Here is a 114,460-nt window from a genome sequence, read left to right on the forward strand (position 1 = left end):
CATCCACATTCAGCGCTCAAGATGGCTTCCCCTCGGCAGTTCATCAGGGCAAAATCAATCTAGCCGACCTGTCCGGTGAAACGGGGAGCACTCCAAAGGCCCGGTCGAAGTCCTTACGCGAAGCACAGAGAAACGCGACATATCCGCCGCCATGTGCTTCGTTTAAAGCGTGACGGTATTTCGAAACCTGCCCGGCATCATAGCCAGAACCCCATTTGACCTCGATCAGAAGCACAAATGGATTTCCAGCTACAGCGCCACTTATCTCAATGTCGGGGTATATGGTCGTTCCCGATTGCGATGAATAAGAAGAGCGGGTCTGAATCTCAACGTCAGGATCAACGTCATTTCCTACAAGATCCGCTAGAAACTGTACCCGAAAAGCGCCGTTCATCCGAAGAACATGAACGAACGCTTCGGTCAGAAAGTTTTCATTGGGCTTGACGTTTTCGCGATGCCGCCAGCCGAACAGATTGATCAGAAGGTTGTGGGAAGCCATCTTAGCTTGAACCTTGGCGCGTAGTCGAGTTAAGCAGCCTTAGGCTTCCGTCCGCGTTTCCCTTTAACAGGCTCTTCAACAGGTACGGCGTAAGCGTCTTCAACCATCTTCTGGAATTCGGCGTTGCTCTGTGCCGCATTCAAAGCCGAATGCAGGAATTCGAGAACCTTACCGCGGTCTGGAATGTCGTAGCTCTTATCGAGCTTTCCAAGCTTTACTGTGAAACCGCTTCCATCCTCTTTCGCCCAAGAGCGTGAGGTCAAATTACCGGAATTTACGGCCTCAATTTGCCGCTTCAAAGCCGATGTAAAAGTGTTCAGAGGAATGTTTTCGGTACGCTCATAAGCGCTTGCCAGTTCGAAGAAATCCGCCATGTTCATTCCCTTTCAAAGCCGCCATTCAGCTAAATATGAAAAACGAAATAAATTTGGAAAATGCAACATGAAAATTCAATTTAATCTACCCAATCGGATACGCTTCCGACATCACACAGGCCAAGGAGGACAATTCGTTTGACCAATGGGTTGAGGGTAAATTTGGCAATCGCATCCGAGAATTGATTTCGGACGATTTCGGTCTCGACATTCAAGAAACGCATTTCGTCGTAGACTTCACCTATGAGGATGACGGAATCCAGTTTCTTAAAATCTTTGGAGGGAGAGAAACGAATGACTGATTTCGATCCGCTTGACGCTCCCCTTCCCGATCCGCCGCAGAAGCGTGGCAGACCACGCCGCCGTAAGATGTCTGAGGAAGAAAGAGCTTGGCGAAGCTCCCCAGAATGGAAAGAGCATCTGCGCAATATCGGGTTCAAGAAGCGGTAAGGAAAAGACCGGTGGTCGCATCGCCACTCCCAAAGAAACCAAGGAATGGATTTCTGGCAAGAGTCTGGACGTTGCGGAATTCATGTACGGTGTGATGAACGATGAATCTCAGCCTGTGAAAGAGCGTATCAAGGCGGCTGCATGGCTCGGTGAAATGTCGATGGCCAAGGCTCCTACGCAACAGGAAATCAACGTCAATCATTCACACACGATTGCGAACATGTTGGCGTCCGTGAATATGGACCGATTGGAAAATTCTAAGACGATTGATCTCGTAGCCGTAGAGATCGAAGACAATGTTTGATTGGATCGCAATCGTCTGCATCGCCATCGGTGCTTGGCTCGCAGCTCACGGCATCTCGCCCGCCCATATAATTGGGGGCTTCCTTCGGACGGCGTTACCAGAGCAATCATCACTAAGTCTGGGAATATTTGGGAGAGATTGGCTTCAGGATTCACAGGTGCAAACGTCGCAGCTTTCCTAACTCCTGTGATTGGCCTTTATCTGGGGCTCGATCCCGCTACAGCAAACCGGCCTAAGTTTCGGTCTCGGATTGATACGGAATGTATCTCTGCGAAGCGGCGATCAACTATTTTAAGGCCTATCGAAATGATCCCGGCAAATTTCGCAACGATCTGAGAGCGTTTGTTCTTCGCCTTCTCGGACCTAAGCCGTAAAACCGTAAGGGACCCAAATCCCGTCATAAGCGTTGTAGAGAGATAGACCTCTAGCTGCGAGTATTGAATATGACTCAGATGTCGTTCACCGCACTGATTAGCCATCCACATGCGTACTCTGACCAGTTCACTCTCTTGGAATTGACCAACGAGGATGGGAGCAAAACACCACACTCGGCATTAGAAAATGGCCCTGTTTTTGCTGATAAGGACGCGCTTCAAGTTGCCCTCGCTGGTGAGCTTGCGCTTGATTATCAGTCCGTAGACGTAAACCTGAAGAAACGGACACGTGATTTCTCACGTGACGTTCATTGAAGTCTGGTCAGTCTTTTGAGATCGGATTTCGTCTAAATACCCGATGGAAAACAAAGACCTCTCAGACCTTAAGAAACTCATCGACCTTTTTCGAAGCGATATAGCTATTTTCGCCAAGCAGGTATTCCGGTGCTGAATTGACCGCCAAGCAGCGGTGAGTTTGCTGAAGCGTGGCGAACGAAGAGAACCGTCACATTTCGCGGCGGCACGTCCCTTGGAAAGAGCTTCATTGAGGCCGTGATATTCTTCCATTCTCTTATATGCTACGACAATGTTATTGTAACGATTGTTGGACCCTCCGAACCGCAGATCAAATCTGGTGTCTGGCGTCAGATTCAGCAGCTTCACGGCAAAATGAACCCAATATTCAAGGATGCTTTTGAAGTTTCCGCGACACGTGTCAGTCGCAAGATAAATCCGGCTGATTGCTATGGCGAATACCGCTTGGCCTCCCGGCGACCGTCCAGACAACCTAAGACGGCGTGCACGCAATCCACAATCATTGGTTGATAGACGAAGCCTCTCGGAATCGAGGACGAAATCTACAAGCGGCGCTATTTTGAACGCGCTCTCGGACCCCGATGGTCGCATAGCCCTTATATCCAATCCTTCGCGCACCGCGCGGATATTTCTGGGCATCCCATCGAGACCCTGATATCGCGCCACAGTGGACGCAGATACACGGTACTCTCTTTGACAGCCCAAATTACAACGCTGAAGGTTTTGAACAGCTCGCCAAGAATTTCGGCGGGCCTTTAAGCAGGGACTACAGGGTGATGGTGCTGCGGCGACTTCCCGTTGCAGGATGCCTCAGGATTGATCAGCCGCGAATTGATCGAACTGGCGATAAAGAATGATGATGTCGAACCTGCACCCAACGTCGCGCCTGTTTGGGGCGTAGACCCTGCTTTTCGTGGTGACGCGTCAGTTCTCTGCATCCGCCACGATAATACAATCCTGGACCTCTACGAGTACCATGGCTTGGATAGCACTCAGCTATCCTACAAAATCCGCGATCTTTATCAGTCTACGCCAAAGAACCTCAGACCGTCCGTCATCGCCGTAGACGCGACCGGCCTTGGTCATGGGGTAGCCTCAACCCTTCGCGATTTCGGACTACCTGTACATGCGTGTATATTCGCAGCCAGTCCACAGCGCCAACCTGAACGATATCACCGCACTCGCGATTTGATATGGCGGCGAGATGGCTGCGTGGTTTGCGACAGAAAACGTATCGATCCCGAACCACAACAAGCTGATTGAGGAACTGGCATCCGCCTCGTATTCAGATGATACTCGGCAAAATCAAAATTGAGGATAAGAAGTCGCTGAAGAAAAAACTTGGACGTTCGCCCGACTTTGCAGACGCCTTGGCGATTTCTTTCAGCCCTTCCCGCTCTCAATTCGCTTCGAAGTATTCGTGGTCTAAGCCAATCAATTACGCGGCAATTCAGAGCTTTGAATAAGCCTAAATACTCAAAAATAATGGGATTCAAATGACTGACGAAATTCTGAAAATTATTGGGCCAAGGCTAAAGGAAGCTGTGAATTTCAGCAATTCCAATATTGCGAATAAGCAGGAACAGCGGACTTAAGATGTACAAGCGCGATCTGCTAGCCGGAGATGACAAGTTAAAGGGCAGATCGAAATATGTCTCAAGCGAAGTGCAATCGAGAACGGATTGGCTTTTAGCTCAACTTATACGAATTTTTGAAGCGCCTCAATCTGTCGTGGAATTTACAGGAATTGGACCTGAAGACTCAGCGCTGGCTAAACAGCAGACAACCGCCGTCAATTGGATCATGCGCGTAAAAAATAGCCATCTTTCATATCTTCACCCGTGGTTCCAAAACTCCATAATCTCTGGCTTAGGGGTGGTGACTGCCGAATTTTCCACTGAGATCGAAGAGTCACTTCCACGTGTTGTTAAAGGCGTCCCAAACGAACAGCTCATTGCGCTCAATCAGCAGGAAGAGGCCGGACAGATCATTATTGAGTCGGCGTCAAAGCCTTATAGTCACCCTGCCCTACCCGGTGTTGAGCTTCGTGATCTCAAGATCAGAACGGTGCGAAAAAATCCCGTATTCAATATTCTCAGCGTTCCGCCCGAAGATTTTGTGGTTTCGAAAGATGCTCGCTTTTCAAGCGAAACAGGCGGCATAGAGGCCAAACTACAGGGACACCGCAAATATGTATCCCGCCAAGCTCTTATCGATATGGGCTACGACGCTGAGAAGGTGAACGCAATACCACTAGCTTCCGATAAATCGGAGCGGCCTAGCCATGGAACGAACAAGGGACCTAGATAGCAAGCAAGGCATTTCAGGCGATGACGTTGAAGTCTATCAGGTTTATTCTAAACTGAAGATTGATAAGAAGCCGCGTCACTACCGTTTAACGCTTGCCGGTGATCTCAACAGCCCGGTGCTACTCGATCACGAGGAAACGAGCAAATATCCGCCGTACGCGGCCCTGTGTCCGTTCCCAATTGCCGACACGCTTTTCCGGTCTTGGGCTGCCAGATAAGATTGGTGATGACCACACACTTATAACCCGCATGAACCGCGCCATGCTGGATTCGCTCCATTTTGCGGTCCATCCGCTCAAAATCGCGAATCCTTCGCTGGTGAATCTTGACGATTTGCTTAACGTCCATCCACGGCGCAGTTATTCGCTCTGAAGACCCGACAGGCGGCATTTCCTACTCAGCACCACCGTTCGCTGGTAGCGCAGCCCTGCCGATCATCCAGAACTTTTCGCAGGGGCTGGATTTCACGACCGGCGTTGGACCATCCATGGCCAGCATTTCGGCGCGGAGACCTTCAGGATGTGACTGCGACAGCAGCAAACCAAAGGACCAACGCATCTCAGCTTCTGGTTGAATCTATTAGCCGTCACTACGCTGAGTCGGGCTATAAGTATCTGACCAAAATAATAGTATCCCTTCTAATCGAGAAGCCGGAGGAGGCTCAGGCCTTCCTAATGCGTCTAACAAATAATGCGATCCCGATTGACGAATTTTCGCCTGAACTGGACGCAGCGACCAGTGTCGCGTTTTCTGTCATGAGCCGTGATCAGTCCACAGCATCTCTCACCAACCTCCTCGCTCAGCAGATGCAGGCTATGCAGGCCGGAATGCCATTTGTGCAGCAGCAGCATATCTATGAGACGCTTTCCCGACTGGCCGAAACCGCAGGCTTTAAAAATACGAGCCTGTTCTTTGCCGATCCTGCAACCCTGCCGCCACCTCCTCCGCCTCCGCCGCCAGTGGACCCGAACGCTTCAATCGTTGAAATCGAGAAGCTGAAGGCCTCTCTAAAGGCGCAATCTGATGAAGCGGACAGACAATTCCAGATGCAGAAGATTACCGCAGAACTCGATTTGAAACGTGTGGAATTACAGCAGGAATTCGATCTAAAACGCATCGAGCTTGAACTGAAATACGCCAAGCCAATTGAACATCAGGCTGTCGAAGTCGTCCAAGCATTGCCAATTTACCCTGAAGGATACGCCGAATGAATTCTCTAGACAAAGCAAATGCGGCCAGACGCCTTCAGGAAAACGAAGATTTCAAAATGATGATGGAAGCGATTGAGGCTGATATTTTCGAAGCTTTCAGAAACACCAAGCTAGGCGCTACCGAAGAGCTAAACAATACCCACGCACTTTCTCACGGTTTCAAGCTCATTCAACAGCGTCTCGAAAAATATAAAGAACTCGCCATTTTCGAAATTTCCAAAAACGAAAATCGCTAAATAAAAGTAACTGAATTTAAAAGGTTTTAAAAATGGAAGATGAAGCAACAATCCCGAATGAGGGAACTGCACTAGACACAAATTCCGCCGCTGATCTAATCAGCCAATTAGACATCTTTGATGACTCTGACACAGAGCAAACTGAAGAGCATGTTGAAGAACCAGTAGCCGAAGAGGTCACTGAGACACCAGAAGAACAGTTTTTCGATATCGATGGCGAACAGATTTCGCTAACCGATTTGAGAAGCCGCATTTCTGAGACAGCAGGATTACACGCGTAAGACGCAGGAGATTGCCGAACAGCGCCGTGTATTTCAGGAGAACCAACGCGATATAAATTCTCTACGATCAGAAGCACTGCAAAGCCTTGAAACGCTTAAGCAGCAAGTTTCCAGAGAGTTTCAGCAGATGGAATATCCTGATTTCGATTACCTCGCGGAAAACGATCCAGCTGAATACGTCCGACAGAAAGCGACGTGGGAGAAGCGTGAGAACGCGGTCAGGCAGATGTATGAAGCTGAGCAGCATATCAAAGCTAAGCAAGCCGAATACGAAGCAGAACAGCATAAGCTCGCAATTCAAGAATCCAGCGCCAAGTTCTACCAGAAATATCCTGATTTGAAGGAATCTGGAAAGTCGGAAGAAGTGTTTTCGGAAATCACCCAATATCTTATTGATACGGGATTTTCGAAGGAAGAAATTCAAGGCATCTCGGATTTCAGGATTATCGACGTTTTATACCAGAATGTTCAGGCCCAAAAGGCTCAGAAGACCATTCCGGCAGTCGTTGAGAAAATGAACCAGAAGCCTGTCCTGTCGCAAAAGCAGCCATCTCGCCAAACGACAGACTATGCCAAGCAGAATTTCGAAAAGTTCAACAACACGCGCAGCGTCACAGACGCGGCAGCGCTCATCAAACAGCTACTATAATAAGGAGAAGGCACCAATGCCCACATTAAAGACCACAGACGTAACGAACGTCAGAGAATCCCTCTCAGACATCATCAGCATGCTCAGCCCAACTGAGACCCCATTCATGTCTTCCATTGCTAAGACCGATGCTACCGCTGTAAAAACAGAATTTCTTAAAGATGACCTAGCGCCAGCTAATAAAGATAATGCCGCCGTTGAAGGCGCAGATGCTGGTGACGCATCTCAGAATGGTCCCACCCGTCTGTCAAATTATTGCCAGATATTCGTCAAACCGATCAACGTGAGCCGGTACTCTGAATGCCGTTAACACGGCTGGCTATAAGAACGAATTAGCCCGCCAGATTACGAAGAAGGGCCTCGAACTCAAGCGCGACCAAGAAGCTGCCTATGTTTCTCCAAACGCATCTGTTGCAACAGGTGCCCGTAAACTTGGCGGTGCTGAAGCTTGGATTTCCACCAATGCCTTCCATGGCGCCAACGGTGCAAGCACTGGCTATGCCTCTGGTGTTGTGAATGCGCCAACTGCTGGCACCCAACGCGCACTAACCGAGACTATGTTCGTGACGGCATTGCAGTCAATTTGGAATGCAGGTGGTTCGCCAAAGGAAGTTCTCGCAAATGGAACTTTGAAGACCAAGATTTCATCTTTCGTTGGCGGCGGTACAAAGCAGCAGAACGCCAAGGACAAGACTGTCCATCAGAGTGTCGATTTGTACGTCAGCGACTTCGGAACCGTATCAATTACGGCTCATAGGAACGTGACAAGCTCAACTGTAATTGCATACGACCCGGAATTATGGGCAATCGCAACTCTCAGAAAGTATGAGAAGCAGGCACTAGGAAAAACTGGCGACTCTGAGAAATTCCTACTTGTTACAGAAACGTCTCTTGAATCCAAGAACGAGGCCGGTAACGCCAAGATCGCTGACCTGAACGGCTAACAATCGAGAAATTCAGGATAAAACTAGGGGCCTTTCCGGCCCCTTCTTCTATGTCTCGAAATCTATAAATATCAATAAAAATAGGTGATGATTTGGAAGATTTATCGGTAGCTGACTTGGTCCAACATGGGACAATCGTTTGGGAAGATACGCCGGAATATACCGTCTATCTCACCCGTGATCGGTGACAAAATGATTGTCACAACAGAATGGAAATCCGTTCAAGCCCTCCTCGATTCAAATTCGAATGAATCTGCCGAATTCAATCAAACTGGCAAGCATGGCGATATCGTCAAAGTCGCGGGAATTCCTATCGGTCTATACTTCGATTGGAAGAGACAGGGCATTACCGATGATCCTGAAGCCCTTCGCAGACGCTTAAATGACAGGGACTTTTCAAAATTCCGCACGAATGATTGGAGCCTCTGATGAGCTACGAAGAGCTTCTATCGACCATTGAAAGCTACACGATCCGAACCGACGCACCGATTGAAAGCTTCATCCGCCGTGCGGAAAGCTACCTTAGAACCATCGTGAGGCACTACCTATCTGAGAAGACCGTGACTTTGTCTATTGCCGATGGTGTCGCGCCCCTCCCCGATGATTTCCGAGAAATGCGCCTCATCACTGGTAGCAAGACCTATAAGCCGGTATCTCCGATGAACGCGGTTCTAGCCTGTGATGAGGTGCGGCTACTATCGTGCGGGTGATAGCCTGACGTTCCTTGGCGAGCCTGATGCAGAAGTTGCAATGCTTTATTCAGCTGCTTTCCCCGATCTCACCACAGACCAGACCAATTGGCTCTTTGATCGTTTCCCGAACGTCTACGTGTCCGCGATCCTAAAGGAATTCCACCGTTGGCAGACCGATGCCGAAGGGGTCCAGATAGAGGATGCGGCTTTAAAGGAAGCTCTCTCGATTGTTGGCGAAGATGACCGCAAGGGACGCATTACAGGGCCGATCATCATGGGTGTCACCAGATGGTGATAGATATCCCCTTCACAAGCTTTACGCCTGACCTTCCTGCACTCAACAATCCCGGCTTAGTCCGCGCGCATAATGCGTCTGCTGGGGGAAGCTCCTCACAGGGTGGCGTGACGTTCTATCCGCTTAAGGCCGCTTCCCTTTATTCAGATACGGTCATGGCATCCCGTCCAATGGCTTCAGCGGTGGGGCAGGACAGGTTCGGCAATGCAAAGGTTTATGGCGCAGCGGCATCAGCCCTATACAAGCTTGCCCCCGCTGATCGCGAATGGACGAATATCAGCCGAACCGCAGGATACACGACCACGGGAACCGAACGCTGGAAATTCGTTGAATTCGGCTCTCTGCAGATCGGCACCAACTATTCGAACGAACCGCAATACATCGACATGAACACCGACCTAAAGTTTGCCGACCTCACGACGCTGGTGAAGGGCCGTCACATAAACACGCACAAAGGTTTCGTGATACTCGGAAACACGTATGACGCGTTAGACGGCGCGGTTCCATATCGCGTCAGATGGTCCGGTTTGGAAGCTCCCGCAGACTGGACGTTTTCAGCAGCAACTCAGGCAGACTTTCAGGATATCCATGGCTATGGCGCAATTCAGCGGCATCGTTACGGATGACTCCTGCTACATCCTCCTTCAGCGCGGCATCGTGCAAATGACCTATATCGGCGCGCCCTACGTCTTCCAGTTCACGGATAGGGTGACCGGCAAGGGTTGTTCAGTTTCGCAATCCATCATCACGGTCGAGGGTAAAACCTTCTTCCTGTCAGATGATGGCTTTTACGTTCTTCAGGGTGGACAGCTTCAGCCAATCGGTATGGGAAAGGTCGATCGATGGTTCTTGGATAACGCTGATCTAAATCAGGCCCACCTCATGACAGTCGCCGCCGATCCTCGCGAAACCCTCGTTTACTGGCAATACGTTTCGAAAAGCAGCGTGACCGGTAAGCCGGATATGATGCTGATTTTCAATTACCATACGCGGAGAATGGACCACAGCGGATGCCACGACCCACTTCATATTCAATTCCGTTTCCTTGCCGTGGACAATCGATCAGCTAGACGAGTTCGGCACCCTTGATGCTGTTCCGGCATCCTTCGACGACCCTATCTGGTCAGGTGGTCAGGCCATGCTTTGGGGTATGAGCGAGACAGGCCAAGTCTATTCCTTTGGCGGCAAGACCATGGAACTCAGTATCGAGACCCCGGAATTCCAGCTTTCCAAAATCTTTCCAAACGAAAACCAAGCCGATATTGCCCGTGTCGATGCAGCAAGACCCCTGTTCGAAGGCGATGCCGTTGGACGTATTCAAGTCGGTACAAGAAAGCTTCAAAATACCAATCTCGACTGGTCAGCCCTCAAGGAAACGCATCCTGAGACCGGGTTTGCCTATTTCCGTGAACAGAGCCGTTATCAGCGCTTCCGCCTCAATGTGTCAGGCGATTGGAAGAAAGCTTATGCTCTTCAGATCGATGGCCGCGTCTCAGGACGCAGATAATCCTAAATACGAGTAAAGGAATTCGATCATGGAACGCGTATATAATCACACCGATAGCAGGCAGATTGCCAGTCTTTTAAATCAGGTTATCCGGTCAATTTGAGAACACCGGCTCAATTTCGCTCGCCAATTCTACGACCACAACCACACTCGCCAATCCCAAAATCACAGCTCAAAGCAAGGTTTTTCTACAGCCTCGCAATGCCAATGCAGTAACATCAGGCGCTTACATTTCCACCATCACGAACGGTTCGTTTATCATCACGCATGCCAGCGCGACGACCATTCGCACATTCGACTACGTGTTTTTCCTATGAAGATTCGGATATAGCAAAAAAGAATATCGCAGGGTTCGTGAGTGGCTATTAAGCGCTCTCGCACACAATCCCGGTCTTATCAAAGAAGCTGATTTAGTCGCCAAACTTCGCGCAAATGAATGGCATTTGATTACGACCGATAACGCCGCGTGTGTTGTCCAATTCTGCGAAAAAGAGAACCGAAGGTGCGCGAATATTCTTGTAATTGGTGGTGTCGAGAACGGTTCCCTTCGCGAAATTATGACGGCTTACGGTGGGCTATCCGAAGCGCTTCGATATCTTGGTTTCAGCTATATTTCGGGTCAGCCACGCAAAGAATGGCACCGATTTCTAATTTCAAAATACGGCTTCACAAAGCATGACAACGAATTGATCAAGGAGCTTATCTAATGCCCTCAACACCAAAAGAGACGACTACAAAGGTCGAGCCGTGGGATGGCGCTAAGCCTTACCTCTTGGAAAATTATAAGGACTTCGCGGACCTTCTAGACAAGGGTGCGCCTCAGGCTTGGCAAGGTCCAACAGTAGCCCGGTCGTTCTAAAGATACGCTGCAAGCTCAGCAGATGGTCGAAAAGATCGCGCGTGATCCAAACGCGTCTTCAGTTCTCACCAATGCAACGAATGGCGTAAACTCAGTCCTCAACTCAAGTGTGAATGGACAGGCAGCGAATACGCTCTCATCAATCCAGAATTCCACTAATCCGACCGATGCTATCGCAGCCATGATCGCTTCCGGTCAGTCTGGTCGTGCGCCGGGAGTTTATAACCAAAACTACAGCAATCCTGCCCTTTCGCAGGCGTCTGGCTATGGCAGCTACACCAATGCAGCTGGTGGTCTTCAGGCGGCTCAGGCCAATAATCTCGCTTCCACCAATAACCCTGCGATGGATTATCTGAAGCAGACGGCATCCGGCGCGAACATCCGGTAAGAATCCGTACCTTGATCAGATGGTGTCGAATTCTCAGGATGCCATTGCCCAAAAGCTTCAGAACATCACCAATCCTGCGATTAACTCTCAGGCGGCTTCGCTTGGCCGAATGGGCTCAGGTGCGTTCGCGTCTCAGGTCAACAACGCTCAGACCGCAGCCGCCAATGAAATGGCGAAGGTTGCAACTGATCTATACGGCAACCAATATAATCAGGACGTGGCTTCTCAGCAGAATGCCGCTCAGCAGTACGGCAATTTCTACAATCAAGATCAGCAGAACCAGTTAAACGCCAATCAGGCTCTTGCCTCAACCAATGCGCAACAGCAGCAGCTTCGTCAGGCTGGCACGTCTCTATATGGCAACCTTTCGGATGCTCAGCAGACACAGCGCTTGAACGCTGCAAACTCAGCCAACCAGCAATTCAACGCCAACCGCGACTATCAGCTTCAGGGCGCGAACCTGCTGTCGAACAACTATCAAAATAATATCAGCAACATGCTGAATGCGGCGAATTCTCAGATTTCAGCAGATAACGCGCTGAACACTCAGAAGCTGAATGCTGCCGGTATGGCCGGTTCAACCTACCAGAATCTCTATAATCCTGCGCAGGCCTTGGCGGGTGTTGGTCAGCAGAAAGACCAATACAATTCGACCGTTCTTCAGTCCAAGGTTGACGCTTGGAATCAGGCACAGCAGCAGCCGCTTCAGAATATCGCGAACTTCACCAATCTCCTTAATGGTGGCGGTTATCAGAGCACCACTCAGCCGGTCTATTCCAACACCACTGGCCAGATTCTTGGTGGTCTCTCATCTCTCGCGGGCCTATTCGCCCTGTGCGATATCCGCGAAAAGATTCTCCATCGCCTTGTCGGTTTCATGCCTCTCATCAACGGCGAGAAAATCTGCATTTACGAATTCACGTACAAGGACGACGAAGATGCAAATATTTGGATCGGCCCGGTAGCTCAGGAGGTCGAGGAAAAGACCGGTGCGGTTGTCGAAGTCGAGGGCCGCAAGCTCATCGATGTCGAAGCCTTCATGAAGGAGGCCGCGTAATGGGTGTCTTTGATTTCTTAACTCGCAAGAGCGCCAACAATGATCTTCAGGCCGTTCTATCACCGCAGAAGTCTGATAATTTCCTTTCGCAGTTTTTGCCGGAAGATGACGAAAAGCGTTCCCAATTAGCCCGCGCTCTCATTATGGGCGGCGCTTCCGCCATGGCGGCTGGTGGCCCTTCAGTCGGCAAACCTACCAATCTGCTTTCCGTTCTCGGTCAAGGTCTAGCTGGTGGCGTAAAAGGATATTCCGACGCCGAACTTGCCGACAATGATCTTGCCAAGACACGCGCGACGAACGCCACAAATCAATTTAAGATGCAATCCATTGCCGATGGCCAGAACCGCGCTAAAGCATTCTTCGCTAAATACGGCTCACCCGGTCAGGGCGGCTATAGTCCTGAAGCCCTTGCCGAACTTATGCAGGTCCAGCTTCTCAACGGTGATGAGGAAGGCGCTCGCAAGACGCAGGAACAGCTTCAAAAGCTTCAGCAGCACGCAGCCGATAACGGCATGGTTCTCGGTTCAGACGGCGGTTTCAAGCTTGCTCCCGGCTACGGGGAGTCCTTGTTCGACACTGAAAAGGCAAAGGGTCTCGGCAAGGCAGTAGGGGCCAACCAAGAAAAAACTGGCGATATCAAAAATTTTGAGTACGGCAAAACCGATCCGGGCTTCGTCGATTACCAGACCGCTCAGAAGAAAGCTGGTGTCGCGAATCCTGACGATAGTTTCGGCAAGAAAGCCAGTGAACTCGCTGCGACCCGCTTTGACGAGTTGGCTAAACAGGGTCCTGAAGCTCAGCAGCTTGTCGGCAACGTCAAGACCCTTACTGAACTTGGTAAAACCATCGGGACAGGCAAATGGGCTCAGGTCAAAGCTTCCCTTGGTCCTTGGGCAAAGGGACTTGGAGTAGACGTTGACGGCCTCGATGAAATCCAAGCCTTCGATTCACTCGTATCCCGTACCGCGCCATCTCTTCGCGTTCCGGGTTCTGGTGCAACATCCGACTTCGATGCGGCGCAATTTCTGAAATCAATTCCATCACTTGGAAACACGCCTCAAGGCAATGAATTGATCGGTGCCACGATGAACGCCATTGGCTCGAACAAGATAAAAGCCGCCGAAATTGCCAACAAAGTCATGAGGAAAGAGATAACTTGGCAGGATGGTGACGCTCAGATTGCCGCCCTCCCCGATCCTTTCACCGCTTTCCGAGATTATAAGACAGCATCCGACAAGGCTGGAAAATCAGGCTCTTCCTCAAAGTCTCCAACAAGTGACAAACAGGATAACGGGGTTTCCCCAAAGACCAGCCGCGTTGCGGTAGTCAGCTCGGAAGCGGATTACAACGCCCTTCCTTCCGGTACCCCTTATCGATTTTCAGATGAAGATACAGTGAGGATGAAGAAGTAATGGCCAGCTACATCCAATATCGTAATCAGCGGTGCCACCAGAAATCAGCCGCTATCTGACGACCTTATAAAACGCCTTCAATATCTTCAGGATATGGGGATTACGGCTGAGGTATTCTCCGGTGGTCAGGATGCTGAAGGTCCCAATCGCACGGGTTCCCATCGTCATGATCATGGCGGCGCAGGCGATGTGTTTTTCTACAAGGATGGCCGTAGGCTGGATTGGGGCAACCCTGACGATCTTCCAATCTTTCAGGACATTGTTAGCCGTGGAAAGCAGGCCGGAATAACAGGTTTTGGCGCACGGTGACGGTTACATGCAGCAGGGCTCCATGCACATCGGCGGAGGCAATCCCGGCGTGTGGGGCGCTGGTGGCAAAGGTGACAATGCACCGGCTTGGCTGAAGAACGCGTATTATAACACGACCGATGCCACAGATCCGCAGATGGTTGCCGCAAAGACTGAAAGCGCGTCAGCACCTTCGACCAATCCTCTTTATAACTCCGCCCAAGCTTCTGCCGGTCCTACGGCGACACCTCCTGCACCGGACGAAAAGAGCCACAACGGCATTCTTGTTCAGGCTTTCAACAAGCTAACGGGCAATGACGTGCAAGTTCCCGGCTCAATCCTTGGTGCAGACACCGACAAGCTGGCCAAAGGTTTTGCGGGGATTGGTGATTTCGCCAAGGCTCTTTCAGCCGACACGGACTCGATAAATAGCCAGATAGCACGCGGTGCGGCACGAGCGCAGGCAGGCAGGAATGATCAGCCGGTAGAGCTTACGTTCTTGGACTTCGCCGCCGAAAGAAAAAAGAAAAAGGGCGGGATATCCGGCCTAGGAGGATACTTCGTATGAGCGACTGGAAGACGAAAATTATCGAAAAGGACACGGTGCTTCCATCAGATTGGCGCAAGAGGGCCATGGAGTCTGATGCAATCGCCGCCAAAATTTTTGAAGAACCTGGCCCCAATCCGCTTGATCTCGACACATCCGCTGACGCTCCGAACTACATCCGCCTTCAAGTGGGTGCGCTCGACAAGCCGGAAGATCGTTTAGCGGCCCTTCGCAAAACTTACCCAGATGCGAAGCCGTATGGCGAAGACAACTTCATCTACACAGACGAGAAGCGGAAAGGTGAGGCTCTACAATGACGAGTCGTATTTTCCTTCTCTGGGAGATATCGTCAGCGTAGCGCCTGAGATCGCCGAAGGACTTGGTGGCTTTGCCGGTGGTGTTATGGGTGGTGTCGGCGGTGCGGCTCTCGGTTCGACGGTTCCGGTTGTCGGTTCTACAGCTGGCGGTGTTGCAGGCGCGATGACCGGTGCTGGTCTTCTCGGAACCGCTACCAAGGAAGCCACGCAGCGCGGATTGAATTGGTTATTCGACAATAAGGATTCCCGCACGACCGGCGAACAGCTTGGTGATGCCTTGGTTTCATTCGGCGTAAATGCCGCTGGCGAAGGTGTCGGGCGTCTTGCTGCGAAAGGCCTTCAGGCAGGAAAACAGGCTTGGGTTGGTCGTGCGATTGGCGGTGCTGCCGATGATCCCGCAAAAGCTGCTGAACGTCTCGCAGATTGGCAGGCTATCGGAGTCGAACCAACCGCAGGCATGATCAACGGTCAGAATAAGTCATCCCTTCTCGAACATGCTTTGATCCCTACCCGATCCGGCAATGAGATCGACAAACGCGTTGCACAGGCGTTCACCGCTCAGGGTGATGAATTCGGTCGTATTGTTTCAGGCATTTCCGATAAACCATTATCGATCAGCGAAGCCGGGGAAGCTCTCCAGAAGCAGGCTCAGGCTGCAAAACAGGCTCAGCTTGCGAAGGCCGACGAACTTTATTCCGAAGCTGGAAAAAAGATCACCAGCCCTGCCCGCGTTGATGCGACTTCGACATTCCTCTCCGACCTTCAAGCCAATCGTGCCGGGATGGGTGAATTCGATAAGTTGACCAAAGGATCACAGACAGATTCCGTTCTGAACATCGCAAAATCTATCGTCACAGATGCTCAAAAGGGAATGTCTTTCGATGCTTTGAAAGCCGCTCGTACTCACGTTGGTCAGCTTGCCGCTGATGCGGAAGACCGCGTTCTCAAAAACCATTTGGACGGTCTTTACGCGTCTCTGACCAGTGACATGGAAAAGACCGCCGTAGCTTCTGGCGACGATGCGCTCAGCTCATTCAAGACCGCCAACGACCATTTTAAAGGCTACATCGATCCTGTGACGGGTTTCGGCAAAGGTTCGGAAGCCGACACCATTCTGAAAAAGAACACCGACGATATTTTGAATTGGTCCATGTCCGGTGCCAAGAATGGCGGCAATCGTATCGCCTCTGTTCGCCGCACGATGCTGAAGTCCGATGGCGGTCAGGCCGCATGGAATGGTGTCACAGCTGGTGTAATCGACAGGCTTGGTCGTGGTTCTGATGACGCCTTCAATCCCGCCCAATTCATGAGGTCTTGGAATAAGCTTAGCCCGGAAGCAAAGGGCGCAATCTTCGACGGAACTCCAAATGCCCAATTCAAAAATGATCTCGACCGATTAGCGAGAATTGCCGACAACTTTGGAAAATATTCCAAGGGTGCAAATCACTCGAATACGTCAAATCATCAGGCGATCAAGGAGTCATTGAATCCTCTGTCCAAGGAAAATGCGATTATTTCGTTCTTGGGTGGCGCTGTAACCGGCGATCCTATTTCGGGTGCTTTGCTCGGTGCTGGGAAAGGTGTTGCGAAGTTTGGTGCCTCCCGCTTGTCGCAGTCCAGCCGTGCGAAGCTGATGACCTCACCTGAAACCGTCAATTGGCTTGTCGGCCTTCCAAAGGCTGAGATGACCAAGGGTGGCGTTAAAGGCCATATCAAAAAGCTCTATGAATTCGGCAAAAATACCCGCGACAATGCGTTGGCTGCTGCGATTGACGATTACCTGAGAGACCTGAAATACAGCGACGAAGACCGCTAAAACCTAAATATTACAGACGATTAACAAGAAGGCAGAAAGCCCCATGTCAGATTTAATAAGTTCAGATTTCGCTGAGCAGGATGCTAACAACAGCGCACCATCCCCGAACCGGAGTGCAAGGAGGCTACAGCCCTAGTTCTGTGCGGTCCTATCATCCGCGCCATTCGTGGAGCGATGAAGCGTTTTTATGTTCAATCCAACCCGATCTATACGACAACGGGAACAGCGAACGCCTACCTCCTAACATTCGTGCAAGGTCCTTCGGCCTACGACAAAGGCATTATTTACCGTTTTATCGCTCACGCGGATAATACCGGCGCGGCAACCATCAACATAAATTCTCTCCGGTGCTAAGGCCATTGTTTCTCAACGTGGCGAAGCCCTTTCAGCGGGTCAGATCAAGACTGGCGACGTTCTCGAAATCGTCTATGACGGCACCAATTTCCGCCTGATATCCAACGAGAAACACAACCCGAAATTTACGGGTGTTCTCGCCGTCACCGATGCAGCTCCGTCACTTCTGCTTACCAATACGGCAAACACGGCAGCTCCTACGACCGCTAGATTAAGCGTTTCCGGCAACAATGCTGTTCTTCAGGTAGGGGCCGCGAACACCGTTACAGTCTCAGCCAATAATATGACTATTGCGGGTTCGATCAACACAGCGGGCCTGACCTCATCGACGGCAATTTCTTCCACGGGTAGCGTGACTGGTGCGGGACTGATCTCCACGGGCGGCATTAGCGCGACCGGTAACATTGCTTTGGCGGCGGGTGCCGAACGTCAGATTTCTTTCGGTGACTTCGGCGGCTATCTCTATGGTAATTCCAGTCAGGCTGGTCTGTATTACCCCGCTGGCAACAAGTCACCATGGTACTACAATAAAACGAATGATCTCGTAAATTTCCAAGCCGGTTCTCTCCAGCACAATGGAACCACAGTCGTCACGAACAGCGGTGGCACTTATTCGATCAACATTACGGGTAATGCTGGTGGCAATGCCGCAACAGCTACAACCGCAACCAATGCTAACAGATTGCTGCTTAATGGCTCTGGTTACACGAACTTCAATTGGGCCGGTCAAGGCGGTCAACCAACATGGCTGTGGGGCGGTAACGACGCAGGCAATATGTACGTCTACAATCCGTCCAACTTCTCGGTGAATTACGCCAATGGTGCTGGTAACGCAAATACCCTTGGCGGTCTCAGCAATGCCTACTTTATGCAGCGCTTGACAAACACCAACCTCACCGACAACGAAGGCTACATCCGTTTCTTCTTCGCCGGCAATGGTCAGTACACTGTAATTCGCGGTGGTGGTGATCCTATCGTGCGCTTTCAGAACTCTAACGGAAGCAACGCGGCTCAGATTCGTTCTGGTGGTACCTACGAAAACCTATCAGATCGTCGCACGAAATATGACATTGTGGATGCCACCGATATTGGCCGCGATCAGCTCATGGCGCTGCGCCCTCGTTGGTACAAGCGTATCGGTATCGACAAGGTCGAACTTGGCTGGATCTCGCAGGAAGTCCGCGAGGCTCTTCCAATCGCCGTTCAGCCGATTAACCCCGATGATCCTGACGAACTACTTTATATTGACGAGAAAGCAATCTCGGTCGCCACGGTCGCAACGCTTAAGGAAGTCGTTGCCGAACTGGAAATGGTCAAAGCTGAGCTAGCCGCTCTGAAAGCCGAACGCGCTTAAGACGCGGCTTGCAACACGGAGATTGTATCGTATGCTAAGGAACCGGTTCCCCCGGTTGGTTGACCAGACTTAGCCCGCGCTTTCATTAGTGCGGGCTTTTTCTTGGCTACCATAGCTTCTTTACGAGGTCAAAAATCTCCTTGCGTTAAAAGACGATCAAGAAAGTTGATTAATACAGCCGGAAGGTGCAGATTTGGGCATCATATGCTTTAGGGAGAGCGCCTATGTCTAATATCGTGGTCACAAATCTTATAGAATCCATTCGTGAAGACGCGAACATTGGCAAAGAAGTTGCCGTAATTTCTGTCGCGGACATTGGAGTATCCATTAGTTCGATCACCATCGAGTCATTCCAGCACGTCGATTACGGTGGCATCACTGGGTGGGAGGATTACGCAGGCGATTTGTTTGAAGTTGTCGGCACGAAGGTTCTTCTCAAGGCCGACTTGGATTACGAAAAATATTGGGACCATCCTGAGTACCAGTCGGTGAACTTCACTGTGACTGCAACCCTCTCGAATGGAACGACCGCGACAGCTTCAAGCTCCCTCGCTCTGACCGACGTCATCGAAGAAATCCGTGGCACCGGAAAGTCCGAAACCATCGCAGGCACTGGCGCAAAGGACAAAATCATCGCTGGCGCTGGAAACGACAAGGTTTTCGGCTATCAGGGCGACGATGTAATTTACGGCGGGAACGGACAAGACAAACTATACGGCGGCGAAGGATCGGACACCTTCCTCTACAAATCGGTCAAAGAGAGTGCCATTGGCGCTCATGATCTAATCATGGATTGGGATCATGAGCCGAACGGCGGTACCCGCGATGTGATCGACCTTCGCGCTATCGATGCTCGCTCAGACTACTTCGGTGATCAACCGTTCAAATGGCTCGGCATAAAAGGCTTTGACGGCAAAAAGGGCGAATTGAACTACAAATATGAGAAGGACGGCGATACGCACATCTACGGCGATTTGAACGGCGATAAAAAAGCCGATTTCGAGATCGTTCTGGACGGCAAGCACAAGATGTATGCCGACGATTTCTTCCTATGAGCATAACTTAGCCCGCGCTTCCACTAGTGCGGGCTTTGTCATTGTCAGACCGCCCAGAATCTTGCATCTTCTCATTGGGTTCAGCTCTCCTGAACCCATGGAAGCAAGCAAACTTACCCGCGCCGACAAGCGCGGTTTTTTTCATGCGCACCAATCTTGACGAAACCAGCGAGACTAATACTTCAGTTTTTGGGGTGTAGGCGCTTATCTGGCTATTTTGAGATGGACTCGCACATGACATCCAAATCGACATCGCAACGGCAACAAGACAAACGGCTTGTGCAGCTTTTGTTTTTGGAAAATGAATTTGCGCTTACTCGGTCATCTGAGCGCATCGTTTTGAGCAAGCGAGACGATACTTTTCCGAGTGCGGATGCTCTGGCGATCATCTCGCTCTTCCGCAATCACTGAGCTGCACTTGCACTGATGCTTGGACGACATATATCTGGGTCCGCCATCTCTTTGGGAGAAGTGTTTGGCAGTTGCGGGGGGAGAGTTGAGCTGGAAACCGGCTCTCCCTTCGCTTTAAAGTTTTCCATCCGCTTTAAAACGAGATATGCAGAACGCGCCCCATGGCTTGCGCGGGCAAGGAGCGGTTCGTTCGTAAATCAAAGCCGAATGAGCCGTTCCGGTTATTAACCATCATTGCTGCGCGTACATTTAATTTGACTAATGGTCATGATAGATTGCGGCGATGAAGGATTTTCTTGCAACCTTCGTGATGATCATCGCCGCTGCGGTAATTCTAGCCTACCTAGTCGCGTTCTGGTCGGCTCTGTCGTAGAGAGGGAGGGTCGCATCGCTACACAACCCTCCCCCGCACAGGTCAGCCGCGCCCCTCCTTATAAAATGAATTGAGGTAAAAAATGGACGCGGCTAACACGAGTTGTGGGCAGTCTCCGACACTACCCTTGCGCGGCAACCCTACAGCGGTGGCAAGTTAAATCTAAATAGCCTTCCTTTTGCGATTACGCTTGTACTTGCCTTTGTGTTTATACGGGCGTCGGTTTGAGAGCTGAAGGCTCCACGGAACCCACCTGAGATTTCCGGCCTCGTAATGGCCATCAACGTCAATTCGGTCGAGCGTTAATTCAGGCGACGGCTTCGGACCAACCGCGATTAGAAACTCGCGAAGGGTTTTGATTTTGCACTCAATTCCGCCTCCCGCCGTAATGGTGGAAGGCAGGATGGTTCGGGTTGCGACAACGCTGCCTCATATTGTGGAAGGCAATATAAAGCGACCTGCGCTCAGGATTATCTGGGTGAGAGAACGTCTTCAGTTCCGCGTCTGTAATAGTGTTGATATCAATTGCCATAAAAATTACCTTTCCTTCTGTTTATGTTTATTTTTAACTCCCATTCTTATTTAGTAGTTTTCGAATTTACGATGGAAAATGTCCGAGAAATAAATACTGGTAATAGAAGGAGATTTATTTGGCTAACTTTTTAATCGGCAACTGCCTCATATCACTAGGCCTGCTTTGGTTGTTCAGCCCGCTCGCTGCATTAGCCATTGGGGCCGCTGGCATAGTTGCACTGTTGATGGTCATCCTCGCAGCCGAGGACGATGAAAATGAAAAGGGGCCGCACGCAAGCCGCCCCTGTTGATCAATCCAGAAGAGTAATTTCCTCCCAGATTTCTTTTCTTTTTTTCGCATGGATCAAAGCGGACTTTCCGCGTCCATTTGCTTTGAGCAGCCCAATCAGCCTGTCATAGAGTTCAAAAAATTTGTCCCTCTTCTCGATGTCGCTGATGATTTCGTCGTACGTAAAACCTTGCATTTCATATTCCTAATTTGCGGAATATGACCGTTTTCATGATGTAAGTTGTTCGCCTGAGTCATATGTCTCTAGTTGGTGATAACGTCCTTCGCCGGTCGCTTATGATCCTTCCGGCAAAGCTTTTTTCAGAGCTTCAAGCTTGTTTTCCAGCGTGTAGCCCTCGCCATAGTGCATCTCCATACCTTTTGAAGCATGCCCCATAATCGAATTTTTGAGGGTGTCTTGGCATCCCGATCTGCGGAGCCTGTCAGCAATGGTGTGTCGATAGCTATAGAATGTTCGGTCCTTAGCTGCCCCCTTAATCAACTCATTCGAAATTCTCGATAATTCCTCGCTTCCGTTGTTTTTGCAGAACTCACTAAAACCATTCGGAAATTTCTTCATTTCCGTCAAAGCATGCCCGACCAATGGGATGTCTCGAATACGCGATCCATTTTTCTTCACGCGGGATCGATTGGCGTTCGGCCTGATAGAGATGTAGGGGATTGGTGCATCCAAAAAGATGTCGTCCTTATGCAGGTGCGTTAGTTCCTTGCACGTCGCACCCGTATTCATCGAGATGAGGTTCAAAGCGATTACCTGCTTGCTGGCATCGCTGTCCAAAAGCATCGTTCGTACCTTTGTGATCTCTTCCTCGCTAAACGAGGGACGCTTACCTTTCTCGCCGGCGTTCCCGTTGATCCTGCTCAGGCGATCCCAAGGTGATGGCAGAAGTTCCGGCCTCTCAATTTCCAAGATTTTTGTGTGGATGAGCCTCAACCACATGATCTTCTTTTGCGCGGTTTCGGGCTTCAACTTGCCTTCCTTGACCTGAGCGATAAGAGCGGTGCGGAATTTGATGCAATCGATAGGTTTCAGGCTGAAAATATCGACATCCTTTAGGACTTCCGTGAAAGCTTTGGCGGCTTGCTGGAATGGCCTCCATCGTTTGTCGCGTTCACGCTCGTCCGAATATTCCATGAACTTGTCTTCGCAGTAGAGCTTGTAGCGCTGAAGAGCGTCCATCATCGTCAGGGCAGCAGGTTTGACAGCGCCGCCGAATGCATCAACCTCGACTTCGCTCGGCTGAAGGTTCTTCTCTAGAGCCCTCAAGGCCGGTCCTATCTGAAGAACAGCTTCTTCGTTCGTCGCTTTCGCGATCTCGGAGTCTTGTCGGTAAGTGAAGCCGTAGGCGTGGCTAATCGCCAAAACCTGCTTAGCTAAATCCTGATCGAAAGCGGGCTGATCCGCGAAAATAGCCGCGTATTTTGAAATTAGCGGCGCAGCGTTTTTAACCGCCGTTTTCTTATCCGTGGTTCTTAGCGACTGCCAGATTTGGCGTTTTCCGAACTTTGGAATTTGCGATTTCGGAACGGCGATGCGGAAATAATAAATCTGCTTACGTTCGATAATATAGGTTGGGAGTGGCATCGCTTAAGTCTCATTTTAAAATCCATTCACAGGCCATCCTTGGGACCGGCCAGCTATAAAAAGATATTGATTGATTTATCTGGATAAATTGCACTTCGGATAAACAGAAATGCACAGGGAGATATATAGCTGTATATGCTGCTATTCGTCAATAGATATCGCAGTAAGCATCTGAAATATCTATTGTTATTATAATCATTCAGAGAATTGTGGGATTTAAATTTAAGATTGATCTGGCTTAAAGCTGTGATCTTTTTCGCGCAAAGATGTAGCAACGATGTAGCAGTACGCAGCTTACATTCGTTGTAACTATCTGATTTTATTGAGAAATTTGCGAAAAACATGGCGGAAGAGGTGGGATTCGAACCCACGGTACGGTCTCCCGCACGCCGGTTTTCAAGACCGGTTCCTTAAACCACTCGGACACTCTTCCTTATGTCGAGGCTTTATAGCCGCAGGAACCGGCACGTCAACAGGCCGGCATGCGTTCTGGCCCTTGGAAATCGAACCGGAATCATCAGAAAGCCGGGATTTGGTTCATTGTGCCAAAACGAGACGGACAAAGGAACGCAAAGGCGTGCCGAACATTGACCCGTGTTCAATCAGGGAGAAAGCGTATGTCTTCGGAATGGCCCATGTATCTCATGCAATGCACGGTGATCGGCCTTCTCGTCGGCGCGCTTTTCATTCGCGCCTGATGGATGGGATCGTCGCCGCAGCTGGCTGTATCTGCAGCCTTCCCGAACGCCAGTTCCGCGCAAGCACCGGTTCATAACCTGCTTTTGTCGGAATCAATCACGGCACTTAAGGGGACATGAATGTCGAACGAAATTGAACATGCAAGCCAGCCTTCCGAGCAGGCCATCGGTCTTTTCCTCCAGGAGAATGACGGCGACAAGCTGACGGATATTCTCGTCGAGGCGCTCTACGAAGCGCTGCGCATCATGGAAGAAGACGGCGCCCCGGGTACGCTTCATTGATCACTCTCCGCCAACCAGCAGCAGCCACTCCTAATTGTCGATAAATGCCTGTCCGTAATAGGCAGACAGGTCGGGATTTCCCTGCTGCAGGCTTGGCGCAAGCTGCCTCTGGGCGGTGACATCGCCTGCATAACGTGCTCTCAGGAATTCTGCATGCGCCTGCGCAAGGTTTGCTGACGAGGCGCGTGTGGCGGTAAAGACCGGCGATTGCTGGGTGCGGCCTTTTACGGTGATCCTGTCGAGTTCGAACACACCGAAATCGGAGCCGATGGCTGAGGCCGTGCCCTCCCCCAGAAGCAGCGAGATACCGTAATTTTTCGAGGTGCCTTCGAGCCTTGCCGCCAGATTGACGGCATCGCCGAGCGCCGAATAGTCCAAGCGCTGGGTCGAACCCATATTGCCGACGACGCATTCCCCGGTATTGATGCCGATACCGATCTTGAGCGGATAATGCGGCCGGCCTTCGGCTGCAGCCTCCGCCTCCAGCTCCTCGTTCAGCCCTTGCATTGATTCGAGCATGGCCAATGCTGCGGAAACGGCATGGACCGCATGATCCGGGTCGTCGATCGGTGCGTTCCAGAAGGCCATCAGGCAGTCACCGATATATTTGTCGATCGTTCCGCCATGGGACAGAACGATATCGGAAAGCGGCGTCAGCAGCCGGTTGATCAGGCCGGTCAGCTGTTGCGGATCGTCCTTCAGCTGTTCGGCAATCGTCGTAAACCCTCGCACATCACAGAACAGGATGGAGAGAACGCGTTTTTCGCCGCCGAGTTTCAGCCTGGCCGGATCCTTGGCCAACTGCTCCACCAGGGCCGGGGCGAGATATTGCGAAAACGCCCGCGTGATCTGCCGCCGGCTGCGGCGTTCCTGGGCGTAATCAAAGGCCGTTTGCACCCCGGCGACAAGAACGAAGGCGAGTGACGGGGCAATCGGCGAGGCAAACAGATTGTCGAGACGCAATGCCGCAAAGCTCGCTGCAAAAAGCACGAGTACAGCCGCAGCGACACCGAGAAAAGTGATCCAGCCGGTTTTGCGCCAGACAAGTGCCGCGCCAAGCAGAACCGTCACCACAAGGACGACCTGGCGCACCAGGCCATCCGCCGGCCGGATCGACATTTCGAGCCGCAGGTTGTCGAGAATCGTTGCCTGGATCTCGGCACCGGCGGTCAGCCTGCCGGTATGGACCGTGTAGGAGGTCGCATAGGCATCAGCCCCGCCGCCGGCAATCGATGGCGCATTCTGCAGGCTGAGGCCGATGATGACGATGCGATCCTTGAAGAAGTCCTGTGGCAGGAATTGTTGAGGATCGAGAGCCTGGTAATAAGATACCGTCTGGTAGGTTCGCGCTCCGCCAAAAGTCTGGATGAGGCTGCCCTCCTCCGGCATCTGCACGGCGATGCCCGCCGTCGTTGCGATCGTGGCGGCAAATCCGTCGTCGTAAGGCGGCACGTTTCGCAACACACCGTCGCGACCAAGGCCGACCGAGGCAATGCCGGGCATGGCGCCGCGATCGGTAAAGATCTGCAGCGGCATGACCTGGACGAACTGGTCGGCCTGTGGCGAGGTCACCAGGGTCTCGTCGCCGGCAAGCACGACATCGGGTCCGAGTGCTGCGGCAAGCGCCGTGTCTTCGGCCTGCGTTGATGGTTCGGAAAAGATGATGTCGAGCCCGATCGCTTTTGCGCCTGCGGCCCTGAGTGATTCGATCAGTTTGGCATGCAGGCTGCGCGGCCAGGGCCATTGTGCCTTGATTTCCGCAAGCGACGGCTCGTCGATCGCAACGATGATCGGCCCATCCTTCGGCAGTGGCGGCGGCGACAGGGTGGAGAGATAATCGAAAGCGCGGTTATCGATCAGCGGCCAGAGCGGAAGCCGGGCGATCAAGGTCATCGCAACGAAGACGACCATGGCGAGAATGGAGACCTGCACGCTGCGGCGTGCAAGCTTTCCGGAAACGGAACGAATGCCTGTCATAGAACTCTGCATCAGAAACGCACTTTGAGCGTGCCGGTGAATATCCTGCCCCAGCCATTGGCGCCGGACGCGACCTGAAAATCCTCGTCGGTCAGGTTATAGGCCGCGGCTTCCAGCTCGAAGCGCTTGTCGAACGGCTCCCAGGTGAGGTGCGCATCGAGCGTCCAGACGGCACCGATCCGTTCTGCCGTATCGTCACCCTGGCGAGTGCCGATATAGTTGGCGGCAAGCGTCGCCTTCACATTGGCCTCGTTCACCCATGTCACTGCCACCTGGCCGGAATGCCGGGCGATGAAGGGCAGTTCGGAGCCGACCGGATCGCCCGCATCCGTCAGGCCCTGCCTGTCGTGGCGCGTGTCGGCATAGGCATAGGTTGTCGCCAATCCGAAACCATGGCCGAGTGCGATATTGGCCGTGCCGGAGACGCGATCTATAGTCGCCTTGGCGTAATCGTATTCATCCTGCGTCTGCACGTCGGCAATCGACAGGTCGCGGATGATCTGGTGCTGATAATCGACGGCAGTGAAAAGCCAGGTATTCCATTCGGCGTCCCAACGGGTCGCAAACGTGTCGACATAGCCGTTGATGCCGCTGCCAAAGGCATTCGGCTGCATTCCGACAATGCCGATCGGCGACAGGGTCGGCGTGCCGAGGTCGATGCCCTGGCGCATGTAACCGGCTCGCAGCCAGTGCCCTTCGGCCGGCGCCCAGGCAAGGCCGATGCGTGGCTCGATGCGGCGTACATCGGCCGCGCCGCCCTGCAGCAGAACCCCGTGAACGGCAGCCTCTGCCTTCAGCGTATCGCTGATCTCGTAGAGAACATCGCCATACAGGCGGCCGTAGCCAATTTGGGCGCTGGAAGACGCCTCCGAAAGCGGGACACCGAGCGCATAGACCAACGTCCGGTTCTTTATGTCGATAAGGCCGCCTTCGGCACCGTAACGCAGCGTCAGGTCATCCACGCCGTAGGAATGGCTGACAGCGGCGATATAGTTGCGCTGCTTGACGTAATTGCCATTGAAGACCGGATAGGGAACCACAAGCGGATTGACGAAAGTAAAGCTGTCGTCGACATCCGAATCCGTCGCCGTATAGAACAGCGCGGCATTGACGATGTTGTGGTAACCGATTGTGTGGCTGAGCCCCAGTCCGGCTGTCGTAAAGGTCGTGTCGACCGTGTAGGGATAGGTCAGCGTCGGTGGCGCATAGAGAAAGTCGAGACTGTTGCGGTTATCGAAACGTGAAAAGTAGGCCACCAGCCGATCGTCCGGCGTCAGCGAGGCCGTCAGATAACCGGTACCGCTCAAGGCCTCGATTTCGTTCGGCAGGCCGTAAGTGTTCACACCGTCATCAACCTCGCGGGTCGTGTCCTTGATCCTGCTCCAGTCGAAATTGAGATAGGTGCTGACCGGAAAAGGTTCGTTGGAAAAGGACTGCAATTCGACCGAACCGATCCAGCCGGTATCCTTCTGTGTGGCCGTGAAGCCGCCGCCGATCGAGCCTTCGAGAAACGGCCTCTGCGCAAGGTTGGCAGAACGCGACCGGCCGGCGATCATGTGCGGCTCGAGCATCAATCCCTGGATAAGCGACGAGAAGGTCGAGCTGTTGGCGGTGTTGTTGATGATGTCCCCGCCATAATCATACGAGTTGGCAAGCGGATTGACGCTGCCGCGCAATGTCTGGTCGATATAACCGGCGCCCGAAAACGGATCGAACACGACGTCGCCGTAATACTGACCCCAGGCATCCAGTCCCTGCAGCCGGAAGGCGCTGTTCAATGTAGAACCGGCATCCTGGCTGGCGCCGAGAGAGGCGTAATCCCCGCCCTTTGCTCGCGAGCGTTTCAGATATTCGCGGGCATTCCGCATGGCGCCTTCCGCATCGTATTCGTCGATGGCCAGCGCGGTGCGGAAGGAGGAAATTGCCGGATCGTTGTTGTCGAGCCGATCAGCATTGTCGAGCGCCTGGCCACCGGCCACCTTGTCGCCATTCTCGTAATGCGCGATCGCAAGAAGGGTCTGGCCTTGGGAATAGGCAGGGTTCGCGACCGTTCCGGCGAGCATGTCGTCTATGCCCTTGCCGACCTCGCCGGTCTGCAGGTGATAACGACCGCGATCGACAAGGCCGAGATCAAAACTCGGATCGATCTTCAGCGCCTGGTCGATCAGCGCTCTCGCTTCCTTCACCCGGTATTGATTGAGGTAGAGGTTGGCGAGGTTGGAATAGGCAACAGGATCATTCGGATCGAGCGCAATGGATTTTCGAAACGCCTTTTCGGCAGCCTGATCATCGCCGCGCTCGGCCTGGACATTGCCGATCGCATTCCAGAGCGTCGTCGAACCCGGCGCAACCTTCGTTGCCGCCATCAGGTCTGCCAGCGCGCCGGTGAGGTCGCCCTTGAAATCGGAGCGGTAATTTGCGCGCGCTTCAAGCGCGGTCGGCTCATTCGGATCCAGTGAAAGCGCGCGACCCAGCGCCTCTTCGACCTGTTCGCGGTCATTCAGCAGGATCGCGTATTGCGACCGGTAGGCAGGCAGTGTCGGGTCGTTCGGATATTGTTTTTCAGCCTCTTTGATGACGGCGATCGCTGCCGAAATATCCTTGAGAAACCCTGCCGTATAGGCTTTCAGCAGCGCGCCGTAGGGGCCGCTGACGTTGGTCGGCGCAGGTTCCACCCGCTTCGGGTTGCCGAGTGAACGGGCGTAATAACGTCCATAGACGGCAACGTTGCCCCGCTTGGCATCAAGATGCGCAGACGCCTTGGAAAACAGCCTGTCCGCTTCGTCATAACGACCTTCCGCAGCGGCGAAGATCGCCAGCATCAGGTCGACACGCGCCTGTTGCGCTCCCGAAAGCCGTCTTGCGGAAAGCGACCTGATCGTCGCCTGCGCAGCCTCCCGTCCATCGAGCGAGAGCTGGGTCTCGGCGAGCGTCAAAATATCATCGGCGCTGCGACTGGTTTCCGGAAGTCTCGCAACACGATCGGCCTCGCGCCGCATGTCTGCGACAGGGAGCGTCGAGGCCGGCATGAAGTTGAACGCGCCGCGGGCCGGCATGTAATAGAGCATCTGCTCACGATCGTCAGAATCGACGATTACCACCTTGCGTGGCGCCTGGCCGATCGAGGCGACGGCGCCCTCGCCCTGCGCCACATCGACGGATCCTTGCGGATTGCTGAGCTGCACCTTGCCTTCGAGCACGGTGAGCGAGGTGTTGGCGCCATTGACCGTCATCGTCCAGTCGGTGCCGCGGATGGCAGCCGCCGCAGCTGCCGTCTCGACCTTGACGCCGGTGCCGCCACGTTCGGCGCGCGCCCAGATCGTCCCGGTCTGCAATTGCAGGACCGTGTCGCTGCTGGTGCCTTCGGTAATCTGCTTGACGACGAGTGTCGAATTACGGCCGAGCCTCACCTGCGTGCGGTCGGAAAACAGAACGGCAAGCTGGCCCGTCTCATTGGTGCGCAGGATGTCTCCCGCAACAAGATCCTGCTTGAGATCGACGAAACGCCAGTCGGAAACATCGATGAAGCGAACTTCTTCCCCGGCTTTTCGCGCGATCACCGCGCCTGCCGCCGGCTGGGTGCGCGCCAACGGCTCCGCCATTGCCTGAAGCGAGTAGCCACAAGCAAATCCGGGCAGCATCGCGGCTGCGATCCAGGTCCGTCGAAATTTCCCCACCATGGAAATCACAACTGTTCATAAACGCCGTAAGTGTCAAGCATTAGCATCTTGGAACGTTTGCTTTCCAACAAGCCTGCATTAACAGAGTAACAGAGAATAAAACGGAGAGATCACCACGTGAGCGATTTTGACAGTGCCCCGACCGAGTTGCTTGAAATGGAAATGGCAACCGGAGAGATCACCGAGGAGTACATCAATCACATCCGCAAGGTGAATGATATCTACTACGACCAGATCAAGATCTCCGACCAGAAAGCCGCCTACATCTTCACCTTCATGCTGGCTTTCCTCGTTTCTTCCGCGGAAGGAAAAGGCGTATTCAGCTTCGCGCGCTATACGGATGGATCCTTTTTCGCGGCGCTGTTCTCCGCTGCTCTTGCGATCACCTCGGTCTTTTCCATCCTCTGCGCCATTCTCGTCGTTCTGCCGCGCCGTGCCGACAAGTCCACATCCCTGTTCTGGGGCACATGGCCGATGCACCGGCCGATTTTCGAACAGGCGGCCCGCAAGAGCGATGTCGGTTATCTCTTCAACCAGTATCTCGACAATGCAGATGTGCTGTCGCTGATTGCCCGGCAGAAATACAAGTTCGTCGGCTTCGCGTTCCGGGGCCTTGTCGCCACCGTCATCGCCTATGTCCTGTTGCTCATCGCGAGCTGATCCGTTACCGCTCAGATCCCCGCTGCATCAACGCCAGAATGGATCTGCCTCTATGGGTGCTTTCGCGACGCCGCTTATGACGATCGGCCTGCTTATTCTCTCCAACATCTTCATGACATTCGCCTGGTACGGCCATCTCAAGTTCGAGAACAAGCCGCTTTATATCGTCATCCTCGTCAGCTGGGGTATCGCGCTTTTCGAATACTGTGCCCAGGTTCCGGCCAACCGGATGGGCTACGGCTATTTCAACGCCGCGCAGCTGAAGACCATCCAGGAGATCATCACGCTTTCGGTGTTCGTGATCTTCTCGGTGTTTTATCTCGGCGAAGCGTTTCACTGGAAACAGCTGGTCGGTTTCGGCTTCATCGCTGTCGGCGCCTTCTTCATCTTCACGAAGGGATGATTTTGAGGCTGCAAGCATTGATGCCGAATGCCGGGTTTCCGGCCTTATAAACGGCGTGTTGCTTTTCCGCCGCGATCCCTTCATTTCCGGCGCGGATTGTTTTAGAGACATCGCTCAAAGCGCCGCGTCGGCGCCATGGATTGTTCGTAGGTACGTAGATCGATGATGGATTTCCTTAGAAACGCGGCCCGTTCCTGGGTGGCGAAAGCCCTGCTGCTCCTGCTGGTCGCATCCTTTGCGATATGGGGCGTGTCGCAATCGCTGATAACCCCAGGCTCGACGACCGTCATGACTGTCGGAAATCAGGAAATTTCCGCCGAGGAATTCCGTCTTGCCTACCAGCGCCAGGTCGCCAATCTCGGCCGCCAGTTCGGCGCACCGCTGACGCCTGACCAGGCACGTGCCTTCGGTGTCGAGAACGAGGTTTTTGCCCAGCTTGCAGCTGGTGCAGCCCTTGATCAGCTGTCGGACGACATGAATCTCGGCCTGTCCCAGGACAAGCTCGCCAAGCTGATTGCCGACGATCCGGCCTTCAAGGACACGAGCGGCCGGTTCGACCGCAACCTGTTCAGCTCGCGCCTGCGCAATGCCGGCCTGCGTGAAGACGATTACATCAGTGAGCGCAGCAAGGTAGCCGTCCGCAGCCAGGTGGTGGAATCGGTCTCCGACGGCTTCAAGCCGCCGCAGGTTCTGATCGATGCGCTGAAGCAGTATCGCGACGAAAGCCGCACGGTCGAATACCTGCTTCTGTCGAATGCCAATATCGATCCCGTCAAGGCTCCGGCTGAAGACGTGCTCGCAAAATGGTTCGAGACGGCAAAGAGCCGTTACCGTGCACCGGAATACCGCACCTTTGCCTATGTGAAGCTGCAGCCGACCGATATCGCTGATGCCGGCTCGATCACCGACGATCAGGTGCGCGCCGAATACGAAAAGCGCAAGGACAGCTACAAAACGAGCGAAACCCGCACGATCGAGCAGCTGACCTTCCCGAACAAGGAAATGGCCGACGCTGCCTCCGCACAGCTGCGTGCCGGCACGACCACGTTCGATCAGGTCGCGACCGATCAGGGCAAGAAGCCTGCCGATATCAAGCTTGGCGAGTTCACCAAGGATGCCGTACCGGATGCCGCCCTTGGCGAAGCAGCCTTCAAGCTCGGCGCCAATGGTGGCGTGACGCCGGTCGTCCAGGGCACGTTCGGTCCGGTCATCCTGCGCGTTTCCAATGTCCGCCCGGAAACGGTCCGTTCCTTCGACGAGGTCAAGAACGATCTGCGCCAGAACATGGCCGTCGCTTCCGCCTCGCAGGAACTGAATAGCGCCCACGACCATTTCGAGGATCTGCGTTCTGGTGGTACCTCGCTCGAGGACGCCGCCAAGCAGCTGAACCTCAAGGTCGTGACGGTCACCGCCGACGCCTCCGGTATCGACCAGCAGGAAAAGCGTGTTGCCGACCTGCCTGTCTCCGGACAGCTTCTTTCCGAGGTTTTCAAGACCGAACCGGGTGCTGACGCCCTGGCGCTGCCGATCGGCAATGACGGTTATGTCTGGTTCGACGTCAAGAACGTCACGCCCGAACATGACCGCACGATGCTGGAAGTGCATGACAAGGTCGTTGCCGACTGGACTGCGGAACAGCAGCGTGCTGCTCTCAACGCCAAGGCCACCGAACTGAAGGCACAGCTCGACAAGGGCGAGACGCTTGCAGCGCTTGGCACCGAACTCGGTCTCGCCGTCGAAACGAAGAACGGCCTGCGTCGCAATGGCGAAGACGCGATCTTCGGCAACGAGGCGATTTCGGCTGCCTTTGCAGGCCCTGTCAACCTGACTGCAACGGCGCTCGGCGCTGATGGCGAAAGCCGGCTGCTGATGAAGGTGACGGCCGTCGAGCAGGCAACCTCCGACGCGCTTGCCGGCGACCAGCAGCTGCAGCGCATGGCTGATGCCGCCGGCGACGACATGCTCGACCAGATGGTCAACAGCCTGAAGCAGAGCTATGGCGTATCGATCAACCGCAACGCCGTGACCCAGTCCAGCGCAGAGCAGATGTGAGGCTGAGATGCCCGAATTGAAGCCACTGATTGCCAAGGTCGCTGCCGGTGACGCCTTGAGCTTCGCGGAAGCCCGCGAGGCCTTCGAGATCCTGATGTCCGGCGAAGCCACGCCTTCGCAGATCGGCGGCTTCCTGATGGCCCTTAGGGTGCGCGGCGAGACGGTGGCCGAAATCACCGGCGCCGTCGCCACCATGCGCTCCAAGATGCTGCGCGTCGAAGCGCCTGCCGATGCCGTCGATATCGTCGGCACGGGCGGCGACGGGGTCGGGACCTACAACATCTCCACCCTCGCCTCGCTGATCGTTGCCGGCGCCGGTGTCTCCGTCGCCAAGCACGGCAACCGCGCCCAGAGCTCGAAATCCGGAACAGCCGATGCGCTCTCGGCGCTCGGCGTCGATCTGGAAATCGGTCCAGCAAAGATCGCCCGCTGCATCAGTGAGGCCGGTATCGGCTTCATGTTTGCCTCCATGCACCATGCAGCCATGCGCCATGTCGGTCCGAGCCGGGTCGAGCTTGGTACGCGCACGATCTTCAACCTCCTCGGCCCGCTGTCCAACCCGGCAGGCGCCAAGCGCCAGCTGCTCGGCGTTTTCGCGCCAAAATGGCTCGGTCCTCTGGCGGAAGTGTTGCGCGATCTTGGCTCGGAAACGGTCTGGGTCGTGCATGGCGAAGGCCTCGACGAGATCACCACGACGGGCGTGACCCATGTCACGGCGCTCGAAGACGGCAAGATCCGCTCCTTCGAACTGACGCCGGCCGATTTCGGCGTATCCGTTGCAAAGCTCGATGACCTCAAGGGCGGCGATGGCATCACCAATGCTGCAGCCCTTCGTGCGGTGCTTGGGGGTGCAAAAAACGCCTATCGCGACATATCTCTCTGCAATGCGGCAGCCGCTCTGGTGATTTCCGGCAAGGCGGAAACGATCGCCGACGGCATGAAGCGTGCGTCCCATTCGCTCGATAGCGGCGATGCGGCGGCGGCGCTCGATCGCCTGATCGCGGTCTCGAACGACAAGGAGTAAGGTTATGGCGGATATCCTGAAGAAGATCGAGGCGTACAAGCGCCAGGAAATCGAAGCCGCCAAGTCGGCTGTGCCTCTTGCCGAGCTGAAGGCCCGTATCGCTGACCAGGCCGCGCCGCGCGGTTTTTATCGCGCTCTTGATGCAAAACAGAAATCCGGCGGTTTCGGCCTGATTGCCGAGATCAAGAAGGCGAGCCCGTCAAAAGGCCTGATCCGCCCGGATTTCGATCCGCCGGCACTTGCCGCCGCTTACGAGGCAGGCGGCGCCACCTGCCTGTCCGTGCTGACCGATCAGCCGAGCTTCCAGGGCGCGCCGGAATTTTTGGTCGCCGCCAAGGCGGCCTGCGCGCTGCCGGCTTTGCGCAAGGATTTCATGTTCGAGACCTATCAGGTCCATGAGGCGCGCGCCTGGGGTGCCGACTGCATCCTGATCATCATGGCCGCCCTTTCCGACGACGAGGCGCTGGCACTCTGGGAAAGCGCTGCCGAACTCGGCATGGATGCGCTTCTCGAAGTGCATGATGAAGCGGAAATGGAGCGGGCGCTAAAACTCTCTTCGCCGCTGGTCGGCGTCAACAACCGCAATCTGCGAACCTTCGAACTCGATCTCGCCGTCAGCGAAAGGCTTGCATCGATGGTATCGGATGACCGGCTGCTGGTCGGCGAAAGCGGCATCTTCACCCATGCCGATTGCGAGCGCCTCGCCAAGGTCGGTATCAACACGTTCCTGGTCGGCGAGAGCCTGATGCGCCAGCAGGATGTGGCAGCCGCCACACGCACGCTTCTGACCGGCAATGCAGCGACGCTGGCTGCCGAGTAATGGCAGGCCTCACCCATATTGACGCCGCCGGCGAAGCCCATATGGTCGATGTCGGCGACAAGGCGGAAACCGCCCGCTCCGCGACCGCCGAAGGTTTCGTCCGCATGAAGCCGGAGACGCTTGGCCTCATCCGCGACGGCAATGCCGTCAAGGGTGACGTTTTGGGTACCGCGCGGCTTGCAGGCATCATGGCCGCCAAGAAGACCAGCGACCTCATCCCGCTCTGTCACCCGCTGATGCTGACCAAGGTTTCGGTCGAGATTACTGAAGACGAAACACTTCCCGGCCTGCGCGTCAACGCCACGGCAAAACTGACCGGCAAGACCGGTGTTGAGATGGAAGCACTGACCGCCGTCTCGGTTGCCTGCCTGACGATCTACGACATGGCGAAGGCGGCCGACAAGGGCATGGAGATCGGCGGCGTCCGGCTCGTCGAAAAGACCGGCGGCAAATCCGGCACCTATCGGGCGGAACCTTAAGGAGACGCAAAAATGTCGCTGCTTCCCGTGTCCGACGCGAAGGCGAGCCTGCTCGGCCACGCAGCACCGATCCGGCAGGTCGAAAAAGTGCCGCTGGCGCAGGCCGCCGGCCGTGTCCTCGGGCTCGACCTGCATGCGAAAATGACCCAGCCGCCCTTCGATGCGTCTGCCATGGACGGTTACGCGCTTGCCGCCGCCGATGCGCCCGCGATCGGATCGGAACTGACCGTCGTGGGCAGCGCCGCCGCTGGTCATGCCTTCGACGGAAAACTGGAAGCCGGCCAGGCCATCCGGATCTTTACCGGTGCCCCGGTACCGCAAGGCGCGGATTCGATCCTTATCCAGGAAGACGCCGAAAAGCTGGATGGCAATCGCATCCGGACGAAGTTCGAAGTCGTCAAGGGACGGCATGTTCGGCCGCGTGGTCAGGATTTTGCCGAGGGCGAGACCGTCCTCAAATCCGGCACGCTGATCGATTTTTCGCATCTGACTGTCGCCGCTGCGATGAACCATGCTTTGCTCACCGTCTATCGCAAGCCGGTGGTTGCCGTGCTGGCGACCGGTGACGAGCTTGTGCCGCCGGGTGCCGAACCGGGTCTTGCGCAGATCATCGCCTCGAGCACGTTCGGCGTGGCCGCGCTGGTTCGGGAAAACGGTGCCGAGCTTCTCGATCTCGGCATCGTCCGCGACGATCCGGAAAAGATCAAGGCAGCGATCACGACCGCCAGGCTTGCCGGCGCCGATGTTCTCGTCACGCTAGGTGGCGCCTCGGTCGGTGATCACGATCTCGTCCAGGGCGCCTTGAAATCGGTCGGCATGGAACTCGATTTCTGGCGCATCGCCATGCGGCCCGGCAAGCCGCTGATGGTCGGCCGTCTCGGGAATATGCAGGTTCTCGGCCTGCCCGGAAACCCGGTTGCCAGCATGGTCACCGGCATGCTTTTCCTCGAGCCGCTGCTGCGCAAGCTGGCGCATCTTCCGGAGAAAGATCGCGAGATCAAGGGTGTCACCGCCCGCAGACTTGGCGCCAACGACCAGCGCCAGGACTATCTGCGCGCAACGCTGTCGCGGGATGCCGATGGCAAGATCGTCGCCGATGCCTTCGGCAAACAGGATTCGTCGATGATGAAGATCTTTTCTCATGCCGACGGCCTGATTGTTCGCGCGCCGCATGCGCCGGAACTGGAGGAAGGGGCCGCGTGCCCTATATTGCTGATCCGCCCCTGGCCGTGATCCACTCGCGGCGGAGATGGGGCTCAAATGCCCCCAAGGGGGAATAAACGGAGAAGAGCGTGCCCCCGCATAAGACCAAGAACAATTCAGACGACACCAAGCCCGCCTCTCCCGTTCTCCTCTGGTTCCGCAAGGATCTCCGCCTCGATGACAATGCGGCCCTGCATGCCGCGATCGATGCCGGCGGCCCGGTCATTCCTGTCTATATCCGCGAACCGGACATGCCGGATGTCGGCCCGCTCGGCGGTGCCCAGCTCTGGTGGCTGCATCATGCTCTTGCCGGCCTGAAGGCCGACCTCAAGTCACTGGGAGGTGACCTTGTGCTCGTCACGGGCAAGGCCGAAGACGTTCTGGTCGAGCTGGCGGAAAAGACCGGTGCCAAAACCGTCTTCGTCAACCGCGCCTATGAGCGGACGCTGATCGACCGCGACATTGCCATCGCCCTGAAAGAAAACGGCATTGCCATCCGCGCCTTCCATGGCCAGCTGCTGCACGATCCGAAATCGATCCGTACCGGCTCCGGCAATCCCTTCAAGGTTTTCACGCCTTTCTGGAACGCCATGCAGAAACTCGGCGAACCGGCAGAGCCCATCGACGCACCCGAAAGCATTCCGGCGCCGGAGCATTTTCCGCGGTCCGAAAGCCTTGATGGCTGGAACCTGCTGCCGACGAAACCGAACTGGGCGATCGATTTCGCAAAGACGTGGACACCCGGCGAGGCCGGTGCGCAGGAAAAACTTTCGGACATCATCGACCGCGAGCTGCACGACTACAAGCGCGGCCGCGATTTTCCGGCGACCGATGCCACTTCTTCGCTCTCGCCGCACCTCGCCTTCGGTGAGATCTCCCCTGCCCGCATCTGGCATGCCACGAGAGGCCAGCCACAGAAAGCTGCCGAGGATGTCGGGCATTTTCGACGCGAACTCGCCTGGCGGGATTTTTGCTACAGCCTGCTGATCGAATTCCCAAAACTCTCCGAGGACAATTGGGACGACAAGTTCGATCCGTTCGAATGGGAGTTCGACGAAAAGGAATTTCTGGCCTGGACGAAGGGCATGACCGGTTATCCGATCGTCGATGCCGGCATGCGGCAGCTCTGGAAATCCGGCTTCATGCACAATCGCGTGCGGATGATCACCGCATCCTTCCTGATCAAGGATTTGATGATCGACTGGCGTCACGGCGAAAAATGGTTTCGCGACACGCTGGTCGATGCGGATCCGGCGAGCAACCCGGCCAACTGGCAATGGGTTGCCGGCTCAGGAGCGGATGCCTCGCCCTTCTTCCGCATCTTCAATCCGCTGCTGCAGGGCGAAAAATTCGATCCCGATGGCGATTATGTCCGCGAATACGTGCCGGAGCTGGCAAGGCTGGAGCGCAAATATATCCACCGCCCCTTCGAGGCGCCGGCGCATGTTCTGGAAAAGGCCGGGATCGAACTCGGCAAGACCTATCCGAAGCCGATCATAGACCATGGCTTTGCCCGCGACCGGGCGCTTGCCGCCTATAAGAAGCTTCGCTGATCGCTAAGCGACAATGCCGTCATAGCGGGCGCGCGGCCGGATCATCTGGCCGCTCTCCACCTGTTCCATCGCATGGGCAAGCCAGCCGACCGTTCTTGCCAGCGCAAAGATCACCAGCGGTGCATCATCCGGCAGTCGAAAACTGTCTGCGAGCGCGGCCAGCGCGAAATCGATATTGATCGGTTCGCCAAGCAGATCTTCGCCGACCTTTGCAAGCTCGGCGTAAATCGCTGGCGCTTCAAAGCTTTCCATGATGGCTTTCGCACGCGGATCACCATCCGGATAGAGCCGGTGGCCATGGCCGAAGGCACGCACAAGGCCAAGCGACGACAAGGTGCTGCGGATCGCCTCCCGTGCGCCGATAGTTGCTGCCTTCTCCACCAATGCCGTGACGCTCATCCAGGCGCCGCCATGTCGCGGTCCGGTCAGCGTTGCGAGACCGGACAGGGTTGCCGCCGAGAGTGCTGCTCCGGACGAGGCCGTGACGCGCGCTGCGAAGGCCGAGACGTTGAGCTCGTGTTCGGCGGCCAGCACCAGCGCCTTTCGGATCGGTTCCGCTGCCTCCGGCCTCTGCCAGCCGTGCGCAAGCCGCTCGTGCAGGGGCAATACCTGTGATGATGGCACGAGGGCTGATGCAACCGTCGCTAGCACGTCAGCAGCCTCGCTGCGAAGTGCTGCCGGGTGGCGTCCCAGTGCCGGAAGATCCGTCATGACACGGGAAGCGAGCGCGACAAGCGCAGCCGCGACGCGCGGACCGCCATTCTCGCCGCCAGCGGGTATTTTGATACCGCCGTCATCGATATTCCAGAGAATACCGGCAACCTGTTCAAGGGTATGCTGCTCAGCCAACACGACGACATCCTGGCCGCGATAGAAAAGTCTCTGGTTGGTGATAGCCGAAATCCCTGTCGGCAGAACGGGATCGCCCCAACGGATCGCCTCGGCCGCCACTTCCTTTGCCTGCCGGCGGCCGGAATGGCGTTCGGCCATCCGTTTCACATCGACGAGCTGATAGAGGCTGCGGCGCGGATCCGCCGGGTCCGGTTTCGCCCGGATGCGGCCACGGCTGACATTGGCGTAGAGGGTCTGCGGCTTGGTGCCGAGCAGGGCGAGCGCCTCTTCGGCGGTGATCCAGAGCGTTTGCATATTGATCGTATTTATCAAGATTGACGTCAATCTATCTAGGTTCGATCCTTTCGCCGGTAAAGGAGAAACACCCATGAAAAACGGACTTGAAGACGTCGTCGCCGCCGAGACAAAACTTTCCGATGTGGATGGCGAAGGCGGGCGGCTGATCATTCGCGGCCTGTCGCTCGACCATCTCGTGGCGACCGAGACCTATGAGGATGTCGCCGCCCTCCTCCTCGACGGGTTTTTCCCGCAACGTATCGATTCCGCTGAGCTTCGGATACGACTGGGCCATGCGCGGATAACTGTCTTTGCGCATTTCGCTGCGATCGATCCGGACCTCGCCGCCCTGCCGCCTGTGGAGGCGATGCGCGCCCTAATCGCCCGCCTGCCGGATGGCGATGACCTCGATACCGCGCTCCACCTGATCGCCGCTCCTGCGGTCTTCCTGCCCGCTCTGCTCAGGCTGCAGAAACACGAGGCACCCATCGCGCCAAATGCATCGCTCAGCCAGTCGGCCGACATTCTGGCCATGCTGACCGGCAACGTGCCGAGCCAGCAGCAGGTAGCGGCGCTCGATGCCTATCTGGTGACGATCTCCGACCACGGCCTGAACGCCTCGACCTTCACCGCACGCGTGGTTGCGTCCACGGGTGCCGGCCTCACCTCGTCGGCGCTTGCCGCTGTTAGCGCCCTCAAGGGGCCTCTGCATGGCGGCGCGCCGGGACCTGTGCTCGACATGCTCGACGCCATCGGCACGCCGGACAATGCCAAGACCTGGATCGGCGCAGCGCTCGACCGGCGTGAAAGACTGATGGGTTTCGGCCATCGCGTCTATCGTGTCCGTGATCCGCGCGCCGATGCCCTCAAGGGCGCGCTCAAGCCGCTGGTCGCAGCCGGACAGGTGAATGCGGAGCGGCTCGATCTCGCGCAGGCCGTGGAGGCGGCAGCGCTCGCGATCCTGAAGGAACGCAAGCCCGACCGACCGCTCGACGTCAATGTGGAATTTTATACGGCCCTGCTTCTCGATGCACTCGGCTTTTCGAGAGAAGCCTTTACCGGCGTGTTTGCGATCGGCCGCATGGTCGGCTGGATTGCCCATGCCCGCGAACAGGCGCTGGAAGGCCGGCTGATCCGGCCGCGTTCGGTCTATGTCGGACCGTTGCCACAGGCGGCCTGAATTCAAAAACACAGCCAAAGAAAAACCCGGCCGAGGCCGGGTTTTTTGATCGGATTATACGAGCCGGTTCTGCTCCAGTGCGGCTTCGATGAAGCTGGCGAACAGCGGATGCGGATCGAGCGGACGGCTCTTCAGTTCCGGATGGTACTGAACGCCGATGAACCACGGATGATCCGGATATTCGACCGTTTCCGGCAGAACGCCATCCGGCGACATGCCGGAGAAAACGAGGCCACAGCTTTCCAGCCGTTCCTTGTAGTCGACATTCACCTCGTAGCGGTGACGGTGACGTTCGGAAATGTCGGTCGATCCGTAGATCTCCGCAATCCGCGTGTCCTTCTTCAGGTTCGCAGCATAGGCGCCGAGGCGCATCGTGCCGCCGAGATCGCCGGCTGCCGCGCGCTTTTCGAGCGCATTGCCCTTGACCCATTCCGTCATCAGGCCGACCACAGGTTCGCTGGTCGGGCCGAATTCGGTAGAGGATGCCTTTTCGATGCCGGCGAGATTGCGGGCCGCTTCCACGACCGCCATCTGCATACCGAAGCAGATGCCGAAATAGGGAACGTTGCGTTCGCGTGCGAACTGCGCCGCCTTGATCTTGCCTTCCGAACCACGCTCGCCAAAGCCGCCCGGCACCAGGATACCGTTGACCTTTTCGAGGTAAGGCGCCGGATCTTCCTTTTCGAAGATTTCCGACTCGATCCACTCGAGCTTGACCTTGACGTGGTTGGCGATACCGCCGTGATGCAGCGCCTCGATCAGAGACTTATAGGCATCCTTGAGGCCGGTATATTTGCCGACGATCGCGATCGTGACCTCGCCTTCCGGCGTACGGATACGGTTGCAGACCTCTTCCCACTGGTCGAGACGCGGCTTTGGTGCCGGCTCGATGCCGAAGGCGGCCAGAACTTCCGAATCGAGGCCTTCCCTGTGATAGGCGATCGGCACGTCATAGATGTTGGCGACGTCGAGCGCCTGGATGACCGCGGAAGGACGGACGTTGCAGAACAGCGAAAGCTTGCGGCGTTCGGCTTCCGGGATCTCGCGGTCTGCACGCACTAGCAGGATGTCGGGGTGAATACCGAGTGCCTGCAGTTCCTTGACGGAATGCTGGGTCGGCTTGGTCTTCAGTTCGCCGGCTGCCGGAATATACGGCATCAGCGTCAGGTGGACATAGATCGCAGTGCCGCGCGGCAGATCGTTGCCGAGCTGGCGGATCGCTTCCATGAACGGCATCGCCTCGATATCGCCGACCGTGCCGCCGATTTCGCAGATGACGAAATCATAGTCGTCATTGCCTTCGATGACGAAATCCTTGATCTCGTTGGTGACATGCGGAATGACCTGAACGGTCGCGCCGAGATAGTCGCCGCGGCGTTCCTTGTCGATGATGTTCTTGTAGATCCGACCGGTGGTGATGTTGTCGGTCTTGGTGGCAGAACGGCTGGTGAAGCGTTCGTAATGCCCCAGATCGAGATCGGTCTCTGCGCCGTCGTCGGTGACGAACACTTCCCCGTGCTGGGTCGGGCTCATCGTGCCGGGATCGACGTTCAGATAAGGATCGAGTTTCCTGAGCCGCACCCGGTATCCCCGGGCTTGCAGCAATGCTCCAAGTGCTGCGGCCGCAATTCCTTTCCCGAGGGAGGAAACCACGCCGCCTGTGATGAATACATATCGCGCCATGGGAGTCACCGGATACCTTCTCATTCACGATTCCGCCAGCAGAAATTGTCGTGATCGACAAATCCCCTGTGGAATCTTCACAAAAGAAAACCGGCAGGCTTTTGGCCTGCCGGAGCTTGAAGTCTTTTTCCGACCCTTAGTTGCCGGTCGGAACGCCGCCTGCCGGAGCAGGTGTTGCGGGTTGTGCCGGCGTCGCGGGCTGAGCCGGCGCAGCGCCCGTAGCGGGAGCTGCCCCTGCGGCAGGTGCAGCCGGAGCCGGTGTCGCAGCGCCTTCGGACGGAACGCCGTTGCTGGCCGGAGGCGCAGCCGGTGCCGGGCCGAGCTGGTTCAGGATGCCGTTGCCACTGCCCTGCTGGCTCTGCGGAATGCGGTTCAGAATGTCCGTCGGACGCGATTCGAAGCGGGCGAGAATGCCGAGCGCCAGCGAGGTCACGAAGAACAGGGCAGCGAGGATCGCGGTCGTCCGTGTCAGCGCATTGGCCGTGCCGCGTGCCGACATGAAGCCGGAACCGCCGCCGATACCAAGGCCACCACCTTCGGAGCGCTGGATCAGCACGACGCCGACAAGCGCCAGCACGATCATGAGATGAATGACGATCAGGACGGTCTGCATGAAATGATTATCCCTGCCCTATACGGACACAACTTTAATAGGTTCGGCGGCTCTTTACATGACGCCCGCCCGCTTTCCAAGCCCTTTCGTGGACCTATCCCTGCAGGCTTGCTGCTGCCAGCTGCTCATAGACCGAATAGATGGCGAGGAACTCGCTCGCTTTCAAGCTCGCGCCGCCGATCAGGGCACCATCGACATTGTCGACACTCATCAGGGCCAAGGCGTTCTCCGGCTTGACGGAACCACCATAAAGAAGCCGCATGGCGCCCCCCTCCTCACGCCCAAGGCGCCGCTTCAGCTCGTCGCGCATGAAGGCATGGGCGACGCCGATATCGCCCGTGGTCGGCGTAAGGCCGGTTCCGATCGCCCAGAGCGGCTCATAGGCGACCACGGTATTGTCTGCCGTCGCGCTTTCGGGAATGGAGCCCATCAACTGGCGCATCAGCACGTCGAGCGTCTCGTAGGCATCACGCTGGTTGGCGGTTTCGCCGACGCAGACGATTGCGGTGAGGCCAGCCTCATGCGCGGCCTCGACCTTCAGGCGGACCAGATGATCGCTCTCGCCATGGTCGGTGCGGCGCTCTGAATGGCCGAGAATGACATGGGTGCCGAAGCAGTCGGCGATCATCTCGGCCGAGATGTCACCGGTATGGGATCCGGATTGCTTCTGATGGCAATCCTGTGCGCCGACCATCAGCGGGCTGTCGGTGCAGATTGCGGTCGCGACGTAAAGCAGGGTCGAAGGCGGGCAGATCAGCGCATCGACGTGATCCACCAGGTCGCTATGCAGGATGCCATCAGCCATCGCCTTGATTTCACTCAGGGCGTCACGGGTACCGTTCATCTTCCAGTTACCGGCAATCAGGGGGCGCACATCGGGCGTCATCGGCTGATTTTTCCTCTCCAGTTTCCGGCCACGTCGCTGCAGCCGCCACCTCCGCGTGCAAGTCAGCACCTTCCGGCGCGCCACGCCTCCCTTCGTATGCTGAAAAATGATCTTATTTCAAGGCCTTGCTTCCAACCTCGGAAATGCCGGGAGGCGCAATTGGCGGCGAAAAACACAGCTCGGATGAACCAGCTCGCGATTCAATCGTTTAGAGCGGCCACGGCGGCTGAATTGGCCGTATCTTCGTTATCTGTGGGCAACAAGCACAAAATTGAGCACTTTACGCCAATCGACCATCCGGATCGGTGTTCCATGGCTGCCCGTCGCGAACAATGTGAAGCGAACCGGGTATTTGGCCAAATGCAATTTCCGGTAGATATCGATCTGATCCTGTGCCGCATAGACCTTGTCGGCGCTGCCGTGCGCAAAATAGATCGGCAATCCGAGCTTCACGAAAGGCGTCGTCGGCAGGCCGGGATCGGGAGGTCCGCCAAGCAGGACCATGCCGGCCATATAACGGACGGTCTCCTTGTCCCGGGTAATATGCTGGCAGAGAATGCCGCCCATCGAGGCGCAGGCAAGGATGACCGGCCGGCCCGCCGCCTGTTCGAATGCGTAGCGGATCAGCGCGCCCACGTCGGCGGCGCCCTTGTCGTCGAAAGCGGGAACGCTGACTGAATAATAGGTGCCGCCATTGCGCACGACGAGGTTTTTCAGCCGGTTGAAATTGCCGCCGAACTTTTGGTCGTCGACACCGAGCCGCCGGTCGCCGCCGCGGCCATGGATGAAGATCACGACAAAAGCCTCGCCTTCAGCCTGTCCCACCCTGGTGACATTCAGCTTGCGGTCGCCGAAGACGAGCGCCTGATCCTCCTGGACGCTGCGGACGGCCGTGTCGATATATTGCGAGCGGACATGCATTTCGGGCTCGCGGTCGCGGCCGTTGATATCGCGCATTTCCTGATAATCGACGATTTCGTAATCGCCGTTATCGGCCTTTTCCAAAATCGTCTGCTTGGAAAACAGCTCGTCCTTGAACGGTTTCAGCGGACCTTCCTGCGCTGTGGCAGGGCTGCCGATGACGGAGAAAACGGTGGCAAGCGCCACGGCGAAAACGAAATGAACTGTGGACATGCGAGATTTCATTTGTTTCCTAAGGTCCAGATGCTTGCCATTGCTCGACCCGCCAAGCATTGCTGAATAACAACCGTTTCCAGAGAGTATCGCGAAAATGCCGGTTTTTTGGCAGAATTGCGCGTGATTCGAAACAGCACGAGATGGGTATGGCTTCTCCCACCGCACCCCGACAGGTAGTACCGACGCCGCCGATGGATGACAATAACGACCTTTTCGCCGGGCAGCCCGAAGTAACACGGGCGGCTCAGGATGATGCCACGACCAAGACGACCGTTCCGGAAACCGTAAAGGCCGAGCCGTCGACGCCGCGTCCCGTCCCGCAGCCCCAGGCTGGCGGTGACGATTACGGTGCGTCCTCGATCCGCGTTCTCGAAGGACTCGAGCCGGTGCGCATGCGTCCCGGCATGTATATCGGCGGCACCGACGAGAAGGCGTTGCATCACCTGTTCGCCGAAGTCATCGACAACTCGATGGACGAAGCGGTGGCCGGTCACGCCAACTTCATCGAAGTGCATCTGGATGCGGAAGGCGTTCTTTCCGTGACCGATAACGGCCGCGGTATTCCGGTGGAAAACCACCCGCAGGTTCCGGGCAGGTCGACGCTCGAAGTGATCATGACCAAGCTGCATGCCGGCGGCAAGTTCGACGGCAAGGCATACGAGACCTCCGGCGGTCTGCACGGCGTCGGCATTTCGGTTGTCAACGCCCTGTCCGACATCCTCGAAGTGGAAGTCGCCCGCAACAAGAAGCTTTATCGCCAGCGGTTTTCGCGCGGGCTTCCGCTGGGTGGATTGGAAGAACTCGGCGACGTCCACAATCGCCGTGGTACCAAGGTCCGTTTCCATCCCGACCCGCAGATCTTTGGCGACCACGCCAAATTTGATGCCGGCCGCATCTTCCGCATGGCCCGGTCGAAAGCCTATCTGTTCGGCGGCGTCGAAATCCGCTGGAGCTGCGATCCGGGCGTTGTTCAGCCGGGCGGTGAAATCCCCGAAAAGGCGGTCTTCCATTTCCCCGGCGGTCTTAAGGATTATCTTGCTGCCACGCTCGGCAAGGATTTTACCGTCACCCGCGAGATCTTCGCCGGCCGCACGGAAAAGACCGGTGGTCATGGCGCCATGGAATGGGCGATCACCTGGTATGGTGGCGATCCGCAGCTGCATTCCTATTGCAACACGATCCCGACCCCCGAAGGCGGCACGCATGAAGCGGGTCTGCGCATCGCACTGACCAAGGGCCTCAAGAATTACGCCGAACTGACGCAGAACAAGCGCGCCAAGGACATCACCACCGACGACGTGATGATCTCGGCCGTCGGCATGCTCTCGGTCTTCATCCGCGAACCGGAATTCGTCGGCCAGACGAAGGACAAGCTGGCCACCGTCGAAGCCCAGCGCATCGTCGAAAACGTGCTGCGCGATCCGTTCGACCACTATCTCGCCGGCAATCCGGCGGAAGCGGCCAAGCTTCTCGAATGGGTGATCGAGCGCGCCGAAGAGCGCCTTCGCCGCCGCAAGGAAAAGGAAGTCAACCGCAAGACGGCCGTGCGTAAGCTGCGCCTGCCCGGCAAGCTGGCGGACTGCTCGCAGAACACGGCCGAAGGCGCCGAACTCTTCATCGTCGAAGGTGATTCGGCAGGTGGCTCTGCAAAACAGGGGCGCAACCGCGCCAATCAGGCGATCCTTCCGCTGCGCGGCAAGATTTTGAACGTCGGTTCGGCAAGCCGTGAAAAGCTGTCTGCCAACCAGCAGATCACCGATCTCGTCCAGGCGCTCGGCTGCGGCACCCGCACCAAGTACCGTGAAGAGGATCTCCGCTACGAGCGCGTCATCATCATGACCGATGCCGACGTCGACGGCGCGCACATCGCTTCACTGCTGATCACCTTCTTCTATCAGGAAATGCCGGAGCTCATCCGCGGCAGCCATCTCTATCTCGCCGTGCCGCCGCTCTACGTACTGCGCCAGGGTGCCAAGTCGGTCTATGCGCGTGACGATGCACATCGTGCTGAACTGATGGAAACGGTGTTCAAGGGCAAGAAGGTCGAAGTCGGCCGCTTCAAAGGCCTTGGCGAAATGATGCCGGCGCAGCTCAAGGAAACCACGATGGATCCTGCGCATCGCACGCTACTGCGCGTGCTGATCGACGAGGTCGATTTCGAGGGTACCCGCGAAGCCGTCGACAATTTGATGGGCACCAAGCCGGAAGCCCGCTTCCGCTTCATCCAGGATCGTGCGGCCTTCGCAGAAAATCTGGATATCTGACCCCTCGAAATTCAGGGGTAATGCGACCCTGAGTTTCAGGGTCGCGACAGAACCTTGTTCACGGCACCGATGATCGCCGTCACTTCATAAGGCTTGCGCACGACGGGTGCGGAAAAGGTCGCCGGGATAACCGAGCGGTCGCTGTATCCGGTCGCAAAGATGAACGGCACATCGCGGCGCTGCAGTTCCTCGGCAATCGGCAGGGATGTGCTGGAACCGAGATTGACGTCGAGGATCGCCACATCCGGCGTGAAATCCTTCAGGCGTCGAAGAGCATCCGATACCGATGGCGAGGTGACGACCTTCTGGATGCCCTCGTCCGCAAGCATGGCTTCCACATCCGCGGCGATCAGCATCTGGTCTTCGACCAGCAGGATTTCCAGTTCCGAAAGCTTTTGCGCCTCGTCGTGACGATTTGCGGCAGCGCCCGAGAGAGGGTTCTCGCTGGATTGCGATGGATCCTCTTCCGCCTGAATGTGGCGGGTCGGGATCAGGAAGGATGCCCTGACACCTTCCGGCGGGTACTCAACCGACGCAGTCCCGTCGAGTTCGAAGGGAATGCTGCGCCCGATCAGGACGCTGCCGAAACCGGCGCGTGTCGGAGGACGCGTTGTCGGTCCGCCAGTCTCCGTCCACAACAGGTCGCAATCGCCATTGCCGAGCCGCTGCCATTCGATTTCCAGCCGGCCGTCAGCGGCGGACAACGCGCCATATTTGGCGGCATTGGTCGACATTTCGTGCAGGACCAGCGCCATTACCGAAAAGGCACGGCTGTCGAGCCAGATGCGCGGACCGTTCAAGGCGATCGTCCGCGATCCTTCCATATAAGGACGCAGTTCCGCTTCCAGAAGGTCGGATAGAATACCGCCCTCGCCGCTGCGCACGACCTGGTCATGAGCAAAGGCAAGAGCCTGGATGCGGCCCTTGAGCGAGCCGACATAATCGGAAATCGGACGCGAATCGTCGACCGGGTGTCCAACGAGTGCCTTGATCACCGACAGGATGTTCTTGACCCGGTGGTTCAGCTCCTCGTTCAGCATCCGCTGGCGGACATCTGCCTTGCCCCGCTCGTCCGCGAGCAGTTCGTTATGGTGTAGGACGATTTCCACCAGCATGGCGCGGATTGCGTCGGCGATTTCCAGATCGCTATCGGTCCATGGCTGTGCCTTCAGCCGCACAAGCTCCTTCCAGATCGCAAAACTCTTGCGCGGGGTCAGGCGATCACCGAGCGGGCCGATCTGATACTGCTTGTCAGGGTTCCCGGCCCATTCGAGGGTCTGAACCATTTCGCGGCGGAAAAAGAAAAGATAATCCCTCGGCCGCTGTGAAAGCGGTATGGCGAGCACGCCGCAGGCATCGTCGGGCGATATGCCGGACTGCGGAAGCGACCGGGACAATTCAGCTGTGGACCAGACCCGTCCGCTTGCAACGCCGCCGACGAGTTCCGCCAGCTCGCCTGCGAGATATTGTGGCGGCACTGTTCCCTCGCCCGCCCATACGCCATCGAGCCAGAGCCCGACGCCATCACAGGGCAGCATACCGCCAAAATCCTGGAGCGAATTGCGAAGCAGGCTGCTGATATCGCTATGGCTCGAGGCCACCTGCAGGAAACGGTCAAGCGAGCGACGTGCCTGGCTCGATGCCTCGACGAGCTGCCGCTGCTTCAGCGCGCTCAGATGCAGCGAGAAGAATTCCCCAAAGGTTTCCGCCGCGACGCGCTGCGGCATCGAAAGTGCCTTGGGCGAATAATGGTGGCAGGCGATCAGCCCCCATAATTCGCCATCCACGATGATCGAGACCGACATCGAGGCTGCGACGCCCATGTTGCGCAGATATTCGCAATGGACCGGCGAGACGCTGCGCAGATGCGCGAAGGAGAGATCGACGGGCCTGCCATTCTCACCGAGCTGCGGAGCGAGGGCGACGCGCTCATTGTCCACATTCGAAATCACGCGGATCGTGTTTTTAACGTAGAGCGCACGCGCCTGTTTCGGAATGTCGGCCGCCGGGAAATACTGGCCCTTGAAGCTTTCGAGATCCCGGCGCTTGTATTCGCTGATGACCTTGCCCGACCCTTCCTGCTCGAAACGGTAGATCATGATCCGGTCATAACCGAGCATGGCGAACATCAGCCGGGCCGCATTTTCGATCAGCCGATCGATGCTGTTCATGTTGCGGATACGGCTGATCAGCATGCGCGCCACTTCGAGCGGCTGATCGGCTTCCGTCGAAGCCGGCTCGAATTCGATGATCACCTTGTCATCGTAGCGATGGATGGCGATATCGAAAGCCTTGCCCGAAGAGACCTGCAGCGCGTGGCGCAATGCCGGCCGTGCCGGATCGTCCGAAGTCGCCAGAGCGTTGCGCAAAGAATGGGCCGCCTCGCCGCCGACGAGATCCTCAAGCCGTCCGCCGTTGATTTCTCTATCGAAACCAAGCATCGAGGCGGTATTGGCGGAATGGTGCAGAATGACGGCGCCTGCAAGGTCGCAGACGACCAGGCACCCATGCGGCTGGATACTTCCGGGAATATGGATGGGTTCACGGTCGCAATTGGTGAGATCGACCGCATCCGCATTGGGCATCACTTGGATCCTTCGGGTTGCGCACTTCAACAAAGATAGGCGCGAACCTGTTCATTCAATTGACCTCTAACGAAATAAGGCCCGTCAAGAAAGGTGAATTTTTGTCGAGAGGCGTTTGCGCAACGCAGATAGAAATAGGGAGTTTCATATTTCTATCGTATCCAGCTTGTAGGGCAGACAAGTAACGGGCCGTTTAGCCGACTGCTATTATGCTTGCAGCCATGGGATCGATATACCATATCTGGACGACAAAGATTGGGAGCGGCAGCAGACGTGAGTATCAATAGCGATCGTGACGGAAAAAAAGAGCCGCGCTGGCTTGGGCCGGTGGCGCCGAGCAGGATCGCTCTCATTCCGCCGATTTCCGCCGCACGCTGGCTGCTGGTCCTTGTGGCCGCGGCGGCCATCTATTTCTTCCACGGTTTTCTCGTCCCGGTCCTCGCAGCGCTGGTGATCGGCTTTGCAAGCTGGCCGCTTTACAAGAAACTGCTGTACCGCACCGGTGGCAATACGACGATCGGCGCGACGCTCGCGATCATCTTCATCCTGATCTTCCTGATCGTGCCGATCGGCATTGCCATCAGCTATACGATCGGTGAAGTCCGCCAGTGGATCATCTGGGCAGCCGAGGTCAACCGTTTTGGCGCACCGCCACCGGCCTGGATAACCGCTCTTCCGTGGGCCGGTGAGTGGCTGGGCGTGCAGTGGGCGCGCCATGTCGGGTCTCCCGGTTCGATCGGCGAACTTGTTCAGCTCGTCAGCGGCGCCAATATCGGCAATATCTATCGTGCCGTGATCGCTGCTGGGGATGGCGCATTCCACGTTCTCCTCACCATGCTGTTCATGCTGATCGCGCTGTTCTTCGTCTACCGCGACGGCGCTGCATTCACCACGCAGCTGGACCTGCTCGGCGAACGTATACTGCCGACCCGCTGGGAACGCATCTCGCGCGTCGTGCCGGCAACGATCAGTTCGACGGTCACCGGCATGACGCTGATTGCCATCGGCGAAGGCATCGTACTCGGTATTGCCTACTGGATCGCCGGCGTCCCCTCGCCTGTTACGCTCGGTGTCATTACCGGCGTGATGGCGCTGATCCCTGGCGGCGCGCCGCTGTCGTTCACGCTGGTATCGGTCTATCTGGTTGCCAACGGCTCCTATGTTGCCGGTATTGCCCTGCTGACATGGGGTACGGTCGAACTTTTCATCGTCGACAAGACAGTGCGGCCGCGCCTCGTCGGCGGCCCGATAAAGCTTCCCTTCCTTCCGACCTTCTTCGGCCTTGTCGGCGGGGTCAAGACGATGGGCTTCCTCGGGCTTTTCATTGGCCCGGTGCTGATGGCGCTGATCGTCTCGATCTGGCGCGAATGGATCCGCGAGGTCAAAATGGCTGAAACCGTGCAGCAGGATGGCGACCCCAGCCAGACCATTCAGCCGCCGCCACAGCCCGGCTCCGAGCTGCCCTATGTCCGGAAAGCCTCCAATCCCTGAAACACGCTGCCGCGAGAAATCGCAGCGCCGTGGATAACATGCCTTCGTCGCGTCACGATTGCCATCTCTAAGGCCTGAACAGGTTCAAGGAGAAATGCATGAATTCCGCGCTGATCATCATGACCATTCTCGGCTGCAATGACAGCGGAACGGATTGCCACTACATCGCCACCGTCAACCAGCGCTGGCCGACGATCGCGATGTGCGATTCGGTCTCGGAAAAGCAGCTGCCTTCCTATGCGAACCAGCCCTATCCGGTGATCATCGCCGTCTGCCAGAATCCGGAAACGATTGCCGGCAATCCGTCCGAGACGACCGAAAAGACCGCTCAGGCACCCGCATCGGAACAGGCTCCTGCCCCGGTGCCGACGCCTGCGGACGGACAGGAAGTCAGTCAGGCCGAGAAGGAAACGCTGGCAGGCAGGGCAATCCAGCGCGTCCGCAATGTCCTGCCGACGACGGAAGGGGTCAAAACCCTGATGAACAAGCCCGTACGGCTGGTTGAGGACGGTTATTCCTGGGTCGCCCGGCGCGTCTCGAACTGACGGCCTCAGGCGGCCAGGCAGACGTCGCTGGCATAGGCGCGAGCACGGGCCCTGATTTCCAGCCGGTTCAGTTTCTCGATCATGTCCATCATCTCGGCGATGGATGCGCTTTCCTGCGCCTTTCTTGAGAAACGCTCGATCAGCATGGCGCAGATGTCGCCGGCACTTCTGTCGGCCGTGGCATCGCGCCAGAGAAACACCGCCTCGACGAAGACCAGGGCAATCTCTCGGCTAAGCCCGCAGGACAGGAAAAGGGCGCGGACGGCATGTTCACGCCCGGTGGCGAGGATCGGCCGCACACGCCGCTCTCCAAGCCCGGAAAGGCTGGAAACGGCGCAGGAGACGAAGTCCGCCTTGCCGGCGCAGAGCGCATGGATGAGAAAGGCTGGCGTCAGGCGGCCTGTGATGCGCAGATGTTCGACCAGCGACGGAATTTCGTCGGCACCGGCGTCGCTGGCAATCGCCACGGTCGCAGCCTCCTCCGCCTCGCGGCCCATATGGTCGAGCCTGCCGCCGCCGATCGCCGAACGAACCAGCCCGCTTGAGAGGATGGCGTCGGCGACATGGCGCACCAGCATGTGGCGCGCGTCGGCCGGAAGGGTTTCGCGCTCGAGCAGAAGATTGCGGATCGTCATCTGCCGGCCGAATCGTTCGGCCATCCGGCGAAGCGACGAGCGGGTAATATCGGCAGTCGGGTTTTCGAGCAGAAGGACGATTTCGGTTTCGTCACCGATTTCAGCGATGGCGGCGGCCACACCACGTGTTACGCCGGGTCGCGAGGCAATCAGACCTCGTGTCACCTCGTCGCCGCGGCCGGCAAGATCGACCAGATCCGATTCGCTCAAAACCGGCGAGCAGGCGATGATCGTGCAGGCGACTTCGGGCTGGTCTTCGGCAAGGGTCATGACTATGGCCCGCGGCGCGTCCGGCGACGTGCAGACGGCCTCTGCCAGCGCCAGCCTTACCCGCGGCGACGGATCGTCGAGAAGGTAGGTCATCGCCAGACCGGCTGCCTTGCGTTCTTCGCCTCCCATCTGCGACTGCAGATAGGCTCTGGCCAGAGCATCGGCCGCCTTGGCGCGATCAGCCACTTTTGCTGTCTCCGCCCAACGAAGAAATGCCTGTACGATCACGACGCGCCTCGGTAATACACCGCAATTCCCCCTGGAACCGCTCAAGGTCACGCTAGGGGTAAAAAGTTTAAGATTGGTTCACCATGTTTGCTAACCAGGCCCGGTGACATGATGATGCGCTCCTTCCTCCTCCCTGGAGCCATTCCGGACATGATTCCAGCAGCAGCCGCCGACTGGCTGGTCATCGATATTATCCGTTTTTCCGAAATGATTGCCGTCCAAGCTGAGTCGGCCGAGTCGCTCGCCAAGGAACCAATTGGTCTCGCCGCCCTGTTGCCGCCAATTGCCTCTCCCCGAATGGAAGAGTCGCTGGTCGCTGCATTGCGGCTGCGGGCAACGATGGTGGTTCTGTCCGGAACGGAAGGGTGTGCCGATATCCAGCGGCTGGACATGCTGCTGCGGCTCGAAGAAGCGCGACTCGGCCTGGCCGACGGCAGCACTGGCATTGCGGCGCTCCTCAATGCGGGCGGAGTGCTGCAGGCCAGAAACATGCACCAATGGAGCCGCCGCCTTCGTGCCGTCGGTCTCGATCTTGAGGAAACAGCGTTTTCGGCTGAGTCGGAAACTGTCAGCTTTGCACGGGCGCAGATTGCTCTTGGTGCAAAAGCGGCGGGAATAGTCGCGATCGGCACCGGGCGCCCTGCCCGGCCCGAGGATTTTCAAGCGCAATGCATCGCCGCGCGTGAAAACGGTTTTAGCGGCATGTTTGTCCGCGACCTCGAGCAAACCGAGATCGCCAACGTCATTTTCTGATGACCGGACCGATTTATTTCGGCCGCGTCAGTTCGAACATCCCGAGCCCGGCATCCGCATAGTCGCGATATCCCATGCGCCCGATCGGGGCTGCGAGCGACATGTCGACTCGTCCGTTACGGATGATGTCTTCCCGAATATGAATGCCAACGACTTCACCGAATACCATGAAGGATGTCGAAAGCCCGCCATCGATGCCCTTCGGCTGAATGACCTCCGTCAGCCTGCATTCGAGCGCTGTATAGGCTTCCTCGACGTAAGGTGCATCGACGATCTGCCCCATGGCAGGTGTGAGCCCGGCAAGCTCGAATTCGTTGACGCCATATTCGACCGAAGCTGATGAGGCGTTCATCTTGTCGGCGAGGTCACGGCTGACAAGACTCGCGGTGAAGACACCCGTCTCCTCCACGTTGCGCAGGCTGTCCTTGCGGCCGGACGATGAAAACATCACCAGCTTGGGCTCATCCGAAACAATGTTGAAGAAGGAATAGGGCGAGAGGTTCAGCGAGCAGTCCCGCCCCTTCGTGCCTATCCAGCCGATCGGACGCGGCGCCACGATCGCCTTGAAAGGGTCGTGGCGCATGCCATGGGCATTGTCGTCCGTCCGGTAGAACATCAGGCTTGCTCCTCGCCTGCATAGGTGACGACGTCGGCAAGCTGCGGACGCGGCCGGTCCGGCGTCGGGAAATCGCTGGAGCCGATATGGACGAAGCCTGCAACCTTTTCGCCCGGCTTGATACCGAGTGCCGGGAAGACGCGTTCGTCATAGGCGATCCATTCGGTGCGCCAGTTGGCGACATAGCCCTGAGCATTGGCGGCCATGATCATGTTGAGGCAAACGGCGCCAGCAGACAGAACCTGCTCCCATTCCGGGATTTTTGCATGCGGTGCTGCCGTGCTGATGACGGCGACGACGAGAGGCGCGCGGGTGAAGCGGCCGAGTTCCACCTCGCGGGCAGTTTCGGTCATGTCGGGGTTGCTTTCGAGCGACAGTTTCAGGAACTGCTCGCCGAGTGTTTTTCTGACATCACCCCGATAGACAACAAGCCGCCAGGGCGCGATCTTGCCGTGGTCGGGAACACGCACCGATGAGGTGAGGATGGCTTCCAGTTCAGACTGGGACGGGCCCGGGTCCTTGATCTGTGCGACCGGCGTGGAATGCCTGTCCTTCAGGTAATCGGAGAGCGTGACGTTATTTTCCATGGCTAAAGCTTCCATTCGCGGCTAGATGGTTGGAAGGTCTTGAAAATGCCCAAGCAGCGGTCTTCAAGTGGCCGTTCGCAAAACAAGAGTCAACGGTTTGCATCTCATGCCAGGCACTGCCTTTCTTTTCCGCGGTCTTCTCGCCTGCCTGATCACGCTTGCCGGGACGACGGCGGGTCATGCGCAGGAAGATGCGTTCAAGAGCTTTCACCAGCTCGACAGCACGACGAAGATGCCCAAGCTCAACGCGTTTTCCGCGACGGTCGGCGAATCGCCGGTCAGCACCGCGAAGGATGTGCGTTTCGAAGCGAAGCTGACGGCGGGCGGAGAAGCGATGCAGGAAGGGCTCGCCTGGCGGGTTTTCAGCCCACTTGCCGGCGTTGACGGCAAGCTGCCGCTCGTTGCGAGTTCCGATGGTGGTTCAGCTGCCTTCCAGCTGGCGCCGGGTGATTATTTCGTCAACGTCGCCTTTGGCCGCGCCGGCGTTACCAAGAAACTGACTGTGCCAACCTTGGGCCAGGTGGAAAAACAAACACTCGTTCTCGATGCCGGCGGCTTCATCCTCAATGCGGTTGCCGGTGCCGACCAGCGCATCCCGCCGAATCAGCTGAGCTTTGCCGTTTACTCCTCGGAAGTGCGCGAGAACGGCGACCGGGCTCTGGTCATGTCGGATGTGAAGCCGAACACGATCGTCAGGCTTGCGGCAGGCACATACCACATCGTTTCCGATTACGGTGATGTGAACGCCGTGGTGCGCGCCGATATCCAGGTCGAGGCCGGCAAGCTGACGCAGGCGGTACTCCAGCACCGCGCCGCACAGGTCAATCTCAAGCTCGTGTCACAGCCGGGTGGCGAAGCGATCGCCGATACCGCATGGTCGGTGCTGACGGCTGCGGGCGACGTGGTCAATGAAAGCGTCAGCGCCTTTCCGCAGATGGTCCTGACCGAAGGCGGCTATCTCGCGGTTGCCCGTAACAAGGACAAGATCTACCAGCGCGAATTCACCGTCAAAGCCGGCCGCAATGCCGATGTCGAGGTGTTGATGCGCGATGCGGCGCCGACGACCAGCGCCAATCTCGCTCCGCAGGACTGACGCTTTCGTTTCTGAGCGGGCGCCGAAGTTCCGGCGCTATGTGGCGTCAGGCCTTCTGCAGACGCCGCACCTTGCGGGCGGTCATCGGACGCATGGCAAAGACCGCCTCGTAGAGCATAGCCAGAAGGTCCTTGCGATCCGCAACCTTCGACATGTCTTCCCAGGTCATCATGCCGCCGACCTGCGCCTTGATCGAGGTGCCAGATAGCCGCTTGAATTCACGGATCAGCAGCGAAAGCCGCAGCGTCAGCGAAATCCGGCTGGCGATATGGAAGAGCCGGCCGTTCTGGCCCGCAAAATAGATCGGCACGACATTCGCCTTGGCCGACTGGATGAGCTTTGCCGGAAAGATTTTCCACGGCAGGTCTTCGACCGGGCCAAAACCCTTGCGTGCCGTGGCAACGCCGCCGGCCGGGAAGATGATGATCGTCGTGCCTTCCTGCAGCAGCCGGAGCGCCTCGTGGCGGGTCTGCATGTTGATCAGCACCGCCTCCTTGGTCTCCTCGAAGGAGACGGGCAGAGAATAGGGCGCCATTTCCGGCACCTTCAGAAGTTCGTTGTTGATCAGCACGCGGAAAGGCCGGCCGAGCTGTTCGGCAAGCGCCAGGACGGCAATGCCGTCGCCGATGCCGAACGGATGGTTGGCGACGATGACGAGCGGCCGATCCGGCATGTCCGGCGGCGGCCAGCTGCCTTGCACGTCGAGGCTGACGTCGATCAGATCGAGCATCTTGCCGAAGACACGGTCGCTCTTGCCGGCAATATCGGTGCGCCAGATGTCGTAGAGACGGGCGTAACGGTCACGGCCAGAGAGGCCTTCGATAGAACGAATGAACCAGCGCTTCAGGCGCGGGTCCTTTTCATTCGCGTAGGAAAGTTCCTTGAAGCGCAAGTCGATCTCCGCGGAACATTCCGCCCAAATTGGTGAAAAGGCATTATTGCAAGTTTATTGCAGATTTCTGACAGCGCCCGTCACAGTCCGTGTCGGGCGCTGTCTCTTCACACCAAAATCTAGGCTGCCTTTTTGGCAGCCTTGCGGCGCTTGACATCCGGCGGCGTCGCTTCGTCCGTCAGGCTCGCGATCGCCTCGTCCAAGCTCATCGCGGTCTGGGCCTGCGAGCCGAGGCGGCGGATGTTGACCGAACGCTCTTCGGCTTCCTTCTTGCCGCAGACGATGATGACCGGAACCTTCGTGACCGAGTGTTCGCGGACCTTGTAGTTGATCTTCTCGTTGCGGAAGTCGGTCTCGACGTTGAGACCGGCATCGCGCAGAGCTTCAGCAACTTCACGGCCGTAATCGTCGGCATCCGAAGTGATCGTTGCCACGACGACCTGGGTCGGCGCGAACCAGAGCGGCATATGGCCGGCAAAGTTCTCGATCAGGATGCCGAGGAAACGCTCCATCGAACCGCAGATGGCGCGGTGGATCATCACCGGCTGCTGCTTTTCCGAATTGTGGTCGATATAGAAGGCGCCAAAACGTTCCGGCAGGTTGAAGTCGACCTGCGTCGTGCCGCACTGCCATTCGCGACCAATCGCGTCCTTCAGCGTGTATTCGAACTTCGGACCATAGAAAGCGCCCTCGCCCGGCAGAATGCCGGTCTTTATGCGGCCGCCCGACTGTTCCTCGATCGTCTTCAGCACATCCATCATCACGCTTTCGGCGCGATCCCAGAGGGCATCCGTGCCAACGCGCTTGTCCGGACGGGTCGACAGCTTGACGACGACTTCCTGGAAGCCGAAGTCTTCGTAGACCGACAGGATCAGGTCGTTGATACGCAGGCACTCGGCCGCCATCTGCTCGTCCGTGCAGAAGACGTGGGCATCGTCCTGCGTGAAGCCGCGCACGCGCATCAGGCCGTGAAGAGCGCCCGAGGCTTCGTAACGGTGCACAAGGCCGAATTCCGCGAGACGGATCGGCAGTTCGCGATAGGACTTCAGGCCATGCTTGAAGATCTGCACGTGACCCGGGCAGTTCATCGGCTTCAGCGCGAAGACGCGGTTATCAGCTTCCTTGTCGTCCTCATGCGTGAACGCATAGGCAGACTTCACCGCGAACATGTTTTCCTGGTACCAGCCCCAGTGACCGGACGTTTCCCAAAGCGAAGCGTCGAGCACCTGCGGCGCGTTGACTTCCTCGTACGTGCCGGCCAGGCGGCGGCGCATATAGGACGTCAGGGTCTGGAACATGCGCCAGCCTTTGCCATGCCAGAACACGACGCCCGGACCTTCTTCCTGGAAATGGAACAGGTCCATTTCGCGGCCGAGCTTGCGGTGGTCGCGCTTTTCGGCTTCCGCCAGGATATGGAGGTAGCTGTCGAGCTCTTCCTGGCTTGCCCAGGCAGTTGCGTAGATGCGGGTCAGCATCGGATTGTTGCTGTCGCCACGCCAATAGGCGCCGGCCACCTTCATCAGTTTGAAGGCAGTGCCGATCTGGCCCGTCGAGGCCATGTGCGGACCACGGCAGAGGTCGAACCACTTCCCCTGGCGATAGATCTTCAGATCCTGGTCTTCCGGGATCGCGTCGACGAGCTCGACCTTATAGGCCTCGCCCATGTCGGCAAACGTGTTGCGTGCCTTTTCGCGCGACCAGATTTCCTTGGTGAAGGGCTCATTGCGAGCGATGATTTCCTTCATCTTCGCTTCGATCTTCGGCAGGTCTTCGGGCGTGAAAGGCCAGTCTTCGCGACTGTCCGGGTGGACGCGCTTGAAGTCGTAATAAAAACCGTTCTCGATGACGGGGCCGATCGTCACCTGCGTGCCGGGCCACAGATCCTGCACGGCTTCCGCCATGACGTGGGCCGCATCGTGGCGGATCAGTTCCAGCGCGCGCGGGTCGGCACGGGTGATGATCTCGATCGAACCGTCGGTGACGGGATCGGAAAGATCCTGCACGGTGCCATTGATGGCAACGGCGACGGCCTTCTTGACCAGCGACTTGGAAATCGACTCGGCGACATCACGGCCGGTCGTGCCGGCGTCGAAAACGCGCAGCGAGCCATCGGGAAATGTAAGGGAAACGGATTGAGACATGACTTTCTCCTGTCCAGTCCCGCCAACGAATGCGGGTGGTGGCAAATGGCCGGAAATCATCCGGCGTCGAACGGGCGCGTGATAATGCTTTTCCGGCTTCTAGTAAAGCTTGACGCACCAAGGATAGTACGGGTCAGGAAGCCGTCTTCCGGTGCTTGCGCCAGTACCGCCATGGCATCCACCAGTGCTGGCGGCTCTCCAGAACTTCCTGCACGGGATCAAGCCCGCCAGTGCCGCCCGGTCCGCAACGCACGACCCTGAAGAGCGTCATCCAGCCGCCCGGCCAGAACCCGTGCCGGGCGATCGCCTCATAACCATATTCCGAACAGGTCGGGATATGGCGGCAGGAATTGCCGATGAAGCCGGACAGCGTCAGCTGGTAGACGCGGATCAGCCCCATGCCGAGAAGCCGCCCGGGCGTCTTTGCAAACGGACCGGACCAGTTGCGCGACCGTGACGGCGATTTCTTGTGGCCTTCATGCCCGCAGTCGGGAGCGCCGCACATGATCTCAGACGGCCGCCGTCTGGGCTTCGGACGCGCCGGCACCGCCGGCCTCGATCTGGTCGATCGCGTCGACCACTGCATCGAAGGTGAGCATGGTCGATGCGTGGCGGGCCTTGTAGTCCTTGACTGGCTTCAGATAGCGCATCTCCTCGAAACGGCCTTCCGGCCCCTCGCCGCCGTCTTTCAGCATGGCGAGCATGTCCGCCCGCGCCTGCCGCAATTCGCCGACGGTCGCGCCGACGACATGCCGGGCCATGATCGAGGATGATGCCTGTCCGAGCGCGCAGGCCCGCACCTCATGGGAGAAGTCGGTGACCACGCCATCTTCCAGCTTGAGGTATATCTTTACCTTCGAGCCGCAGAGTTTTGAATGTTTTTCGGACACGGCATCTGCATCGGCGAGCTTGCCGGCACGACCGATATTTCCTGCGAATTCGAGGATCTTGCTATTATAGATGTCGTCCATAGGGAACCAATCCGCCCTTTGATGCAATATTGAACAGATCGTCTCGCGGGACGGTCTACCAGAAAATCGATCCAGCCATTATATGTGGTCGGCAATCGCGGTCATCAAGAAACGGCGTTTTCACGAAATCCTACCGAAATGGGAATAGGATCTCTTGTAAATCAGCCTTTGCGGATCGATAAGCCGCATGACGGTGGCCGCAGCGTACAGATATGTACGCCGTGTGCAGAGTAAAGTCAGTCGGATGCGACCTTGAATCGCATCGGGAGTCGTTGAATGGATGCCATAGTGAAGAATTTTCCGGCCTCGAGCCAGAAGCAGCCGCAGCCGACGCAACAGGAAGTCGAAGAGGCGGTTCGCGTTCTCCTCCGCTGGACGGGTGATGATCCGGAACGCGAAGGCTTGCTGGATACACCCAAGCGCGTCGCCAATGCCTATCGCGAACTGTTCGGCGGTTACGCGGAGACGACCGAGGAAATTCTCGGCCGCACGTTCGAAGAAGTATCGGGTTATGACGATATCGTCCTCGTCCGTGATATTCCGTTCTTCTCGCATTGCGAACACCACATGCTGCCGATCATCGGCAAGGCGCATGTCGCCTACCTGCCGCAGGGCCGCGTTCTCGGCCTGTCGAAGATCGCCCGCGTCGTCGAGGTGTTCGGCCGCCGTCTGCAGACCCAGGAAAACCTGACGGCCCAGATCGCGAGCGCAATCGACGAAACGCTGAAGCCGCGCGGCGTCGCCGTGATGATCGAGGCACGCCATATGTGCATGGAAATGCGCGGCGTCCAGAAGCAGGGTTCGCATACTCTGACGACGACCTTCACCGGCGAGTTCAAGGCGAATGCAGCCGAGCAGGCCCGCTTCTTCACGCTTGCCCGCAATCCCTGATCAGTCTCAAGGCATCATCGACATGACGACCTTCTCCGAGCCTTCGAAGGACAAGGCTGTGCTCGAGGGCGATGGCGATTTCACGCCGCGCTTCGACGCCAATGGCCTTGTCACCGCCGTGGTGACAGACATTCGCGATGGCGAATTGCTGATGGTCGCGCATATGAATGAAGAAGCGCTGGCGCTGACGGTCGAGACCGGCATCGCCCATTATTACAGCCGCTCCCGTGCCGCCCTCTGGAAGAAGGGCGAAAGCTCCGGAAATCTGCAGACGGTACACGAGCTGCGCACCGACTGTGATCAGGACGTTGTCTGGCTGAAGGTCTCCATGGCAGGCCATGACGCCGCCTGCCATACCGGCCGACGGTCCTGTTTCTATCGTACGGTAAGAAAAGTTGACGATAGAATCCTCCTTGAAATAGACGGTTCTACGCGTCATTTTGATCCGGAAGACGTCTATTCCGGAAAAGCCGAGAAATAGAGCAACTGCTCCATTTTGTGACACGCACCCTCCGCATAAACGATTTCGCAACCTGCCAGTGCGTTAATTGCCGGATACGGGCTGTATTCCGGCTTGGAGGTTTATTCGATGCTGAATTGGAGTTGGGGGCGTAACGAGCGACAGACCGCATCGATGGATACCGGTGGCGCGCAAACATTGACCCCTCTCCCTCCGGCACCGGTTGCCAAACCGCCGAAAGCCAAGCTTTCCCTTGCTCTTGGTGGCGGCGCCGCACGTGGCTGGGCGCATATCGGCGTGTTGCGCGCGCTCGACGAAGCCGGCATCGAAGTCGGCATGATTGCCGGCACGTCGATCGGTGCCCTGGTGGGTGGCTGTTATCTCGCCGGCAAGCTCGATGAACTCGAAAATTTTGCCAGATCGCTGACCATGCGCCGCATGGCCGCCCTGCTTGATCTCACCATCGGCGGCAGTGGCCTGCTTGGCGGCATGCGTTTGACGAAGCGCATGCAGGAACATCTCGAGAATATGTCGATCGAGGATCTCGGCCGGCCTTTTGTTGCTGTCGCGACGGAGCTGAATACCGGCCACGAAGTCTGGATCTCAGGCGGCTCGCTGATCAATGGCCTGCGCGCATCCTATGCGCTGCCGGGGATTTTCGAGCCGGTGAAATGCAACAACCGCACGCTCGTCGACGGCGCGCTCGTCAATCCGGTGCCGACATCCGTCTGCCGTGCCTATGAGCAACCGCTCGTCGTTGCCGTCAACCTGAACTACGACGTCTTCGGCCGCTCTGCCGTGGTCAAGCATACCGCTGCCGTCGAAACGCTGGACGATATCAGCACCGAACGCGCCGATCCGCGCGTCGGCGTGACAAGGACGATGGTCCAGTCCTTCAACATCATCCAGGAACGTATTTCACGCGCACGCCTTGCCGGCGATCCGCCGGATCTCGCCCTGCATCCGCGCCTGAGCGATATCGGACTTTCCGAATTCCATCGTGCCGGCGAAGCGATCGATCGCGGTTACGAAGAGACGATGGCGCAGATTGCCGCGCTGAAGCGCATGCAGGAAGTGTTCGCCCGCTAGGCTTTCACTTTGTGAAGATGGGCGGACATTGTCCGCCCGAAAAGATCAGCCCGCGATATAGGCCTTGATATGCTCAGCCTCGGTCTCGACTTCGCGGATGCGCGCCTTGACGACGTCACCGATCGAGATGATCCCACAGAGCTTTCCATCTTTCTCGACCGGAAGGTGACGGAAACGGCCGGCGGTCATGATGCCCATCAGGTCATCTGCTGTCTGGTCTTCCTTGCCGCGCTGCACGGAAGTGGTCATGACCGTCTTGACGGCTTGACCGAGGACAGCAACGCCGTTCAAGGCAATGGCGCGGACGAAGTCGCGCTCTGTAAAAATGCCGGAAATACGATCTTCCATGCCGGTGATCACCACGGCACCGATCTTCTTTTCATTGAGAATGCTGGCGACTTCCAGCACCGTCTTGTCCGGATCGACTGTAACGACGTCCCGACCCTTGAGCTCGAGCATGTTCTTGACGGTAACTGGCATGGTCCTCTCCTCATTCAAAACGACCCAGAGAACCCCTCCTCCGGGTCTTTCCGACTTATTCGGGAAGTCTAGATCGGGTGCCTACCGAGATCAAGCATCGAGGATATGCTGCGACGGTATGACCTTCGGCAGGGGGTCGAACAGCTGAAAGAGCAGGAATCCGAATAGGAATCCGCCGATATGAGCATCCCAGGCGATCTCGCCGATATCTCCGCCCATCAGCGGCAAGCCGACAGCGATCAGCACATTGCCGAGCAGCCACATCAGCGTGAAGATCACGACTGTCCGGTTGCGGAATACGCCGAAGATCGACTGACGCGGATAAAGATGACCGTAGGTGCGGTCATAACCGCCGCGTGGCGGAAAGGCGAAACGGCAGGCCGCGCCCATCAGCGCCGAGACGACGCCCGATGCGCCGATCAGAAGCGTGGCACTTCCCCAGTTGAGCATGGCGTGGAAAAATGCGGCGGCGGCGGCCGAAAGGATCCAGAACAGGATGTAGCGCAGCGTACCTATCCGTCGCACAACAGGCGCGCCGAAAGCGGTGAGCCAGAGTGCGTTGAAGCCGATATGCTGAATATTGCCATGAAGCAGCGAATAGGTGACCGGCGTCCAGAGCCAGGCGGGATCTTCCAGTGTCAGCGGATAGATGTAACGCAGCGGCGTGAAGGCGAACCAGATCATCACCGAGGTCTGCATGTCCTCGCTGAGAAGATAGGCATCAACGGCGTAGATCACAGCCAGAAGCACGATCGTCACCACGAGGCTGCGCGGCAGATTGAACACCGGCTGCGACTGCGCCTCTTCCTGCAACACGTCCTCGCCTGCATCCTCCGCGTCCGGCCTGTCGTTCATGCATGCTCCCTTTCGCTAATGCCCGACAGCCATACAGGAGGGGCGTTGTGATGAAAAGCGAGCTCAGGAGCGTGGAGGCGGTTATGATCTCTTCGTTACCGCGCCAGAACGCAGTGGAACCTTATGTTAACGATAGAAGCCTAGTATCAATCAGAATTCACCCGAAAAAGCGCCCATCATGCACTCATTCCAGCCGGCTCAGCAAAAAGCCCCGACCGCAGCTCCGCAGCCGCGCGCATTCCAGCGCGTTGCCGTCAATGTTGCAGGACGCCTGATGCTGGCCGACCACCAGGAATATCCGTGCTCGGTGATCGACATGTCGCCGGGCGATGTCAGCTTTACCTGTGCTGCACGTCCGCGCGCCGGCGAACGGATCATCGCCTATCTCGATCACATGGGCCGTATCGAAGGCAATGTCGTCGAATTGACGGATGAGGGCTTTGCCATCTCCATCAACGCGACGGATCGCAAGCGTGAAAAGCTCGCCGCCCAGCTGACCTGGATTGCCAACAAGCACGAACTCGGCCTGCCGGAAGACCGTCGCCACGACCGTCTCGCACCGCGCAATACCCGTAGCGAGATCACGCTCGATGACGGTCGCCGTTATCCGTGCCGGATCATGGACCTTTCGCTCTCCGGCGCAGCAGTCGATCTGGAGATTCGCCCGGCACTCGGCACAGCCGTACGCCTTGGCAATATGCGTGGCCGCGTGGTGCGCCATTTCCTCGAAGGCGTCGCCATCGAGTTCAATTCAGTCCAGTCGCGCGAAACACTGACTGAGTTCCTCTAAGATCGAATAATTTCCGCCTTTCAGGAAATGGGTGCCGTATCGGCACACTATCGGCGGTCGCGCAGCTGCGATCGACCATAACCGCAAAGCCAAAACTTCCGCAGTCAACGCCATTGCCGTTAAAGACTGTGCCGTTCTGGGCGCCGGCAGGGCATTCACTGACGGGCATTTCAGGCTCGATTCCGGGAAAAAGACATCCGCGGCAATTTTTTTGTGCCTTTTCGAGATTTTTTTCGCGTCGTTTTTTGCGTGCCGGCACACCTGAAACGGCAATTTCCGCTGCAGGACAACCAGCCTTCAGCCTCGTTCATCAGCGGCTTACCGACCTGAAATTCACGCCCATCTGTCGAAATTCCGGCTGAGATGGCGTTTCGATGCCAAATAAAATCAGTTGCCTAGCGGCCGAAAAATCAAGTTTTCGAAGCATTTTATTCAAATTGCAGCCACCCGCCAAAGCCCCTGCTCCGCCTTTAGTCTTTACGTTTCCAAACCCGATTGCGTAAAATTTGAATATAATAAGCATCTGATTTTACTGCGATATTTTGCGGTCGCTAAAAAGCTGTCTGACATTGTCTGTCCCACAACGGGGAGACAAAAAAATGAATTGTCGCAAAGCTCTCGCAATCGCAGTCGCAGCATTTGGAATCATCACATTTTTCGCCATGCCGTCGCTCGCCGCACCGGCAGGAGCGATGCAGGTCATCGGCCGCGCCAACCAGCCGATCGGCCATTACGAATTCTGCAAGACCTATCAGAGCGAATGCGCTGCGACCTACAAGGACGCCGGCCCGCTGACGCTTACCGAGGATAACTGGCGCCAGCTTCTCGACGTCAATTACACGGTCAACACCTCGATCACGCCGATGACCGACCAGGAGATCTACGGCGTCGAAGAGCGCTGGGCCTATCCCCGCACCGTCGGCGACTGCGAGGACTTTGTTCTCCTGAAGCGCAAGATGCTCATGCAGAAGGGCTTTTCTCCGTCCGACCTGCTGATCACCGTCGTGCTGCAGCCGAGCGGCGAAGGTCATGCCGTGCTGACCGTACGCACCGATCGTGGCGATTTCATCCTCGACAACATGCGCAACAAGGTCATGCTCTGGACCGATACCGAATATACCTACCTGAAGCGTCAGTCGAACGACGATCCGGCCCGCTGGGTCAAGCTTCAGGATGGTCGCGCCACCGCCGTCGGCAGCGTCACCCAGTAACGCTTCCCCGATATCGATATCTTCAAGGCCGCGCCTCTCCGGAAGCGCGGCTTTTTCGTTTCCGGCATTCCGATTATTAAGTCCGCATTAACCATGATTAATCAAAGATGGAGATGCCGGGCGGGCTGTTTCATGTCCCTTTCCGCGACAACAGGGTATCGGCCGGTTTCGGAGAGCAGCCATGGCACATTCGGATATTGCCCCAGACGGCTCGGACGAGTCGCCGCTCCTTTCGAATTGCATCCTGTGGAAGCTGACATTTGCCATTGCGGCGCTGGCGCTGCTGACGCTGGGCATCAGCCTTGGAAGCCGCTGGCTTGGCGAAAGGATGGCCCTTGGTGGCCATACGGAAAGCCGCCAGGATTTTCTGGTGACGGTTGGCCAGGACCGGCTGAAGCTTGCCGCCAACACGATTCGCTTTCGCGACCAGCGGCATGATGGCGTCGTTGAACATGTCGACCTCTATCTCGCCTGGCCCGAACTCGAAGGTTACAGCGCCTCGCTTCGCTCGCGATTCGACGACATTTCACAGCCCGCTTCTTTGATTTTCCTGCAGCTTTCGCAAAGCATCATGTCGCGCGACATGTCCGGCCGGGTCGAGCCGATCTATACGCGGCTGTTCGACGGCCCGCCGGAAAAGGCACCTTTCGGCCTGACGCTTCATCGGATGCGCGCCGATAGCGGTTACGGCGAAGAAGTCGTGCTGACGGCACAGCAGGGATCGCAGGAACCCTATGCCGTGCGCTGCCTTCTGCCGATGCAGGGCGAGAAGCCTACCAATGGCGATTGCCAGCGCGATATCCGAGTCGGCCAGGACCTTACGATTCTCTACCGATTCTCCAGCGGGTTGCTGCGTGATTGGCGCCAGATCGACTCGGCAGTTCGTGCATTTGTCGAAAAGCGCCTGGTCGACGGACGCGGCTGAATCACCCCGAATCCCTTGGCGGCAATGGATAAAATGCGGCAGATCGGGGAAAGCGGTCATTCATCATAAACCTCTTGGTAACGCTGTTCTCCTAGAGTGCCCGCAACGGTCGTAAGCGGGGGCTGCGTCCGGAAACAAATAAAAAACTCCATGCAAGCGATGAGTGCGGCAGTGTCGAAGAGCATGTTTTCCACAACCCTTCCCAAGGGTCGCGTGGCACGCCCGGGGCGAGTTCTCGGTTACATTTTTACGATCGTTTTGGCGGCTTCGAGTTTTGCCTCGGCAGCTCATGCCGATCCGAAATTTGCAGGCATCGTCGTTGACGCAAAGACCGGCAAGGTTCTTTACAGCGAAGATCCGGATGGTCTTCGTTACCCCGCATCGTTGACCAAGATGATGACCCTCTATCTGACGTTCGAAGCGCTGGAAGCCCGTCGCATCAGCCTCGACACAGCTGTTCCGGTCTCCGCTCACGCCGCTTCCGAACCGCCGTCCAAGCTTGGCGTCCGCCCCGGCGGCTCGATCACCGTCGATCAGGCTATCCGCGCCCTCGTCACCCGCTCGGCCAACGATATGGCGACGGCTCTCGGCGAATTCGTCGGCGGCTCCGAAGATCGCTTCGCGCAGATGATGACCAACAAGGCCCGTGCGCTCGGCATGACGCGCACCACCTATCGCAATGCCAACGGCCTGCCCAACACGGCGCAGATGACGACGGCTCGCGATCAGGCGCGCCTCGGCATGGCCCTTCGCCAGCATTTTCCGCAGTATTACGGCTATTTCTCGCTGCGCAGCTTTACCTATGGTCGCCAGGTCATCGGCAACCACAATCGCCTCGTCGGTACCGTTAAGGGCGTCGATGGCATCAAGACCGGTTATACCCGGGCAGCAGGCAGCAACCTCGCGACCTCGGCTCAGCTCGACGGACGCTCGATCGTTGCCGTCATCCTCGGCGGTCGCTCCAGCGCTGCCCGTGATGCGACGATGCGCAAGCTGGTTGCCGAATATCTGCCCAAGGCTTCGTCCCGCGGCGGTGACAGCAATCTGATTTCCCAGGCTCCTTCTGCTCCGGTCCCGACGCCGACTGCTCCGGTGTCTTCGCTGCCGCGTGTCGCCGCTGCCGCATCGGATGCACGCCAGACGGCCGCCTTCGATCTCCCGAACAGCGTTCCGACGCCTGGTGCCCGTTATAACGAGCCGGCAGCGCCTGTTGCGACCGCCTATATGGGCGAATCCTCCCAGAAGCGCGTTGCTTCGGATGCATTGAACTCTGCCATGACCGCGCCTCCGGCTGCGATCCCGACCCCTGCCCCGGAATATGTTCCGAAGCGCCCGGGTGCCGGTGAACGCTCGGATCTCGCAAAGGTCCAGGTGGATGAGGTTACGACCGCCTCGACCCGCGAACCGGCACGGCCGTCCGCGCAGTTGGCCGAGGGCTGGGTCATTCAGATCGGCGCTTCTCCCAACGAGAAGATGGCCTACGAACTCCTGCAGGATGCGCAGGATAAAGGCGGCAAGGTATTGCGTTCCGCCAAACCCTTCACGATCGCCTTCAACAGCAATGGCGGCCAGATCTATCGCGCTCGCTTCGGTGGCTTCGGCGACCAGAAGCAGGCTGTCGATGCCTGCAACGTCTTGAAGAAGAAGGGCATCAGCTGCTGGGCATCGCTGCAGTAAGCAGCGGTGGCCTTTCGGCCTAACTTAAAAGTACCCGCGCCGTTCGCGGCGCGGTGGAATCTCGACTGTAATGCGTAAACGGGGTTTCCTATGGCAGTAAACGAAAACAATGCGGACTTCGCCTTTGGCGCTGTTCCCAAATTCAAGGCCCGCGGTGTCGCGCTCAATCCGCTGCACGAGGCTGCGATGAGATTGGCGGGAATGGGGCTTAGCCGTTCCAAGGAAAAGACGAAGGATCTCGTCTCGATGCTTCTGAGCCATGGCGCCCGCGCCTGGCGCCAGGGCCAGCCGCAGGCGGAGATCCACCTTCACGTCACCATGCGTTCGGGACGTGCGCCTGTCCGCATCAAGCTGCGCTGAATATCAGAGCAGACCGAGCTCAGCGAGCTCGCGGCGAAGATCTTCCGGCAGCTTAGCCACGTCTTCGCCGAGCTTTCCAAGATCCGGCGGCGCATCGTCGCCGGAAAGGTAGCGCCAGCCCTGGAACGGCCGTTTCGGCTGAGGCGCGGTTTCGATGACTTCCGGGCCAAGCATCAGCTCACAGCGCTGAATGCCATCACCGCCCGTCACCGTGCGAAGACCAAGAAGCTTTTGGCGCGCGGACACCTGCCCTTTGATCACCCAATAGAGCGATCCATCCTCAAGCAGTTCTTCGACCCGCTTGGGCACCATGCGCGTCGTATGGATGCTGTGCGGCTCGAGACCGGCGGCGATGGCGTTGAACGACCGTTCCGCCACCCATTCCCTCAGATCCTCGATCGAATCGGCGCCGACGCAAAGTTTGACAAGATGTAGAGCCATGGTCCCTTCAAAGACCTATCCGTGTTTCCGGTCAAGCTGCCGCTGTTACGCGGCGGTTGATAACCCGATCAACACTCGACGACCCCAGTCAACATTCCACGACATTGACGGCAAGACCGCCGGTCGAGGTTTCCTTGTATTTCTCGCTCATGTCATTGCCGGTCTGGCGCATGGTCTCGATACAGGCGTCGAGCGGCACGAAATGGGTACCGTCGCCCTTGAGCGCCAATGAGGCAGCCGTCACGGCCTTGACCGCACCCAGCGCATTGCGCTCGATGCAGGGCACCTGAACAAGGCCGGCGACCGGATCGCAGGTCATGCCGAGATGATGCTCCAGCGCGATTTCGGCGGCGTTCTCGATCTGCTCCGGCGAACCTCCCATGACGGCGGCCAGGCCCGCAGCCGCCATCGCAGCCGCCGACCCGACCTCGCCCTGACAGCCGACTTCGGCGCCCGAGATCGAGGCATTGTGCTTGATTATGCCGCCGACAGCCGCCGCCGTCAGCAGAAAGTTGCGGGTATCCTCGGTCGTCGCATCCTCGTGGAAATGCAGGTAATAACGGATCGTCGCCGGAATGACGCCAGCCGCTCCGTTGGTCGGCGCCGTTACCACCCGGCCACCGCCGGCATTCTCTTCATTGACGGCCATCGCATAGACGCTCAGCCAGTCATTGGCGAGAAGCGGGTTCATGCGGTTGGAGCGCCATTCCTCGTTCAGCTTGTCGTGGATCGCCCTTGCACGGCGGCGGACCTTCAGCCCGCCCGGCATGATTCCATCGACCTTGAGGCCGCGATCGATACAGCTCTTCATCGCGTCCCAGATCCGGTCGAGACCGTCGTCCAGCTCGCCGGCGCTCATTTTCGTCAGCTCATTGGCGCGCTTCATCTGAGCGATCGTCAGCCCCGAGCCGTGCGACATGTCCAGCATCTGCTTGGCTGAAGAAAATGGATAGGGCACTCGCGAATCGCCGGCAGCCGCCTTCTGCGAACCGCGCATCGCCTCGAGCTCGGTATCGGTCACCACGAAACCGCCGCCGATCGAATAATAGATCCGCTTCAAAAGCAGCCGGCCATCGCGATCATAGGCGGAAAAGCTCATTCCGTTGGCATGGCCCGGAAGCGGCTGCTTCTTGTCGAAGATCAGGTCCGTCTTCGGTTGGAATTCATAGGCCGGATGGCCGGGCGGCGTTACCTTGCCGCTCGCCTCGACCACTTCGATAATCGCATCCATCCGGTCGGGATCGACATGCGCAGGCTCCTCGCCCATCAGGCCGAGGATGACCGCCCTGCCCGTTCCATGGCCGATGCCGGTAAAGGCGAGCGAGCCGTGCAGGCTGACCTTCAGCCCATCCACATGCGCGCCGGCCGGTCGCGGCCATTCGTTGGAGAGAATGAGCGCAAGGAAGCGGTTGGCAGCCGACATAGGTCCCATCGTGTGGGAACTTGAAGGACCGATACCGATCTTGAAAACGTCGAAGACGGACAGAAACATGAAAACCCACGCGGCGGAGTGTTGGATGATGAAATGCTAAGCCAAACCGCTCCGCATATCAGGCGGCGGCCCGACATCCGGTTTGACCAGCGCGACATGGGACGAATATAGGCGTCGCCGGCTGCGTCTACCACAGCTCGCCCCTTGCCCCTAGGCCTGAAAAAAAGCATGACGAAGGCTGGATAGATGGCAAACCTTCTTGAGTCCCGGTGAGGCCCATGACGATCGCAGACTATATCGCGCTTGCATTCTTTGCCGTCCTCTGGACGCTTTACAGCTGGCTGACAGCCGGAGCCGGAAGCCGGCTCTTTCCGCGCCTCAGCCTCAACCGCGCCATGGCGGAGCGCCGCAAGCGCTGGATCTACAATTCGCTGCGCCGTGACCTGAAGATGATCGACACCCAGATCATGGCCGGCCTGCAGAACGGAACCGCATTTTTCGCCTCGACCTCCGTGCTTGCGATCGGCGGCTGTTTCGCCCTGCTCGGCGCGACCGAAAAGGTGGAGGCCGTCTTCACCAACCTGCCCTTCGTTGCCTATAGCGGCCGCACCGCCTTCGAGCTGAAGGTCGCGGGTCTCACCTTCGTGTTCGGTTACGCCTTCTTCAAATTCGGCTGGTCCTATCGCCTGTTCAACTACTGCACGATCCTGTTCGGCGCCCTGCCGATGATGCACGACGTCAATGCCGACAGGGCAGAGGCCGAACGGGCTGCGGACCAGGTCGTGCGGATGAACACGATCGCGGCGAAAAACTTCAATGCCGGGCTGCGCGCGCTTTTCCTGTCGATCGGATATCTCGGCTGGTTTGCAGGCCCCTACTTTTTCATGGCGACGACTGCCTTCGTCGTCTTCGTTTTGACACGCCGGCAATATTTCTCTGAGGCGCGGCTGGCGCTGATGGATATCGACTGAGTTAGGAAAGAAAAACGTGACTTTCGCCGAAAGCGACAACTCCGCCCGCCGCGTGCCACGTATCACGCTCATCGATACCCTGCGCGGCGTGGCACTCATCGCCATGGCGACCTACCATTTCACCTGGGATCTCGAATTCTTCGGTTATGTCGATCCCGGCACTGCGACGCAGGGGTTTTTCCGCATCTATGCCCGCTGTATCGCCAGCTCTTTCCTGTTTCTGGCGGGTGTTTCCCTTGTCCTCGCCAATACGCCCGACATCCGCTGGCGCCCCTTCTGGAAACGGTTCGCCGTCATAGCCGCAGCCGCTATCGTGGTCAGCGTCGGCACGTATTTCCTGTTTGCCGACGAGTGGATCTATTTCGGCATCCTGCACAACATTGCCATCTCCAGCCTGATCGGCCTTGCCTTTATCGGCATGCCGGCGCTGCTCACGGCCGCGATCGCAGTTCTGGTCGTGATCGGCCTGCTGTTCGACTATTTCTGGATGCCGGGCGTGCTCGATCTTGCCACGTTCGATACGCGATGGCTGAGCTGGATCGGCTTTGCCGAAATGCCACCGCGCTCCAACGACTACGTGCCGCTGTTTCCCTGGATCGCAGCCCCGCTAGCCGGCATCGCTCTGGCAAGGCTTGCGGTCGATCGGCAGTGGCTGCATGGCCTTGCCCGGATCCAGACCAAGGGCAATATTCTCTCTAAGGCGGGCCGGCACAGCCTCGTCATCTATCTCGTGCATCAGCCGGTGCTGATCGGCCTCGTCTACCTGTTTTCGCTGGTTCATCCGGCGCCGCCGCCGGACCCGCGGCGCGGTTACGTGCTGAGCTGCGAAATGAGCTGTCAGCGTACCGCCGATGCAAAGCTCTGCACCAGTTTCTGCGGCTGCACAGCCGACCGTCTGATCGCCGAAAACCTGATGACGCCTTTGCAGAACGGTACGGTTGCACCACAGGACGACCGCATCCAGACAATTGCCAATGAATGTTCGATGGCGGCAGAAAAGCCCAAGCCGTGACGGTTTGTTATAGCGGTTTGCGCTGACGGTTTGTCGGCAGCTTAGGTGCCGACACCGATTTCGGCGAGGCGCGTGAGGCATGCCTCTTCGACATTGCCGAGCTCGGCCAGGGTCTCGTCGATATCCTTGCGCTTCTGGCGCAGCTCGTCACGCTTTTCATCGACGCGCTTCATCAGAAGCTTCAGCTGGCCCATCTCGCCAGGCGGTTCCTTGTAGATCTGGATGATCTCGCGGATCTCGGCGATGGTGAAGCCGATACGGCGGCCCCGGAGAATTTCCTGAATGAGACGGCGGTCAGTCGCTCTAAACAGCCGGGTGCGGCCACGCCGCTCCGGGTGGATAAGGCCTTCGTCCTCATAGAAGCGAAGCGTGCGGGTCGAGACGCCGAATTCCCGCGTCAGTTCTGTAATGCTATAATATTTGTTCACGGCGAGATCCTGATACATCGGTCAAAAATAATTGACTTTTACGTAACAGTCAATTTTTGCCGAAGCCCGTCTCCATCAACTGATGGCAAACCACCAGGTCGCCAGCCCCAGGAACGAGAAAAAGCCGGTCGTATCGGTGATCGCCGTCACGAAGACCGCCGACGAAACGGCAGGGTCCGCCCCTGCACGGTCGAGCAGAAGCGGGATCATGATGCCGGCCATTGCGGCCGCAAACATGTTGATCACCATCGCGGTCGCAATCAGGCCGCCGATATGCGGGTCGCCGAACCAGATACCTGCGACGGTTCCGACCAGCGTGCCGATGACAGCACCGTTGATCAGGCCGACGCCGACTTCACGTCGTGCCACGCGCCAGGCATTGTGGATATCGAGATTGCGGGTCGCAAGCGCCCGCACCGTCACCGTCATGGTCTGGGAGCCGGCATTGCCGCCCATGCCGGCCACGATCGGCATCAGGATGGCGAGAGCAACGACCTGTTCGATCGTCGCCTCGAACAACGAAATGACCGAGGCAGACATGAAGGCCGTGAGCAGGTTGACCAGCAGCCACGGCACGCGGGAACGAGACGTATCGACGACGCTGTCGGACAGTTCTTCGTCGCCGACGCCGCTCATGCGCATAAAGTCTTCTTCGGCCTCTTCCTGGATGACGTCGACGACGTCATCGATGGTGAGAACGCCGACGAGGCGGCCATTGTCATCGACAACCGCAGCGGACAGAAGGTCATATTGTTCGAAGAGCTGGGCGGCCTCTTCCTGGTCCATGTCGGCGGGAATGGGGTGGTTGGTTTCCCGCGCGATCGTCTCGATTTTCACCAGCCGCTGGGTGCGCAGGATCTTGTCGAGATCGACGACGCCGAGCAGCTTGAAGGTCGGGTCGATAACGAAGATCTGGGTAAAGCTTTCCGGCAGTTCCTCGTCTTCGCGCATATAGTCGATCGTCTGCCCGACCGTCCAGAATGGCGGCACCGCGACGAACTCGGTCTGCATGCGGCGGCCGGCCGAGCTTTCCGGATAATCGAGCGCCCGGCGCAACCGCACCCGCTCGGTAAAGGGCAGCTTTGCGAGGATCTCTTCTCGGTCCTCGTGGTCGAGGTCTTCGAGAATGTAGACCGCATCGTCCGAATCGAGTTCACCGATCGCCGCGGCGATCTGCTCGTTCGGCATCTGATCGACGATTTCGAGACGGATCGCCTCGTCCACCTCGGTCAAGGCGGTCAGGTCGAAATCCTTGCCGAGCAATCGCACCAGCGCCTGACGCTGGTCGGGCAGGATCGATTCGAGCAGGTCGCCGAGTTCCGATTCGTGCAGTTTCGCCACATGCTGGCGCAGGAAAAGCACGTCGCGGTCGGCGATCGCCGCGCCGACCATGGCAAGAAAGCGGGGCCGAACCGCACCGTCCTCGGTATAGATATCGTGGACGGTCTCGTCTGTCCGGGGGCGGTTGCGGATGTCTTCGCCGATATCGCTCATGCCGCCCTCGCCACTTGCACTTGATCCTCACGAGAATGGCGGGCGAAAGCCGAATGTCAACAACCGGATAGCCCGCAGCAAACTCTTCGCTCTTGCCGCCTTACGTCCAGCTAGAGCAAATGCTAGCGAGGGTCCAGCCCATCGGCTGCGGCGCGCTGCCGCGAGCACCAGATCGGCGAAAGTGCGAGAAAGGATATGCCATGGCCGTTCTGAAAATACTGCGCTACCCGGATCCCGGTCTTTCACAGCCCTGCAAGGCCGTGGAGCGTTTTGACGACGCGTTGCGCGGCCTCGCAGACGATCTTCTGGAGACCATGCGCGCCGCTCCGGGCGTCGGCATTACCGCTGCCCATGTCGGCGTCTACACCCGCCTCGTCGTGCTGGAACTGTCGGCCAGCGCAGGGCCTCTCTTCTACGTCAATCCGGAAATCGTCGAGACCGGCACCCAGACGATCATTCATACCGAAGGCAGTGTTTCCATGCCGGGCGCGACCGAGGAGATAGAACGTCCGGCAAAGATCCGCATGCGCTGGCAGGATCTTTCGGGCGGCGTGCACGAGGATGATTTTACCGGTTTTCATGCCGTCTGCCTGCAGCACGAGATCGACCAGCTCGATGGGCTGTTCTGGCTCCGCCGACTATCGCGGATAAAGCGTGATCGTGTGATCAAGCGCTGGCAGAAGAGCCACTGACCTTATCCTTCGAGCGATACACCGGCATGGATCGCCAGATCCTCGGCGGTCAGATCGCTGCCGGCGCGCTTTCCGGCCTCGCCATGCAGATAGACGCCCGCCGCCGCTGCCTCGAAGGCAGGCATCCCCTGTGCCATCAATGCGCCGATCATGCCGGCAAGAACATCGCCCGAACCGGCGGTGGCAAGCCAGGGCGGCCCGTTGGTGTTGATCAGCGCGCGACCATCCGGCGCGGCAACAACGGTATCGGCACCCTTATAGACGATCGCGGCATGCGCGCGGCCCGCGGCCCTGATCGCCTTCTCGACCTTGCCGAGATCCGGGTCTGCGGCGATATCGGGAAACAGCCGGCCGAATTCGCCTTCATGCGGGGTCAGGACCAGCCGTGTCTCGCCGTCAGAAAATGCTTCGAAAAGGGTATTGCGATCATCCTTGAAGGATGTGATGCCATCCGCATCGAGGACCAGCGGCCGGTCCTTCAGCGCCATCACAAAATCCCTCGCCTTTTCACCAATCCCGAATCCGGGGCCGAGCACGAAGGCTGAGATCTTGGCGCTGTCGAGCCAGGCTTTCAGATCGCCCACCGTATCAATTCCATGCAGCATGATCGCAGTCAGGGATGCGGCATTGACGGCGATTGCATCGGCAGGAGCAGCGACGGTCACCAGACCGGCACCCCGCTTCAACCCGGCAAGCGCTGCAAGGCGGGCTGCACCGGTCTTCGTGCCGGGGCCGGAAAATACGGCGAGGTGGCCACGCCAGTATTTATGGGTCTCTGCAGCAATCGAGGGAAAGGCGCCGAGCCAGAATTCCGGCGCGTTTTCGGCGGTACACCCCGCCTTGCTTCTGACGAGCCGCATGGGAATGCCGATGTCGAAAACCTCGGTCTCGCCGCAAAGCTCCCTGCCCGGCATCAACAGATGGCCTGGTTTGCGCGCCATGAAGGTGATGGTTCTTTCGGCGCGGAAGGCAGCGCCGAGCGGCGTGCCACGTCGACCGCAGAGACCCGATGGAAGATCGACCGCCAGCACCGGAAGTTTCGCTTCGGCAATCTGCCCGATGATGGCCTTGACGACTTCGGGCACATTCCTGGAAAGACCGGCGCCGAAAAGGGCATCGATGACCACATCTCCCGCCTGCGGACGATAATGCCCGAGGGGCTCGATCTCGCCTGTATAGGCTGCCTGCGCCCGTGCGGCGTCACCGCGTAGCCGGGATACGTCCGTCAGGGAATAGACGGCACAGGCAGCTCCCGCCTCCCGAAGCACAGAAGCCGCAACGTACCCATCCCCGCCATTATTGCCCGGCCCACAGAGAACGACGAAACGCAACGCGCCGGGAAAATATCTGAGCGCCGAGGCCGCGACCGCGCCACCCGCCCGTAGCATCAGCGCAAAGCTGTCGAGACCGTAGTCGGTGGCGGCCGCATCGACAGCCGTCATTTCTTCGGGAGTGAGCAGAAGGTGATCGCGCTTTGTTTCCATCAGCCCATTGAACGAAAAACAGGCGCCAAAACAAGCCGGATATTGTGGTTATTATTTATGCATTTGCACTCAAAATAACCTTATAAAGCAATCCTTAAAGTGCTCACCTGATTCCCGAATTTGCTCCGAAATTGATCAAAATCACTTCGCAATGCACAAAAAAGCTGTCCGACAACTCCGATTTCACCCTCAATTCGCAGGAAACTGAGAAGATTTCGCTCAAACCGGCATTATTTTTTTGAAAGCGTCTCAAGAGTTTGGCACGATATCTGCATCGAAATGGGCGGTCGGGCAAAAGCCCGACTAAGGGGAGAAGCGGAGAGTTTGTTTCTCATGAAAAAGATCGAAGCGATCATCAAGCCTTTCAAGCTCGACGAAGTGAAGGAAGCCCTTCAGGAAGTCGGTCTTCAGGGTATTACGGTTACCGAGGCCAAGGGTTTTGGCCGCCAGAAGGGCCATACCGAGCTTTATCGGGGCGCTGAATATGTCGTCGACTTCCTGCCGAAGGTGAAGGTCGAAGTCGTGCTTGCCGACGAAAATGCGGAAGCCGTCATCGAAGCCATCCGCAATGCGGCACAGACTGGACGGATCGGAGACGGCAAGATATTCGTGTCCAATGTGGAGGAAGTGATCCGCATCCGTACGGGAGAGACGGGGATCGATGCAATCTGACCGGGGCTGAACGCCCGGGTCCTATCGTCATCTAACATCGAGGAAGGTTCATATGACGAGCGCAAGCGAAATCATGAAACAAATCAAGGAAAACGACGTCAAGTTCGTTGACCTTCGCTTTACGGACCCGCGCGGCAAGCTGCAGCACGTCACCATGGACGTTGCGGCTGTCGACGAAGACATGTTCGCCGATGGCGTCATGTTCGACGGCTCGTCCATCGGCGGCTGGAAGGCCATCAACGAGTCCGACATGGTGCTGATGCCCGACGCGGCAACGGTGCACATGGACCCGTTCTTTGCCCAGTCGACCATGGTCATCGTCTGCGACATTCTCGACCCGATTTCGGGCGAAGCCTATAACCGCGATCCGCGCGGCACGGCCAAGAAGGCCGAAGCCTATCTGAAGGCATCCGGCATCGGCGATACCGTTTTCGTCGGCCCGGAACCGGAATTCTTTGTCTTCGACGACGTCAAGTACAAGGCCGATCCCTACAATACCGGCTTCAAGCTCGACAGTTCCGAACTGCCGTCGAACGACGACACCGATTACGAGACCGGTAACCTCGGCCACCGTCCGCGCGTCAAGGGCGGCTATTTCCCGGTACCGCCGGTCGACAGCCTGCAGGACATGCGCTCCGAAATGCTGACCGTGCTCGCCGAAATGGGCGTCGTGGTCGAAAAGCATCACCATGAAGTCGCATCCGCCCAGCACGAGCTCGGCGTCAAGTTCGACACGCTGGTGCGTAATGCCGACAAGATGCAGATCTACAAATATGTCGTGCACCAGGTCGCCAATGCCTATGGCAAGACGGCAACCTTCATGCCGAAGCCGGTTTTCGGCGATAACGGCTCGGGCATGCACGTGCACCAGTCGATCTGGAAGGACGGCCGTCCGACCTTTGCCGGCGACGAATATGCCGGCCTGTCGGAAAGCTGCCTCTATTACATCGGCGGCATCATCAAGCATGCCAAGGCAATCAACGCCTTCACCAACCCGACGACGAACTCCTACAAGCGTCTCGTCCCGGGCTATGAAGCACCGGTTCTGCTTGCCTATTCGGCCCGCAACCGTTCCGCGTCGTGCCGCATTCCGTTCGGCTCCAGCCCGAAGGCAAAGCGCGTCGAAGTCCGTTTCCCGGATCCGGCTCAGAACCCCTATCTCGGTTTCGCCGCCATGCTGATGGCCGGCCTCGACGGCATCAAGAACAAGATCCATCCCGGCAAAGCCATGGACAAGGATCTGTACGACCTGCCGCCGAAGGAACTGAAAAAGATCCCGACCGTCTGCGGCTCGCTGCGCGAAGCCCTCGACGCTCTCGACAAGGATCGCAAGTTCCTGACCGCCGGCGGCGTCTTCGACGACGACCAGATCGACGCCTATATCGAACTGAAGATGGCGGAAGTCATGCGCTTCGAAATGACGCCGCATCCGGTCGAGTTCGATATGTATTACTCGGCCTGACGGTCACATCATTCAAACCAGAGACGGCGGGGGAAATCCCGCCGTTTCCGTTTTCAGATCATGCCGGCCACCCTGCCCCGGCTTTCTCTTCCGGTGCTTCATGGCCGATACCTCCAAGCCAACCTCGACCCAGACTTCGGCGGGGCCGACCGACTGGCTGATCTTCCTTCTCGTTCCGCTGTTCTTTTCCAGTAACATCATCTTCGGCCGCGGCATTATCGGCGACGTGGCGCCGTTCATCACGGCCTTCCTGCGCTGGTTAGGCTCGACGCTGGTCATGCTGCCCTTCATCTATGCCGACCGGCACGCCTCGCTCACCCTGCTGCGCCGACATTTCGGGCTCTGGCTGGTGCTGGGCTTTCTCGGCATGGGCGTTTGCGGCGGTGTCGTCTATTGGGCGCTGAATTTCACCACCGCCTCCAACGGCACGCTGATCTATACGACCTCGTCGCTGTTCATCATCGTTTTCCAGTTCCTGTTTTCAGGGCGCCCGATCGGCGGCCGCGAACTGATCGGCATGGCGATCGCCTTTGTCGGTGTCGTGGTCATCGTCCTGCGCGGCGATCCGGCAGCGCTGCTGCACCTGAATTTCAATATCGGCGATCTCGGGATTCTGGCTGCCGCGATTGCCTTTGCGATCTATTCGATCCTGTTGCGGCAGCCCGCCCTGAAGGCGCTGAAACCGCTCAGCCTGTTCGGTTTGATCGCGCTTTCCGGCGCTCTCGTTCTGCTGCCGCCAGCAGCTTACGAGTTCACCCATGGCGGTGCGGTGCCCGATTCCGCCGCCGACTGGTGGAAGATCGCCGGCATGGTGGTCTTCGCGTCGCTCGCCGCCTTCTACTGCTTCCAGCACACGGTGCGCGTCTTCGGACCTGCGACTGCCGGCGTGACGCTTTATCTGATGCCGCCGCTTTCGATCGTCATGGCGGTTCTGTTCCTTGGTGAAAGTTTCGAGACCTATCACGCGACCGGCGTGGTGCTCGTGCTTGGCGGCGTCATTCTCGCCACCGCGCGTGGCCGGAATGCAGCAAAACCTTAAGCTTAAAAGGAACGATACCTGAACAGATGCATTAGTGACTTGATGCCGGAGAATTTTATTCCCACATTGGACTGCGAAAGGATGTCGCACCATGAAACAGAGGAATGCCAAATTCACGATCGGAGAAGTCGTACGCCACAAGGTTTTCCCCTTCAGAGGCGTAGTCTTCGACGTTGATCCGGAATTTTCCAATACGGAGGAATGGTGGAACGCCATTCCGGCAGAGATCCGCCCGAACAGGGACCAGCCTTTCTACCATATTCTGGCCGAAAACGACGAAACCGAATATGTGGCCTATGTCTCGGAGCAGAACCTGGTGCATGACGAAAGCGGCCAGCCGCTGCGCAATCCGCAGGTCTACCAGATCTTTGACCGCGGCCCGAGCGGACACCTGAAGCCCAAGGTCATGCTCGCCCATTGAGGCTCGCGGATCTTTCCAAAAATGTATGCAAACAAAAAAGCCCGGTTCGATGAACCGGGCTTTTTCTTGAACTGTGAAAGACGAGGCTTACTGGCCCTGCTTGGCAGCGTTCTGCGCTTCTTCAAGCTTCTTGCGGGCTTCCTCGGCCTTCTTCTGCATGCCTTCTTCCAGGCTGCGCTGGCTTTCGGCAAGCTGCGACTGGGAGATTGCCGCGCCGTCATAGGCGCCGGTGAAGCCACTCAGCGAAACCTTGATCGGGTTCGGAGCGCGGCGGAAGTTGATCGATGTGAAGACCACGTCCGTGCCCTTCTTGAGGCTCGCGATCATCGCGTCGGTCAGCGGCACTTCGGCGGTGCACTTGTCCGGCAGGCAGATGGCGTAATCGAGCTTCTGGCCCTTGCCGCCGTCGATCTGCATGACGATGCCCGGCTGAACCATGCGGGCGGTCGGAACCGAAACCTGCAGCAGCTTGCGGTTGACCTTGCCTTCGACGCTGATCAGGCCAACGGCAGTGATCAGCTGGCCGTTCTGCGCGAGAATGACGTTCTGGACGACGCAGAGGTCGGCATCGTCCTGCTTGGTGCAGGTCTTGAACCAACCGAGCGGCGGAGCACCCGGAGCGCCCTGGGCCGGTGCAGCTTCCTGCGCCATTGCGGAAAGCGGCAGCGCGCTCGCGCCGAAGGAAAGTGCGAGTGCAGACATTGCCGTCCGCATGACTTGGGTTGCCTTAAGCTTCATAACGAAATCCGTCTCCTGAAATCCGTCGGGGTGCGGCCTTACGCCAAGCACGCCCCGGCGTGTCCTACTGCCCCGTGAACTGTCGTTCAAATGAGGCAATTGAATGACCCGCCTGTTCGCACTTCTGTTACATCGCCGAGCCGTCGATATCCAGCCTTTCTTTTCGTATTTTTTGACAATGCCTTAACTCATGCCACCGTTGCTTTGCCCTGGAACGGTTGGTGAGCCGGGGGTGATGGGCTATTTTCCATCCGAATCAGTCGAGTTGTTGTTCAGGACGGTGTCATGCGGCGTATGCTTTCTCTCGCGACCACGTTGCTCATGACGAACATGGTCATGGTCACAGCAGGAATGGCTACCGCGCTGATGACCACGCCGGTCATCGCCGAGCCGCTGCACGGCATCGCCATGCATGGTGAGCCGGACCTTCCCGCGGACTACAAGAACTTCCCTTACGTCAATCCGCAGGTGAAAAAAGGTGGCAGCGTCCATTATGGCGTCGTCGGCACCTATGACAGCCTCAATCCGTTCAACCTGAAAAGCATCCGCACAACGGCGCGCGGCATTTGGGATCCGGGCTTTGGCAATTTCATCTACGAATCGCTGATGGTGCGCTCGTCAGATGAGCCGTTCACGCTTTATGGCCTCCTGGCCGAAAGTGTCGAATGGGACGAGAACCGGACCTATATCCAGTTTAACCTCAACCCGAAGGCGAAATGGTCCGATGGGCAGAAGGTGACGCCGGAGGACGTGATCTTCTCCTTCGAGATCCTGCGTGACAAGGGACGCGTACCATTCTCGAAGCGGCTCGATCCCGTCAAGTCGATGGAAAAGGTCGGCGAAAACGGCATTCGCTTCACCTTCAACGAGAAGGCCGACCGCGAATTTCCGCTGATCATCGCCGCCTCGACGCCGATCCTGCCGAAACATGCGATTGATGCTGCAACCTTCGACCAATCGACCCTTAAGCCGCCGATCGGCTCCGGCCCCTATCTCATCAAGTCCGTGTCGCCGGGCGAGCGGATCGTCTATCAGCGCAATCCCGACTACTGGGGCAAGGACATTCCCGCAAAAGTCGGCTTCGACAATTACGACGAGATCAGTGTCGAATATTTCCTGCAGGACAACACGCTGTTCGAAGCCTTCAAGAAGGGCGCGATCGACATCTATCCGGACGGCAGCCCAACCCATTGGGATCGCGCCTATGATTTCCCGGCGCTTGCCAATGGCGATGCGGTCAAAGAGACATTTCAGTCGCAATTGCCGACCGGCATGCTCGGTTTTGTCTTCAACATCCGCCGGCCGATCTTCGCCGATGTCAATGTGAGGGCTGGTCTCTCGCTTGCCTTCGATTTCGAATGGGCCAACAAGAACCTGTTCGAAAACGCCTATACCCGCACGCAAAGCTTTTGGCAGAACTCGCCGCTGACCTTCCTCGGTCATCCCGCCGATACGCGGGAGCTGGCGCTTCTGGGGTCTGCGAAGGATCGCGTCGAGCCGGAAATCCTGGCCGGAACCTACCAGGTGCCAAAAACCGATGCATCCGGCGCCGACCGGCAGATCTTACGCCGCGCCGTCGATCTGCTCGCCAAGGGCGGATACAGGATCCGCAACGGCAAGATGGTCAACAAGGCCGGCCGGCAGCTTTCCTTCGAGGTGATGACGCAGACGCAGGACCAGGAGAAGCTGGCGATCGCATATCAGCGGACCCTGAGGCTGATCGGCGTCGAAATGTCGATCCGCACTGTCGACGATTCGCAGTACCAGTCGCGCTCCGGCAGTTTCGACTATGACATGATCGTCAAATCCTACCCCTCCTCCCTGTCGCCCGGCATCGAGCAGGTGGGGCGCTGGGGATCTTCGTCACGAGATACCCAGGGCAGCTTCAACTTTGCCGGAACCGCCGATCCCGATCTCGACCGGATGATTGCCGCGATGCAAAGCGCCCGCTCGGAAGAAGACTTTCAGGCCGCAGTGCGCGCCTATGACAGTCTGCTGGTTTCGGGTCACTATCTCGTGCCGCTTTATCATGTCGCGGATCAGTGGGTGGCGCGGCGCAAGCATATAGGTTATCCGAAGAAACTGCCGCTTTATGGCTACCAGCTCAACACCTGGTGGGACGAGCGGGCGCAATAGAATTCCACCCGCCTCAAAAAGATCAGACAGGAAAGGTGCCGCCATGGAACGGCTCACAATCGACCTCATTTCCGATGTCGTCTGCCCATGGTGTTACCTCGGCAAGGCCCGGCTCGAGCTTGCCATTGCCGAAGTACAGGATGAGGTCGGCGTGGAGATCAACTGGCGCCCCTACCGGCTCAACCCGGACATTCCGCCGGAAGGCGTCGATCACCACAAATACCTGGCCGACAAGCTCGGCGGTGCCGATGCCGTTCGACAGGCGCATGAACGACTGACCGCCTTCGGCAAGGAAGTCGGCATCAATTTCGATTTCGCCGCCATTAAGATCGGCCCCAACACGCTCGATGCGCACCGGCTGCTGCACTGGGCGATGATGGAAAGCAAGGAGATCCAGGACCGGGTCGCAACCGGCCTGTTCAAGGCGAATTTCGAGGAAGGCCGCAATGTCGGTGATCATGCCGTGCTGGCCGAGATTGCGGAAAAGGCCGGGCTGGACCGCAAGGTGATCGAGAACCTGCTGGCCTCGGAGGCCGACAAGGACACGGTCGTCGCCGAAATCGAGGCGGCGCAGAAAATGGGCGTCAGCGGCGTTCCATTCTTCATCATCGACGGCCAATACGCCGTCAGCGGCGCCCAGACGCCGGACGTTCTTGCCGGTGCCTTCCGTGACATTGCCAAGTTGAAGACCGAAGCCCGCAAGGCGATGCTCTAATTCTTTCGAAAGCCCAGACAGTGCAAAAAGACCAGACCGTCAAAGGGCTTATCCTCGCCCTTGCAGCCTTCGCGGCCTATGCGTGGAGCGATGCCAGCGTCAAACTCCTTCACGGCACGATGAGCGCCTATCAGGCGGCTTCTCTCGGCGCCGTCTTCGGCCTGATCGGCCTGCCATTCCTGATGAAGTCTGGTGATCGCTGGACCGACGTCTTCGCCACGACCAACCGGCCGCTCTGGCTGCTGCGCTTTGCCTCGCAGGCTTTTGGTACGATCGGCAGCGTCACCGCCTTCACCCATTTGTCGATGGCGGAAGCTTTTGCGCTGATCTTCCTTCTGCCCTGCTTCGTCACCATCATGTCGGTGGTGTTTTTGAAGGAAAAGGTCGGCATCAATCGCTGGAGCGCGGTGGTCATCGGCTTTATCGGCGTTCTCATCGTGCTCAGGCCCGGATTTCGCGAACTGTCGATCGGCCATGTCGGCGCCGTGTTCGGCGGATTGAGCGGCGCCATCTCGATCGTCGTTTTCCGCGCCATGGGACCTTCCGAAAAGAACATCTCGCTTTATGGCGCCGGCATGCTGGGCACGGTGCTGGTCTGCGGCCTGCTTGCCATACCGGACATGACGGTTCCGAGTGCAACGCAATGGCTCTATGTCGCGGGTTACGGCATATTTGCAGCCGTCGCCGCCGTCTTCCTGATGTATGCGGCAGCCTATGTGCCTGCGACCGCCATCGGGCCGATCCAGTATAGCCAGATGCTCTGGGCCGTCCTGTTCGGTTACCTGGTCTTCGGGGATCATATCGATCTGCCGATGGTCGTCGGCATCGTGCTGATCTGCGGCTCCGGTCTGTTGACGCTCCGCCGCGAAAAGGTCCGCGGCACCCCGCTCCCGCCGGCGGTCGCTCCCAATGCTCAGGGCGCTGCGATGATCGCGCCGGAAGCAGACGACAAACGCTGAGTTCATCAGAACACGCTGCAAAAGACAAAGGCCGGAGAGCATCGCTCACCGGCCTTTTCTTTGTCTTGCAGACGGGTCCGTCGCCTCAGCTCTTCGCCAATTCCGCGAACTGCGTCATGATCTGCGCTGCAGCCGTCAGACGTTTCATCGGCGTCGGCAGGTCGCGGTTGAGGAAAATGCTCTGGTCGGGCCTGATCTTGGCGAGCGAACCCTGCTTGGCGATATACTGAACGAGGTTTGCCGGATTGGGGAACTGCTTGTCGCGGAAGACGATGACGACGCCCTTCGGACCGGCATCCACCTTCTCGACATTCGCCTTGCGGCAGAGCGACTTGATATAAACGACCTTGAGGAGGTTCTGGACTTCCTGCGGCATCGGGCCAAAACGGTCGACCATTTCCGCACCAAAACCGTCGATTTCCGAGAGTTCCGTGACCTCGCCGAGACGGCGATAGAGGCCCATGCGCAGATGCAGGTCCGGCACGTAGTTTTCCGGGATCATCGTGGTGATGCCGACCGAGATCTGCGGCGACCAGCCGGTATCGACCACCTCGTCATCGCCCTTCACCTCGGCCACCGCCTCTTCCAGCATCTGCTGGTAAAGCTCGAAACCAACTTCCTTGATATGGCCCGACTGTTCCTCACCGAGCAGATTGCCGGCGCCACGGATATCGAGATCGTGGCTTGCCAGCTGGAAACCGGCGCCGAGCGTATCGAGCGACTGCAGGACCTTGAGGCGGCGATCGGCCATCTGGGTCAGCACCTTGTTCACTGGCAGGGTGAAGAGCGCGAAGGCGCGCACCTTGGAACGGCCGACACGGCCGCGCAGCTGGTAAAGCTGAGCGAGGCCGAACATGTCGGCCCGGTGCACGATCAGCGTATTGGCCGTCGGCACGTCGAGACCGGATTCGACGATGGTCGTCGACAGAAGCACATCGTATTTGCCGTCGTAGAAGGCATTCATGATGTCTTCCAGATCGCCGGCCGCCATCTGGCCGTGCGCGACGGCGACCTTGAGTTCCGGCACATCCGACTGCAGGAAAGCCTGGATTTCCGGCAGGTCGGCCAGACGCGGGCAGACGTAAAAACTCTGGCCGCCGCGATAATGCTCGCGCATCAGCGTCTCGCGGATGACGAGCGGATCAAACGGCGAGATGAAGGTGCGGACCGCCATGCGGTCCACCGGCGGCGTGGTGATCAGCGACAGTTCGCGAACGCCCGTCATGGCAAGCTGCAACGTGCGCGGGATCGGCGTTGCCGAGAGCGTCAGGACGTGGACGTCCGTTTTCAGATCCTTCAGCCGCTCCTTGTGCTTGACGCCAAAATGCTGCTCTTCGTCGATGATGAGAAGCGAGAGGTTGGCGAACTGGATGCCGGTGCCAAGCAGCGCATGGGTGCCGACAACGATATCGACCTTGCCATCGGCGAGATCCTTTTTCGTCTGCGCCAGTTCCTTGGCGGTGACGAGGCGCGAGGCCTGGGCGATCCTGATCGGCAGGCCGCGGAAACGTTCCGAAAACGTCTTGAAATGCTGGCGCGCCAGCAGCGTCGTCGGCACGACGACTGCCACCTGGGCGCCGTTCATTGCCGCAAAGAAGGCGGCGCGGAGCGCCACTTCCGTCTTGCCGAAACCGACGTCACCGCAGACAAGGCGATCCATCGGCCGGCCGGCGGCGAGATCGTCGCGCACGGCCTCGATGGCGTTTTCCTGATCCTCGGTCTCGTCATAGGGGAAACGTGCGGCGAACTCGTCGTAAAGGCCTTCCGGCGTGGCAAGAACCGGCGCCTTGCGCACCATGCGGGTGGCGGCGATGCGGATAAGGTCGCCCGCCATATCGAGCAGGCGCTTTTTCAGCTTCGCCTTGCGGGCCTGCCATGCGCCGCCACCGAGACGGTCCAGCTGTGCTTCCGCCGCATCCGAGCCGTAGCGCGACAGGAGGTCGATGTTTTCGACCGGCAGGAAGAGTTTTGCCTGATCGGCATAATGCAGTTCGAGGCACGCGCGCGGTGCGCCGGCCGCCTCGATTGTGATGAGGCCGACGAACTTGCCGATACCGTGTTCGGCATGGACAACGAGCGAGCCTTCATCGAGGCCGGCGACTTCGGTGAGGAAATCCGCCCCACGCTTGCGGCGCTTGCCGCGGCGGACCATCCGGTCGCCCAAAATATCCTGTTCGCCGATGACGACGATATTGCCAGTCTCGAAGCCAGCTTCAAGGCTGAGCACGCCGGAGGCCGCCTCGCCTTTTTCCAATTTGTCGAGATCGGCCAGCTTTTCGATCTGGCGGATGCGTTTCAGGCCGCGCTCGTCCAGCACCTGCAGCAACCGGTCGAGCGAACCGGCGGACCAGCCGGTGACAAGCACTTTCGAACCCTCGGCGCGCTTGTCGGCGATATGTTTGACGACGAGGTCGAAGACGTTGACGCGGTCCTCGTTCTCGCTGCGGGTTTCCGATTGCGCTTCGGCCTGGCTTTTCGCCCAGCGCGGGCCGGCATGGGCGTCGAGCGTCACCACGCGGCGACCTTCGGCATCCATTTCGTTGAATGGCGTCAGGCGCAGCGCATTGCGCTCGTCGAGAGCCGAGGCGAATGCCTTGCCGTCGAGATAGAGCTGGCCCGGCGAGACCGGCTTGTAGGGTGTGGCCTGTGCGGCAGCGCCCTTGCCCTGGCTCGCCTGATCGCGGCGTGCCTCGTAATAGTCGATGACCAGTTTCGAGCGCTCGTTGGCCGCCTCGCGCACCGTGTGGTCGGTGACGATGCGAAAGCCGTCGAGATAATCGAAGGCGGTTTCCAGCGTGTCGTAGAAGAGCGGCAGCCAATGTTCCATGCCGGCATAACGGCGGCCTTCGGACACGGCTTGATAAAGCGCGTCGTCGCGGGTGGCAGCGCCGAACAGCGACAGGTAATTCTTGCGGAAACGGCTGATCGTATCGGGCGTCAGCGTCACTTCGCTCATCGGGTTCAGGTCGAGCGAACGCGCCTGGCCGGTGGTGCGCTGGCTTGCCGGATCGAAAGAGCGGATGCTTTCCAGCGTATCGCCAAAGAAGTCGAGGCGAACCGGCTCTTCGGTGCCGGGCACGAAAACATCGAGAATGCCGCCGCGGACGGCAAATTCGCCGACTTCACGCACGGTCGAGACACGGTCGAAACCGTTGCGCTCCAGCCGGGCGGCAATATCGTCCATGCGGATCTGGTTGCCGGGCTTGGCAGAAAAGGCGAGGCTTTCGATGATCTCGGACGGCGCGATCTTCTGCAGCATGGCGTTGACCGTGACGAGCACGATCGCCGCATGCGGCTTCTTGGCATAGGAGATCAGGCCCGAAAGGGCGGCCAGTCTCCGGGCGGAGACATCGGCACTGGGCGAGACGCGGTCATAAGGCAGACAGTCCCAGGCCGGCAAGGTCAGGACGGGAATTTCCGGCGCCACGAAGGACAGCATCTGCTCGACATCGGCCATGCGGTGGCCATCGGACATGACATAGGCGACCGCCTGCCCCGTCCGCGCCAGTTCGGCCAGAACCAGCGGCTCCATGCCCGGCGGCACATTGCCGACGATCAGCGGCGTTGCGGCCGCTGCAATCTTCTTGGCGTCGAAGCCGGAAATCATTTCGTGCTCCCGAGCTTTTCAGCTAGCGACTCTTCCGTCACCGGCGAGAAATCCGGCTTGTAGGCGGCAACACGGGCAAAGAGCGGCGTGTCGCGATCGGCCGGAAGCGCCTGTGCGCCGGTAATCCAGGCATGCAGGTCATGGTCGTCCTCGCCCATGATCAGTTCGAACTCGTCGAGCTCGACATCCGAAAGTGCTGCGATCTCCGCCTCGGCAAAAGAACCGAAGACGAGATCCATCTCGCGAATGCCGCGATGCCAGCAGCGATAGAGAATGCGCCGGCGGCGCGGGTCGAGATCCGCGCTGGTGCGCGCCAGGCCCGTCACGAGCAAATTCCAGTCATATCGAAGTCCCTGTTTTGCGGTTCATATAGGATTGTTTTCGGCCCGCGTCACCTTGCCAAATGGGCAAAACTTATCGCAACTTGCGCCGCATGCGCCCTGCCCTCCTCGATCCGCTGTTTTCCACCGTCGCCTCGCTTGCCGGTGTCGGCCCGAAACTCGCAGACCTCCTTGCCCGCGTCACCGGACGCGAGGATGCCGATGACTGCCGTGTCCTCGATCTGCTCTTCCACGCGCCCTTCTCGATCATCGACCGGCGCAACCGGCCGGGCATTGCGCTGGCACCGCAGGGCGTGATTGTCACCATCGAGGGACGTGTCGATCGCCACCAGCCGCCGCCGCGCGGCTCCAACATGCCCTACCGGGTGTTTCTGGTGGATGACACAGGCGAACTGGCACTGACCTTCTTCCGCGCCAAGGGCGACTGGCTGAACAAATCGCTGCCGATCGACGAGATGGTCATGGTCAGCGGCAAGGTCGACTGGTTCAACGGCCGCGCCTCGATGGTGCATCCCGATTTCATGGTAAAAGTCTCGGAGGCGGAAAACCTGCCTTTGGTCGAGCCGGTCTATCCGCTCACCGCCGGGCTTTCGCCAAAGGTTCTTCGCCGGACGATCGATGGGACGCTGGCGCGTATTCCGGAATTTCCCGAATGGGCGGATATGGCCCTGACGCAGCGTCAGGGCTTTCCTTCCGTTTCGGAAGCCTTTCGCCAGCTGCATGATCCGCGTGACGCGGCCGATCTCGATCCGAAGGCACCGGCGCGGCGAAGGCTTGCCTATGACGAGTTTCTGGCCGGTCAGGTTTCTTTATCGCTGGTGCGCCAGAAGGTTCGAAAAGTGCCGGGGCAGCCGATCCGGGTGAAGGGTGAGCTTGCGGCAAAGATCACCGCCGCCTTGCCCTTCTCGCTGACGCCGAGCCAGCGCAGCGCCGTCGATGACATCCTGAAGGACATGGCCGGCGAGGACCGGATGTTGCGGCTACTGCAGGGCGATGTCGGGGCCGGTAAGACGCTGGTTGCGCTTCTTTCCATGGCAGCTGCGATTGAGGCCGGCGGCCAGGCGGTGCTGATGGCGCCGACCGAAATTCTGGCACGCCAGCATTTTGCGACGATCTCGAAACTGGCGGGTGCCGCCGGCGTCAATGTCGATATCCTCACCGGCCGCACCAAGGGCAAGGAGCGCGACCAGATCGTCGAGCGGATTGCGTCCGGTGAGGCGCAGATCATCATCGGCACCCATGCGCTGTTCCAGGATGCCGTCAACTACAACAACCTCATGCTGGCAGTCGTCGATGAACAGCACCGGTTCGGCGTGCACCAAAGACTGAGGCTTACCGCCAAGGGCATTTCCCCGCATATGCTGGTGATGACGGCGACGCCGATCCCGCGCACGCTGGTTCTCGCCGCCTTCGGTGACATGGATGTCTCGAAACTCACGGAGAAGCCGGCCGGTCGCAAGCCGATCCAGACGGTGACGATCCCGACCGAGCGGATCGGCGATATCGTTGCCCGCCTGAAAGGCGCCGTGGCCGAGGGCAAAAAGGCCTATTGGATCTGCCCGCTGGTCGAGGAGTCGGATGTGTCCGAACTGATGTCGGCGGAGGAGCGTCACGCGGTTCTCGCCCGCGAACTCGGCGCGAAAAATGTCGGGCTTGTGCATGGGCGGATGAGCGGGCCGGAAAAGGATGCGGTCATGACCGCCTTCAAGAATGGCGAGATCCGGCTGCTGGTCGCAACGACCGTCGTCGAGGTCGGCGTCGATGTGCCGGATGCGACGATCATGGTGATCGAACATGCCGAACGCTTCGGGCTTGCACAGCTGCACCAGCTGCGCGGCCGTGTGGGACGTGGCGACGAGGCCTCGACCTGCATCCTTCTCTACAAGGGACCGCTCAGCGAAACCGGCCATGCGCGGCTCTCCATCCTGCGTGACAGCGAGGACGGTTTTCTGATCGCCGAAGAAGATCTGAAACTGCGCGGGGAAGGCGAGCTTCTGGGCACCCGCCAGTCCGGCACGCCGGGCTTTCGGATCGCCAGCCTCGAGGCGCATGCCGACCTGCTCGAGATCGCCCGCAAGGATGCGGCCTATCTACTCGATCGGGATCCCGATCTTACCAGCGAGCGCGGTGAGAGCATGCGGGTACTCCTATACCTGCATCGCCGTGACGAGGCGATCCGGTTCCTGAGAGCAGGGTAACGAGCTTAATGGCAAACCTGTTGACGGTCGATTTCGTCATCCTCGCGCTTGTCGCGAGGATCTAGTCACGCCAGCAATATCAGGCACTTGCAGATCCTGGGGACAAGCCCGAGGATGAAGGCGGAGAGGGTTGCGACCTTCGTCGATGGCCCGAATGAACAGCTGCTATTTGCTGGCAGACAGATTGTCAGGCGCTGGCAGAACTGGAACCGGCGCGGGTTTTGGCGCATATTCGGGAGCGATCAGGCCGCCGGAAATCAGCAGCTTGGCGCCCTCTTCCGGCGTCATGTCGAGCATGACGATCTTGCTCTTCGGCACGAACATCAGAAAGCCTGCGGTCGGCACCGGCGTCGGCGGCATGAAGACACCGACCATTTCCTCACCGTCCTGATTGAGCTTCACGGCAATCTCGCCGGACGCATCACCCGAGATGAAGACCAGCGCCCACATGCCGGGGCTTGGAAACTCGATCAGGCCGCATTTCTTGAAGGAGGTGGACTGTTCCTTCAAAACCGTTTCGAGGATCTGCTTGACGCTGCGGTAGATCGTGCGGATCAGCGGCATGCGATGCAGGATCGACTCGCCGAAATTGACGATCGAGCGGCCGATCAGGTTCTTACCGAGAAAGCCGATAATGGTGATGAACAGGACCGCGACCACCAGACCCGTGCCGGGAATGGTGATGTTGAAATAATATTGCGGATCGTAACGCTGGGGAATGTAGGGCGTCACCCAGCTGTCGGCCCAGTCGATGAAAGTGAAGGTCAGCCAGACAGTGATCGCCAGAGGCGCACAGATGATCAGCCCGGTGAGGAAATTGTTCCGGAGTCGGCCTGCCAGCGATATTCGCTCCGGACTATCGCTCATGCGCTTTCCTTAAATTCATCGATGCATTGCCGCGTTAACCACGCGACAATGCCGGATGCCTTGCTGCGATGCAAGAAAAAGCGATGCGTATCACTCGACAGTGACGGATTTGGCCAGATTGCGCGGCTGGTCGACGTCGGTGCCCATGAAGACTGCCGTATGATAGGCGAGCAGCTGGATCGGCAAGGAGAAGATCATCGGCGAAATGATCTCGTCGACATTCGGCAGCACGATCGTCGCCATGGTCGGCAGTTTCGAGGCGGCCGCGCCCTTTTCATCGGTGATGAAGATGATCTTGCCGCCGCGGGCCGCCACTTCCTGCATGTTCGACACGGTCTTTTCGAAGAAGCGGTCATGCGGGGCAATGACGATGACCGGCATATGTTCGTCGATCAGCGCAATCGGACCATGCTTCAGCTCGCCGGCGGCATAACCTTCTGCGTGGATATAGGAGATTTCCTTGAGTTTTAGCGCGCCTTCCATGGCGAGCGGGAAGCTCGTGCCACGGCCGAGGTAAAGCACGTCCTTGAAGCGAGACAAGTCGCGCGACAAAGCTTCGATTTGCGGCTGGATGTCGTTCAACACCCGGCTCATGATACGCGGCATTTCCGAGAGATGTTTGACCATGGCCTTTTCATCACCGGCAGTGACCGTACCGCGAGCGCGACCTGCACCGATCGACAGTGCGGCGAGAACGGCGAGCTGGCAGGTGAAGGCCTTTGTCGATGCGACGCCGATTTCCGGGCCGGCAAGGATCGGGAAGATCGCATCCGATTCCCGGGCAATCGTCGATTCCCGGACATTGACCACGGCACCGATCTTCAGGCCCTCGTCCTTGCAATAACGCAGCGAGGCAAGCGTATCGGCGGTTTCGCCGGACTGGGAGATGAAGAGCGCGGCCTGGGTCGGCGACAGCGGCAGTTCGCGGTAGCGGAATTCCGAAGCGACATCGATCTCGACCGGCAGGCGCGCATAACGCTCGAACCAGTATTTGCCGACGAGGCCTGAGAGATAGGCGGTGCCGCAGGCGGAAATCGCCAGGCCGGTGATCTTTGCAAAATCGATCGGCGTGTCCTGCGCCTTCACCGTATGGGAGGCGAAATCGATATAATGGCTGAGCGCATGGGAGATGATCTCCGGCTGCTCGTAGATTTCCTTCTCCATGAAATGGCGATGGTTGCCCTTGTCGACCATGAAGGCGGCGGCCTGGGAAATCTGGCTCTTCCGCTTTACCGGCTTGCCATCATAATCGATGATCTCGGCGCCCCTGTGCGTGATGATCGCGCAGTCGCCATCGACGAGATAGGTGATCTCGTTGGTAAAGGGCGACAGCGCAATCGCGTCGGAGCCCAGGAACATCTCGCCACGGCCATGGCCGATCGCGAGCGGCGGCCCAAAACGGGCGGAGAAGATCGTGCCGGGATCGTCCTCGAACATCACGACCAGCGCATAGGCGCCGGAGACGCGGTTGAGCGTGGCGAGCATGGCCGCGCGGTGATCGAGGCCCTGGCGGGTGTATTTTGCGAGAAGATGGGCGACGACTTCCGTATCCGTCTGGCTGCTGAAGACGGCGCCTTCCGCAAGCAGTTCGTCCTTCAGCTCGGAAAAGTTCTCGATGATACCGTTGTGGACGACGGCAACGCCTTCGACGAAATGCGGATGGGCATTGGCCTCGTTCGGCACGCCATGGGTGGCCCAGCGGGTATGGGCGATGCCGATCGTGCCCGGAAGGGATGCTTCGTCGAGCTTCTTTTCGAGATTATAGAGCTTGCCTTCCGCGCGGCGGCGGTCGAGGCGGCCCTCGTGGATGGTCGCGACACCGGCCGAATCGTAACCGCGATATTCGAGCCGCCTCAGCGCATCGACCAGACGCGCCGCCACCGGTTCATTACCGACAATCCCGACAATCCCGCACATAAAGATCTCTCCAAATTTTCATTCCGCGCGAATTCCTATCGGAACGCGCTCACCGCGCAATCATCCGCGCGGTCACTTTCGATATCGGATCGTAACGCGAAATTCTTAATTCCTTGACGCCGACCGTTTTCGTGGAATTTCCGACACGAAAAAGGGAGGCGGATCGCTCCGCCTCCCCCTGCTTATCAGGCTTTATTGTCACCCCTGAGTGACGTCCTGCCGTTACTTGCGCAGACGGTAGGCGACCACGTAATCGCCGCGCTGCGGGCTCTGGCGGGCGCCGCCGGCAGCGATCAGCACGTACTGGCTGCCGTCCTTGCCCATATAGGTCATCGGCGTCGCCTGGGCGCCGATAGGCATGCGGCCCTTCCACACTTCGTCACCGGTCGCGGTGTCGATGGCGCGCAGGTAGAAATCCTGCGTGCCGGCATAGAAGGTCAGGCCACCGGCGGTCGTCAACGGACCACCGAGCGTCGGCATGCCGATCTGCATGCCGAGCGGAACCTTGAGGCCGTTCGGCAGGACGCTGTCTTCGACGGAGCCGAGCGGGCGCTGCCAGACGAGCTTGCCGCTTTCCAGATCGACGGCCGAGAGCGTGCCCCACGGAGGCATGTGGCAAGGAACGCCGAGCGGCGAGTAGAAGCCGCCGCGCAGAGCCGCAAACGGCGTGCCGGCCTGCGGGTGAACGCCAGCGTCATGGCTCATATTGGCCGACATTTCCGGCGTTGCCTGTTCGCGCAGGATCAGTTCTGCGAGCTGCGGCATGCGGATGTCGTTGATGATGCCAAGTCCGCGGCTTTCGTCGATCGCCATCGAACCCCAGTTCATGCCACCGTAGAAGCCAGGATAGATCAGCGTGCGCGCACCCTGGATCATCGGCGTGTACTGGCCTTCATAACGAAGCTTCTTGAAGGCGATACGGCATGCCAGCTGGTCGAACGGGGTTGCACCCCACATGTCGGCCTCGGTCAGCATTTCGCCGCCGAGATGCGGCATGTCCACCGAGAAAGGCTGGGTCGCCGAGATGACGTCGCCTTCCTGATGCGTCTGGGTGACCGGACGCTCTTCGACCTTCTTGACGGGTTTGCCGTCGCGGCGGTCGAGAACGTAGATATCGCCCTGCTTCGTCGTCTGGACAACGACCGGCGTGCCGTCGGCCATGTCGTACAGAGCCGGCTGCGAAGCGGTATCATAGTCCCACACGTCGTGATGGACGAACTGGAAGTGCCAGCGCTCGCGGCCGGTCGCGATGTCGAGAGCGACGAGCGAAGCGCCATACTTGTTGGTCGCCTCATTGCGGTGCGCGCTCCAGAAGTCGGGCGTACCGTTGCCGATCGGCAGATAGATCAGGCCGAGCTTGGCGTCGAAGGCGGGCGTCGACCACATATTCGGCGTGCCGCGCGTATAGCTTTCGCCTTCCGGCGGCAGCTTGGTGATATTCGGGTTGCCGAGATCCCATGCCCAGACCAGTTCGCCGTTTTCAGAGCTGTAAGCGCGGATAACGCCGGACGGTTCGTTGGTTTCGCGGCCGTCACGCACCCAGCCGCCGATGATGACCAGACCATTGGTCACAGTCGGCATCGAAGTCGGGAAGTAATAGGTGTCCGGAACATCGCCCAGACCGGCCTTCAGGTTGGCTGCACCATTGGTCCCGAACTGGCCGCAGGTTTCGCCCGTATTGGCGTCGAGCGCGATCATCTGCGCGTCGATCGTCGTCAGGATGATGCGTGCGTGGCACTGCTGGCCTTCCGGCACGGCAGCACTTTCATAATAACCGACGCCGCGGCAACGGTTCCAGAACGTGTTGCTCTTCGACTTCGGGTCGAAACGCCACTTTTCCTGGCCCGTCGTCGCATCGAGCGAGATCACCTTGTTGAGCGGCGTGCAGACATAGACATTGTCGCCGATCTGGGTCGGGGTGTTCTGGAATTCCGATCCCTTGACCGGTTCTTCACCGGTGCGGAAGGTCCAGGCGACCTCGAGATTGGAGACGTTCGCGGCGGTGATCTGGTTATAGGGGGCAAAGCGCGTGCCGGCGCCGCTATAACCGTAATACTGCCAATTGGTGCCCTGTTCGGACGGCTTTGCGCCATCCCGTGCGGCAACCGGCGCCTGCGGACGAAGAACGCCCTGCGGCTGGAAGGCGCCCCATGCGCCATAGGCAACAATGGCAACGAGAATGACGGCAATGCCGAAGCCCGGAAGCTTTGCGCCCTTGCCGGCCATGGCCGGCAGAAGAAGTGCGGCAAGAATGCCGATCACGACGAAGGGTGCCAGACGGGGAACGAGGCCCCAGAAGGCGAAGCCGACTTCATAAACGCCCCAGACCGCCGTCGCGAGACCGATCAGCAGGAAGAGGACGAGGCCGGATGCCTTGCCGCGCAACAGAAGCAGGGCTGAAACCAGAAGCGCGATACCGGCGATCAGATAATACCAGGACCCGCCAAGCGTGATCAAATAACCGCCCCCGGCCACAAAGGCCGCTCCGAAGAGAGCAAGGACGACGGCGAGTGCAATCACAAGCCATCTGAACGGCTTGTGGGATGTGAGCTCCGCCACGGAAATTCTCCATTAAAATTAAAGGGAAGCCGCGTCCCGGAACGGGCAGCGACAGCTGCGCGAATTTGCACACTTGACATGGGTTCGCCGCAAGCTTGCCTCGGAATTGCCGTCAAAAAACCATGAAGTCAACGATTCTCCCCCTGATTTTATGGGGTATTGGCAAATAATATGACTCTTCTAGTCATATTTTAAGACGCAAGCAAGGGAGCAGCGGGGCGCCGGAACAGTGCGGCAAATCGCCATATGTTACGCATATGCGAATAAATCAGCGGCAAAACCGGATTTCAAAGCAGCGTTGCAAAGCCGGTGCGATCACGCGCACCGGGCTACAGGCTCCATCCGAGCCTCACCTCACATTTCCGTGAGAAGTCGTCTCGTCAGCTTTTTTGGCGACTTTTCTTCAAGGCGAGCGCGCGTTCGCGAATCACCGCGGCGCGGTCCGGCTTGGTTTCCTGCCTCGCCCGGCCAAAGGCGAGCGCATTGGCCGGAACGTCCTCGGTGATGACGCTACCGGATGCGATATAAGCGCCATCGCCGATCGAGACCGGCGCCACGAGGGAGGAATTGGAGCCGACAAAAGCATTCTCGCCGATGCGGGTCTCATGCTTGTTCACGCCGTCATAATTGCAGGTGATCGTGCCGGCACCGAGATTGGCATGGGCGCCGACAACGGCGTCGCCGACATAGGTCAGGTGATTGACCTTGGCGCCCTCGCCCACCTTGGCATTCTTCACTTCGCAGAAATTGCCGACTTTCGAGCCTTCCGAAAGATCCGCGCCGGGGCGCAGCCGCGCGAAAGGCCCAACACTTGCGCCTGCCGCGACATGTGCGCCTTCGATATGGGAAAAGGCGTGGATGACAGCGCCGCTGTCGATCTTCGCGCCGGGGCCAAAGACGACATTCGGCTCGATCAGCGCGTCCTGGCCGATTTCCGTATCATAGGCGAGAAACACGGTTTCCGGCGCGATCATCGAGACGCCAGAAATCATCAATTCGTGGCGGCGGCGCTTTTGCCAGAGGGATTCGATATAGGCGAGTTCGGCGCGGTTGTTGCAGCCGGTCAGCTCTTCTTCCGGCGCATCGACGGCCACGACCTTGCCGCCGGCCGCACGGGCGATTTCGACGAGATCGGTCAGGTAATATTCACCCTTGGCATTGTTGTTGCCGATGCTGTCGAGCAGCGACAGGGCCTTGGCACCATTGATCGCCATCAGGCCGCTATTGCACCAGGTGACCTTGCGCTCCTCGTCGGTCGCATCCTTCTCCTCACGGATCGCGACGAGCTCGCCGTCTTTCACCAGAAGGCGGCCGTAACCGGTCGGATTGGCAGTATGAAAACCGATGACGACGATATCGGCGCCTTCGGCCAGCTTTTCACGCGCCGCGGCAAAGGGCGTCGCGGTGATCAGAGGCACATCGCCGTAAGCGACGAGGATGTCGTCATATCCCTTTGCGATCGCCTCGCGCGCCGCAAGCACGGCATGACCGGTGCCGAGCCTTTCGGTCTGGGTGAAAGCCTGGACGGAGATGCCATCGATCGAACCTGCCTTGGCGACACGCTCGGCATCGCGGCCAACGACCAGCGCGGCATCGGTCATCCCGGCAGACGCGACAGCCGCCATGACATGAGCGATCATCGGGCGAGAGGCGACCGGATGCAAAACCTTCGACATGGAGGATTTCATGCGCGTGCTGTCGCCAGCGGCGAGGATGACGGCAAGGCAGGAACGGCTCATGGATAATCTCCCTATCGGCAATCGCGGTTTCATAGCAGGAACATGATTGAAGCGCGATAAACGCCTTCTAAATGGCTGCAACAAAAAGGGCGCCCGAAAGCGCCCTTTTGTTTAAATTGCCAGCCCCTCGCCTTTGCTCGGGGCGTTCGTCACTGCAATCGATTCACTGGATCGATTGCTCGGGCTTCGCCCGACCGCTCCTTACTGCGGCAGCTTGTCGTCTACGCCTTCGACGTAGAAGTTCATGCCGAGCAGCGTGCCGTCGTCGGCCTTTTCGCCAGCCTTCAACCACGGCGTACCGTCCTGCTTGTTGATCGGGCCGGTGAACGGATGCAGTTCGCCCGACTTGATCTTGGCTTCGGTCTCTTCCGCCATCGCCTTCACGTCGTCCGGCATGTTGGTGTAGGGCGCCATGGTGAGAATGCCGTCCTTCAGGCCGTCCCAGATCTGTTCAGACTTCCAGGTGCCGTCGAGCAGGGCCTTGGTGCGCTTGATGTAATAGGCGCCCCAGGTATCAACGATCGCGGTCAGCTGGGTCTTCGGACCGGCTGCGATCATGTCGGAGGCCTGGCCGAAGGCGTAGATGCCGCGCTCGGCAGCGACCTGCATCGGAGCGGTCGTGTCGGTGTGCTGGGTGAGGATATCAACGCCCTGGTCGATCAGCGCCTTGGCAGCGTCGGCTTCCTTGCCCGGGTCGAACCAGGTGTTGGCCCAAACGACCTTCATCTTGAAGTTCGGGTTGACCGACTTCGCGCCGAGTTCGAAGGCGTTGATGCCCATGACGACTTCCGGAATCGGGAAGGAGGCGATGTAGCCTGCGAGGCCCTTCTTCGACATCTTGCCGGCGATCTGGCCAGCGATGTAGCGGCCTTCATAGAAGCGCGAGTTATAGGTCGCGACGTTCGGAGCAGCCTTGAAGCCGGTGGCGTGTTCGAACTTCACATCCGGGAACTTGGCGGCAACCTTCAGGGTCGCGTCCATAAAGCCGAAGGAGGTGGTGAAGACAATCGAGCAGCCGGAGCGAGCCATGCGCTCGATGGCGCGCTCGGCATCCGGACCTTCCGGCACGTTTTCAAGGAAAGGTGTCTCGACCTTGTCACCAAGCGCCTTGTCGAGCGCCTGACGGCCCAGCTCATGCGCCTGTGTCCATCCGCCATCGGTGCGGGAACCGACATAGATGAAGCATACCTTCTTCTTTTCCTGGGCCTGGGCGCCGCTCGAAAAACCGCCGAGGACGGCGGCCGTAGCGGTTAAAGCGATGATCAGTTTCTTCATTTCACAACCTCTATTGGCTTGAAGACATTTCGTTTTTTACCGCGGTCACCGGTCGGGGACAAAAGGTTTCCCGAGCGAAGCCGGCGTATTGATGAGCGTCGTGCGACGATTATGCGAGATGATGATCAGCACGACAATAGTAGCCGCATAAGGAAGTGCGGACAGGAATTGCGACGGTACACCGATACCAAAGGCCTGGGCATGCAGCTGGCCGATCGTGACGGCGCCGAACAGGTAGCCGCCGGCGAGAACCCGCCATGGTCGCCACGATGCAAAGACCACCAGCGCCAGCGCGATCCAGCCGCGGCCGGCCGACATGTTCTCCACCCATTGCGGCGTGTAGACGAGCGACAGCTGTGCGCCGGCCAGCCCCGCGCAGGCGCCGCCGAACATCACCGCCAGATAACGGGTGCGGATGACATTGATGCCGAGCGCATGAGCCGAGCCATGATTGTCACCGATCGCCCGGATCTTCAGGCCCGTCCGGCTTTTGAACAGGAACCAGTTGATGCCGATGATGAGCGCGATCGACAGATAGAAGATCAGATCCTGGGAAAACAGGACGCGGCCGAAAAATGGGATTTCCGACAGATAGGGAAAGACGATCTGCGGCAGCTTGATACCGGGCTTGCCGACAAAGGCTTCGCCGAGCTGGCCGGAAAGACCGAGGCCGAGAATGGTGAGCGCGAGGCCGGTCGCGACCTGGTTGGTGACGAGCGTCAGCGTCAGGAAGCCGAAAAGCAGCGAGAACAGCGCGCCGCCGGCAATACCCGCAACGATACCGATATAGGGCGATCCCGTAAGCTGGGCCGCTGCGAAGGCGCAGACCGCGCCCATGATCATCATGCCCTCGACGCCGAGATTGAGCACGCCTGCACGTTCGGTGACGAGTTCGCCGAGTGCTGCGACGACAAGCGGAGTTGCGGCGGTGATGACGGTGAGAAGGATTGCTTCAAACATCAGCTCTTTCCTTCCGTCGTCGGCCGGCCCGAAAAGATCAGGCGGATGCGGTAATGGATCAGGGTATCGCAGGAGAGAACGAAGAAAAGCAGCAGGCCCTGGAAGACACGGCTCACCTTGTCGGAAATGCCGATCGAAAGCTGCGCCGCCTCGCCACCAAGATAGGTCAGCGCCAGAACGAGGCCCGAGGCGATGATGCCGAGCGGATTGAGGCGACCGAGGAAGGCAACGATGATCGCGGTAAAACCGTAACCGGGCGAAATGGACGGCTGCAAATGGCCGATCGAGCCCGAAACTTCCGATATGCCGGCGAGGCCCGCGAGAGCGCCGGACAGAAGCATGGCAAACCAGATCATCCGGCGGCCGGAAAAGCCGGCAAAGCGCCCTGCCCGTTCCGACTGGCCAAGCACCGAGACTTCAAAACCTTTCAGCATGAAGCGCATCATGAACCAGAGCGCCACGGCAGCCACGATCGCGAAGACAAAACCCCAATGGGCACGGCCGGAAGAAATGATTTCCGGCAGGACGGCCTCGGGCTGGAAACTCGTGGTGACGGGAAAATTATAGCCCTTCGGGTCACGCCACGGCCCGCGCACCAGCCAGTCGAGAAACAGGCCGGCGATATAGACCAGCATAAGGCTGGTGAGGATTTCGTTGGTATTGAAGCGCGCCTTGAGAAGCGCCGGGATCGCGGCATAAAGCGCGCCGCCGACCGCCCCCATGACCATCATCAGCGGCAGGATCGCCCAGGAATGCCAGTTCGGATAAAGGACCGGCAGGATGGAACCGGTGATCGCACCGATCGTAAACTGGCCTTCGGCGCCGATATTCCAGTTGTTGGAGCGATAACAGATCGAAAGACCGACACCGATCAGGATCAGCGGTGCGGCCTTCACCGCGAGCTCGTGCAGCGACCAGATGTCTGTGAGGGGCTCGACGAAATAGACGTCCATCGCCTTGATCGGATCGATGCCCATCAGGCCGAACATGATGACGCCGGCAATCAGGGTCAGGACCAGCGCCATCAGCGGCGACAGGACCGAAAACAGCTTTGAGACTTTCGGGCGGCGCTGGAGCTCAATGCGCATGGCTGACCTCCGATGCGGAAGCCGCCGTCTGTGATATCGAATGGCTTTCGTGAATGCCGCCCATCAGAAGACCGATGCGTTCCAGCGTCAGCGTGCCGGCCGGATGCGGCTCGGAAAGCCTGCCTTCGGAAATTACCGCAATATTGGTGGCGACTTCAAAGATCTCGTCGAGATCCTGGCTGATGACGATGACGGCGGAACCCGCTTTGGCTAGATCGATTAGCGCCTGGCGGATGCGGCTTGCGGCACCGGCATCGACACCCCAGGTCGGCTGGTTGACGACGAGAACCGAAGGCTGGCGATCGAGCTCGCGGCCGACGATGAATTTCTGCAGGTTACCGCCGGAGAGCGAACCGGCCAACGGATCCTCGCCGCTCTTGCGGACATCCATGACCTCGCATATCCGCTTCGTCGCAGAGGCGATCGCATCGCGGCGGATGACCGAGGCAAAACCGGCGGAAAGAAACGCCTTCCGGTCCGAACGACTGCGCGCCAGAAGAAGATTGTCCGATAGCGGCATGGCAGAGACGGCCGCATGGCCATGGCGTTCTTCCGGCACGAAACCGGCGCCAAGCAGGCGGCGTCCGTTGATCCCCGTCTTTCCAACCGCCTTGCCGCGGATGCGGATCGCACCATCTTCGGCAACCGGATATTCACCGGATAGCGCGTCAAAAAGTTCGCCCTGGCCATTTCCGGCAACCCCGGCAATCGCCAGAACCTCACCGGCGCGGACCTTGAGCGAAATATCCTTCAGCGACATGGCAAAGGGCGTGCGGGATGGCACAGACAGGTTCGAGACCTCGACCTGGACATCACCGAGTTTTGCGCCCTGATCGCGATGGACCTCGGCCACGTCGGAGCCGACCATCATGCGGGCGAGCGAGGCCGGCGTTTCCTGTTTCGGATCACAGGCGCCGGTCACCTTGCCGTGGCGCAACACGGTGGCGCGATCGCAGATACGGCGCACTTCCTCGAGCCTGTGGCTAATATAGAGGACCGAACGCCCTTCCGCCTTCAGCTTGAACAGCGTCTCGAAAAGCCGGTCGGCCTCCTGCGGTGTCAGCACCGATGTCGGCTCGTCGAGGATGATCAGCTTCGGGTTCTGCAGAAGCGCACGGACAATCTCGATGCGTTGCCTTTCGCCGACCGAAAGATCGGCGACATGCGCCTTCGGATCCAGCGGCAGGCCATAGGCCTTTGAGAGAGCGGCTGCTTCCTCCGAAATCCGCGCGAGCGAAATTTTCGGATCGAGCGACAGGGCTATATTTTCGGCGACCGTCAGCGCCTCGAACAGCGAAAAATGCTGGAACACCATGCCGACGCCGAGCGTGCGGGCTTCGCCGGGCGAACCGACGGTTACCGGCGCACCATTCCAGAGGATCTGGCCGGCACTGGGCTGCAGCACACCGAAGAGCATCTTGACCAGCGTCGACTTGCCCGCACCATTCTCGCCGAGAAGCGCATGGATCTCGCCCGGCGCGATATCGAGATCGATACCGTTGCAGGCGGCAAAATCGCCGAAAAGCTTGGTCAGGCTGCGGACCGCCAGAAGCGACACGACGGATCCGCCTTCGGATAATGTCACAGAGCCCCCTCGTTTTCCGCGCACCCATTCTTTTATGGGGGTGTCACGATCAGTCGTACAATAGGTGTGATAGCCGGCCATCCATTCCGGATATTCACTTGATATTGATACCGTTTTTGTTGCCTTGCACAATAGGCCCAGGCGGCTTCGTGAAAAAAGCGTCACGATTTCCCAAGGTCAGGGAAAAATTGCAGCAGGCCGCCGATGCAATAGAGATAGATGCCGCTCGCGACCACGCCGTAAACGACCCAGGCCGGGCTTTCGAAATGCAGCAGCAGCGAATAACCGCCCAGCGCGCACCAGATCAGGCAAACCGCAAGATTGAGCGGCCGCAGCCGTTTCACCCGCACCGGATGCAGGAAATTGATCGGCAGGAAAGTCAGGACAACGGAGACCGAGACGACGATCATCGCCGTCGTGGCACTCGCATCGATCACGAAGAGGGTGAAGACGACCATGTTCCAGACGACGGGAAAACCGGAGAAGAAATATTCGTCCGTCTTCATTCCGGTATCGGCATAATAGATTGCGCTCGACACGACGATGGCGCCGGCCGCCACGAATGACCAGGGCTCGCCGATCATGCCGCTCTGATAAAGCGCAAAAGCCGGCAGAAGAACATAGGTGACATAGTCGATGATGTTGTCGAGCGTATCACCCGACCAGTTCGGCAAAACTTCCTTGACGCGCACTTTTCGCGCAATCGGACCATCGATGCCGTCGACCAGGAGCGCCAGCCCGAGCCACCAGAACATGTCGATGAAACGATGCTCGGCTGCGGCGACGACACCGAGAAAGGCCAGGAAGGAACCAGAGGCCGTCAGCAGATGAACGGAAAAGGCCCGGATTTCGGCATAAGGCACTTTACGATAATTAAAAACTCGCCTGATCACGCGTTAATCCCGCCCCTCATTCTGCCCGCGAGATATGCGGCCAATCCAGCCGCTTTGCAACCGCATTGCGTAGAAGCTGCTGATTTAGAGGTCTAAAAACCGCGGTAAAATAGTATGCGCCATATCAATGCCTGAATTGCCATGCGGCGGCATGACAGTGGAATTCTGGGCGCACAGGGTCTAGATAGATCGCAAAAGCATCGAGCATGAGGAGATGGCCATGCAGGAGTTCGAAATCGCTGTCGTCGGCGCCGGCCTTGCCGGATCGATCGCGGCGCTGGCGCTTGGCCGGGCCGGACGCAAGGTCGCTCTCATTGCACCGCCTGCGAGCGGCGACGATGACCGCACGACCGCGCTGATGGACCATTCGATCCGTTTTCTGGACCGTCTCGGCCTGTGGGAAAAACTTTCGCCGACCGCCTCACCGCTTGCGACCATGCAGATCATTGATGGAACCGAGCGGCTTCTGCGCGCGCCTACCACCCAGTTCCGCGCCTCAGATGTCGGACTTTCGGCCTTTGGCTACAATATGCTGAACCGCGACCTTCTCACTGTCCTCGACAAGGCTGTAGCGGACGAACCGAATGTCACGCGCTTTTCGGCAACGGTGGAAAGCTATGATTTTTCACAGGAGCGCGCTGGCATCACGCTCGCTGATGGTCAGGCACTGACAGTCGATCTGGTCGTCGGGGCAGACGGCCGCAAATCTCCGGCGCGGGAGGCGGCGGGCATCAGCGCCCGGCGCTGGTCCTATCCGCAGTCGGCGCTCGTCCTCAATTTCAGCCACACCGTCCCGCATGGGAGTGTCTCGACTGAATTCCATACAGAGACCGGCCCGTTCACCCAGGTGCCGCTGCGCGGCATGCGCTCCAGCCTTGTCTGGGTCGTGCGACCCGAGGAGGCGCAACGTCTTTTCGAACTGGACCGGACAGAGCTTTCGCGCCTCGTCGAGGAGCGGATGCAATCCATGCTCGGCAAGGTGACGGTGGATGCCGATCCGCAGGTCTGGCCGTTGTCCAGCCTGATGGCCGACCGTTTTGGCAAAGGACGGCTGGCACTGGTTGGCGAAGCGGCGCACGCTTTCCCGCCGATCGGCGCACAGGGCCTGAACCTTTCCCTGCGCGACATCATCACGCTGAGCGACCTTCTTGCGACCGCGACAGGCCGACCGATTGCGGCCGATATCGGCGAACATTTCAACCGCCGCCGCCGCCCCGACATCATGAGCCGCACATTCGGCGTCGATCTGCTCAACCGTTCTCTCCTGTCGGACTTTTTGCCGATGCAGATGCTGCGCGCCGGCGGCCTGCATGTGCTCAAAAACGCCTCGCCGATCAGAAACCTGCTGATGCGGGAAGGAATCGAGCCCGGGCGCGGACTGCGCGCGCTTGCGGAAACCCTGAGGCCGAGGCCATTCAGGAAAGAAGTGCGGCGTTAAGCGGCAAGCCATGAAACGGGCGTCGAAGGCGGCAGCGACTGCCACCCTCTAACCGTCAGAGCGCTTGAACTCGCTGGAAAACTTGACGTTGTAGGCATGAAAATCGCCTTCAGGCGTGATCACCAACTCGGTGATGTTGTCGCGCTGGAAGGCATCCTCGGCCGTCTCATCTTCTATCCTCAAACTGACGGTCAGCGCACCATCCACTGTATCGACCAGCTTGTAATCATAGACGACTGTTTCTCCGAAACAGATGACCTCACCGCCTTGAATGATCAACCTGGAAGCGGGCTCTTCCACGTCCGCCCACTCACCCTGCATTTCGGCAGGAAGTGGCGCTTTGCGGTCGAAACGTTCCATAATTGACCTCCAAATATAGAAGCAACACGTCTTCAGCCGATCTGCGACAGGATCGGAAACGTCTGTTGGAACCAGATCGCCATCGAGCTGACGAAGCCGAAGATGAAGGCGAGGCCGGTGAGAATCAGGAAGACGCCCATCAGTTTCTCGATCAGCCCCAGATGTCTGCGGAAACGGCCAAGAAAACGCATGAAGGCGCCGGAAAATCCGGCCGCGATCCAGAAGGGCACGGCAAGCCCGAGCGAATAGATGGCGAGCAGCATGGCGCCCTCACCCACCGTATCACGCGACGCGGCGACGCCGAGGATGGCGCCGAGAACCGGGCCAATGCAGGGCGTCCAGCCGAAGGCGAAAGCAAGCCCCATGACATAGGCGCCGGAAAGCGTCGCCGGCTTGCCGCCACCCTGGAACCGCGCCTCGCGGGCAAGCAGCCCGATCCGGAACACGCCGAGAAAATTCAACCCCATGACGATAATGATCAACCCGCCGATCTTGGAAAGAAGATCGAGATGCTGACGCAGAAGAACGCCGATCGTCGAGGCGCCGGCACCGAGCGCAACGAACACCGTGGAAAAGCCGAGCGTGAAGAACAGTGCCGAGAGAATCACCGCACGCCGCGTTTCCGAATCCTGACGCACCGTCGCGGTGCCACCGCGAAACTGCTCGACTGAAACCCCCGCCATATAACAGAGATAAGGCGGAACGAGCGGAAGCACACAAGGGGAGAGAAAGGATAGCGCTCCGGCGAGAAGCGCGCTCAACAGGGATATTTCGGCGATGGACACGTCTATACGGCTCCGACGGGCGGGTCCGAACCACCCGCCACTTATCCTCTCACCTAATGATCCCAAGGTATTTATGCCAGTCACCTTTTGGGCACTTGGCGACAAGTCGGCAGGCTGGATGACAAACAGGCAGGGAAAACCGCATTTTGCTGTAAAATTTGCTGTTTTTTCGGGTTGACCGCGCGGGGTCACCTGCCTATGTTCCGCGCACTTTCGAGGAAGCGCAGATGCGCCTCGCGGGAGAGCGTAGCTCAGCTGGTAGAGCAACTGACTTTTAATCAGTAGGTCATGGGTTCGAGCCCCATCGCTCTCACCAAAATTTACCAGCAAAATCAACGATGTAATACGCGTAAATTGTGGCAAGCAATGCCTGAGCTTACGGCATTTTCTGGCGCATGACGGGCTTTTACGGCACATGATTGGCGCATGCGACTAGGCGGAACGCTACATTTCAGCCCCTCAAGTCGTAGCGTTCGCCACATTCCCTTCCCGCTTTCAGTTTCGCGCTTTCTTTGAAAAAGCGGTAGATTCGCTCTTGCTCCATGCTTAGCTGGATCGTGCGCGCTGGCGTTGACCAGCTCACTATCTTAAGATCGGGTGAACACCCGCCACGGTCACGGAATCTTATGAGAGCGGAAAAGCTAAGGAATCTTCTCGACCTTCTCTTGAAGCGCTTAACGGCTGTAGAGGCACGGTTCCCGAAAGGAGGACTGGATGACGCTCCGCTGACGGCTGCCAAAATATTCGAGCTCAAGACCGCGTTGAGAAGGCATTTGAGCAAGCCGGATGCCCTCAGGATCTCGGCGGTCAATGACATCGAGCACCAAATAGATCGATTACGATCTGCTGCATCCAGCGATCTAGAGAACATTCATCCGTCGTCTACGCTCGCCGTGCTGCTGCGGGATCTTACAGACGAGCAGGCAAGCCTTAATAATTTGACGGCTGGGATGCGAATTGGGCTCAACCAACTTGAGCCGGAAGATGTCCTCGAAACGCTGCCAGGCCAAAAGTCAGCCGCATTCAAGTTCGTTTTCGAGGACGGCGTGTTTAAGGTTGTTGATGACGCTCTTCGTCCTCATGACAGCGAAGCGCGCATTGCGGAGGCAGCATTGGAGGCTGCAATTGATCAGGCACACTTTGTCGATGGCGATCTCGCCGCCAGCAATACGTCCCCCAGACTACGAGAGGCCTTCACGCGTCTTCTTCAAGCGATGGTCGACCGCAAGGGCGTAGTATTGATTGGGATGAGGGCTTCGACGTGCAGCAGGATGATTGCTGCGGCGTCGGATGAGCTTTCAGCGTCGCAAGCTGGTCTACTCGTCGCCCATATCCATGGCGTATTCAATGCGCTGGCTCAGTTCGAGGAATGGCGGGTATTTTCTGAGCAAGCAGCTGCGGCTAATGTGGATGGGGCTTCGGTAAAGACCCTTGCCCAGAACGCCCGCGATCTTGGAGAAGAGCTCCGAAAATCTGAGGTTGTCAGTCGAGAAGTAAGTGACGCTCTCTCCACGGTGTCAAATTGGGCAACAGAAACTGAAGAGCCTGATCTCAGAGATGCCCTATCGCTAGCGCGCACGCTGGAAAATTGTTGGTCCGCGATATGCCGTGAAGCACTACTCGTCAGGCAGGAGACGGCATCGATGGCCCGTAAAGCAATCGCTGCGGCAATCGTGGCCACCTTCTTGGGAACAGCAGCGATGAGCATTCCGATTCTTGTTAAGTTGCCTGGTGGAGAATGGATCGAGTTTGCTGTGTCATTCTTTCGAGCCAACATGCCGACGTCGCCGAAATAAAAATCGAATTTTTAAGAGCAGCCCAGCCTTTCGACCGGGCGGCCCTCTCTGCCGGCGGCGAGCACCGGCGCCAGCGAAGAATCAGGCGGCTGTTGCGATGTCTTCCTGCGGGATGATGCCAAGCACGCGCAGTATCGTCTCAGCGCGCGTTGAGGGTGGAGGTACGTCCGACCAGTCGCGATGGTCGCGCGGGAAGTGGAAATCGCCGCCTATCGTGCCCATAGGGGAGTATAGCCCGATAGTCGAATCGTAACCCATTTCCCGATTGAGGAATTTAAGTTCGTTCCAGAGCCATTCGGCATATGCGTTCGTCGGGCAAAATCTGTGCTTGATCTCCTCCGCGCTCATCGGCGGATCGGCAGCGAAGATTTCGGCCTGGGCGAAGTCAGGAATGATATTCGAAGTGATGGTCATGGGTTTGGTGCTCACTGGAAAGGGCTTATCACGGCCCGCACCCGTAGCGGACGGGCAGCCGGGGGGTGATAACTCGCCAGTGAGACGAGCAAGACGTTTTTAAGGACTAGCCTCTGGACATAGCGCCTTCCCCCGGCCATAATGATGGCCAAGTTAGGGCGCCCGCCAAGGCGCACCTCCTACGCACCAAGTCCGCCAAGACTTAGGTCGTCTATGTTGCGGGTCAGCGCGCCAACGCTTACTCGCTCATCACTGGTCCGGGTTATCACGCCCGCGGACAAATTACCCATTAAGCATCATCAGCGCAAGCGCATCCCCTCCGGGGGAGAGCTTAAGGACACCCTAATTTTCGTCAGCGACATTTCAGTACTCATTATGACCGATCCCCTCGACAAACTCCCGGTGTTCGCTACCGACCGCGAAATTGCCGTCGCCATCGTCGGCAAGGAACGTGCGTCGATGTGGGTAAAGACCGTCATCCCTCAACTCGAGCGAAAGGGTTTTCCTCGCATCGACCCACTGCACGCCGGTAGACCCGTGCCGCTGGTGAAGAAATTCTATGACGGGTATTTCGGCATAACAGCGGGCTTCGCCGCGACCGCACCCGACGGGGAAGAGGATTGGAGCGAATGGAAGAAATCACGGCGCCGCGACAGTAAGAAGCCACAGCTCGAACTGGACGGCCGCTGCCAGAACGCGCTGATATTCATGGCTTCACATCCCGATGTCAGTTCGCATTTAGCGATACCAAATGCCAGTGTTCACACAATGCGAGTTCTGGTCGAGAAGGGTGCGTTAAAGCCTGGAAAAAAAGACGAGCAAGGTGACGAGACGTGGATGGTTACCGACGTTGGCAGGGATGAGGCGGAGCGGCTCGAGATATATTATGGGCGAAAAAATACCTAACTGACTGACGGCTTCAGCCGAATTTCCCGATAGCGCTTGATCAAAGCACTTGCGGCGCAGACATCGACTGAGGGCGCTGTCCCGCTACGACAGCATGTTGCGCCATCAGGTAAGCTGTAACATCGCCGCCGCAGGCATCTTCGAGCAGCTCAATACGATAGCCTTCCGAAACAGCTCGAGCACGAAGGATTCCAGCAAGCATGGCGAACTCTGTGACGTCATCGGGGATGACATCAAGGAAGCGGTGCTCATAAATCCGGTCTTCAAGCCAGTCGTCAATTATCATCATCCGGCAAACCTCGGTTCATCTACTGGAAAGGCCGGCACGATTTCTCGCACCGACCTCGTGTTAGGACTGCCAGCCCCATTACATCCGTGGTAGCCGGCGAACCCAAATCACTTCTTGAACTTGTCGTAGTCCAGCTTCGGAGCCTTCGAGAGGTCGTCCTTGTTCGTGTCGACGTAAGCCTTCCAGGTGCCGTTATCGTTGTTGAGCGCAACGGAGGCCGGATCCAGAACGACATAGCTGGTGCCCATACCAAGGAAGCCACCGACGCTAGCCACGATACCGATGACCGACTTGCCGTTGCCGATCACGACATCGGAAATTTCGCCGATTTCTTCGTTCGCCTTGTTGTAGATATCGACACCGACCAGCTTGGACGTAACGATGTCAGTACCCTTGATCTCGACGTACTTGAGCGGCATGGTCGCAGCCGTACCCATGGTAATGCCAGGGCCGACAATCGTGGCATCGGAACCAGCGGCAGCCGGCGCGGATGCAGCGGGAGCGGCGGCCGTCTGAGCGTAGGCAACGCCCGAGAGGCTTGCGATTGCGATGGCAGTGGCGAAAATCTTCTTCATGGGTATTTCCTCGTATGTCATTGTTGCCGCGAACATTTCGTGGCGGTGATGAACGGCAAGACCCAGGGAATTGTTCCGAATCCAGGTTGAATTAATAGCAACAAAAAACCCCGCCTAAGCGGGGTCCATTGTTTTTACCAAGTCTGGCGACCGTACCAGTCGTCGACATCCTTTTTGGTCTGATCCTTTGCGTGGCCGTAGCGCTCCTGGATCTTTCCTTCAAGCTGGTCACGCTTCCCAGCGATGACATCAAGGTCGTCGTCAGTGAGTTTGCCCCACTGTTCCTTGACCTTGCCCTTCATCTGCTTCCAGTTACCTTCGACGCGATTCCAGTCCATGATACTTCCTCCCTTTTTTATACGAGTGAGAATTCAACGGATGGGAGGCCGGCCGGTTCCGTGCCTTAGTATTTGGCCGCGTTGTTGACCTTCTTTCCGGCACTCTGGGTAGCATCCACGGTATTCGCCGTGTCCTGTCCCATGCCACGGATCGTATTGCCACACGACGCGAGCGCGCTGGTGGTAAGGACAAGTGCGACGACTGTAACGAAAGTTTTCTTCATGCCCATAGCTCCGTTTGATTGACACTATCGACGTAGGGCGGATCTCTCATAAGGCCATACCACGACCATCTTCGCCACGAAGGCCGCCGCTACAGCTACTTCCGGCATGGTCTTGGCCTTGGCGTAACCGCCTCCGCGCGAACGTTTTGATCCCCTTGCTTGACTCAGGGCGCCACCAATGAGAACGTAAAGAGAACATCGAATGGAGCGCATCATGGCGACTGCAGAGAAGTTCATCGTTCTTCAGTTCAAAAAGAACCGCGGCCACATCGTGCCCGGCGAGATGAGGCAAGCCTCGAATGCTGCCGCCGCCGAAAAGCTGGCAGCTGCGATGGCAGGCCGCGTCGTCGGCGTGTCAGCCTACGCTGTGATGGTTGATGAGGAATCGGGCGACATGACCGCGCCACGCTTGCTTTCGCAGCACGGCGAGACCGTGAGCCTCGCAGACATCGCGGCCTGACATTAGGGAGGCAGCGTCGTGTCGGAGGATCTTTCGGTATCGACTTTCCATATCGGGGACATCGTCCCCTTGGGTGGTCAGCCGGATGAGCGCTTGCTGGCCGAACTTTCAGACAGGCTTGATTTCTACGAATTCGAGTTTTTCGAGTCCTTGGTTTTTCCGCCAGACGACCACGAGATTCCGACGTCCTCTTGGGTGGAAATCGCATACTGCCGGCAGCTCGGCGGCGCTCAGGTTCTCTGGCGAAGTGGAATATCCGGTTTGGAGACGACGCCTTTTTTCTCTTATGGCTGGATCGACCTCGATGACCTCAGCGACCTCGATGAGGCCTTGTTTAGGCGGGCACTTCTCATGGGCGCGCCTTTAACTGGGCACGGCCACAGCAACACCGCCTACTTCCAAAATTAGTGGAGATCCATGGTGCCGGTTACGGTCAGCCAGCAACTTGTTGCCGACCTGCAGGATCGGATTGACCAGATCGGTGGCCTCTCCACGCGTCATCGATCGTATCTGCCCTTCGGTATGAGCGAGATGGACGATAGAATTCCTGGCGGAGGGCTTGCGTTTGGTGCGACCCACGAGGTTGCCGGCGGTGGATCTGGCGCAGTTGATGGGGCAGCCGCAGCGCTCTTCGCCGCAGGGATAGCTGCACGCGCGTCCGGGCCAGTCATCTGGTGCATCACTCGCACGGATCTATTTGCCCCAGCACTTCAGCAAGTCGGCCTTGACCTCAACCGCGTCATATTCGTCGAGTGCGGTGATGAGACAAGCATCCTGGAAAGCATGGAGGAGGCGCTGCGGTACCGTGGTGTTGGGGTGGCGATCGCTGAGCTAGTCCGCCTGCCTATGGTTGCAAGTAGGCGGTTTCAGCTGGCTGCCGAACAGGGCGGAGCAATGGGGCTTATTATCAGGCGATGGCGGAGGCAGACCGAGGCCACGGATTTAGGACACCCCACAGCGTCTGTGACACGGTGGAGAGTAAGTTCCCTCCCCTCTGAGCCGCTCCCCGTGGAGGGTGTTGGCCGGCCTCGGTGGCTGGTTGAGCTTCTCCGATCACGCGCCGGCGAGAGCTTCGATGTGGAAGTCGGCGCATGTGATGAACGCGGGCAGCTGTCGTCTGTACGAACTGCATATGAACAACGGAGAATGGTCCGGTGAGCCTGCCTACTCTCAAAGATTTTCGTGGTGAGCAGATCGATATGTCCTGCCGACGCTGCGACCGGCATGGGATCTACGACCGAAAGGCGCTGGTCAAGAAGTTTGGGGCGGCAATCGCATTCGTCGAGCTGCGGCGCATCCTGGCAATTGGCTGCGACCGTCGAGGCACCGACGGGTGCGAGGCTTGTTTCCCTTGCCTTCTAACGGCAAACATTTTGATTGAGGTGAAGCAGTGAGTGATGAAGGCCGGTCCGCTAGAGACGCTAATCATCGGCTCATAAACCATTGGTGCGAAGTCGAAGGATGCGGGCAATGGGGCGGGTTCGGTTTCGCGAAGGGCCGGGAAATCCCCCGCTGGTGGTGCTGGGGTCACTATCCGCACAAGCCTAACACTGCACGCAGGGAGGCGGCTGAAATTGCCGAGATGATTGCAAAATGAAAAAAGCGCCCTCTCCATAACAGGGAGAGCGCATTTGTGGTCCGCCATCTACCGGCTTAGGTGATTTGCCGGGATGCGGATATGGCCAGATCTGGCTTAGGAGGCGCTCAATGTTTCGAGGCGCGGAATGAGCGAGGCGACGCGCTGTACGGTATCGCACATAGGTAGCAGCGTCAGAGTTAAAAATGCGATTGATGATCTGGATTGGCTTCTCTAATTTCTGCTGATGAGCAAAGATCCCGACAGAGACTACAATATCGCCATCGCCATGCTGGATGGTGTTTCGACTGGGGATCTAGCCGAACAATACAATCTTCGGCCCGAGAGAATCCGCGCTATCGCCCGCGAGAACGCCCAAATAATCAGGCTGCAAGATGGTCGGCCGGTGCCTAATGGCTTGCCGGTTCGGACCGCTGTCGCCATCGAAAATGCTATAGGTATTTGGCCCACGGTCGAGGACGCCCGAGAAATCGATGAGCGGCGGATAGACATTCTTAGGTCGCACTCAGGACGGCGGGTTATCATGCAGGAGATTGATAAGTGGCTGGCTGTTGTGCTCGCGGGCACGCGATGATGGGTGATCTGTAGCACGGGAAGCGTGACCGATAGGTCGTGTCCTATCCGCCGCAACACGGCCTAAGATGAACGCTAGCGCCGAATATCCGCCGCGATCCAGCCACTGCTCCACTACACTACTTGATATGAATAGAGTTACTTTGTTTCTAGGCGAAGCGCTATAGAAACCGCTTCTACTAGCTTGTTGAGCAGCCCGGTTACAAGCGTGCTACTGTATCCGGCTAGGAATGGAAGCATGAAGAAAAGATACTGTTGGGCCGTAGCATAATTGGCGTCGTCGGAATCGAATGTGAAAGTCTGAATCAACGCGACCCGCGAAAAAACAATCGCAAAAAGCAGCCCGAAAATCGCGCCGAGCAGTATCCTAGAATATGAGCCGTAGACATCGGTCGGTGACAACTTTTCATCAATTATGATCCGGCCAACCCCAAATAGCTGATAAGAAACAGCACCGAGCGCTCCGAGGCTCGATCCATAGAGGAAGATCGCAAACGAGAAAGACGACTCGCACAGTGATCCACACTTTCCGACGCTCGTCATAAGGCTTCCAACCCACAAACTGATCGCTGTTCCGGCGACTATCAGGCTGAAAAAAACAGTCCACACCACCAAAGATGCTGACGGGCACTGTCCTCTTGCATGCGGCTTGCAACGGGAGCGTTCAGGACTGTTACCGGTTTCGTGAGTTGCGTCAGTTTCATCAAGAGAAGCAAAATAGCAGAAATATTTTCTTGGCTCGCCTCAACACTTTGAATCTCTAGGATCATTTCTTCGGGTATCTCAATGCCAGAGCGTACCGCATAGTCTTGTAGAATGCAAAGTTCAGAGTATAGTGACTGTATCCGGTTAGCATTGGAGGCGATACGCAACATTCACAATCTCCGCGAGGTAATAATGCTAAAAATTACGACGATCATAGCAACAATTGCATGCTCAGACTGCGCTTATGGCTGTGACGTTACATTGATTGACGCAAAACGTTTCGAAAACAGCACTATCCGTGAGATCAATTTAGCTCTGCAACGGGAATCTGTAAATATTAGCATCCTTCCAATCGAGCAAAACATATCCCCAGCACGGGCAGCCGGCTTAGTCCCTCCCAGCACGCAAGTTGTTGTGGTGCATTTCTCAACTTTTGCAACGAAGACGTTGCCAGATAATAACGGAGATTTCGGAACATTCATCAAAGAGGCACAAAAGATAACCGAGGCACACGCCAAATATGTGGTTT

The 114,460-nt window shown here is 58.0% G+C and carries 115 protein-coding genes and 2 tRNA genes (1 of these 117 cut by a window edge); 69 read left to right on the forward strand and 48 right to left on the reverse strand.

Features of this window, described 5'->3' with window-relative positions; all coding sequences use genetic code 11:
• Positions 1-43: 43 nt before the first annotated feature.
• Together FHW37_RS30125 and FHW37_RS30130 are read right to left on the reverse strand one after the other, a co-directional pair.
• On the reverse strand, positions 44-499 hold the full coding sequence (locus tag FHW37_RS30125; protein WP_145643262.1) for a PD-(D/E)XK nuclease family protein: 456 nt from the start codon (positions 497-499) through the stop codon (positions 44-46).
• A 29-nt stretch (positions 500-528) separates the two neighbouring features.
• Positions 529-873 (reverse strand): hypothetical protein, encoded by a 345-nt coding sequence (locus FHW37_RS30130; RefSeq protein WP_145643263.1) that lies wholly within the window; start codon positions 871-873, stop codon positions 529-531.
• Between the two features lie 346 nt (positions 874-1,219).
• On the opposite strand from FHW37_RS30130, the gene FHW37_RS30135 reads away from it, so the two are divergent.
• The 25 genes from FHW37_RS30135 to FHW37_RS33800 all read left to right on the forward strand — a co-directional run bounded on the left by FHW37_RS30135 (position 1,220) and on the right by FHW37_RS33800 (position 20,298).
• Positions 1,220-1,627 carry a hypothetical protein gene (locus FHW37_RS30135; RefSeq protein WP_145643264.1) on the forward strand — a complete coding sequence of 136 codons (408 nt, stop codon included), beginning with the start codon at positions 1,220-1,222 and terminating at the stop codon, positions 1,625-1,627.
• 443 nt (positions 1,628-2,070) lie between these two features.
• Positions 2,071-2,316: a hypothetical protein gene (locus FHW37_RS30140; RefSeq protein WP_210249349.1), complete on the forward strand. Its 246-nt coding sequence runs from the start codon at positions 2,071-2,073 to the stop codon at positions 2,314-2,316.
• An 816-nt stretch (positions 2,317-3,132) separates the two neighbouring features.
• Positions 3,133-3,579, forward strand: coding sequence for a hypothetical protein (locus FHW37_RS30145; protein ID WP_145643266.1), 447 nt, complete (start codon positions 3,133-3,135; stop codon positions 3,577-3,579).
• A gap of 333 nt (positions 3,580-3,912) precedes the next feature.
• Positions 3,913-4,626 carry a portal protein gene (locus FHW37_RS34295; protein WP_246691000.1) on the forward strand — a complete coding sequence of 238 codons (714 nt, stop codon included), beginning with the start codon at positions 3,913-3,915 and terminating at the stop codon, positions 4,624-4,626.
• 520 nt (positions 4,627-5,146) lie between these two features.
• Entirely contained in the window at positions 5,147-5,836 is a 690-nt protein-coding gene (locus FHW37_RS34300) for a portal protein (protein ID WP_246691001.1), read from the forward strand.
• Positions 5,833-6,072, forward strand: coding sequence for a hypothetical protein (locus FHW37_RS30155; protein WP_145643267.1), 240 nt, complete (start codon positions 5,833-5,835; stop codon positions 6,070-6,072). Before FHW37_RS34300 ends, FHW37_RS30155 begins: the two co-directional genes overlap by 4 nt.
• Before the next feature lie 32 nt (positions 6,073-6,104).
• Complete coding sequence (locus FHW37_RS30160) at positions 6,105-6,353, forward strand: hypothetical protein (protein WP_145643268.1); 249 nt, start codon at positions 6,105-6,107, stop codon at positions 6,351-6,353.
• Positions 6,354-6,480: 127 nt separating this feature from the next.
• Complete coding sequence (locus tag FHW37_RS30165) at positions 6,481-7,002, forward strand: hypothetical protein (RefSeq protein WP_145643269.1); 522 nt, start codon at positions 6,481-6,483, stop codon at positions 7,000-7,002.
• 16 nt (positions 7,003-7,018) lie between these two features.
• Positions 7,019-7,312: an SU10 major capsid protein gene (locus FHW37_RS34570; RefSeq protein WP_281407292.1), complete on the forward strand. Its 294-nt coding sequence runs from the start codon at positions 7,019-7,021 to the stop codon at positions 7,310-7,312.
• Between the two features lie 34 nt (positions 7,313-7,346).
• Positions 7,347-7,946, forward strand: a complete 600-nt coding sequence (locus FHW37_RS30170; RefSeq protein WP_281407293.1) for an SU10 major capsid protein — start codon at positions 7,347-7,349, stop codon at positions 7,944-7,946.
• A 192-nt stretch (positions 7,947-8,138) separates the two neighbouring features.
• The gene (locus FHW37_RS30175) at positions 8,139-8,375 is read left to right on the forward strand and encodes a hypothetical protein (protein ID WP_246691002.1); all 237 of its coding nucleotides are present in this window, start codon (positions 8,139-8,141) and stop codon (positions 8,373-8,375) included.
• On the forward strand, positions 8,375-8,656 hold the full coding sequence (locus FHW37_RS34305) for a phage adaptor protein (RefSeq protein ID WP_246691003.1): 282 nt from the start codon (positions 8,375-8,377) through the stop codon (positions 8,654-8,656). The genes FHW37_RS30175 and FHW37_RS34305 overlap by 1 nt, the downstream gene beginning before the upstream one ends.
• A gap of 40 nt (positions 8,657-8,696) precedes the next feature.
• On the forward strand, positions 8,697-8,933 hold the full coding sequence (locus FHW37_RS34310) for a hypothetical protein (protein WP_246691004.1): 237 nt from the start codon (positions 8,697-8,699) through the stop codon (positions 8,931-8,933).
• On the forward strand, positions 8,927-9,559 hold the full coding sequence (locus tag FHW37_RS34315) for a hypothetical protein (RefSeq protein WP_246691005.1): 633 nt from the start codon (positions 8,927-8,929) through the stop codon (positions 9,557-9,559). Before FHW37_RS34310 ends, FHW37_RS34315 begins: the two co-directional genes overlap by 7 nt.
• Positions 9,528-10,022 (forward strand): hypothetical protein, encoded by a 495-nt coding sequence (locus tag FHW37_RS34320; RefSeq protein WP_246691006.1) that lies wholly within the window; start codon positions 9,528-9,530, stop codon positions 10,020-10,022. Before FHW37_RS34315 ends, FHW37_RS34320 begins: the two co-directional genes overlap by 32 nt.
• Before the next feature lie 49 nt (positions 10,023-10,071).
• A complete protein-coding gene (locus FHW37_RS34325; RefSeq protein WP_246691007.1) occupies positions 10,072-10,440 on the forward strand; it encodes a hypothetical protein in 369 nt (122 codons plus the stop codon).
• An 881-nt stretch (positions 10,441-11,321) separates the two neighbouring features.
• Positions 11,322-11,687 carry a hypothetical protein gene (locus tag FHW37_RS30200; protein ID WP_145643270.1) on the forward strand — a complete coding sequence of 122 codons (366 nt, stop codon included), beginning with the start codon at positions 11,322-11,324 and terminating at the stop codon, positions 11,685-11,687.
• Between the two features lie 22 nt (positions 11,688-11,709).
• The gene (locus tag FHW37_RS30205; protein ID WP_210249350.1) at positions 11,710-12,744 is read left to right on the forward strand and encodes a hypothetical protein; all 1,035 of its coding nucleotides are present in this window, start codon (positions 11,710-11,712) and stop codon (positions 12,742-12,744) included.
• Entirely contained in the window at positions 12,744-14,156 is a 1,413-nt protein-coding gene (locus FHW37_RS30210) for a hypothetical protein (RefSeq protein ID WP_145643272.1), read from the forward strand. Before FHW37_RS30205 ends, FHW37_RS30210 begins: the two co-directional genes overlap by 1 nt.
• Positions 14,157-14,472: 316 nt before the next feature.
• Entirely contained in the window at positions 14,473-15,012 is a 540-nt protein-coding gene (locus FHW37_RS30215; RefSeq protein WP_145643273.1) for a hypothetical protein, read from the forward strand.
• Positions 15,009-15,308 (forward strand): hypothetical protein, encoded by a 300-nt coding sequence (locus tag FHW37_RS30220; protein WP_145643274.1) that lies wholly within the window; start codon positions 15,009-15,011, stop codon positions 15,306-15,308. The genes FHW37_RS30215 and FHW37_RS30220 overlap by 4 nt, the downstream gene beginning before the upstream one ends.
• Entirely contained in the window at positions 15,292-17,124 is a 1,833-nt protein-coding gene (locus tag FHW37_RS30225; protein ID WP_145643275.1) for a hypothetical protein, read from the forward strand. The genes FHW37_RS30220 and FHW37_RS30225 overlap by 17 nt, the downstream gene beginning before the upstream one ends.
• Before the next feature lie 637 nt (positions 17,125-17,761).
• A complete protein-coding gene (locus tag FHW37_RS30230; protein WP_145643276.1) occupies positions 17,762-18,832 on the forward strand; it encodes a tail fiber domain-containing protein in 1,071 nt (356 codons plus the stop codon).
• 224 nt (positions 18,833-19,056) lie between these two features.
• Positions 19,057-19,887, forward strand: a complete 831-nt coding sequence (locus FHW37_RS30235) for a calcium-binding protein (protein WP_145643277.1) — start codon at positions 19,057-19,059, stop codon at positions 19,885-19,887.
• A gap of 234 nt (positions 19,888-20,121) precedes the next feature.
• Complete coding sequence (locus FHW37_RS33800; protein ID WP_186458474.1) at positions 20,122-20,298, forward strand: hypothetical protein; 177 nt, start codon at positions 20,122-20,124, stop codon at positions 20,296-20,298.
• A 1,197-nt stretch (positions 20,299-21,495) separates the two neighbouring features.
• On the opposite strand, the gene FHW37_RS33805 is transcribed toward FHW37_RS33800, so the two are convergent.
• The 3 genes from FHW37_RS33805 to FHW37_RS30245 all read right to left on the reverse strand — a co-directional run bounded on the left by FHW37_RS33805 (position 21,496) and on the right by FHW37_RS30245 (position 23,512).
• Positions 21,496-21,669: a hypothetical protein gene (locus FHW37_RS33805; RefSeq protein ID WP_186458475.1), complete on the reverse strand. Its 174-nt coding sequence runs from the start codon at positions 21,667-21,669 to the stop codon at positions 21,496-21,498.
• 99 nt (positions 21,670-21,768) lie between these two features.
• A complete protein-coding gene (locus tag FHW37_RS30240; RefSeq protein WP_145643278.1) occupies positions 21,769-23,079 on the reverse strand; it encodes a DUF6538 domain-containing protein in 1,311 nt (436 codons plus the stop codon).
• Positions 23,080-23,422: 343 nt separating this feature from the next.
• A tRNA-Ser gene (locus tag FHW37_RS30245) sits at positions 23,423-23,512 on the reverse strand.
• A 385-nt stretch (positions 23,513-23,897) separates the two neighbouring features.
• On the opposite strand from FHW37_RS30245, the gene FHW37_RS33810 reads away from it, so the two are divergent.
• The gene (locus FHW37_RS33810) at positions 23,898-24,059 is read left to right on the forward strand and encodes a hypothetical protein (protein WP_186458476.1); all 162 of its coding nucleotides are present in this window, start codon (positions 23,898-23,900) and stop codon (positions 24,057-24,059) included.
• A gap of 30 nt (positions 24,060-24,089) precedes the next feature.
• On the opposite strand, the gene FHW37_RS30250 is transcribed toward FHW37_RS33810, so the two are convergent.
• Together FHW37_RS30250 and FHW37_RS30255 are read right to left on the reverse strand one after the other, a co-directional pair.
• Positions 24,090-26,036 carry a CHASE2 domain-containing protein gene (locus FHW37_RS30250; RefSeq protein ID WP_145643279.1) on the reverse strand — a complete coding sequence of 649 codons (1,947 nt, stop codon included), beginning with the start codon at positions 26,034-26,036 and terminating at the stop codon, positions 24,090-24,092.
• 11 nt (positions 26,037-26,047) lie between these two features.
• The gene (locus FHW37_RS30255) at positions 26,048-29,677 is read right to left on the reverse strand and encodes a FecR domain-containing protein (protein ID WP_246691008.1); all 3,630 of its coding nucleotides are present in this window, start codon (positions 29,675-29,677) and stop codon (positions 26,048-26,050) included.
• Between the two features lie 156 nt (positions 29,678-29,833).
• On the opposite strand from FHW37_RS30255, the gene FHW37_RS30260 reads away from it, so the two are divergent.
• The 8 genes from FHW37_RS30260 to FHW37_RS30295 all read left to right on the forward strand — a co-directional run bounded on the left by FHW37_RS30260 (position 29,834) and on the right by FHW37_RS30295 (position 37,910).
• Positions 29,834-30,376 carry a Pycsar system effector family protein gene (locus FHW37_RS30260; protein ID WP_145643281.1) on the forward strand — a complete coding sequence of 181 codons (543 nt, stop codon included), beginning with the start codon at positions 29,834-29,836 and terminating at the stop codon, positions 30,374-30,376.
• A gap of 52 nt (positions 30,377-30,428) precedes the next feature.
• Complete coding sequence (locus FHW37_RS30265) at positions 30,429-30,779, forward strand: DMT family protein (RefSeq protein ID WP_145643282.1); 351 nt, start codon at positions 30,429-30,431, stop codon at positions 30,777-30,779.
• Positions 30,780-30,941: 162 nt separating this feature from the next.
• Positions 30,942-32,831, forward strand: a complete 1,890-nt coding sequence (locus tag FHW37_RS30270) for a peptidylprolyl isomerase (RefSeq protein ID WP_145643283.1) — start codon at positions 30,942-30,944, stop codon at positions 32,829-32,831.
• A 7-nt stretch (positions 32,832-32,838) separates the two neighbouring features.
• Positions 32,839-33,855, forward strand: a complete 1,017-nt coding sequence (gene trpD, locus FHW37_RS30275; RefSeq protein ID WP_145643284.1) for an anthranilate phosphoribosyltransferase — start codon at positions 32,839-32,841, stop codon at positions 33,853-33,855.
• A gap of 4 nt (positions 33,856-33,859) precedes the next feature.
• The gene (trpC, locus tag FHW37_RS30280; RefSeq protein ID WP_145643285.1) at positions 33,860-34,675 is read left to right on the forward strand and encodes an indole-3-glycerol phosphate synthase TrpC; all 816 of its coding nucleotides are present in this window, start codon (positions 33,860-33,862) and stop codon (positions 34,673-34,675) included.
• Positions 34,675-35,154, forward strand: coding sequence for a cyclic pyranopterin monophosphate synthase MoaC (gene moaC, locus FHW37_RS30285; protein WP_145643286.1), 480 nt, complete (start codon positions 34,675-34,677; stop codon positions 35,152-35,154). Before trpC ends, moaC begins: the two co-directional genes overlap by 1 nt.
• A gap of 12 nt (positions 35,155-35,166) precedes the next feature.
• The gene (locus FHW37_RS30290; protein WP_145643287.1) at positions 35,167-36,387 is read left to right on the forward strand and encodes a molybdopterin molybdotransferase MoeA; all 1,221 of its coding nucleotides are present in this window, start codon (positions 35,167-35,169) and stop codon (positions 36,385-36,387) included.
• 59 nt (positions 36,388-36,446) lie between these two features.
• A complete protein-coding gene (locus FHW37_RS30295) occupies positions 36,447-37,910 on the forward strand; it encodes a cryptochrome/photolyase family protein (protein WP_145643288.1) in 1,464 nt (487 codons plus the stop codon).
• Between the two features lie 3 nt (positions 37,911-37,913).
• Here FHW37_RS30295 and FHW37_RS30300 read toward each other — a convergent pair whose 3' ends face one another.
• Positions 37,914-39,056, reverse strand: coding sequence for a citrate synthase (locus FHW37_RS30300; RefSeq protein ID WP_145643289.1), 1,143 nt, complete (start codon positions 39,054-39,056; stop codon positions 37,914-37,916).
• Between the two features lie 73 nt (positions 39,057-39,129).
• Here FHW37_RS30300 and FHW37_RS30305 point away from each other — a divergent pair, with 73 nt between their 5' ends.
• Positions 39,130-40,218 carry a citrate synthase/methylcitrate synthase gene (locus tag FHW37_RS30305; protein ID WP_145643290.1) on the forward strand — a complete coding sequence of 363 codons (1,089 nt, stop codon included), beginning with the start codon at positions 39,130-39,132 and terminating at the stop codon, positions 40,216-40,218.
• Between the two features lie 54 nt (positions 40,219-40,272).
• On the opposite strand, the gene FHW37_RS30310 is transcribed toward FHW37_RS30305, so the two are convergent.
• From FHW37_RS30310 to FHW37_RS30325, 4 genes are all read right to left on the reverse strand, one after another.
• Complete coding sequence (locus FHW37_RS30310) at positions 40,273-41,901, reverse strand: CTP synthase (protein ID WP_186458477.1); 1,629 nt, start codon at positions 41,899-41,901, stop codon at positions 40,273-40,275.
• Positions 41,902-42,037: 136 nt separating this feature from the next.
• Positions 42,038-42,514 (reverse strand): preprotein translocase subunit SecG, encoded by a 477-nt coding sequence (gene secG, locus FHW37_RS30315; RefSeq protein ID WP_145643292.1) that lies wholly within the window; start codon positions 42,512-42,514, stop codon positions 42,038-42,040.
• 94 nt (positions 42,515-42,608) lie between these two features.
• On the reverse strand, positions 42,609-43,400 hold the full coding sequence (gene tpiA, locus FHW37_RS30320; protein WP_145643293.1) for a triose-phosphate isomerase: 792 nt from the start codon (positions 43,398-43,400) through the stop codon (positions 42,609-42,611).
• 246 nt (positions 43,401-43,646) lie between these two features.
• Positions 43,647-44,534 carry an alpha/beta fold hydrolase gene (locus FHW37_RS30325; RefSeq protein ID WP_246691009.1) on the reverse strand — a complete coding sequence of 296 codons (888 nt, stop codon included), beginning with the start codon at positions 44,532-44,534 and terminating at the stop codon, positions 43,647-43,649.
• A gap of 194 nt (positions 44,535-44,728) precedes the next feature.
• On the opposite strand from FHW37_RS30325, the gene parE reads away from it, so the two are divergent.
• Positions 44,729-46,801 carry a DNA topoisomerase IV subunit B gene (gene parE / locus FHW37_RS30330; protein WP_145643367.1) on the forward strand — a complete coding sequence of 691 codons (2,073 nt, stop codon included), beginning with the start codon at positions 44,729-44,731 and terminating at the stop codon, positions 46,799-46,801.
• A 35-nt stretch (positions 46,802-46,836) separates the two neighbouring features.
• Here the strand turns inward: parE and FHW37_RS30335 are convergent, their stop codons facing one another.
• Complete coding sequence (locus FHW37_RS30335) at positions 46,837-49,386, reverse strand: HWE histidine kinase domain-containing protein (protein WP_145643295.1); 2,550 nt, start codon at positions 49,384-49,386, stop codon at positions 46,837-46,839.
• A gap of 273 nt (positions 49,387-49,659) precedes the next feature.
• Here FHW37_RS30335 and FHW37_RS30340 point away from each other — a divergent pair, with 273 nt between their 5' ends.
• Together FHW37_RS30340 and FHW37_RS30345 are read left to right on the forward strand one after the other, a co-directional pair.
• Entirely contained in the window at positions 49,660-50,877 is a 1,218-nt protein-coding gene (locus tag FHW37_RS30340) for an AI-2E family transporter (protein WP_186458478.1), read from the forward strand.
• A gap of 98 nt (positions 50,878-50,975) precedes the next feature.
• Complete coding sequence (locus FHW37_RS30345) at positions 50,976-51,422, forward strand: hypothetical protein (protein ID WP_145643296.1); 447 nt, start codon at positions 50,976-50,978, stop codon at positions 51,420-51,422.
• Between the two features lie 5 nt (positions 51,423-51,427).
• Here FHW37_RS30345 and FHW37_RS30350 read toward each other — a convergent pair whose 3' ends face one another.
• Positions 51,428-52,555 (reverse strand): DUF2336 domain-containing protein, encoded by a 1,128-nt coding sequence (locus FHW37_RS30350; RefSeq protein ID WP_145643297.1) that lies wholly within the window; start codon positions 52,553-52,555, stop codon positions 51,428-51,430.
• Between the two features lie 108 nt (positions 52,556-52,663).
• Between FHW37_RS30350 and FHW37_RS30355 the strand changes: the two genes are divergently transcribed.
• Positions 52,664-53,308, forward strand: a complete 645-nt coding sequence (locus FHW37_RS30355; protein WP_145643298.1) for a hypothetical protein — start codon at positions 52,664-52,666, stop codon at positions 53,306-53,308.
• 13 nt (positions 53,309-53,321) lie between these two features.
• Here the strand turns inward: FHW37_RS30355 and FHW37_RS30360 are convergent, their stop codons facing one another.
• Both FHW37_RS30360 and FHW37_RS30365 read right to left on the reverse strand, forming a co-directional pair.
• Complete coding sequence (locus FHW37_RS30360; protein WP_145643299.1) at positions 53,322-53,924, reverse strand: flavin reductase family protein; 603 nt, start codon at positions 53,922-53,924, stop codon at positions 53,322-53,324.
• Entirely contained in the window at positions 53,924-54,511 is a 588-nt protein-coding gene (locus FHW37_RS30365; RefSeq protein WP_145643300.1) for a nitroreductase family protein, read from the reverse strand. Before FHW37_RS30365 ends, FHW37_RS30360 begins: the two co-directional genes overlap by 1 nt.
• A gap of 106 nt (positions 54,512-54,617) precedes the next feature.
• On the opposite strand from FHW37_RS30365, the gene FHW37_RS30370 reads away from it, so the two are divergent.
• Complete coding sequence (locus FHW37_RS30370) at positions 54,618-55,604, forward strand: hypothetical protein (RefSeq protein WP_145643301.1); 987 nt, start codon at positions 54,618-54,620, stop codon at positions 55,602-55,604.
• A 46-nt stretch (positions 55,605-55,650) separates the two neighbouring features.
• Here the strand turns inward: FHW37_RS30370 and FHW37_RS30375 are convergent, their stop codons facing one another.
• The 4 genes from FHW37_RS30375 to FHW37_RS30390 all read right to left on the reverse strand — a co-directional run bounded on the left by FHW37_RS30375 (position 55,651) and on the right by FHW37_RS30390 (position 59,608).
• Complete coding sequence (locus FHW37_RS30375) at positions 55,651-56,496, reverse strand: lysophospholipid acyltransferase family protein (protein ID WP_145643302.1); 846 nt, start codon at positions 56,494-56,496, stop codon at positions 55,651-55,653.
• Between the two features lie 119 nt (positions 56,497-56,615).
• Positions 56,616-58,637: a threonine--tRNA ligase gene (thrS, locus tag FHW37_RS30380; RefSeq protein WP_145643303.1), complete on the reverse strand. Its 2,022-nt coding sequence runs from the start codon at positions 58,635-58,637 to the stop codon at positions 56,616-56,618.
• A 133-nt stretch (positions 58,638-58,770) separates the two neighbouring features.
• Entirely contained in the window at positions 58,771-59,142 is a 372-nt protein-coding gene (gene yidD / locus FHW37_RS30385) for a membrane protein insertion efficiency factor YidD (RefSeq protein WP_145643304.1), read from the reverse strand.
• A gap of 4 nt (positions 59,143-59,146) precedes the next feature.
• The gene (locus FHW37_RS30390; protein ID WP_145643305.1) at positions 59,147-59,608 is read right to left on the reverse strand and encodes an iron-sulfur cluster assembly scaffold protein; all 462 of its coding nucleotides are present in this window, start codon (positions 59,606-59,608) and stop codon (positions 59,147-59,149) included.
• A gap of 276 nt (positions 59,609-59,884) precedes the next feature.
• Here FHW37_RS30390 and folE point away from each other — a divergent pair, with 276 nt between their 5' ends.
• From folE to FHW37_RS30405, 3 genes are all read left to right on the forward strand, one after another.
• The gene (gene folE / locus FHW37_RS30395; RefSeq protein ID WP_145643306.1) at positions 59,885-60,499 is read left to right on the forward strand and encodes a GTP cyclohydrolase I FolE; all 615 of its coding nucleotides are present in this window, start codon (positions 59,885-59,887) and stop codon (positions 60,497-60,499) included.
• A gap of 22 nt (positions 60,500-60,521) precedes the next feature.
• Positions 60,522-60,980 (forward strand): phosphoribosyl-AMP cyclohydrolase, encoded by a 459-nt coding sequence (hisI, locus tag FHW37_RS30400; protein WP_145643307.1) that lies wholly within the window; start codon positions 60,522-60,524, stop codon positions 60,978-60,980.
• 108 nt (positions 60,981-61,088) lie between these two features.
• Positions 61,089-62,048 (forward strand): patatin-like phospholipase family protein, encoded by a 960-nt coding sequence (locus FHW37_RS30405; RefSeq protein WP_145643308.1) that lies wholly within the window; start codon positions 61,089-61,091, stop codon positions 62,046-62,048.
• 45 nt (positions 62,049-62,093) lie between these two features.
• On the opposite strand, the gene FHW37_RS30410 is transcribed toward FHW37_RS30405, so the two are convergent.
• Complete coding sequence (locus FHW37_RS30410; protein WP_145643309.1) at positions 62,094-62,528, reverse strand: CBS domain-containing protein; 435 nt, start codon at positions 62,526-62,528, stop codon at positions 62,094-62,096.
• Positions 62,529-62,618: 90 nt separating this feature from the next.
• Positions 62,619-63,383 carry a rhomboid family intramembrane serine protease gene (locus FHW37_RS30415; protein ID WP_145643310.1) on the reverse strand — a complete coding sequence of 255 codons (765 nt, stop codon included), beginning with the start codon at positions 63,381-63,383 and terminating at the stop codon, positions 62,619-62,621.
• 178 nt (positions 63,384-63,561) lie between these two features.
• On the opposite strand from FHW37_RS30415, the gene FHW37_RS30420 reads away from it, so the two are divergent.
• From FHW37_RS30420 to FHW37_RS30440, 5 genes are all read left to right on the forward strand, one after another.
• Entirely contained in the window at positions 63,562-64,173 is a 612-nt protein-coding gene (locus tag FHW37_RS30420; RefSeq protein WP_145643311.1) for a PilZ domain-containing protein, read from the forward strand.
• Between the two features lie 662 nt (positions 64,174-64,835).
• On the forward strand, positions 64,836-65,384 hold the full coding sequence (locus FHW37_RS30425; protein ID WP_246691012.1) for a transglutaminase-like cysteine peptidase: 549 nt from the start codon (positions 64,836-64,838) through the stop codon (positions 65,382-65,384).
• Positions 65,385-65,565: 181 nt separating this feature from the next.
• A complete protein-coding gene (locus FHW37_RS30430) occupies positions 65,566-66,309 on the forward strand; it encodes a hypothetical protein (protein ID WP_145643313.1) in 744 nt (247 codons plus the stop codon).
• Between the two features lie 150 nt (positions 66,310-66,459).
• Positions 66,460-67,986: a D-alanyl-D-alanine carboxypeptidase gene (locus FHW37_RS30435; protein ID WP_145643314.1), complete on the forward strand. Its 1,527-nt coding sequence runs from the start codon at positions 66,460-66,462 to the stop codon at positions 67,984-67,986.
• 90 nt (positions 67,987-68,076) lie between these two features.
• Positions 68,077-68,346, forward strand: coding sequence for a hypothetical protein (locus FHW37_RS30440; RefSeq protein ID WP_145643315.1), 270 nt, complete (start codon positions 68,077-68,079; stop codon positions 68,344-68,346).
• A 3-nt stretch (positions 68,347-68,349) separates the two neighbouring features.
• On the opposite strand, the gene FHW37_RS30445 is transcribed toward FHW37_RS30440, so the two are convergent.
• Both FHW37_RS30445 and FHW37_RS30450 read right to left on the reverse strand, forming a co-directional pair.
• Positions 68,350-68,787 (reverse strand): DUF1489 family protein, encoded by a 438-nt coding sequence (locus FHW37_RS30445; protein ID WP_145643316.1) that lies wholly within the window; start codon positions 68,785-68,787, stop codon positions 68,350-68,352.
• An 88-nt stretch (positions 68,788-68,875) separates the two neighbouring features.
• Entirely contained in the window at positions 68,876-70,279 is a 1,404-nt protein-coding gene (locus FHW37_RS30450) for an L-serine ammonia-lyase (protein ID WP_145643317.1), read from the reverse strand.
• Positions 70,280-70,497: 218 nt separating this feature from the next.
• On the opposite strand from FHW37_RS30450, the gene FHW37_RS30455 reads away from it, so the two are divergent.
• Both FHW37_RS30455 and FHW37_RS30460 read left to right on the forward strand, forming a co-directional pair.
• Positions 70,498-71,190, forward strand: coding sequence for a DUF599 domain-containing protein (locus tag FHW37_RS30455; protein WP_145643318.1), 693 nt, complete (start codon positions 70,498-70,500; stop codon positions 71,188-71,190).
• Positions 71,191-71,206: 16 nt separating this feature from the next.
• Positions 71,207-72,202 (forward strand): DUF1624 domain-containing protein, encoded by a 996-nt coding sequence (locus FHW37_RS30460; protein ID WP_145643319.1) that lies wholly within the window; start codon positions 71,207-71,209, stop codon positions 72,200-72,202.
• Between the two features lie 41 nt (positions 72,203-72,243).
• On the opposite strand, the gene FHW37_RS30465 is transcribed toward FHW37_RS30460, so the two are convergent.
• Both FHW37_RS30465 and mgtE read right to left on the reverse strand, forming a co-directional pair.
• Positions 72,244-72,648 (reverse strand): MerR family transcriptional regulator, encoded by a 405-nt coding sequence (locus FHW37_RS30465; RefSeq protein WP_186458479.1) that lies wholly within the window; start codon positions 72,646-72,648, stop codon positions 72,244-72,246.
• Between the two features lie 57 nt (positions 72,649-72,705).
• Positions 72,706-74,124 (reverse strand): magnesium transporter, encoded by a 1,419-nt coding sequence (gene mgtE / locus FHW37_RS30470; RefSeq protein ID WP_145643321.1) that lies wholly within the window; start codon positions 74,122-74,124, stop codon positions 72,706-72,708.
• Between the two features lie 200 nt (positions 74,125-74,324).
• Here mgtE and FHW37_RS30475 point away from each other — a divergent pair, with 200 nt between their 5' ends.
• A complete protein-coding gene (locus FHW37_RS30475) occupies positions 74,325-74,816 on the forward strand; it encodes a peptide deformylase (RefSeq protein ID WP_145643322.1) in 492 nt (163 codons plus the stop codon).
• Positions 74,817-74,818: 2 nt separating this feature from the next.
• On the opposite strand, the gene FHW37_RS30480 is transcribed toward FHW37_RS30475, so the two are convergent.
• Positions 74,819-76,300: an NAD(P)H-hydrate dehydratase gene (locus tag FHW37_RS30480; RefSeq protein WP_145643323.1), complete on the reverse strand. Its 1,482-nt coding sequence runs from the start codon at positions 76,298-76,300 to the stop codon at positions 74,819-74,821.
• Between the two features lie 333 nt (positions 76,301-76,633).
• Here FHW37_RS30480 and FHW37_RS30485 point away from each other — a divergent pair, with 333 nt between their 5' ends.
• The 4 genes from FHW37_RS30485 (at position 76,634) to hspQ (ending at position 79,894) form a co-directional block, all read left to right on the forward strand.
• Complete coding sequence (locus FHW37_RS30485; protein WP_011975544.1) at positions 76,634-76,972, forward strand: P-II family nitrogen regulator; 339 nt, start codon at positions 76,634-76,636, stop codon at positions 76,970-76,972.
• Between the two features lie 52 nt (positions 76,973-77,024).
• Positions 77,025-78,434 carry a type I glutamate--ammonia ligase gene (glnA, locus tag FHW37_RS30490; protein ID WP_145643324.1) on the forward strand — a complete coding sequence of 470 codons (1,410 nt, stop codon included), beginning with the start codon at positions 77,025-77,027 and terminating at the stop codon, positions 78,432-78,434.
• A 100-nt stretch (positions 78,435-78,534) separates the two neighbouring features.
• A complete protein-coding gene (locus tag FHW37_RS30495) occupies positions 78,535-79,473 on the forward strand; it encodes a DMT family transporter (RefSeq protein WP_145643325.1) in 939 nt (312 codons plus the stop codon).
• 91 nt (positions 79,474-79,564) lie between these two features.
• Positions 79,565-79,894, forward strand: a complete 330-nt coding sequence (hspQ, locus tag FHW37_RS30500) for a heat shock protein HspQ (RefSeq protein WP_145643326.1) — start codon at positions 79,565-79,567, stop codon at positions 79,892-79,894.
• An 87-nt stretch (positions 79,895-79,981) separates the two neighbouring features.
• On the opposite strand, the gene FHW37_RS30505 is transcribed toward hspQ, so the two are convergent.
• Complete coding sequence (locus tag FHW37_RS30505) at positions 79,982-80,632, reverse strand: invasion associated locus B family protein (RefSeq protein ID WP_145643327.1); 651 nt, start codon at positions 80,630-80,632, stop codon at positions 79,982-79,984.
• 330 nt (positions 80,633-80,962) lie between these two features.
• Here FHW37_RS30505 and FHW37_RS30510 point away from each other — a divergent pair, with 330 nt between their 5' ends.
• The 3 genes from FHW37_RS30510 to FHW37_RS30520 are packed head-to-tail and all read left to right on the forward strand — an operon-like array spanning position 80,963 to position 84,442.
• Positions 80,963-82,768: an extracellular solute-binding protein gene (locus FHW37_RS30510; protein WP_246691013.1), complete on the forward strand. Its 1,806-nt coding sequence runs from the start codon at positions 80,963-80,965 to the stop codon at positions 82,766-82,768.
• 43 nt (positions 82,769-82,811) lie between these two features.
• Entirely contained in the window at positions 82,812-83,483 is a 672-nt protein-coding gene (locus tag FHW37_RS30515) for a DsbA family oxidoreductase (RefSeq protein ID WP_145643329.1), read from the forward strand.
• A gap of 20 nt (positions 83,484-83,503) precedes the next feature.
• The gene (locus FHW37_RS30520; protein WP_145643330.1) at positions 83,504-84,442 is read left to right on the forward strand and encodes a DMT family transporter; all 939 of its coding nucleotides are present in this window, start codon (positions 83,504-83,506) and stop codon (positions 84,440-84,442) included.
• A gap of 85 nt (positions 84,443-84,527) precedes the next feature.
• Here FHW37_RS30520 and mfd read toward each other — a convergent pair whose 3' ends face one another.
• Positions 84,528-88,049, reverse strand: coding sequence for a transcription-repair coupling factor (mfd, locus tag FHW37_RS30525; protein ID WP_145643331.1), 3,522 nt, complete (start codon positions 88,047-88,049; stop codon positions 84,528-84,530).
• A complete protein-coding gene (locus tag FHW37_RS30530) occupies positions 88,046-88,375 on the reverse strand; it encodes a succinate dehydrogenase assembly factor 2 (RefSeq protein WP_145643332.1) in 330 nt (109 codons plus the stop codon). The genes mfd and FHW37_RS30530 overlap by 4 nt, the downstream gene beginning before the upstream one ends.
• A gap of 107 nt (positions 88,376-88,482) precedes the next feature.
• Between FHW37_RS30530 and recG the strand changes: the two genes are divergently transcribed.
• Positions 88,483-90,588, forward strand: a complete 2,106-nt coding sequence (recG, locus tag FHW37_RS30535) for an ATP-dependent DNA helicase RecG (protein WP_145643333.1) — start codon at positions 88,483-88,485, stop codon at positions 90,586-90,588.
• 165 nt (positions 90,589-90,753) lie between these two features.
• Here the strand turns inward: recG and FHW37_RS30540 are convergent, their stop codons facing one another.
• The 9 genes from FHW37_RS30540 to pcsA all read right to left on the reverse strand — a co-directional run bounded on the left by FHW37_RS30540 (position 90,754) and on the right by pcsA (position 103,471).
• The gene (locus FHW37_RS30540) at positions 90,754-91,455 is read right to left on the reverse strand and encodes a DUF502 domain-containing protein (RefSeq protein WP_145643334.1); all 702 of its coding nucleotides are present in this window, start codon (positions 91,453-91,455) and stop codon (positions 90,754-90,756) included.
• A 90-nt stretch (positions 91,456-91,545) separates the two neighbouring features.
• On the reverse strand, positions 91,546-93,372 hold the full coding sequence (glmS, locus tag FHW37_RS30545) for a glutamine--fructose-6-phosphate transaminase (isomerizing) (protein ID WP_145643335.1): 1,827 nt from the start codon (positions 93,370-93,372) through the stop codon (positions 91,546-91,548).
• A 222-nt stretch (positions 93,373-93,594) separates the two neighbouring features.
• On the reverse strand, positions 93,595-95,931 hold the full coding sequence (locus FHW37_RS30550) for a membrane-bound PQQ-dependent dehydrogenase, glucose/quinate/shikimate family (RefSeq protein ID WP_145643336.1): 2,337 nt from the start codon (positions 95,929-95,931) through the stop codon (positions 93,595-93,597).
• Positions 95,932-96,311: 380 nt separating this feature from the next.
• Positions 96,312-97,670: a bifunctional UDP-N-acetylglucosamine diphosphorylase/glucosamine-1-phosphate N-acetyltransferase GlmU gene (gene glmU, locus FHW37_RS30555; RefSeq protein ID WP_145643337.1), complete on the reverse strand. Its 1,359-nt coding sequence runs from the start codon at positions 97,668-97,670 to the stop codon at positions 96,312-96,314.
• A gap of 201 nt (positions 97,671-97,871) precedes the next feature.
• On the reverse strand, positions 97,872-98,945 hold the full coding sequence (locus FHW37_RS30560) for a BMP family ABC transporter substrate-binding protein (RefSeq protein ID WP_145643338.1): 1,074 nt from the start codon (positions 98,943-98,945) through the stop codon (positions 97,872-97,874).
• A gap of 45 nt (positions 98,946-98,990) precedes the next feature.
• On the reverse strand, positions 98,991-99,905 hold the full coding sequence (locus FHW37_RS30565) for an ABC transporter permease (protein ID WP_145643339.1): 915 nt from the start codon (positions 99,903-99,905) through the stop codon (positions 98,991-98,993).
• Positions 99,905-100,993, reverse strand: coding sequence for an ABC transporter permease (locus FHW37_RS30570; RefSeq protein WP_145643340.1), 1,089 nt, complete (start codon positions 100,991-100,993; stop codon positions 99,905-99,907). The genes FHW37_RS30565 and FHW37_RS30570 overlap by 1 nt, the downstream gene beginning before the upstream one ends.
• Positions 100,983-102,578 carry an ABC transporter ATP-binding protein gene (locus tag FHW37_RS30575; RefSeq protein ID WP_186458480.1) on the reverse strand — a complete coding sequence of 532 codons (1,596 nt, stop codon included), beginning with the start codon at positions 102,576-102,578 and terminating at the stop codon, positions 100,983-100,985. Before FHW37_RS30575 ends, FHW37_RS30570 begins: the two co-directional genes overlap by 11 nt.
• Positions 102,579-102,739: 161 nt before the next feature.
• Entirely contained in the window at positions 102,740-103,471 is a 732-nt protein-coding gene (gene pcsA / locus FHW37_RS30580) for a phosphatidylcholine synthase (RefSeq protein WP_186458481.1), read from the reverse strand.
• A 220-nt stretch (positions 103,472-103,691) separates the two neighbouring features.
• Between pcsA and FHW37_RS30585 the strand changes: the two genes are divergently transcribed.
• Positions 103,692-104,909, forward strand: coding sequence for a UbiH/UbiF family hydroxylase (locus FHW37_RS30585; protein WP_145643341.1), 1,218 nt, complete (start codon positions 103,692-103,694; stop codon positions 104,907-104,909).
• 48 nt (positions 104,910-104,957) lie between these two features.
• Here FHW37_RS30585 and FHW37_RS30590 read toward each other — a convergent pair whose 3' ends face one another.
• Both FHW37_RS30590 and FHW37_RS30595 read right to left on the reverse strand, forming a co-directional pair.
• On the reverse strand, positions 104,958-105,269 hold the full coding sequence (locus FHW37_RS30590; RefSeq protein ID WP_145643342.1) for a hypothetical protein: 312 nt from the start codon (positions 105,267-105,269) through the stop codon (positions 104,958-104,960).
• 32 nt (positions 105,270-105,301) lie between these two features.
• On the reverse strand, positions 105,302-106,054 hold the full coding sequence (locus FHW37_RS30595) for a cytochrome c biogenesis CcdA family protein (RefSeq protein WP_186458482.1): 753 nt from the start codon (positions 106,052-106,054) through the stop codon (positions 105,302-105,304).
• A 240-nt stretch (positions 106,055-106,294) separates the two neighbouring features.
• Here FHW37_RS30595 and FHW37_RS30600 point away from each other — a divergent pair.
• Positions 106,295-106,370 (forward strand) — tRNA-Lys (locus tag FHW37_RS30600).
• A gap of 310 nt (positions 106,371-106,680) precedes the next feature.
• Positions 106,681-107,850 (forward strand): hypothetical protein, encoded by a 1,170-nt coding sequence (locus tag FHW37_RS30605; RefSeq protein WP_145643343.1) that lies wholly within the window; start codon positions 106,681-106,683, stop codon positions 107,848-107,850.
• An 81-nt stretch (positions 107,851-107,931) separates the two neighbouring features.
• Here FHW37_RS30605 and FHW37_RS30610 read toward each other — a convergent pair whose 3' ends face one another.
• The gene (locus FHW37_RS30610; protein ID WP_145643344.1) at positions 107,932-108,264 is read right to left on the reverse strand and encodes a hypothetical protein; all 333 of its coding nucleotides are present in this window, start codon (positions 108,262-108,264) and stop codon (positions 107,932-107,934) included.
• Positions 108,265-108,477: 213 nt separating this feature from the next.
• Between FHW37_RS30610 and FHW37_RS34330 the strand changes: the two genes are divergently transcribed.
• Entirely contained in the window at positions 108,478-109,170 is a 693-nt protein-coding gene (locus FHW37_RS34330; protein WP_246691010.1) for a hypothetical protein, read from the forward strand.
• Between the two features lie 40 nt (positions 109,171-109,210).
• On the opposite strand, the gene FHW37_RS30620 is transcribed toward FHW37_RS34330, so the two are convergent.
• The 4 genes from FHW37_RS30620 to FHW37_RS30635 form a co-directional block, all read right to left on the reverse strand.
• Complete coding sequence (locus tag FHW37_RS30620; RefSeq protein WP_145643345.1) at positions 109,211-109,459, reverse strand: hypothetical protein; 249 nt, start codon at positions 109,457-109,459, stop codon at positions 109,211-109,213.
• Positions 109,460-109,566: 107 nt separating this feature from the next.
• Positions 109,567-110,034, reverse strand: coding sequence for a PRC-barrel domain-containing protein (locus tag FHW37_RS30625; protein WP_145643346.1), 468 nt, complete (start codon positions 110,032-110,034; stop codon positions 109,567-109,569).
• 134 nt (positions 110,035-110,168) lie between these two features.
• Positions 110,169-110,372, reverse strand: a complete 204-nt coding sequence (locus tag FHW37_RS30630; RefSeq protein ID WP_145643347.1) for a CsbD family protein — start codon at positions 110,370-110,372, stop codon at positions 110,169-110,171.
• A gap of 65 nt (positions 110,373-110,437) precedes the next feature.
• A complete protein-coding gene (locus FHW37_RS30635; protein ID WP_145643348.1) occupies positions 110,438-110,596 on the reverse strand; it encodes an entericidin in 159 nt (52 codons plus the stop codon).
• A 214-nt stretch (positions 110,597-110,810) separates the two neighbouring features.
• On the opposite strand from FHW37_RS30635, the gene FHW37_RS30640 reads away from it, so the two are divergent.
• The 5 genes from FHW37_RS30640 (at position 110,811) to FHW37_RS30665 (ending at position 113,227) form a co-directional block, all read left to right on the forward strand.
• Positions 110,811-111,056, forward strand: a complete 246-nt coding sequence (locus tag FHW37_RS30640; RefSeq protein WP_145643372.1) for a hypothetical protein — start codon at positions 110,811-110,813, stop codon at positions 111,054-111,056.
• Between the two features lie 18 nt (positions 111,057-111,074).
• On the forward strand, positions 111,075-111,464 hold the full coding sequence (locus FHW37_RS30645) for a hypothetical protein (RefSeq protein WP_145643349.1): 390 nt from the start codon (positions 111,075-111,077) through the stop codon (positions 111,462-111,464).
• A 9-nt stretch (positions 111,465-111,473) separates the two neighbouring features.
• Entirely contained in the window at positions 111,474-112,214 is a 741-nt protein-coding gene (locus FHW37_RS34335; protein ID WP_145643350.1) for an ImuA family protein, read from the forward strand.
• Positions 112,211-112,450 carry a hypothetical protein gene (locus FHW37_RS30655; RefSeq protein WP_145643351.1) on the forward strand — a complete coding sequence of 80 codons (240 nt, stop codon included), beginning with the start codon at positions 112,211-112,213 and terminating at the stop codon, positions 112,448-112,450. Before FHW37_RS34335 ends, FHW37_RS30655 begins: the two co-directional genes overlap by 4 nt.
• A 429-nt stretch (positions 112,451-112,879) precedes the next feature.
• Positions 112,880-113,227, forward strand: a complete 348-nt coding sequence (locus FHW37_RS30665) for a hypothetical protein (RefSeq protein WP_145643353.1) — start codon at positions 112,880-112,882, stop codon at positions 113,225-113,227.
• A gap of 137 nt (positions 113,228-113,364) precedes the next feature.
• Here FHW37_RS30665 and FHW37_RS30670 read toward each other — a convergent pair whose 3' ends face one another.
• On the reverse strand, positions 113,365-113,769 hold the full coding sequence (locus tag FHW37_RS30670; protein WP_145643354.1) for a hypothetical protein: 405 nt from the start codon (positions 113,767-113,769) through the stop codon (positions 113,365-113,367).
• Between the two features lie 41 nt (positions 113,770-113,810).
• A complete protein-coding gene (locus FHW37_RS30675; protein ID WP_145643355.1) occupies positions 113,811-114,101 on the reverse strand; it encodes a hypothetical protein in 291 nt (96 codons plus the stop codon).
• Positions 114,102-114,123: 22 nt separating this feature from the next.
• Here FHW37_RS30675 and FHW37_RS30680 point away from each other — a divergent pair, with 22 nt between their 5' ends.
• A protein-coding gene (locus tag FHW37_RS30680) for a hypothetical protein (protein WP_145643356.1) crosses the window boundary here: on the forward strand, positions 114,124-114,460 show its 5' portion. Its footprint extends 188 nt past the window's final position; the window shows 337 of its 525 coding nt (coding positions 1-337); its start codon is at positions 114,124-114,126; its stop codon lies off the right edge, out of view.

This window comes from Neorhizobium alkalisoli, from assembly GCF_007829835.1.
Taxonomy (GTDB): domain Bacteria; phylum Pseudomonadota; class Alphaproteobacteria; order Rhizobiales; family Rhizobiaceae; genus Neorhizobium.

Coding starts and splice junctions, on each gene's coding strand:
- FHW37_RS30125 (WP_145643262.1), bottom strand. CDS start 499: ATGGCTTCCCACAACCTTCTGATCAATCTGTTCGGCTGGCGGCATCGC.
- FHW37_RS30130 (WP_145643263.1), bottom strand. CDS start 873: ATGGCGGATTTCTTCGAACTGGCAAGCGCTTATGAGCGTACCGAAAAC.
- FHW37_RS30140 (WP_210249349.1), top strand. CDS start 2,071: ATGACTCAGATGTCGTTCACCGCACTGATTAGCCATCCACATGCGTAC.
- FHW37_RS34295 (WP_246691000.1), top strand. CDS start 3,913: ATGTACAAGCGCGATCTGCTAGCCGGAGATGACAAGTTAAAGGGCAGA.
- FHW37_RS30155 (WP_145643267.1), top strand. CDS start 5,833: ATGAATTCTCTAGACAAAGCAAATGCGGCCAGACGCCTTCAGGAAAAC.
- FHW37_RS30160 (WP_145643268.1), top strand. CDS start 6,105: ATGGAAGATGAAGCAACAATCCCGAATGAGGGAACTGCACTAGACACA.
- FHW37_RS30165 (WP_145643269.1), top strand. CDS start 6,481: ATGGAATATCCTGATTTCGATTACCTCGCGGAAAACGATCCAGCTGAA.
- FHW37_RS34570 (WP_281407292.1), top strand. CDS start 7,019: ATGCCCACATTAAAGACCACAGACGTAACGAACGTCAGAGAATCCCTC.
- FHW37_RS30175 (WP_246691002.1), top strand. CDS start 8,139: ATGATTGTCACAACAGAATGGAAATCCGTTCAAGCCCTCCTCGATTCA.
- FHW37_RS34305 (WP_246691003.1), top strand. CDS start 8,375: ATGAGCTACGAAGAGCTTCTATCGACCATTGAAAGCTACACGATCCGA.
- FHW37_RS34310 (WP_246691004.1), top strand. CDS start 8,697: ATGCTTTATTCAGCTGCTTTCCCCGATCTCACCACAGACCAGACCAAT.
- FHW37_RS34315 (WP_246691005.1), top strand. CDS start 8,927: ATGGTGATAGATATCCCCTTCACAAGCTTTACGCCTGACCTTCCTGCA.
- FHW37_RS34320 (WP_246691006.1), top strand. CDS start 9,528: ATGGCGCAATTCAGCGGCATCGTTACGGATGACTCCTGCTACATCCTC.
- FHW37_RS34325 (WP_246691007.1), top strand. CDS start 10,072: ATGCTTTGGGGTATGAGCGAGACAGGCCAAGTCTATTCCTTTGGCGGC.
- FHW37_RS30200 (WP_145643270.1), top strand. CDS start 11,322: ATGGTCGAAAAGATCGCGCGTGATCCAAACGCGTCTTCAGTTCTCACC.
- FHW37_RS30210 (WP_145643272.1), top strand. CDS start 12,744: ATGGGTGTCTTTGATTTCTTAACTCGCAAGAGCGCCAACAATGATCTT.
- FHW37_RS30215 (WP_145643273.1), top strand. CDS start 14,473: ATGCAGCAGGGCTCCATGCACATCGGCGGAGGCAATCCCGGCGTGTGG.
- FHW37_RS30220 (WP_145643274.1), top strand. CDS start 15,009: ATGAGCGACTGGAAGACGAAAATTATCGAAAAGGACACGGTGCTTCCA.
- FHW37_RS30230 (WP_145643276.1), top strand. CDS start 17,762: ATGACTATTGCGGGTTCGATCAACACAGCGGGCCTGACCTCATCGACG.
- FHW37_RS30235 (WP_145643277.1), top strand. CDS start 19,057: ATGTCTAATATCGTGGTCACAAATCTTATAGAATCCATTCGTGAAGAC.
- FHW37_RS33800 (WP_186458474.1), top strand. CDS start 20,122: ATGACATCCAAATCGACATCGCAACGGCAACAAGACAAACGGCTTGTG.
- FHW37_RS33805 (WP_186458475.1), bottom strand. CDS start 21,669: ATGCAAGGTTTTACGTACGACGAAATCATCAGCGACATCGAGAAGAGG.
- FHW37_RS30240 (WP_145643278.1), bottom strand. CDS start 23,079: ATGCCACTCCCAACCTATATTATCGAACGTAAGCAGATTTATTATTTC.
- FHW37_RS33810 (WP_186458476.1), top strand. CDS start 23,898: ATGTCGAACGAAATTGAACATGCAAGCCAGCCTTCCGAGCAGGCCATC.
- FHW37_RS30250 (WP_145643279.1), bottom strand. CDS start 26,036: ATGACAGGCATTCGTTCCGTTTCCGGAAAGCTTGCACGCCGCAGCGTG.
- FHW37_RS30255 (WP_246691008.1), bottom strand. CDS start 29,677: ATGCTGCCCGGATTTGCTTGTGGCTACTCGCTTCAGGCAATGGCGGAG.
- FHW37_RS30265 (WP_145643282.1), top strand. CDS start 30,429: ATGGGTGCTTTCGCGACGCCGCTTATGACGATCGGCCTGCTTATTCTC.
- FHW37_RS30270 (WP_145643283.1), top strand. CDS start 30,942: ATGATGGATTTCCTTAGAAACGCGGCCCGTTCCTGGGTGGCGAAAGCC.
- trpD (WP_145643284.1), top strand. CDS start 32,839: ATGCCCGAATTGAAGCCACTGATTGCCAAGGTCGCTGCCGGTGACGCC.
- trpC (WP_145643285.1), top strand. CDS start 33,860: ATGGCGGATATCCTGAAGAAGATCGAGGCGTACAAGCGCCAGGAAATC.
- moaC (WP_145643286.1), top strand. CDS start 34,675: ATGGCAGGCCTCACCCATATTGACGCCGCCGGCGAAGCCCATATGGTC.
- FHW37_RS30290 (WP_145643287.1), top strand. CDS start 35,167: ATGTCGCTGCTTCCCGTGTCCGACGCGAAGGCGAGCCTGCTCGGCCAC.
- FHW37_RS30300 (WP_145643289.1), bottom strand. CDS start 39,056: ATGCAAACGCTCTGGATCACCGCCGAAGAGGCGCTCGCCCTGCTCGGC.
- FHW37_RS30305 (WP_145643290.1), top strand. CDS start 39,130: ATGAAAAACGGACTTGAAGACGTCGTCGCCGCCGAGACAAAACTTTCC.
- FHW37_RS30310 (WP_186458477.1), bottom strand. CDS start 41,901: ATGGCGCGATATGTATTCATCACAGGCGGCGTGGTTTCCTCCCTCGGG.
- secG (WP_145643292.1), bottom strand. CDS start 42,514: ATGCAGACCGTCCTGATCGTCATTCATCTCATGATCGTGCTGGCGCTT.
- tpiA (WP_145643293.1), bottom strand. CDS start 43,400: ATGACGCCCGATGTGCGCCCCCTGATTGCCGGTAACTGGAAGATGAAC.
- FHW37_RS30325 (WP_246691009.1), bottom strand. CDS start 44,534: ATGTCCACAGTTCATTTCGTTTTCGCCGTGGCGCTTGCCACCGTTTTC.
- parE (WP_145643367.1), top strand. CDS start 44,729: ATGGATGACAATAACGACCTTTTCGCCGGGCAGCCCGAAGTAACACGG.
- FHW37_RS30335 (WP_145643295.1), bottom strand. CDS start 49,386: ATGCCCAATGCGGATGCGGTCGATCTCACCAATTGCGACCGTGAACCC.
- FHW37_RS30345 (WP_145643296.1), top strand. CDS start 50,976: ATGAATTCCGCGCTGATCATCATGACCATTCTCGGCTGCAATGACAGC.
- FHW37_RS30355 (WP_145643298.1), top strand. CDS start 52,664: ATGATGATGCGCTCCTTCCTCCTCCCTGGAGCCATTCCGGACATGATT.
- FHW37_RS30360 (WP_145643299.1), bottom strand. CDS start 53,924: ATGTTCTACCGGACGGACGACAATGCCCATGGCATGCGCCACGACCCT.
- FHW37_RS30365 (WP_145643300.1), bottom strand. CDS start 54,511: ATGGAAAATAACGTCACGCTCTCCGATTACCTGAAGGACAGGCATTCC.
- FHW37_RS30370 (WP_145643301.1), top strand. CDS start 54,618: ATGCCAGGCACTGCCTTTCTTTTCCGCGGTCTTCTCGCCTGCCTGATC.
- thrS (WP_145643303.1), bottom strand. CDS start 58,637: ATGTCTCAATCCGTTTCCCTTACATTTCCCGATGGCTCGCTGCGCGTT.
- yidD (WP_145643304.1), bottom strand. CDS start 59,142: ATGTGCGGCGCTCCCGACTGCGGGCATGAAGGCCACAAGAAATCGCCG.
- FHW37_RS30390 (WP_145643305.1), bottom strand. CDS start 59,608: ATGGACGACATCTATAATAGCAAGATCCTCGAATTCGCAGGAAATATC.
- folE (WP_145643306.1), top strand. CDS start 59,885: ATGGATGCCATAGTGAAGAATTTTCCGGCCTCGAGCCAGAAGCAGCCG.
- hisI (WP_145643307.1), top strand. CDS start 60,522: ATGACGACCTTCTCCGAGCCTTCGAAGGACAAGGCTGTGCTCGAGGGC.
- FHW37_RS30405 (WP_145643308.1), top strand. CDS start 61,089: ATGCTGAATTGGAGTTGGGGGCGTAACGAGCGACAGACCGCATCGATG.
- FHW37_RS30410 (WP_145643309.1), bottom strand. CDS start 62,528: ATGCCAGTTACCGTCAAGAACATGCTCGAGCTCAAGGGTCGGGACGTC.
- FHW37_RS30415 (WP_145643310.1), bottom strand. CDS start 63,383: ATGAACGACAGGCCGGACGCGGAGGATGCAGGCGAGGACGTGTTGCAG.
- FHW37_RS30420 (WP_145643311.1), top strand. CDS start 63,562: ATGCACTCATTCCAGCCGGCTCAGCAAAAAGCCCCGACCGCAGCTCCG.
- FHW37_RS30425 (WP_246691012.1), top strand. CDS start 64,836: ATGCCGTCGCTCGCCGCACCGGCAGGAGCGATGCAGGTCATCGGCCGC.
- FHW37_RS30430 (WP_145643313.1), top strand. CDS start 65,566: ATGGCACATTCGGATATTGCCCCAGACGGCTCGGACGAGTCGCCGCTC.
- FHW37_RS30435 (WP_145643314.1), top strand. CDS start 66,460: ATGCAAGCGATGAGTGCGGCAGTGTCGAAGAGCATGTTTTCCACAACC.
- FHW37_RS30440 (WP_145643315.1), top strand. CDS start 68,077: ATGGCAGTAAACGAAAACAATGCGGACTTCGCCTTTGGCGCTGTTCCC.
- FHW37_RS30445 (WP_145643316.1), bottom strand. CDS start 68,787: ATGGCTCTACATCTTGTCAAACTTTGCGTCGGCGCCGATTCGATCGAG.
- FHW37_RS30450 (WP_145643317.1), bottom strand. CDS start 70,279: ATGTTTCTGTCCGTCTTCGACGTTTTCAAGATCGGTATCGGTCCTTCA.
- FHW37_RS30455 (WP_145643318.1), top strand. CDS start 70,498: ATGACGATCGCAGACTATATCGCGCTTGCATTCTTTGCCGTCCTCTGG.
- FHW37_RS30465 (WP_186458479.1), bottom strand. CDS start 72,648: ATGTATCAGGATCTCGCCGTGAACAAATATTATAGCATTACAGAACTG.
- mgtE (WP_145643321.1), bottom strand. CDS start 74,124: ATGAGCGATATCGGCGAAGACATCCGCAACCGCCCCCGGACAGACGAG.
- FHW37_RS30475 (WP_145643322.1), top strand. CDS start 74,325: ATGGCCGTTCTGAAAATACTGCGCTACCCGGATCCCGGTCTTTCACAG.
- FHW37_RS30480 (WP_145643323.1), bottom strand. CDS start 76,300: ATGGAAACAAAGCGCGATCACCTTCTGCTCACTCCCGAAGAAATGACG.
- FHW37_RS30485 (WP_011975544.1), top strand. CDS start 76,634: ATGAAAAAGATCGAAGCGATCATCAAGCCTTTCAAGCTCGACGAAGTG.
- glnA (WP_145643324.1), top strand. CDS start 77,025: ATGACGAGCGCAAGCGAAATCATGAAACAAATCAAGGAAAACGACGTC.
- FHW37_RS30495 (WP_145643325.1), top strand. CDS start 78,535: ATGGCCGATACCTCCAAGCCAACCTCGACCCAGACTTCGGCGGGGCCG.
- hspQ (WP_145643326.1), top strand. CDS start 79,565: ATGAAACAGAGGAATGCCAAATTCACGATCGGAGAAGTCGTACGCCAC.
- FHW37_RS30505 (WP_145643327.1), bottom strand. CDS start 80,632: ATGAAGCTTAAGGCAACCCAAGTCATGCGGACGGCAATGTCTGCACTC.
- FHW37_RS30510 (WP_246691013.1), top strand. CDS start 80,963: ATGGTCATGGTCACAGCAGGAATGGCTACCGCGCTGATGACCACGCCG.
- FHW37_RS30515 (WP_145643329.1), top strand. CDS start 82,812: ATGGAACGGCTCACAATCGACCTCATTTCCGATGTCGTCTGCCCATGG.
- mfd (WP_145643331.1), bottom strand. CDS start 88,049: ATGATTTCCGGCTTCGACGCCAAGAAGATTGCAGCGGCCGCAACGCCG.
- recG (WP_145643333.1), top strand. CDS start 88,483: ATGCGCCCTGCCCTCCTCGATCCGCTGTTTTCCACCGTCGCCTCGCTT.
- FHW37_RS30540 (WP_145643334.1), bottom strand. CDS start 91,455: ATGAGCGATAGTCCGGAGCGAATATCGCTGGCAGGCCGACTCCGGAAC.
- glmS (WP_145643335.1), bottom strand. CDS start 93,372: ATGTGCGGGATTGTCGGGATTGTCGGTAATGAACCGGTGGCGGCGCGT.
- glmU (WP_145643337.1), bottom strand. CDS start 97,670: ATGAGCCGTTCCTGCCTTGCCGTCATCCTCGCCGCTGGCGACAGCACG.
- FHW37_RS30560 (WP_145643338.1), bottom strand. CDS start 98,945: ATGAAGAAACTGATCATCGCTTTAACCGCTACGGCCGCCGTCCTCGGC.
- FHW37_RS30565 (WP_145643339.1), bottom strand. CDS start 99,905: ATGTTTGAAGCAATCCTTCTCACCGTCATCACCGCCGCAACTCCGCTT.
- FHW37_RS30570 (WP_145643340.1), bottom strand. CDS start 100,993: ATGCGCATTGAGCTCCAGCGCCGCCCGAAAGTCTCAAAGCTGTTTTCG.
- FHW37_RS30585 (WP_145643341.1), top strand. CDS start 103,692: ATGCAGGAGTTCGAAATCGCTGTCGTCGGCGCCGGCCTTGCCGGATCG.
- FHW37_RS30590 (WP_145643342.1), bottom strand. CDS start 105,269: ATGGAACGTTTCGACCGCAAAGCGCCACTTCCTGCCGAAATGCAGGGT.
- FHW37_RS30605 (WP_145643343.1), top strand. CDS start 106,681: ATGAGAGCGGAAAAGCTAAGGAATCTTCTCGACCTTCTCTTGAAGCGC.
- FHW37_RS30610 (WP_145643344.1), bottom strand. CDS start 108,264: ATGACCATCACTTCGAATATCATTCCTGACTTCGCCCAGGCCGAAATC.
- FHW37_RS34330 (WP_246691010.1), top strand. CDS start 108,478: ATGTTGCGGGTCAGCGCGCCAACGCTTACTCGCTCATCACTGGTCCGG.
- FHW37_RS30620 (WP_145643345.1), bottom strand. CDS start 109,459: ATGATGATAATTGACGACTGGCTTGAAGACCGGATTTATGAGCACCGC.
- FHW37_RS30625 (WP_145643346.1), bottom strand. CDS start 110,034: ATGAAGAAGATTTTCGCCACTGCCATCGCAATCGCAAGCCTCTCGGGC.
- FHW37_RS30630 (WP_145643347.1), bottom strand. CDS start 110,372: ATGGACTGGAATCGCGTCGAAGGTAACTGGAAGCAGATGAAGGGCAAG.
- FHW37_RS30635 (WP_145643348.1), bottom strand. CDS start 110,596: ATGAAGAAAACTTTCGTTACAGTCGTCGCACTTGTCCTTACCACCAGC.
- FHW37_RS30640 (WP_145643372.1), top strand. CDS start 110,811: ATGGCGACTGCAGAGAAGTTCATCGTTCTTCAGTTCAAAAAGAACCGC.
- FHW37_RS34335 (WP_145643350.1), top strand. CDS start 111,474: ATGGTGCCGGTTACGGTCAGCCAGCAACTTGTTGCCGACCTGCAGGAT.
- FHW37_RS30665 (WP_145643353.1), top strand. CDS start 112,880: ATGAGCAAAGATCCCGACAGAGACTACAATATCGCCATCGCCATGCTG.
- FHW37_RS30670 (WP_145643354.1), bottom strand. CDS start 113,769: ATGACGAGCGTCGGAAAGTGTGGATCACTGTGCGAGTCGTCTTTCTCG.
- FHW37_RS30675 (WP_145643355.1), bottom strand. CDS start 114,101: ATGTTGCGTATCGCCTCCAATGCTAACCGGATACAGTCACTATACTCT.